This window comes from Halorubrum miltondacostae (assembly GCF_041379815.1).
GTDB lineage: Archaea > Halobacteriota > Halobacteria > Halobacteriales > Haloferacaceae > Halorubrum > Halorubrum miltondacostae.
The window spans coordinates 328364-435787 of the sequence record NZ_JBEDNY010000001.1 but is presented as its reverse complement, the minus strand read 5'-3'; the positions used below and the strand labels follow the sequence as shown (position 1 = coordinate 435787).

Here is a 107424-nt window from a genome sequence, read left to right as displayed (position 1 = left end):
TCAGCATCGGGAGCATCACGGTCGCGTCGCCGTAGACGGAGGCGTTGCGCGCGTCCTTCTCCAGCTTCCCCCACGAGCGCGCCTCCTCGAGCGTCGCGCCAGAGAGCCCGCCGGTCGCCTCCGGGTCCATCGTGATCTGGACGGCGTAGTCGTACGCCCGCGGCGTGACGAGCATCGTCTGGAGCGTGAAGTTCTTCGGCACGCCGCCCCCGACGAGCAGGCAGCCCGCGTCGTCCGACTCGAAGGCGAGGTCGGTCAGCTCGGTCATGTCCGCGAGCGCGTCGAGCGTGAAGTCGGCCGTCTGCGCGTACATCCACGCCTGTAGCCCCAGCACGGAGTCTTGGACCGCCGGGCAGTAGATCGGCACGTCGGACTCGTAGGCGGCGGCCGCGACGCCCGGCCCCTCGGGGATGTCGTCGCGCTCGTTGACTTCGGCGTTCGCGCGGCCGAGCTCGCGCGTGAGGTCGGCGATGGAGACGGCGTCGCCGCCGTCCGCGTCGGGATCGGCCTCCAGCGCCGGGAACACCTCCTCGCGGAGGTGCCCCTCGAACTCGGCGAAGTGCTCCTGCGGGAGGTAGACGTTGTAGATGCGGTCGACGCCCTCGTCGCGGAGCCCCTCGTCGTGCTCGCGGAGGCTCTTCTCGGGGTCGTGGGTGCGCCCGTGGTGGTGTTTCCCGCCGATGGCCTCGATGGCGTCGTGGGTGAGGTTCGCCCCGGTCGTCACCAGCGCGTCGACGTAGCCGTCCCGGATGAGGTCGGCGACGATCCGGCGCATCCCGGCGGGGACCATCGCGCCCGCGAGCGAGAGGAACACGGTACAGTCCTCGTTCGCGAACATCTCCGCGAGCACGTCGCCCGCCTCGTTGACGGACGCCGCCCCGATCCCCGCGTCGCCGTAGCCGTCGACGAGCTCGCTCACGGTCATCCCGGCGGTCGCGCGGGTGTGGCCGACCGGGTCCTCGTGGAACTCCTCGCGGTGCGGCTCGTGGCCCTCGCCGTCGTCGCGGTGGTCGTCACCGTCCGCGGCCGCGTCTCGCGTCTCCTCGTCGCTGTCGGTCATGGCTGCGGGTGGGGGCGGCGCGCGTTTGAAACGACCGATCTATCACCCGGCGCTCCCGCCGCTCACCGGTGGGAACAGCGCCAGCTCGTCGCCCGCCTCCAGCGTCGCGTCGAGCCCGTCGTCGTGGCGCACGCTCCGCCCGTTCCGGAGGACGTTGATGTGGTCCGCGACGGTGTCGTCCTCGATGACGCGGTCCCTGAGGGCCGGATGTGCGTCCAACAGCGCGTCGAGGGCGTCGCCGACCGTGTCGCCCGGCTCCGCGTCGACGGCCACCACGCGGTCGCCCGCGATCTCCGCGAGGTCGGCGAACAGCTTCCACTCCATGGCGTGATCCCCGCGCGGGCGACTCAAGAGCGTTGCGTCCCGTCGGGATCCGCGGCGGACGCGCCGTTGCGGTCAGCGGTGTCGTCGGAGGGAGTCTCGTCGGGACCGGCGGCGTCGTCCGGTTCAACTTCGGGGTCCCTCCCGTCTCCACCGGGCGTATCGTCCGCGTCGCCCGCTTCGGTCGGCGTCGCGGCGGCCGTCTCGAACCGGCGGATCGCGCCCGGGCGGCCGACGAGGTACACCAGGTGGCCGGTGCCGAAGGCGTAGTCGCGTGGCGGGATCGGCTGTACGGACCCCTCCGCGGGCCGGACCGCGGCGACGACGGTGAGCGTCACGCGGCCACCTCAGCGAACCGGTCGAGCGCCTCGCGGCTCCCGACGACAAACAGGTCGTCGCCCGCCGACAGCGACTGCGAGCCGCCGGGGGCGATCGTCCACGAGTCGTGTCGGGCCGCGAGCACCGCCACGCCGTACGCCTCGCGCACCTCGGCCTCGCCGATGGTGTGACCGTCCAGCGGCCCTCCGGCGACGACCGAGACCCGGCGGAACCGCTTGCCGGTCCGGCGCAGCAGGGCCGTGAGCTCGTACTCACGGCGAGTCCCTCGCGACAACACGAGGACGCGGCCCCGGTCGGCGCGGAGGAGCGCCGTCGCCTCGGCGCGGTCGAGCGCGAGCGTCACCCGCCCCTCGCCGCCGGTCGTCGTGGGGGCGGTCGCCGCCGGCGGCGGGGCGACGGCCGCCTCCCCGCCGTCGGTTCGGAGGTCGTCCGGATCCGCGTCGCCGCCCCCGGCGGGAGTGTGGGTCGACGCCGCGCCGGCTCCCGGCTCCGGCTTCCCGCTCGACTGGGCGGCGATCACGGGCCCCTTGGCGTCGAGGTCGGGGGTGATCACGCGGACGACATCCCCGCGGGCGATCCCGGTCGGGACAAGCGCCGACACGGACACCGCGCGCTTCCCCGCGGGCACCCGCTTCGAGAGCGCGCCGGTGGGCGGGGCGGCGGCCACCGTCGCGCGCGCCTGCTCGTCGATCCGGACCGCTACGTCGGCCAGGTCGAGCTCGGTCTGGAGCCGCTCGGCGAACCGGCTCTCGAGCTCCGCGAGCGGCAGGTCGGCCGGGAACGTCCAGTTGCCGTCGAGGATCGCGCGGCGCGTGTCGGCCGGCAGCGGCGGGTACCCCTCCATGTCGTTCACCTCGCCGGTCACCGCGACGGAGACCCGGCCGCGGCCACCGACGAGCTCGACCACGTCGGTCGAGAGCGTCCGGTCCCGGAGCTGTTTGAGCGAGATCCGCTTCGGAACGCTGGCGCCGAGCCGGTCGCCCTGCGCGTGGGCGTACAGCGAGATCATCAGCACCACGACGATCGCCGTGAGGATCGCCGGCGCGCGCTCCGACGACCGGATCGTCTCGTCGTTGAGCGCGAGCAGCCCGCCGTTGACGCCGGCGATCGCGAGCGACAGCACGACCACCCCGAGCCCGGGGATCGTCACGTCGGTGACGTACTTGAACACGAACCCGAGGGTGCCGGCCACCAGCGCCGGGACGATCCCGGTGATGACACCGAGGTAGACGCCGAAGACGATCTCGACGGGCAGCGACATACGGCCTCCAATCCGCGGCGCGGTTAAACGTGTGTCGGCGAGATAACCCACGGGCTGCCCGCCGGATCGGCGCCGTGACGGCTCGCGGGGTTTAAGTTCGGTCTCGGCGACCCGGGCACATGGAGCTGACCCGGGACTGGGTGACCGTCCGAGCGTCGATCCTGTTGACCTTCGCGGTCGCGGTGCTGTCGATCCTCGCCGGGCTGGCTCAGATCGGCGGTCTGGGCGTCTCCGGCCCCCTCTCCCCCTACGTGCCGGACTACATCCGGCAGACCGTCGGGTTCACGGGGACGATCACCGGCTTCGGGATGTTCGGGAGCGGCTTCGCGCTGCGGAACGGGTACCGGGTGGGGTGGTACACCACGGCGGTGTTGCTGCCGCTGACGGCCCTCCAGGGGCTGATGCAGGCGTCCGTCCTGTCGTTCCCGCTCGTGGCGCTGTCGCTCCTCTCCGTGCCGACGCTCGTGATCAACCGGGGACGGTTCGACCGCGACTTCAGGCCCTCCCCGACGCAGTTGGCCGCGGGCGCGGCGCTCGTGGGCGCGGTCGCGTACGGGACGCTCGGGTCGTACGCCCTCAGGGAGCAGTTCGAGGGCATCGAGACGATCGTCGACGCGTTCTACTTCACCGTCGTCACCGCCTCGACGGTGGGGTACGGCGACGTCCACCCCGCGACCGGCCCAGCCTCCGACATCGCGCAGCTGTTCGCGCTCTCCTCGCTCGTCGTGAACGTCGCCGCCTTCGCGGTGGCGCTTGGGGTCCTCCTCACGCCCGCCATCGAGGCGCAGCTCTCCAAGGCGCTCGGAAAGATGACCGACAAACAGATCGACCTCCTCGACGACCACGTCCTCGTGCTCGGCCACGGGGACCTGACGGAACCGATACTTGAAGAGCTCGACGCCCGCGACGGCGTCGAGTACGCCGTCGTGACGCCGGACGAGACCGCCGCGCGGCGGCTCGCCGACCGCGACATCCCGGTGTACACCGCGGACCCCAGCGACGTCGACCCGCTCGAACGCGTCAACCTCGACGGCGCCCGAGCGGTCGTCGCCGCGACCGAGGACGACGCGCGCGACGCGCTCGCCATCCTCACCGCGCGCCAGCTCAACCCCGACGTGCGGATCGTCGCGGCGGTGACGCAGCGAGAGAACGTCGACAAGCTCCGGCGAGCTGGCGCCGATCAAGTGATCTCCCCGACGACGCTCGGCGGACACATCATCGTCGACTGCGCGTTCGGCGCGGACAGCAAGGACGCGACCGAGGGGATCCTCGACGACGTCGACCTCGACGCCGACGACTGAGCGCACCGGCCCCGGCCTCAGCGGTTCCGCCGACCCTTCGTCTGGCGGTAGTCTCTGCTCAACACGTTCTCGCGCATGTGCTCGCGGAAGGCGTCCGCCTCCTCGTCGCTCATATCGGCCGGCTCCTTCATCGGCACCAGTTCGAAGCCGCGCCCGCGGATCGTCGTCGCGTGCTCGGCCTCGACATCGAAGGAGTCCGGGCGGCGCGTCGTGTACTCGACCGCCAGCTCGCGGAGCGGTCGGTCGCCAACGGGCACGATAATCTGGGGGTTTATCATTCGGATCTCCGCGTTGAGGAACGGCTCGCAGGTGTCGACCTCCCGGTCCGTCGGGCCGCGCTCCGGGTGCCGACAGCGGGTGAGGTTCGTGAAGAAGACGTTCTGGACGTCCGGCTCCGCGGCGTCCGGCGCCGACCGGACGAAGCCGAGGTCGGCGAATATCGACTGGACCAGCTCGCCCCCGCCCGGCCCGGTGAAGGGGACGCCGTTGCGTTCGGCGGCCGCCGTGGGGCGAGTCCCGACGACGAGGAACTCCGCGCCGACGTCGCCGTAGCCGTGGACGACGCGGTCGCGGGCGCCGCACAGCTCGGCGCAGTTCTCGCAGTCGGCGTCCATCGCGAACGGGTTCTCGAACTCCGTCTGGTTCGCGTCCACAGTGGTCCTGTGCGCTCCGCGTTCCTAAACGCTCCGACGCGGAGAGCCGTCAGCAGAAGGGTCAGAGAGAAACAGCGGCGCGCGGCCACGACGCGGCCGGATCAGTTCGGCACGTAGTGGTCGCCGTCGCAGTCGACGAGTCCCTCGCTGCGGAGGGTCTTCAGGATGCTGTACAGGGAGAGCTTCTTCATGCCGAGCGACTCGCCCATCTCGGACACCGTGGCGTCGCCGTTCGTGGTCAGGTACAGGTACACGAGCTTGGCGCGGGGGGACTGGAGCTCCCGGGGCAGCGCGGGGGCCGCCGCGGACGCGGTCTCCGTGTCTAACATCTTGTTCGATGGAACGTGTTCGACGATAATAAACCCCCATTTCAACGTTCGTCGAAACAGCAGGAAGCGGTCAGAAGCCGTCTCAGGCGTTCGGTTTCGCCGGAACCGATCCGGTAACGTCGATCGACGAACGGCAAATCGACGCGTATCGACGCCGGGTTTCGACCGTCGACGGATAGGAGATCGTGAACGATCCGGATCGATCAGTCGGAACGGCCCGCGTCCGCGAGCGGGGGTCCGACCCGCGACCGTGAATCCCGGGTCGGCGAGGCGGTACGTCGCCGCGGCCGGCCGAACGCGTCGAGCGGCTCAGTACGAGCGGCTCTTCGGCTCGTACGTCTTGTTCTCGCCCTCGAGGACGACCGGCTTGTACCACAGCTCCGGCTCGCCGTCGTTCCACGAGATGAGCGTGTGCTTCAGCCAGTCCTGGTCCTTGCGTTCCTGGTGCTCCTTGCGCCAGTGCGCGCCGCGGAACTCCTCGCGAGCCAGCGCGCCCATCGTCAGCGCCTCCGCGAGATCGAGGATGTTGCGCGTCTCGATGGTGTGGATGAGGTCGGTGTTGAACGTCCGGGACGGGTCCGACACCGCGACGTCCTTGTACGCCTCGCGGGCCTCGCGGAGGTCCGCGAGCGTTTCCTCCAGCCGGCCCTCCTCGCGGAACACGTTGACGTTGGCCGTCATCGTCTCCTGGACGGCGGAGCGGATCTCCGCGTGGTTGCGCCCCTTCCGGGAGAGCAGCTCGTCGACGCGCTCCTGCGCGCGGTCGACGGCGGCTCCGAGGACGCTCTCGGCGTCGCTCACCACCGCGCCGCCGTCGGCGGCGGCCGTGCCGGAGCCGCCCGTTTCGCCGACCTCGACGCCGAACTCGTAGTCGGCGGGCTGCCAGTTGCCCGACCGGCCGGTCTCGATCTCGGCCTCGCCCATCTCCTCGCCGGCCGCGTGACGGCCGGCGCGCTTCCCGAAGACGATGAGCTCGGGCAGCGCGTTGCCGCCGAGGCGGTTCGCGCCGTGGACGGAGGCGCAGGCGCACTCGCCGGCGGCGTACAGCCCGTCGATGACGGTCTCGCCGAACTCGTTCGTCTCGATGCCGCCCATCGCGTAGTGCTGGCCGGGCTTGACCGGCATCGGCTCCGTGAGCCCGTCAGCGCCCTCGAAGTCCTCCGCGAGGTGAAGAATGTTCTCCAGCCGGTCGAGGATGCGCTCCTCGCCGAGGTGGCGCATGTCGAGGTGGACGTACTCGTCCTCGATGCCGCGCCCCTCGTTGACCTCGGTCAGCTCGGCGCGGGAGACGACGTCGCGGGAGGCGAGCTCGCCGTCGTTGTTCGCGTAGCCGTGTTCGAACATGAACCGCTCGCCCTCGCCGTTGTAGAGGATCCCACCCTCGCCGCGGACGCCCTCGGAGATGAGGACGCCGGTCGACGGCAGCGTCGTCGGGTGGAACTGGATGAACTCCATGTCCTCCATCGGGACGCCGGCGCGGTACGCCATCGCGACGCCGTCGCCGGTGTTCGCCACCGCGTTGGTGGTGTGGTCGAACACCTGCCCCATCCCGCCGGTCGCGAGGATGACCCCGTCCTCGGCACGGAAGCCGCTGATATCGCCGCTCTGGATGTCGTACGCGACGACGCCGTGGCAGGTCCGCTCGCCCGGGTCGTCCTCGTCGGTGACGGCCAGGTCCATCACGTGCCACTCGTCGTACACCGTGATGCCTCGCTTGACCACCTGCTCGTACATCGTGTGGAGCATCTGGTGGCCGGTCTCCGCGCCCGCGTACGTCGTCCGCGGGAACGAGAGGCCGCCGAACGGCCGCTGGGAGACGCGACCGTCGTCCTCGCGGGAGAACGGCATCCCCCAGTGTTCGAGCCGGATGACCTCCTCGGGGCTCTCCTGGCAGAGCGCCTCGACCGCGGGCGCGTCGCCGAGGTAGTCGGACCCCTTCATCGTGTCGTACGCGTGGTCCTGCCAGGAGTCGGCGTCGCGCAGCGCCGCGTTGATCCCGCCCTCGGCCGCTCCCGTGTGCGAGCGGACGGGGTGGAGCTTCGACACCATCGCCACGTCCGCGCCCGCTTCCTGTGCCGCGATCGCCGCCCGGAGTCCCGCCCCGCCGGCCCCGACGACGACGACGTCGTGTTCGTACATTGTTGGTATGTAATTTCGTAAGTTCCGGAGTCCCTTGATACTGTCTGTCGGGATTACCAGAACTTCAGGTTGTTTTTGACCGCCTCGCGCTTCAGCTCTTGGATGTGCTCGGTGAGGGGGATGTCCTTCGGACACACCTCCGTACAGGAGAACTGCGTCTGACACCGCCAGACGCCGTGTTCCTGCTCGATGATCTCCAAGCGCTTCTGTTTCATCTCCTCGCCCTCGCGCTCGTCCATCGCGAACCGGTACGCCTTGTTGATCGCGGCCGGCCCGAGGTACTCGTTGTCGCCCGCGGCGACGTTACACGAAGACATACACGCGCCACACCAGATACAGCGCGTGGACATCTTGATCTTCTCGCGGTTCGCCCGGTCCTGACGCTGCTCTTCGAGCTCGCCGTCCGGGTACTCGTCCGTCTGGAAGTACGGCTCGACGGCCTCCATCTGCTCGTAGAAGTGCTCCATGTCGACGACGAGGTCCTTCGTCACCTCGGCGTGCGGGAGCGGCTCGACGCGGACCGGCTCTTCGAGGTCCGAGATCTGCGTCTTACACGCCAGCTTCTGGCCGCCGTTGACGAACATCGCGTCCGAGCCGCACACCGCCTGCCGGCAGGAGTGGCGGAACGTGAGCGAGGAGTCGTACGTGTCTCGCGCGTACATCAGCGCGTCGAGGACGGTCATCCCCTTCGTGAACGGGACGTGGAACGTGTCGAACCGCGGCTCCTGTTTCCCCTCGACTTGCGGGTCGTAGCGGAACACCTTCAGCTCCACCGTGCTGTCGTCGTCGGCCGCCTTTTCGGCCTCCTCCTCCTGCCGCTGTTCGCGGCGCTCGGCCGCGCGACGCCGCTTCTCCGCGCGGCGCTCCTCGCCTTTCGAGGCCGGCTGCGTCTCGGCTTCGGTCTCGCTCGATTCCTCGGTCTGCTTCGGAATTTGCGTGCTCATGGTCGGTTCAATAGAGTCCGATACCCGCCCACGCGTTCGCGGTGCGGATTCCCTGCGCGATCAACACGACGCTCGCGGCGACGAGCGTCCACTTGATCACGGTGCGTTTCGTCCCGGTGAGCCCCTGGTTCACCAAGGCGTTGTAGACGCCGTTGACCCCGTGGAACGTCGCGGTCACGAGGAAGAGGATCATCAGCGAGTAGTAGCTCAGCTGCTCCATCCGCGCCGAGCTGGCGAGGAACGACACCTCGTCGGCGTGGTGGACGAAGTGGAGCAGGAAGAAGTGGAACGCCAACACGACTAAGAGGAAGACCGCGGTGATCCGCTGGAGCAGCCACATGCGACCGCCCGACTGGAACGAGGAGTAGCGCTCGGCCATCTCAGAACGCCCCCGCGATGAACGTCGGCACGGACGCGACGGTGATCGCTCCCGTGAGGATCAGCGACGCGTAGAAGCTCTTGTCCTGTGCGTCGAGCCCGATTCCGAGGTCGGTGAGGAGGAGTCGGGTCCCGTTGAGCATGTGGAAGACGGCGACGGCCAGCAGGCCGACCTCCAGCAGGCGGACGAGCAGCAGTCCCTCCAGCGAGACGATCGTCTGCGTGTACACGTCGTTTCCAGCAGCGATCGCCGCTTCGCCGGCTCCGGCGGCCGGAATCCCCGTACTCAACACGGCGATGTGGGTGAACAGGTACCCGATGAGCACCCAGCCCGTGAACTTGTGGAAGATCCACGCCCACATCCCCGCCTCGAACTCCCGCCAGCGGGCGAAGTCCTCGATGAGGCCTCGATTGTACGACTGACTCATACCTAACGGTTCTGAACCGGGGTCGTATAGTAGTTACTAACACGGCGGCGCTCGATCCCGCGCTCGGGACGCGATCGGTCCGCCCGTTCGACCCGGAGCGACGCCGAGCCGCCGGATTCCAAGACTCGTCGCGGGCGCCGAGGTGCGGCCCTCAGCGCCGGCGACCCGCCCCGTGAGAGGGCGTTCCACGCCGCGGTGCGTCGCGGAAGCCTTTTATGTCCCACACACGCTTCTCCGGTCGCAATGGCGAAAGGCGAAGTCGATTTCTTCAACGACACTGGCGGCTACGGATTCATCGAGACTGACGACGCGGACGAGGACGTGTTCTTCCACATGGAGGACGTCGGCGGCCCGGACCTCGAAGAGGGTCAGGAAGTCGAGTTCGACATCGAGGAGGCGGACAAGGGTCCGCGCGCCACGAACGTCACCCGTCTGTAAGTCGGAGACGACACCCGAGGCGAATCGATTTTCGACCGATTTCTACCCGCCGAGCGACGGCGACGGAGCGCTCGCGTCGCGGACGACGGGCCGCGTCGAGCGGCGTTGCGCGCGCGATACCGCCGACCGATAGGAATTTACCGTTTGTTGACTGACCAGTCAGTCAATGAGCGACTCGCCGAGCGCGGCCGCGGAGATCATGGACGGGGTGTACAGCGCCCTCCGCGCTCACGGCTACGCCGACCTCACGATGCAGGACATTGCCGACGAGTGTTCGAAGAGCAAGTCGCTGCTCCACTACCACTACGACACGAAGGAGGACCTGCTCGTCGCCTTCTTAGACTACGTCGTCACCGACTCCGAGGAGCGGATCGCGGCCCGTGCGGACGACCCGCCCGTCGACCGGCTGGTCCAGTTCGTCGGGTGGTTCGTGTTCGCGCCCGACGAGGCCGACCGCGAGGCGTTCCACATCGCCTTGCTGGAGCTGCGCACGCAGGGGCCGTTCAACGAGCGGATCCGCGAACAGTTGGCCCGCAGCGACCGGCTCCTCCGGGGCACCGTCGCCGACATCCTCGCGGAGGGGATCGAGGCCGGGGCTTTCCGCGACGTCGACGTCGAGGAGACGGCGGCGCTGCTCGTGGCGACGCTCGACGGCGCGCGGACCAGGCAGATCACCCTCGCGGGGGCCGAACGCGACGGTGACACGGCGGGGTACACCCGCGAGGTCGCCGAGGCGGCGCTCCGACGGATCGTCGGGCCGCTGCTCGCGGAGGGCGTGGAACTGCCGCCGCTCGACGGGGCGATCGGTGCGCTCCGGGGCGACCCCGACAACGACGCGACCGACGACCCCGACGACGACGCGGCCGACGGAACCGACGAGGGAGCAGTCGAGGAGTCCGCGGACGCCGACGACGAGAACGGATGACCCGCCTCGGGTTTGAGCGGCCGCCGCCGGTGCTGCTCGCGGTGATCGCGAGCACCTTCTTTGTCGGCTTCGGCGGCGGCGTCGTCTTCCCGATCCTCCCCAACCTCGGCGCGGTCCTCGGCATCTCGGCGTTCATGGTCGGCGCGATCCTCTCCGCGAACCGGTGGGTCCGACTCGTCGCGAACGCCCCCGCCGGCGCGCTCGTCGACCGGTACGGGACGCGGACGCCGTTCGTCGTCGGCCTGTTCGTCGAGGGGATCGCCACGCTCGGCTACGTCGTCGCGCTCGCGATGCCGCCCGCCGAGTCGCTCCGCCCGCTCGCGGCCTCGCTGCCGACGCTCGGGGTCGTCGGACCGGCGGACTGGTTCGCCGCGCTCTCGGTCGTCGTCGCCCCCGAGGTGTGGTTCCTGCTCGCGCGCGTCCTCTGGGGGCTCGGCTCGGCCGCGGTGTTCGCGACCGCGTACACCATCGCCGCCGACCTCTCCGACAGCGGCTCGCGGGGGACGAACATGGGGATCGTCCGCGGCGGGATCACCATGGGGTTCCCGGCCGGCCTCGTGCTCGGCGGGGTCGTCTCCGCGCTCGCGGGCAACGTCGCCGCGTTCGCTGTCGCCGCCGCGTTCGCGCTCACCGCAAGCGTCGTCGCGCACCGCTACGTGCCGGAGACGCACGTCACCGGCGACCGCTCCGGGGACTCGATCAGGCCGTGGGAGGTCGACACCGCCGTCCCGGCGCTGACGGTCGGGCTGGTCAACTTCGGGCTGATGTTCGCGTACATCGGCGCGCTGTTCTCCACGCTCGTCTTGTTCCTCGGCGCGAACGACATCTCGCTGTTCGGCCTCGCCCCGCAGGGGACCTCCGGGCTGTTCATGGCCGGCACCGTCCTCTCGGCCGCGTTCTTCATGCTCATCGGCGGTCGCGTCTCGGACACTCGCGACTCGCGGACGCCGATCCTCCTGGTCTTCCTCGTCGTCTCGTTCGTCGGGTTCCTGCTGCTCGCCCGGGCCGGATCGGTCCTCTCCTTGGGCCTCGCCTGCGTCTTCATCGGCGCGGGACAGGGCGGGACGAGCGGCCCGATGATGGCGCTGCTCGCGGACCTCACCCCCGACGAGCGGATGGGCCGCGCCTCCGGGACGAACAACGTCCTCGGCGACGTGGGTGGCGGGCTTGGACCGTTAGTGTCGCTCCCGCTGATCCAGGCGGTCGGCTTCACGCCGATCTACGCCGCCTGCGCGGCCCTCCCGCTCTTGGCCGGCTGCGTCCTCCTCCTCGGGGTCCGTCGGGAGACCGGGACGTTCCTCCCCGGGCGCGTCGCGGGCGAGGCCGGCGGGAGCGACCCCGTCGCGACAGACGCGTAGCCGCGCTCGTCGTCGCCCGACCGGCGGGACGGGAACCGCTTCGGGCGGGGCGTCGGGACGCCGTATGCGAACCGCTATCGCCCCCTGCTCGAAAGAACAACCGTTAAAAGTCGGCGACGGGTTCGTACGGACATGGCTGGAACTATCGAAGCGCTCGTCCCCGGCGGGCAGGCCAACCCCGGCCCGCCGCTCGGTCCCGAGCTCGGACCGACGCCGGTGGACGTTCAGGACGTCGTCGCGGAGATCAACGACGAGACCGCTGCCTTCGACGGCATGGAGGTGCCCGTCACCGTCGAGTACGACGACGACGGCTCCTTCACCATCGAGGTCGGCGTGCCGCCCACCGCGGAGCTCATCAAGGACGAGGCCGGCTTCGACACCGGCTCCGGCGAGCCCCAGGAGAACTTCGTCGCCGACATGTCGATCGAACAGGTGAAGAAGGTCGCCGAGCAGAAGTCGAGCGACCTGCTCGCGTACGACACGAAGGCGGCCGCCAAGGAGGTCGGCGGCACCTGTGCCTCCCTCGGCGTCACCATCGAGGGCGAGGATGCCCGCACGTTCGACGACCGCGTCGACGCCGGCGAGTACGACGACGTTCTCGACGAGTAACGCCGACGGCGGTCTTTTTCTGGTGCTGATTTCGCGGAGGATGCGTGACGACGCCGAGAGCCGGCCACTTATGCCCGAACCGGACGGAGACGCCGACATGCCGGATCTCAATCCGATCGCGAAGCGGATCCACAACGTCCAACCCCGACCGGTGCGCCTCGAACTCGACTCCGGCGAGACCGGCGTCTTCGAGTTCTCGTCGACGGAGTTCTTCCAGCGGGAGTTCCGCGGCGAGGGCGCTCGGACCGACGCCGACCCCAAGGCCGAGTTCCGGCTAATCAGCTCCGAAAACTACGAGCGGATCCTGCTCGGCCGCTCGGGTCCCGACGAGGAGGGCTGGTCGATGGTCGGCGAGGTGATCTCGGCCGAACGCGCCGAGGAGTAGCCGGAGACCCGGCCCGGAGGTCGCTCAGCGGACGACCGTCACTGGCACCTCGGCGCGGCGGACCACGCCCTCGGCGACGCTGCCGAGGAGGACCCGCGAGAGGCCGGTGCGCCCCCGGCTCGCCAGCACGAGGTGGTCGAACGGCTCGCCGGCGTCCCCGTCGCCGCCGACCGGCTCCTCGCCGCCGGCCACGCCGAGGATCGTCTTCGTCGGACGGCCGACCTCCAGCCGCGTCTCGACGTCGCGGTCGACCGCCTCGGTCGCCTCGGAGAGCGTCCGCTCGCCGCGCTGTTTGGCGCTCTTGTACCACTGGTCTGACGCCCCCGGGAACCCGCCGTCGGCGCCGGTCGCCGAGTCGGCGGGGTTGATGACGTGGAGCGCCGTGAGATCGGCGTCCGGCCACTCGGTGGCGGCGAACTGCAACGCCTCGGTCGCCTCCGTGGAGCCGTCGACCGCGACGAGGATACGCTTGGACATGGACGGCGGTTCGCCCGCTCCGGATAAAAAGGGCGGCGGCGACTCCGGGGCGGCGACAATCCACCGCGCGGCGCGCGACGAGAGCGTTCACAAGGCACTTGCCGGACCACGGGTCACTCGGGCACGTGAGCAAGCCGTACACGCAGTCGCAGCTGGCGTCGGTCACCGCGCGCGGCGGCGCCTGGCTCGTCGACATCGTCGCGAGCCTCGTGGTCGCCGCGGTCGTCTCGGGGGTCGCCGGCGTCGCCGCGGACCCGCTCGGGGTCCTCGCGTTCCTCCTCGTCTCGGTCGGCTGGTACGTCGTCCCGGAGGCGGTCTGGGGTCGAACGCCGGGCAAGTGGGTCGCCGGGATCAGGGTCGTGGAGGCCGACGGCGGCGACGTCTCCGCGCGCGCCGCCGTCGTGCGGAACGCGACGAAGGTGATCGGCGGTGGCTCGCTCCTCTTGATCCTCGCGGGCGTCGTGTTCATCGCTGACTCGCGCGACAACCAACGGCTCGGCGACCGGTTCGCCGACACGCTGGTCGTGCGGGTCTAGCGGGACGCCGCCGTCAGTCGTGTCGCGTCACGCACTCGGAGAGGCCGATCAGCTCAACGGGCTCGGAGTTGTCCGGGGAGTAGACGACCATCTGCCCCTTCTCCATGTACGGGACTTTCCCGGCGAGGTTCGACGGGATGTTGACGCTGGAGATCGCGTCTTCGTCGCCGAGGTTCAAGACGATCTTCGTGTTCACCTGTTTGAACACCGACTCGGCGACGTCCTGCGGATCCTGCGTGATCAGGAACAGGCCGAGCCGCTCCTTGCGGCCCTGCTTCGCCGCCTCCGTGAACTTCTGGACCACCTTCTGGGCCTGGGCGTTGTCGGCGTCGGCGAGGAAGTTGTGCGCCTCGTCCATCCCGACCAGCAGCGGCGTCTCTTTGATCCGGTCGCTGGCCGGGTCGTTGGAGAGCTTGTCGTCGACGAGCAGCCCCGCGACCGCGAGGACGACGATCTCCTTCTGCCGCGAGGTTGGCAGGTGGTAGGTGGGGACGACCGAGAGCCCACCGGGGCGCACCAGCGTGTGGTCGAGCTCGGTGATCGGCTTCGCGTCCTGGTCGAACACGCCGCTCGGGACCCCGCGGACCCGCCGCTTCACCGCGTCGAACGTCGCCTCGTGGATCCGACCGCTCTCGTGGAGCTCCTCTTTGAGCGCCGGGTCGTCGAGGTACGAGAGAAACTGGCTGTACGTCCCGTCGTCGCCGTAGTCGTCGAAGAAGCGGTTCAGCAGCGTCAGTAGCGCCGGATACTGGTTGTCGTTGAGCCCGGACCCGGCCACCAGCCACGGCATGTCCCGCGCCAGCGAGAAGGGGATCGTGAACTCGACGCGCTCCGCGCGGTGGCCCTCGCCGGGGTACGTCGCGTTCGCGACGCGGGGCACGAGGGCCACGGTGTCGTCGTGACCGCCGTGGGCGATCCCCTCGCGCTCCAGGCGGCGCGCGAACGCGTCGTCGAGGTCGGGGTTGTCGTCGTGCATCTGCGCGTACTCGTCCTGCGGGTCGAACTGGACGACAGCCATCCGCGACTCGCGGCCGTCTCCCATCGGGTACGTTCGGTCCGAGTCGAGGTACTGCCGGAGGACGTTCTTCGAGGCGTGTGTCTTCCCGGAACCGGTGCCGCCGGCGACGAGCGTGTGCCGGAACGCGAGCGGGTCGCCGTCGCCGTAGTCGTCCTTCACGCGGTAGTCGACCGTCGGCGGCTCCGCCGCGGTGCGGACCTTCTCGCCGCCGACGGAGAGGTGCCCAAGGAAGACGCCGTCGTCGGGGATCTTCAGTCCCGTCTTGATCTCGGCGTCGTCGGCCGCCTCCTCGACGACCGCGCCCGGCTTCGGCACGCGGTCCGTCATCCGGCGTTTCATCCCCTCGCCCTCGCCGTAGACGACGGACATCGGCTCCAGGTCGGCGACGAACTTGTAGTCGCGCTCGGCGAACTCGTCGCGGCGCATCTGCCGGCGGGCGTGGATCTCGGTCGCGTCGTCCGACTGGAACTCCTGGGCGTACTCTAGCCCCGTGATCCGACAGAACAGCCGCTCGCCGTCCGGGTACGGGATCAGAAGGTACTTGCCGAGCCGCACGGACTCGCGGTTGCCGGTGGTGACGAACGCCTTCAGCGACGTCTCGTCCTCCTCCTCAGCGACGCGGAGCCCCTGCGAGACCGACACGACGCCGAGCCCCGCGTCGCTGCCAGCCGGCGTCGCCTCGTAGTCGGCGAACGCGTCGCCCTCGCGGTCGTCGTTCGCGTCGGGTTCGGGTGCCTCCGAGGGGGCCGCGCCCGCCGCGCTCCCCCCGTCGGCGGCGGACTCAGCGCCTGGCCCGGCCGCGGCGTCGCTCCCGTCGTCGGCCTCGTCCAGGGAGCCGCCGTCGCCGTCGCCGTCACCGGTGAACTCGGTGAAATCCTCCAGCGTCATGGCGGATCCACCGGTCGCCGGGCCGAAAGCGTTTGCCCTCGCGCGCTGCGGCGCCGATTCGCCGCCGACCGGCCCTGCGCGACCGCTCACGGGGCCCTTATCCGGCTCGACCTCGTACGTGTGCTATGATACTCGTTCGCGGTAGCGGCGGCGGGACGGACCTCACCGGGACGGTGTTCGAACGCGGTGAGGAGCCGCCCGCCTATAAAGGCGCGCCCAACGAGGACGCGCCGTACGTGTGGGTGTGCGACTCGTTCTACGAGGTCGAGAGCGGCGGCTCGCCGCTCGTCGTCGACGGCGAGGAGATCCGCGTCGCCTTCGAGGAGCCGATGCCCCGCGGGTTCGACACCCGCGATCAGGCGGTCGAGGCGGCCCGCGACCACGTCCGGACGCAGTTCGCGCGGATCGGCGTCGACCCCGCCGCGGTGTCGATTGAGGTGACCGCGCCGGACCCCGCCTGACGGGCCGGTCCCGTCGGCGGTCCGTGTCCCCCTTTTACGAGTCCCGCCTCGGTACGGGGGAGTATGTCGGAACCGTCGGAGGGCTTCGACCCCGAGTCCCGGGAGGAGCGCGAGGTCGTCGCCGAGGCCGCGGGCGACCGGTCCGATTTCCTCTCGCTGATGGGCCACGCCTACGGCGGCGAGCTCGGCCGGACGAGCTCGTGGCGGACCCGCATCGACCGCACGACCAACTGGGCGGTGGTGGTGACCGCGTCGCTGCTCACGTGGACCTTCTCGAACGAGTCGCGGCCGCACTACGTGCTGCTCATCGGTCTCGTCATGCTCAGCGTCTTCCTCGGCATCGAGACGCGGCGGTACCGGACTTTCGACGTCTGGCGGTCGCGCGTGCGACTCCTAGAGGAAAACGTGTTCGCGAACGCGCTCGACCCGGAAGGCGTCGAGCAGTCGAACTGGCGGGCGCTGCTGAGCGAGGACCTTCGCGGGCCGACGATCAAAATGTCGACCGTCGAGGCGGTGTCTCGCCGGCTCCGGCGGGTGTACGCTCCCCTGTTCTCCGTGCTCATCGCCGCGTGGGTCGTCAGGCTCACCGTGTTCACCCCCACCGACGGCGGCGTCGTCGCGACCGCGGCAGTGGGGCCGATCCCCGGTGCGTTCGTGCTCGCAATCGTCGGGGGCTTCTCCGCCGCCGTGCTGGCGACGACGCTTCGGCGGACCCCGAGACGCGCCAAAGGGGAGATACAGGCCGCCGAGGACGCCGACGAGTGGAAGTGAGCCGGTCGGGGCTCCGCCTCCCGCAACCCCTTTTCGCGCGCGGCCCAACCAGTGGATATGACGGAGCTACCGGACCGCGTCGTGGGCGACGCGCGGACGAGCGACTTCGGGTGGAACCTTCTCACGGACCTGACGGACGTCGGGAACCGAATGGCCGGGTCGACCGGCGAGCGCCGCGGGGCCGAGCGGGTCGTCGGGGCGTTCGAGGCGGCCGGACTACGGAACGCCGGCCTCGACGAGTTCGAGATCCCCGGCTGGTGGCGCGGCGAGTCGTCGCTATCGGTGTCCGGAGCGGTCGAGCGTCGCCACGAGAACTCCCACGAGGTGATCGCGCTGCCCGGCACGCCGAGCGGCGAGGTGAGCGCGCCGCTCGTCGACGTCGGCGACGGCACCGACGAGGAGTTCGCGGCCGCCGAAGACCAGTTGGATGGCGCGGTCGCGATGGCCTCCTCGCGCACGCCCGAGAGCCGCGACCGGTGGATCCACCGGATGGAGAAGTACGTCGCGGCGGCCGAGCGCGGCGCGGTCGGGTTCGTCTTCCGGAACCACATCGAGGGGGCGCTCCCGGCCACCGGCGAGATCGGCTATCACAACCGGCCGGGGCCGATCCCCGCGGTCGGCGTTTCGAAGGAGGTTGGCGACCGGCTCATCCGGCTCGCCGAAACCGCGGAAAGTGGCGACCCTCCGACCGTCTCGCTCGACGTCGACTGCCGCAACGAGCCGACGACGTCGGTGAACGCGGTCGCCGAACTCGGCCCGGACACTGAGGAGGCGGTGTACCTCACCGCGCACGTCGACGCCCACGACGTGAGCGACGGGGCCAACGACAACGGGGCGGGGTCGGCGCTCGTCGCGGAGGTCGGCCGCCTGCTCGCGACCGTCGAGGGCGACCTCGACACGCGGGTGCGGCTCGTCACCTTCGGCTCGGAGGAGATCGGGCTGTGGGGGGCATATCACGCCGCGGAGACGACGCCGCGCGAGGAGATCGCCTGCGTGGTGAACCTCGACGGCGCGTGTAGCTCGCAGAACCTCCGCGTCGGGACGAACGGGTTCGACGGGATGCGCGAGACGTTCGAGGCGGTCGCGGACGCGTTCGACGCCCCCCTCGCGACCGGCGAGACGATCTCCCCGCACGGCGACCAGTGGGCGTTCGTTCAAGAGGGCATCCCGGCCGTGATGGCCTCGACGACGAGCGACCAGTCCGGGCGCGGCTGGGGCCACACCCACGCGGACACGCTCGACAAGCTCGACTCGCGGGACCTCCGCGAGGTGGCGACGCTCGTCGCCGCGGCCGTGTACCGGTTCGCGACGGGCGAAATCGGCGCGACCCACCGTTCGCGGGAATCGATCCGCGACGCCATCGACGAGGGGTACGTGGAGGAACTGAAGACGGGCGGACGGTGGCCCTATGACGAGTGAGCCCGGGGTGCCGACGATATCCCCCGTCGAAGCCGGCGTCGAGTCCGCACGGCGTTAGCCGAGCGCCGAGGCGCGGACCGCCGCGAACGGGACGAGCATCTCGGCCGGGTTGAGCCCGCCGTGCATCCCGACGTACGAGAGTTTCTCCGGCTCGACGTCGCCGAACCACGTCCCCGAGTCGCGGTGCGTGAAGACCAAGTCGCCGCACCGCCGCCGGAACCGGTCGGTGGCCGGGCGGTCGCCGAAGAGGTCGCGGTCGAGCGCCTCCCGCCGGGTGAACGTCCGCGCGTCGTAGTCCGACAGCGCCAGCCGCGCGTCCGAGACGGTCCCCCGTCGCAGGTGGAGGTGAACGTTGCGGGGGCTGCCAGACATCTTGACCGGCGTGCCGTCCGCGTGCCGTCGGAGGTTCGCCGTCACCGTCGCGTTCGCCGAGAGGTCGACGTTGCGGTCGGGGTCCGTGTTCACGTGGCCGTGGTCGGCCGTCACGAGCAGCAGCGTCCGCTCCGCGGTCCGCCGGCCGATCCGACGCAGAGCGGCGTCGATCTGCTCGCAGACGGCCGCCACCGTCTCCCCGTACGCTCGGCTGTCGGTGCCCTCGGCGTGGGAGACCTGGTCGACGTGCGGCACGTACGCGTAGACGTATCCGGGGTCGCCGCTCGCCGCGACCGCCGTCGACAGGCGCTCGCCGAACGACCCGAGACCGTCGTACGTGTGCTGGGTCACGGCCTCCCCGCCGGCGTCGAACGGCTGGAGGCGGTGGGAGTCGACCCCCGCGTCGCGCATCCGGGCGTAGAGCGACTCGCACCCGACGATCGATCCCTCGGGGACGCGCTCCGCGGACGCTCCGGACTTCACCTCGCCACCGAGGGGGAGGAATGCGGTGTCTGACCGGGGGTCGTAGACGTTCCACCCGACGCACCCGTGCTCGCACGGCAGTCGCCCCGTTTCGAGCGTGGTGATCGCCGCCGCGGTCTCCGACGGGTAGACCGAGGTCAGCGGGGTCACCGTCCCCGCCTCGGCGAGCCGGTCGAGGAGGTCACACCGGGGTCGGTGGCGCTTCCAGCCGTCGAGGCCGAATCCGTCGACGAGGACGAGGACGACCGTGTCCACCCCCGTCTCGACGCCGTCGAACACGTCGCTCGGCAGGGTGCGGCGACCGCCGGCGTCCAGCACCGACCTGACGGTGTCCGGGACGTTTCCGAAGCAGTAGTCGTCGTACGCCGGGAAGAGGTAGCCGTCGCGCTGTCGGCGGTCTCGCAGGACCCGTTCGACATCGTCTCGGAACACGGTCGGCGGTCGGTGGGGGGTCGAAGGGTTTCCGGGGGATCACTTCTCCGAAAGTGGGCGACTCGTCCGGGTCCAACGGGCGTCTCCGGGTGCGGCTGCTCAAGGACCCGTCCCGGTCTGACGCCCGGTTCACTCCTCGTCGGAGCCGTCGCAGACGCCGAGCGGGAGCGACTCGGGGGCGTCGTCGTCGGCGTCGAGACCGGCGTACGCGTCGTCGATGAGCCGGGCCAGCTGCGTCTCGGGGCTCACGCCGCGGGCGGCGGCGAGGGCCGCGAGCCGCTCGTACTGCTCGTCCGGCACGGTGACCGTTCCCTCGTCCATACGCGGCGGTGCGTCCCGGAGCTACAAAAGCGTTGGTCTGGCCCCGCTCACGACGGATCCGTCCGGTCGGCCCCGCGGCCGGCGCACGCCGGCTCCCCCTCGGCGAAGCGCTCGAACAGCGCGTTCATCACCGCCGACTCGGCGCGGGAGAGGTGTTCCCACACGGTCGTGGAGCCGAGGCCGAGTTCGGCGGCGACTTCCTCGACGCCCACGCCGCCGCCGTGGTCGTAGTAGCCCGCGGCGATGGCGGTTGCGAGCACCTCCCGCTGCCGGTCGGTGAGGCCGTCGAGGAGGCTGGAGGCGGGGAGTTTCGGGGAGCGTTCGATGGAGGCCAGCTCCACGTTCCGCGCCAGCGTCACCTCGTTGCCGCCGCGTTCGAGCTCCCGCATCACCGCCGAGAGGTCGTCCTCGTCCTCGAGATACGCCGTCCAGCGCTCGACGCCGCCGGAGATGGTCGTCCCCGTTCGGTAGTGGATCCCCAGCCGCGAGAACCGCTCGCCGATCCCGTCCCAGTCGGCCGCCGAGACATCGATCGTGAGCGCGACGTACGCGTGCGTACCCTCGATCGGCGCGAGCGGCTCCGCGGAGACGACCAGATCGAACTCGCGGAACTCCTCGACAAACGCCTCAATCTCAGCCGTCGGGCCGGTGAGCTCGGCGATCCGCTTGCGCTCGGATCCGCTACCCGTCATCGACGAGACGGACCGGTACCGCACCTCCGGGTGGCGCGCGCTCACCTCGCACTCCGGCTCCCCCGCGTGGTGGATCCGAAAGGTCACTTCCCGCATGGTCGATTCGAGACCGTCGGGGTTCAAACGCGTTCCGGACCGGTCGCGAGCCGGTTGTACGGGGACTCCGTACCGCCGTCGCGGCGGCGACGCGGAGGCGCCGGCTCCTCGCAAGGGCAGTCAGTCGCCGCGACCCATCGCGTAGAACTCGTCGTTCGGGCGCATGTCCGCGACGGTCGCCATGCGGTTAGAGAGGTTGAAGAATGCCGCGACCGAGGCCACGTCCCACACTTCCGCCGGCGCGAAGCCGGCGTCTCGGAGTCGCTGGACGTCCTCGCCCGTCACGGCCTCGGGGGACTCGGTGAGTTTGACGGCGAAGTCCAGCATCGCCATGTGGTGCTCGGACACGTCGGCCTGTCGGTGGTTCGTGGCGAGCTGGTCGGCGAGCTTCGGCGCGCCGGCGTAGATGCGACAGAGCGCGCCGTGGCCGACCACGCAGTAGAGGCAGTCGTTCGCGCCCGACACCGCGACGACGATCATCTCGACCTCTTCGCGGGCGAGCGGCGTGTCCGTCACGAGCGCGTCGTAGTACGCGAAGAACGCCCGGAAGTGGCTGGGCTTGTACGCGAACGCCGAGAACACGTTCGGCGTGAAACCGGCCTCCTCGGTCTCCTCGTCGATGCGTTCGCGGAGGTCCTCGGGGAGGTCCTCGTAGTCGGGCACGGGGAACCGCCGCATCGCGTCGTCGTTCATACCGGCAGACGCACGCCGCGGCCACATAGCCGTTCCCCCGGATCGCCCGCCGTCGCGCCGCTCTCGGTCGGCCTCGCCGCTCCCGGGCGGTTGATTTATGCTGGGCCGTGCTGTGCGTTGCCACACGCATGGCCGACCCGAGTGACACCGGCGAGGGCGGGCGGCGGGCGAGGAGTTCGGGTAGGGCCGACCGGACGGCGGTCGTCGAGCGGCTGTACGGCGACATCCCCTTTCATCGGCGACACGACCTGGAGGTGCTCTCCGTGACGCCCGACCGCGCTAGGGTCAAGCTCCCCTTCGACCCCGGGCTCGTGGGGAACCCCGACCTCGGCGTCCTCCACGGCGGCGTCGTCAGCGCGCTCGTGGACCTCGCCGGCGCCGCCGTCTTCGTCGGCGGCCGCGAGGCGTACACCCCGACGATCGACCTCCGCGTGAACTACCTCGAGGCCGCCGGCCGCGAACCGCTGTACGCGACGGCCACGGTGGACCGCCGCGGCGCCGACATCGGCGTGGCGAGCGTCGAAGTCGAGTCCGGGGACGCCGTCTGCGCGACCGGCACGGGCGTCTACAAGCTCACCGATGACTGAGTTCCCCGTCGACGGCGTCGTGGACGCCCACGTCCACCTGATGCCCGAACGCCTGATGGCCGCCATCCGGGAGGCGCTCGGCGATGAGGCCGGCTGGGCGTTCGACCACCCGACCGACCGCGAGCGGATGGAGGCGACGCTGACCGACGCCGGCGTCGAGCGGTACGCCGCGCTCCCGTACGTCGCACGACCGGGGGCGGCGGCCGATCTCAACGAGTGGGTGATCGAGGCCGCGGCGGCGTCCGACCGCGCGGTCCCGTTCGCCACGGTCCACGCCGCCGACGACGACCCGGGGACCGTCGTCGCCGACGCCTTCGACGCCGGGGCGCGCGGCCTGAAGCTCCAGCTCCCGGTCCAGGGGTTCTCGGCCGACGATCCGCGGCTCGATCCGGTCTACGAGGTTGTCGCCGCCCGCGACGCGCCGGTCGTGCTCCACGCTGGGACGGCGCCGATGTTCGAGGACAGCCCCCACGTCGGCGTCGAGCGCTTCGAGTCGTTCCTCGCCTCCTACCCCGAGGTGCGGGTGTGCGCCGCGCACATGGGCGCGTACGAGGTCGACGCGTTCGTCGGGCTCGCCCGCGACAACGACAACGTCTTCCTCGACACCACCTTCGCCATGTCGAGCGTGGCCGAGACGTACATGGACTTCGACCCCGCGAGCGTCGACGACGACACGCTGGTAGAGCTCTCCGGGTCGATCATGTACGGCTCGGACTACCCGAACATCCCGTATCCCTACGCCCGGGAGCGGGAACACCTGCTCTCGCGGGACCTCCCGGTCGAAGTCCAGCGCGACATCTTCTCCCGGGCGGCGCGGCGCTTCCTCGGCGACGACTGAGCGACGGCGCCGCTCCGTCGGTGACGGCGGATGTCCGTGGCGCTCGCCGAGCGGTCAGTACCGCTCGTCCACGACGCCGGGCTCGTCGAGGTCCGCGACCAGTTCGACGGCGTCGGGCGTCACGATGAGCCGGTCGCCGAGCGCCGCGCGCAGCTCGTCGACGTCGGCCTCGCCCTCGCAGACCACGGCGAGGCGGTCGGTCGTCTCCGGCTGCGACACCTCGACGCGGTACTCGCCGGTCAACCCCTCGAAGCCGGCCAGCACGGTTTCGATGCTCTCCGGGTACACCTTCACGCCCTTGACCTTCAGCCGCTCGTCCGTGCGACCGATGACGCCGTCGGGCAACACGACGGTCCCGTCCCGAACCGCCAGTTCGGCGAGGTCACCGGTCCGGTAGCGCACCAGCGGGATGCCCTCCTTCCGGAGGTGCGTCACGACGACCTCCCCGCGCTCGCCGGCGTCTAAGACCTCGCCGGTGTCCGGGTCGACGACCTCCACGACGGCGTAGTCGTCGCGGACGTGGAGCCCGTCCTCGGCGGCGGTCTCGGCGGCCACGGGCATGATGTGTCGCGTGCCGAAGTAGTCCACCGCCGTGGACGCGTCGAGCGCGTCTTTGACCGCTTCGCGGCGGCCGGGGATCGAGGTGAACGGCTCGCCGGCGCCGACGAAGGTGTCGACCGAGCCGCCCTCCGCGCCGATCTTCAGCGCGAAGCTCGGGTTGCCCACGACGGCGTCCACGTCGTACGCCTCGATGGTCGCGGCGGCCTGCTCGGAGTCGCCGGGCCCGAGCGGGAACACCTCCGCGCCGAGGCGTTCGAGCGCCCGGTGGAGCACGTACCCGGTGCCGAACAGCTCGTAGCCGAACGTGTTGACGACGCGGTCGCCCGGCTCGATGCCGGCGCGTTCGAGCACCGCCGCGTTGGCGGCCGCCTGCCCGTCGAGGTCGTCGGCCGTGTCGAAGACCGGTCGGAGCTGCTCGCCCATCGGCGAGAACGTGACCATCGCCGCGCCGTCGTACAGCGACCCGCTCGGCGGCGCGTCCTCGAAGTCGGCCTCGAGCTCGGCGGCCGTCGTGAACGGGAGGGCGCGGAAGTCGTCCCACGAGTCGACCGCCGCCGGGTCGACGCCCGCGTCCGCGAACCTCTCGGCGTAGAAGTCGCGGTCGGCGACCCGCTCCAGCTGCTCCCCCACCGCCGCAAGTGTACTGTCATCGTACATCGCGTTAACACACGACGATCTGCCACATAAAGCTCCGTCACCGCTGTGGTGACGGTGCGGCCGACGCCCGTGCGGCGAGGCATCGAAGTGGAGACGAGCGGGCGGTCAAAAGAGGCCGAGACGACCGGGCCGTAAACTGCGAGCCGTCGCGTTCAGTACGCGAACGGCCACGTGCGCAAGTACTCCTTGATCTTGCCGAGCCCGGCCAACACCCCCTTCGGCTCAACGGCGAGCACGACGATGATGATGGCGCCGAAGAACACCGGCAGCAGCGCGGTCGCGTTGGTGCCCGTGAGGTCGGCGAGGAAGTTCAGCCCGTCGTTGAGGTAGTCCTGGACGAGCGTGACGACGCCGACGCCGAGCAGCGCCCCCCAGACGCGCCCGAGGCCCCCGAACAGCAACATGACGTAGTGTTCGAGGGTGAGCCCGATCGTGAAGTACTCGGCGTTGATGAAGCCGATCTGGAACCCGAACAGGCCGCCCGCGACGCCGATCATGAACCCGCCGATGGCGAACGCGAGCAGCTTGTTCTTGAACACGTTCACGCCGAGGACGGACGCGGAGAGGTCGTTCTCGTGGATGGCGCGGAACGTCTTCCCGACGCCGGTCCGGGAGAGGTTCAGCGAGAGCATCGCGAAGACTAAGAGGAGCACCAGCGCGAGCAGATACTTGTCGACCGTCGTGCCGAGCGTGCCGACGGACCCGACGAGCCCCACGTTCGAGGGCACCGACTGTGTCGTCCCGCCGTGGATGAAGGCGAGCTGGGAGTTCACAAAGAACCACTCCTCGGCGATGAACTGGAGCGCCAGCGTCGAGATGGCGATGTAGAACCCCTTGACGCGGAACGACGGCAGGCCGAAGCCGACGGCGACCAGCGCGGCGATCAGGCCGCCGACCGCGAGCGCCGGGAAGAGCCCCGCGCCGACGGCGAGCAGCCGGCTCGTGCTGTACGCGCCGATGGCCATGAACGCCCCCTGCGCGAGCACGATCTCGCCGGCGTAGCCGAGGATGACGTTCAGTCCCAACACCGCGATGGCGAAGATGTACGCCTGCGTCAACAGCGTGGTCGTGCCGCCGCCGAGGAGGAACGGCGCGATGAAGGGGATCGGCAGCCCCACGGCGAGGGCGATCTTCTGTGTCCGCCACCGGACCAGCCCCATCCGCGACTCGTAGTCGGTGAAGTACTCACCGCAGGGCATGCGACCACCTCCCGTCGGCCGCGGCCGTTCGAGTCGTCGATACACCGTCGGAGCGCCACGTGGCGCGCGAGCTGTGTCCCGTCATGGTCAGAGCCTCTCGATCCGCTCGGTCCCGAACAGGCCGTACGGCTTCACCAGAATGACGACGAGCAGGAGCACGAGCGGCAGGATCTCGCCGAAGCCCGCGCCGAAGTTGGCCTGGATATTCGTGAACGGGACGTACACCGCGGTGCCGCCCACGAGGTAGTACGACCCGAGCTCTTGGAGGACGCCCACGACGATCGAGCCGATGAACGCCCCGGGGATGCTGTCCAGTCCGCCCAACACGACGGCGGCGAAGATGATGATCCCCGTGTTCTCGATGGAGACCGCCGCCCCGCCGCTCGAGGTCGCCAGCAGGATGCCGCCGATGGCGGTGATGGCGATGGAGAGCGTCCACGCGAGCGCGATGGTGCGCTCGATGGAGACGCCGAGCACCATCGCGGCCTGCTCGTCGCTGGCGGACGCCCGGAGGATCGACCCGGTGACGGTCCGGCGGAAGAACAGCATCAGCACGGCGACGACGACCAGCGCGATGGCGACGGCGACGGCGTACGCCGCCTGTATCGACGTGCCGAGCGGGAGCGCGATCTGGCCGCCGAACGTCAGCGCCCCTGGATACGCCTGCGCGTTCTGGCCGTACAGGAAGAAGATGACACCCTCGAGGATACTGCCGAGCGCCAGCGTCACGATGATCACCGACAACACCGGCTCACCGATGAACTGGCGGAACACGATCCGTTCGAGCGCCAGTCCGAGCAGGACGCCGAGCAGGACCGTCACGAGCACCGCCGCCCACGCCGGTATCGCCGACGGGAGCACGGTGGCCGTGCCGAAGATGACGACCCCGTACGCGCCGACCATCGCGATCTGGCCCTGTGCGAAGTTCAGGACGCCGGTCACCTTGTAGATGAGCGAGAAGCCCATCGCCACGAGCGCGTACAGCGCGCCTAGTCCGAGGCCGCTCAGCGAGATGTCGATGAGCGTGACCCAGTTGACCATCTAGCTCACCTCCAGTTCGCGCTCGTCGTCGAGGACCGGTTGGTCCACGTCCACGATGCGCATGACGCCGTGTTCATCGGACTCTCTGCCGTCTTGATACGTGATCGTGAGTTCCATCTCTATCTCAGTGCTGCCGTCGTACAGGGCCGCCACGAGGTCGCTGTACCGGTCCACGACGACCTCGCGGCGGAGCTTTCCGGTGCGTGTGAGCTCCCCGTCGTCGGCGTCGAACTCCTTGAACAGGAGCACGAACCGCTGGATTGGGTTATCGAGGTCCTCGTTCGTCTCCGCCACGACGCCGCGAAGCAGCTCCAGGACCGGTTCTTTCCGCGTCAGATCGCCGTACCCCGCGTACTGGATGTCGCGCTGGTCGGCCCACTCGGCGACGTTGTCGTACCGGATGTTCAGGACCGCGGTGAGTTCCGTTCGGTCGTCGCCGACGACCATCGCCTCCTTCACGTAGGGATTGAATTTCAGCTTCGTCTCGACGCTAATCGGCGCGACGGCGGTGCCGTCGGTCATCTCTAAGACGTCGTCCATCCGGTCGAAGATCCGGACGTGGTCGTCGTCGGTGAGCGCGCCGAAGTCGTCGGTGTGGAGCCAGCCGTCCTCGAACGCCGACTCGGTCTTCTCCGGCATCCCGTAGTAGCCGGAGGTGACGACCGGGCCGCGCACGAGCAGCTCGCCGCCCGGCGTGATCCCTACCTCGACGTTCGGGAACACCTCGCCGACCGTCTCGACCTGAACGTCGTCGTCCCGGTGCATCGTCACGAACCCGCAGACCTCGGATTGCCCCCAGATCTGTTTGAGCGGGACGCCCATCGCGTGGTAGTACTCGAAGTGGTCCTCGCCGAGGGGGCCGCCGCCGGTGTAGACGTTCTTCGCGCGCTTCAGGCCGATCTTGTCGAGTATCGGGCGGTACGCCACCCAGTAGGACAGCCACTGGGCCCCACGCAGCCACGCCGGGGGCTCCTCGTCGTTCTTGTCGCCGATGACGTACTCGGCGTACTTCTCCCCGATGCTCATCGCCTTGTCGTACACCCAGCCTTTGAACCGCGAGGTGTTCTCGATCTTCGCCTTGACGTCCGCGACCCACGCCTCGTACCGCTTCGGCGACGAGAAGATGATCTCCGGGCCGATCTCGCGGAGGTCCTCCTCCTCGGTCTCGGGCTGCTCCGGGAAGTTCGCGGTCCACCCGGCGACGAACGCGGCCGCAAGGAGGATCATCTGCTCGCCCACCCACGCCATCGGGAGGTACGAGAAGTAGTCCGACTCTTTCGGGAGCGGGTCGATGTCAATGGCCGCGTTGGCGAGGTTCACGAGGTTGAAATGCGAGAGACGGACGCGCTTCGGCATCCCCGTCGTCCCCGACGTGGGCGCGAGCATCGCGGTCGCCTCCGCGGGCACGGTCTGGATCTCGGACGCGAGGTAGTCGTCGGGCACGTCGCCGGACTCGCGGCGTTCGCGGCCGCGTTCCTCGACGTCCTCGTAGGCGACGATCTCGGGGTCGCCCGGCCCGGTCTTCTCGCCGTTCTCGTACCGGAACATGCCCTTGTCGTCCCGGTAGATGATCGTCGACAGCGACGGCACGTCGTCCGAGACGAGGAGGAGCTTGTCCACCATCTCCTGGTCTTCGGCGTACACCACCTCGGGTTCGAGCAGCCGGAGCTGTTTCTCGATATCCTCCGGCAGCATGTCCTCGTAATTCGGGGCCGCCATCCCGCCGAGCGACTGCGCGGCGATCCACGCCCACAGCTGGTGAGGGCGGTTGTACCCGATGGTGAACAGCACGTCCTCGTCGCCGAACCCGTACTCCTCTAACCCGAGCGCGAACCGCTCCACACGGTCGTAGTACTCCTCCCAGGTGAACTCCTGCCAAACGCCGTACTGCTTCCAGCGCAGGGCGATGTCGTCCGGGTGCTCGGCGGCATGGTCGATGAGGATCTCGGGGAGCGCCCGGTCGGAGACGATGGGCACCGACTCGCCCTCCGGCGCGGTCACGACGCGCTCGACGGAGAGCCCCGAGTCGGCCGCGTCGCCCGACGCAACCCCCTTGCTCTCGACGTTGTCGGCCGCCATCTACTCGACCCCCGTGTAGACGCGGGCGACCTCGGGGTCGTCCGTCACCGCCTCTGGCGGCCCGCGAGCGATGACACCGCCCTTCTGCATGACGATCATCCGCTCCGAGACCGCGGTGACGACTTCGAGGTCGTGTTCGATCATCACGAGCGTCAACCCCTCCTCCTCGTGGAGGTCGGTCAGGAACCGGATCATGTCGTACTTCTCGTCGAAGGTGAGCCCGCTCATCGCCTCGTCGAGCAGGAGCACGTCCGGCTCGAGCGCGAGCGAGCGGGCAAGGTCGACGCGCCGCTGGACGCCAAGCGGCAGCGTCGAGACCGTCGTGTGCCGGTACTCCCAGAGCTCGAGGTAGTCGAGGATCTCCTCGACGAACCGCATGTTCTCGGCCTCCGTCTTCCGCCCGGCGCCGTAGTACAGCATCGCCGAGAGCACGTTCGGGCGTTCGGCGACCGCCCGGGTCGTCATCACGTTCTCCAAGACGTCCTCGCTCTCGAAGAGCTCCAACCCCTGGAACGTCCGACCGAGGCCGTGCCGGGCGCGGTAGTGTTCCGGCCTGCCGCTGACCTCCTCGCCGTTCAGGTACACGTCGCTCCCGGCGTCGGGCGTGTAGAAGCCGTTGAGGATGTTCAACAGCGTCGTCTTCCCGGCGCCGTTCGGGCCGACGATGGACACCCACTCGCCGTCGGCGATGCCGAGCTCCACGTCGTCGACGGCAGTGATCGAGCCGAACGTCTTGGTCACGTTCCGGCAGCCGATCGCGGCCTCCTCGGGCGGCACGTGCGCGCCGCTCCTGAGCGACGCCGAACGCGCCTGCGCCTCCTGATCGGCGCTCATCAGGTCCACCTCTTGCGGATCTTGTAATGCCTGATGTCGGTGTACCGGGAGTCCTCGCTGGACGTCCCGAGGTAGAACTCCTTGATCTCCTCGCGTTCGACGAGCTCGTCGGCCGGGTCGTGGAGTTCGATCTGGCCGTTTTCCATGACGTAGCCGTAGTCGGCGATCTCGAGCGTGCGCTTGGCGTTCTGGTCCGCGATGAGCATCGTGATATCCTCCCGCTCGTTGATCTCCACGAGCGTCTCGAAGATGTCGCGGACCAGCTTCGGCGCGAGCCCGAGGGACGGCTCGTCCAACAGGAGGAGGTTCGGCCGGTGGATCAGCGCGCGAGCGATGACGAGCATCTGCTGTTGCCCGCCGCTGGCGTAGCCGGCCTTCAGGTCCATGATATCCTCCAGCTGCGGGAAGTACTCGAAGGCGATCTGGTAGTCGTCCTCGTCGAACTGGAACCGGCGGCCCTGGCGGTAGAGCCCACATCGGAGGTTCTCCTCGACGGTGAGGTCCTCGAACACCCGCCGGCCCTCGAGGATGTGCGTGATGCCGCGCTCGACCATCTCGTTTGCGCCGTCGTTGGTCACGTCCTCGCCGCGCAGGAACACGCGCCCCCGGGTGACCTCGCCGCGCTCGCTCCGCCCGATGCCGCTTATCATCTTCAGGATCGTCGATTTCCCGGCACCGTTCGGGCCGAGCAGCGCGACGATGTCGCCCTCGCTGGCCGACATCGAGACGCCCTGTACGGCGAGGAAGTGCCGGTCGTAGACGATCTCGACGTTGTCGAGTTCGACGACCGGCTGGTCGCCGTCGTCTACCGCGGTCGCGGTCGCTTGCTCGTTGGTCGCCATTACAGTCCAATCCAGGATTCTCGTCGGGGTAGTTCGACGCTGGTGTCGAAGCTCAGGCTTCCGTCGGTGACCTCGAACAGCCGCCCGTTCATCGTCGGGCGGCGGTCTCCCTCCGCGTAGCTGAACGGCTCGGCGAGGCCGAACATGTCGTCGTCCTCGATGCCGAACATGCCCTGCCTGATATTCGGCCCGGTCGTGACGTCGTTCCCGGCCTCGGCGGCGTTCTGCATCCCCTTCAGCGCGAGCAGCGCGTGGATCACGCCGCGCACGTAGTTGAGCTGGGCGACCTCGGGATCATCCATGCTGCGCCCCTCACGCTCGAAGTTCGCCTCGATGATCTCCGCGCCCCGGCCGCCGCTGTCGAGCGCGCCCTGAAAGGTGCGGAACGCGTTGACGTATCGCACACCTTCGAAGATGTCGGGCGACTGCTGGACCACGCGCTCGTCGACGGTGTACGTCAGGCCGCAGACCGTCAGATCGGGGTAGATGTCCTGACGGTCCTCTAAGAGCACCCGCATCGGCGCAGAGGTGTTCTGGTGGATGAGGTAGTCGATCTCCTGGTCTCTGGCCTGTCGGAGCTGCGTGGTCGCGGAGTTGGCGGTCAGCGGGAGGTTGATGTCCGGGGCCACGTCGAGCCCGAGCTCCTCGGCGTACTGCTTGCCGCCCTCCACGGGCGACCGGCCGAACGCCGTGTTCGAGAAGATGAACCCGACCGTCGCCTCCGGGTCGTTGTCCGCGATCCACTTCAGGTGTGCGCGGGCCTGACTGGTGTAATCGAGGTTGCCGAAGAAATTGTACGGGAACTCTTCGGTGACGAGGTTCGCGGAGTACGACGCGGAGACGTACACCACCTCGTCCTCCGCGACGGTGCCCGCCAGCGCCTCAGTGTCGGCGGTGCCCCACCCGATGATCAGCGGCGGCGACGACTCGGAGGTGTACTGCTGGTAGTACTGCTGGGCCTGCGGCACCTCGTAGGCGTAGTCGTTGTTCGGGTGGTCGAGGGTCACGTCGAACAGGTCGTTCTCGTTGATGTACGTGATCGTGTCCCGCGAGCCGATAGCCGTCGGTCGCCCCACGTCGGACGTCGCCCCGCTCTCGTCGTAGATGCCGGGTACCGTGACCGACTCGGCCATGCTCCCGTCGCCACCGCCGCTACCGTCTCCGCTCCCGTCGCCCCCGTCGCCGCCGCCGATACACCCGGCGAGCGCCAGCGTCGCGGCGCCCGCGGTGCCGCTCTTGAGGACGTTCCGCCGCCGGTACAGTCGTGACGAATCTTCTGTGTTATCGTTTGTCATGAGTTCTACCTACTACCGTGAGCTACGTACCACATAATCATTAGGGATAGATTCACCCCCTCGGCGGGCGATTACCCGAAAGCGGAGCGGTCGCGAACGGCGATCGGAGCGGTCGGGTCGCCGAAACAAACAAATGCGAGTGCCGAGACGGCTGGTTCATGTTTACAATTGTCGTGGGCATCGACACGGACGAGGCGCGGGCCGAGACGCAGGCGGAGACGATCGCGTCGATGCCGTTGGAGACGGATGAGGTGACGGCGGTGCTCGTCCACTCGTTCAGCGAGAACCGGGCGGGCGGCACCGTCGAACAGGTCAAGTCCGTTCGGGTCGCACAGTCCCGACTCGAGGAGGCCGGGATCGACGTGACGCCGGAGGGCTACGGCGGCGACGCCGCCAAGGCGATCCTCAACGTCGCCGACGAGCACGACGCCGACCAGATCGTCGTCGCCGGCCGGAAGCGCACGCCGACCGGCAAGGTCCTGTTCGGCAGCGTCACGCAGAGCGTCATCCTCGACACCGAACGACCGGTCCTCGTCTGTAGCGGCGGCGACTGAACCGAGCGCTCGGACCGCACGCGCCGAATCCGGCCGTGTGTGGCCGGTCGCAACTGCGCACCGATCGCCGGTCGGGGTCGGAGCGGGGTTCTCCGGTCCGTCGGGGTGACCGAGGAGTTACCGGGTCCCATCGCAATCAGTTCATAACTGCGAGCGAGTATATCGACCCGTGGTGGCGATGACGAGTCGGTTCCCCCACCGAAAGCAGACTTCTACTAATAGGCACGTGAGTAATGAACGGAATCACGAGCCACTGGACTGCCGGCGAAAATGCGGCAATACTCGCGGCCTGTGGCGAAAATCCGTCAGTTGGGAGCGTTGTGAGTCCGTGAGCAATCGCGTTGTACAAGTTCATATTCGGAGCGAGGCCACCGAGATGAAGCCCGTATAGCAACCCGATACACAGCAGCGTGATTCCAGTGTAGATTGACCACAGAATACGCGCTGTCTCGGCTATTTTCGGCGTCAACTTCTTGCGTTCCGGGCCAGGGGCCTCCACGTCAATTAGTTGAGCCCCGCTGACCGCGAGTTCAGACAGAATAGCGAGCATGAACACGATAATCCCCATTCCGCCGAGCCATTGGGTCATCTGTCGGTACATCAGTAACGCGTGAGAGTGTCGCTCGAAAGCAATTCTCTCCCGACGGGGTTCTTCTAACCCGGCAGAGTCGAAAGCTGTGATATAAAGGCCGGGCCGGGGGGTTACTTTTCGCGGACGATCAGCAGTGGATCTGTCGATCTATCTATGACTTCATCTGTCACATCACCGAGAATACGATCGGTCAGTGACGGTTGCGATTCACCGACGATCAGGAGATCGTAGTCCTCAGAGGCGTCCACGATAGCGGTCGCGGTCGAGGTATCACGCTCCAAGCGCCAGTCAACACGCGAGGGATCGATTCCTTCAGTCTCTCCAACCCGATCGCAGGCTCCGCGGACCAGCAGTTCGCCGCGAGAAGCCTCGTCATCTGACCCTGCGACATTGAACAGGGTCACCGAGGCATCGCTTTCGCGGAGCAGTACGCCGACAAATCCAAGGATTCGGTCGAGATTACCGTCACCGCGGAGGGGAACGAGAATGCGATTGAGTGTATCCCCGACGTCGCCCGGGGTGAGGACGGCATCGACCTGATACTCAGCAGCGATATTATCGATCGTTTCTGATCGGTCGTGAGTGAATACGACTACAGAGTCTACTCCGGCACCACGCTCCGCGAACCGGTCCGCTACCGCGTCGACGGCATCAGTCGCTTCCTCGCCGAATTGGTCTCGCGCTTGGTCCGCCGCCGTCTGATCGGGGATGGTATAATAACCGAGGACGACCAATTGATGCGGACTCAACAAATCCACAAGCGCACGCGGCGGTTCCCCCACGTCACTGGCGTCAAGAGGAACGAGAATCGTCGGTTCCGAGATTTGCTTAGACATTGGTGTTCACGTAACGGGGCAGTACATCACCAGGGAAGTTAGTGATATCCCTTCTGTAGGGAAATTTCGGAGATTGGACGCTCGCGTGATCGGATCTGATAGTTGGTTCTATTTCTTGTAAGGTGGCCCACTGAATTGATGTCTGTTTGTTGTTGCTATAGATGCGCATAACATAAGTTATCAGATATGGAACAGAGTCAAGCGACAAACACCAATATGAAACAACCCGTTGCGAGTAACAGCCGGTAATTCAATCGAATCTACTGTTCGAACGACAAAGAATGTCGAATGTTCGAAACAAATGATTTATCATTATTTCCACTGTGTTTGCTGATAGTGTCAGAGACGTCGGATTCCGGTAGCCAGGGAGAACTCGACCGGACGATTGGCCTCGCAGGCGCAGTAACGATCGGGACCGGGACGATGATCGGTGCGGGGATCTTCGTTTTTCCCGGCCTCGCCGCAGGGCGGGCCGGACCGGCTGCGGCAATCTCGTTCGGGATTGGGGCTGTGATTGCGCTGCTAGTCGCTCTCCCAACGTCTGAACTCGCGACTGCGATGCCCCAGAGCGGCGGCGGGTACTACTTCATCTCCCGAGGGCTTGGAACGCTCCCGGGAGCGATCGTTGGAATCGGCCTCACGTTTGGACTCATGTTTGCCTCGGCGTTTTATCTCGTCGGGCTCGGTGAGTATGCCGCTGAAATTCTTGTTGAGGCAGGTATCGTCAGTACAACCTCTGTCTCAATTGGTCCAATCAACCTAGTTCTCCTGATCGGAGTCGTCGCTGGACTCTTGTTGGCTGGATTAAGTATCTTCGGGACTGAAAACACCGAATCACTCCAAAATGCTGTTGTCGGCTTTCTCCTAGCAATCCTCGCAGTTTTTCTCTCTGTTAGTGGTCTCGACCTCCTCGGCGTCCGAGGGTCGTCACGAATCCCTGCGGAGTTCGCACCGGAGGGCTTTGCCCCGATCCTTTCGACTGCTGCGCTCGTGTTCACCTCGTATCTCGGCTTCGCTCAGATCGCCACAGTCGCAGAAGATATCGTCGATCCGGATCGCAACCTCCCACTCTCAATGGTTGGGTCGGTCGTGCTGGTCGGGGTTCTCTATATCGTGACGTTGCTAATTGCCGGCAGCACGTTCGAGCCGAGTGTGATCGGGCCAATGGGCGAGACAGCTATTGTCGAAGTGGCTCGCGAGTACCTCGGATTTCCCGGCGTCGTTGTCATCCTCATTGCCGGGTTACTGGCGACCATCTCCTCGGCAAACGCATCGATCTTGAGTGCGTCACGTGCGTTGTACGGGTTAAGCTCTGATGCGCTCGTTCCGAAGGCAGCCGCGCGCGTCAACCGGGAGTATGGAACGCCTCACTTCGCGCTTTCGTTCGTTGGTGGAGTGACTGTCGCACTGGTTGCCACCGGCCGGACAGAGGTACTCGCCGAGGTAGCCTCGTTTCTCCATCTCATTATGTACGGACTCATCTGCGTCGCGCTTATCGTGATCCGACGGAGGGAACCGACCTGGTACGATCCCGCGTTCAGGTCTCCCGGATATCCCGTCGTTCCAGCGGTGGGTGGTGTAGCCAGCTTTGCGCTGATTGGGTTCATGCAGCCGCTCTCACAGATCTTGGGTGTTGTATTCACGTTCCTCGGGGTTCTTTGGTATTTGATCTATGCGAGAGATATTGAGCTTAAAGATCAGCTCGGGTAGTCCGAACGTCCGAACTATTGACTCCGCCCAGCTGCCGCTTCTCTATCTAAGTGTATAGCGTTAGTCCTCACGATAGAATTTAACGCGACTCACATCACGGTCAGTTTATAACCCCCAATGCGGTAATCCGGATGTGGTGGCCATGACGATCCGTTACCCCCTCTTAGCCCCTTGTGATGAAGACCTTCCACCGAGCCACCACCTCTAAGCACTGAGCGACAGGTGCGGTTGGTAATCAAGCAAATTCTATTAGTAGTTCTGGACTCTCTCCCACCGAGCTGCTTGTGACGACAGGTTTCGACCGAGCCGTTCCCACCCGCGCCAGCGACGCGACCGTTCGGCGATCTGAATGTGCGTCGACCCGACGCAAAGCGGCGTCGCCCGCGGAGCGCGGTGAAAGTTGTTCAACGACGTGACGTCCGCCCGCTGTCGGGCGGTTTCGAGGCGAAAAGAGCGGGTCGGACCGGGGCGGTCGAACCAGGGTGCGTCGAGCGCTCAGTACGAGGCGGCGCGCTTGTCGAGGCCGGCGGCCTCGATGTCCTCGCCGTCGACGGAGGTGCGGAGGACATCCATCCCGTCGTCGCGGTCGACGTCGAAGTTGCGCGCGTACAGGTCGTCCAACCGCTCGTACTCGGCGTCGGAGATCGGCGGCACGTCGCTCGCGGCGCTCCACTCGGCGATGTCGTCGCCGTCGCGGAACGTCGGCGTGACGGAGGCGACCTCGTCGTGGGCGAGCAGCCAGCGGATCGCGGCCTGCGCCATCGTGCGCGTCCCCCCGGCTCCGTCCGGGTCCTCGAGGAAGCGGATCGCATCGACCTTCTCCCACCCGGTCTCGTACCACTCCTTCGGACGGTGCGAGCGGTGGTCGCCGTCCTCGAGGACGGTGTCGGGCGTCACCTGCTCGTTGAGCAGGCCGGAGGAGTGCGGGACGCGGGCGATGACGGAGGTGTCCGAGTCGCTCTCCCGGATCGCGTCCACGAAGTGGCGGCCGGGCTCCTGCTCGAAGAGGTTGAACACGGTCTGGACCGCGTCGAACTCCTCGTACTCGACGGCGGCGTCGCCCTCGGCGAGCCAGCCGATCGAGGGACCGAGCGCCCAGCCGAGCGCGCGGACGCGCCCGTCCGCCTTCCACTCGCGGAGGAGGTCGCGCACCTCCGGCGTCACCTCGTCGACGTTCGCGTTGTGGAGCTGGAGCACGTCGACGTAGTCCGTGTCGAGGCGGTCCAGCGAGGCCTCGAACGCCTCGGTGAGGTACTCCTCGTTCAGCTCCTTCGGCAGCTCGCCGTGGCCGGCCTGCGGGTTGTCGTAGAAGTCGTAGCCGATCTTCGTCGACAGCGTCACCTCGTCGCGGCGGCCGTCGATCGCCTTCCCGATGATCGTCTCGCTGTCGCCGTGGCCGTACACGTCGCCGGTGTCGACGTAGGTGACGCCCGCGTCGAGCGCCCCCTCGACCATCCCGACCGCCTGCTCATCCGAGCGGTCGCCCCACCAGTCCGTGCCCACGACCCACGCGCCGAAGCCGATCTCCGAGACCTCGACGCCCGAGTTACCGAGTTCGCGGTGTTCCATACGTCTCAATTGGCGGTCTGGACACTTATCGGGCGCGGTCGGTCTCGGCGCGGTGGAACGGCCGGCGGTCGGGTTCGCGAGTCGCCGCACGTACCGCCGGCTATTACTCGCTCGCGGCCAGTCCGCCCCCATGGACGACTCCCTCCGTCGTCGGCTCGACATCATCGTCGCCCTGCTCGGGATCATCGCCGTCGTCGCGGTCACCGCGCTGTTGCTCTCCTTCGGCGCGGCCGCGATCGCCCCGGCGTTCGTGATCGCTTTCACGGGCGCTCTCATCTCCATTTTCGTCGATGCCGAGCTGTACTGACCGGCTGAGGCGCCGCGTTCGCACAACCGAATCCATTTGAATGACGGCGACGAAAGGGGTCCGATGACAAAGCGACACGTGTCCCTGCCCGACGGTGCCGAGGCCGGGGTCCGAGGGTTCATCGACGAGGTGGACGAGCGGCTTTCCTCGGACGAGGACACCTGTGAGGTCGTCCGCGACGTGCTGATCGACCTCCACGGCGACCGCGAGGCGTGGGAGGCGTGGCAGGATGGCGAGTCGGTGTCGCGCGCCGAGCGCGTCCGTCTTCAGGGGTACGACCCCTGTAACGCGACGCTGGAGTCGGAGTACTACGCCGAGAAGGACGAGGACCGCTTCCAGCGCTCGAAACACCTCCAGTGGCTCTGGCGGCAGTTCGACGCCACGCCGATGGCCGACAACGTCGAGTTCGCGCTCCGCTTCCGCCAGATGCTCGGCAATCACCTGTTCGCCGAGTGCGGCGACGACTGCCGCTTCTTCAAAGGGATCTCCGTCACCTACGGCCACAACATCAAGGTCGGCGACAATGTCGTGATCCACGACGACGTCCACCTCGACGACCGCGGGAAGCTGACGATCGGCGACCGCGCCTCCATCTCCGACGGCGTCCACCTGTACAGCCACGACCACGACATCGTCGACCAGACGGAGGTCCGGAACTTCCACACGATCGTCGAGGACGACGCCCGCGTCACCTACGACGCGATGGTCCGGGCCGGCTGTCGGATCGGCGAGAACAGCGTCGTCGGCGCGCGCTCCGTGGTCCAGGGGGACGTGCCGGCCCACCACGTCGTCGTCGGGTCCCCGGCCCGCAGTGTCCGTATAAAGCCCGGCTGGGAGGAGGCCGCAGACGAGTTGGAGGACGGCCGGCTCCCCGACAACCAGGACGCCCGCGAGATCGAGTACGACCTCCCGGACGACCTCGAACAGTTCGACGAGTTCCAGCGGGATCTCCAGCCGCCGAGCCCGCCGCGCTGAGGGCGCCGTGCGGCCGGCTCCGCCGCGACCGCAGACGACTTCTCCCGTGGTATGTCACCGCACGCCAGTATCATTATTTGCCAGCGGTGCGTACGCGCGAGTGGTGTCTAACACATGACAGGACAACGGATACTGATGATCGTCGGCGACTTCGGCGAGGACTACGAGATCATGGTCCCGTTCCAGGCGCTCCAGGCGGTCGGCCACGAGGTCCACGCCGTCTGCCCGGAGCGCGAGGGCGGCGAGTCGGTCAAGACCGCGATCCACGACTTCCGCGGCGACCAGACGTACCTAGAGACCCGGGGCCACGACTTCGAACTCACCCACGGGTTCGACGCGGTCGATCCGACCGACTACGACGCGCTCGTCGTCCCCGGCGGGCGCGCCCCCGAGTACCTGCGGGGCTACGACGAGGTGCTCGACGCGGTACGGCACTTCTTCGAGGCCGACAAGCCGGTCGCATCGATCTGTCACGGCCCGCAGATCCTCGCCGCCGCGGGCGTGCTCGACGGCTACGAGATGACGGCGTACCCCGCCGTCAGGGCCGAGGTCGAGGCCGCCGGCTGCTCGTGGGTCGACGGCGTGACGACCGACGGGAACCTCGTCACGGGGCAGGCGTGGCCCGACCACCCCGAGTGGATCGCGCAGTTCCTCGATCTCCTCGGGACGGAGATCGACCACGAACAGCCCGCCGCGACGGCGGACTGAGCCCGCGCTTTTTCGATGTCGGACCCCCGCGCCGTCGCCGTCAACGTCGCCGCCAACACGAACGAGCCAGGGTTCCGCGGCCCCGTCTACCCCGACGGCTCCTTCGCGTATGTCCCGATCCCCGAGTCGGCGGCGACGCTGCCGCGCGGGCAGGCCCCGGTCGACGAACCAGTTCCGACCTATGGCGACCTCGACCTCCCGTTCGCGGTCCCGACGGCCCTGCGCGAGACGCCCGTCCACGCCGACCCCGAGTTCCCGGGCGTCCACGGCCGCAAACGCGCGACGTACGGCGACCCGCACGGCGTGAAGGCCGGGCGGATCGCGGACCTCGACCCCGGCAACTGGCTCCTGTTCTACGCGACGCTGTCGCTGCGGCCGCGCGACTGGGCCGGACCGGGCGCGGAGCGACCCGGGGACGAGGGGGCCGACGACCGCGGCGGCGCGTGGCTCCGAGACCGCGGCGTGGCCGTCGACGACGACCTCGCCCCCGACTGGGGCGCGTACCTCTTCGCGGGGATCCGGGTCGAACGCGTGCTCTCGCCGGCGGCCGGCGACGGTGTCGTCGACCGCGCGGCCGCCGCCGCGGCCGCGCCGACCAACGCGCACCTGAAGCGGGACCCGTTCGACGCCCGCGTCGTCGCGGTCGGCGACTCGGACGCGTCGGGCCCGTTCGACCGGGTCGTGCCGCTGAGCGCGCCGGACGCCGGCGCGGACGCGAACCCGATCGTGACCGACCTGTCGAGCGACTCGGGGAAGGGTCCGTGGTGGCGTCGACCCATGGCCTTCGACGAGGCGGCGACCGCGGAGCTGCTGGCGCGGGTCGAGCGAGCGTGACGGGGCCCGACGCGGGTGCCCGTTCCCCTCGCCACCGCGATTTATGAGGCGCGGCCGCGTTATACGGCTCATGAGCGACGACGAACCAATGGACGAGAGCGACGAGGGGACCGGCCGCGCCGCGCCGTCGCGGCTCGGGCGCGTCCTGCTCGGGGCCGGCCTCGCCGCGCAGGCCTCCGAGGACTTCCGCGACATGGAGGACACGATCGAGTACGCCGAGTCGGCGGGCGTCCCGCTGCCGGACGTCGCCGCACCGTTCGCTTCGGGCATGATGATAGTCGCCGGCGTCGGCATCGCGCTCTGGCGGCTCCCCCGGATCGCGACCGGTGCGGCGGTCGCGTTCCTGACGGTCGTGACCGCGACGATGCACGACTTCTGGAACGCCGACGAGGGCGACAAGAGCGGCGAGCGACTCGCCTTCTTCGGCAACCTCGCGATGCTGGGCGGAGCCGTGGTGTTCCTGCGCGAGGCGTACAAGAACTGACCGGGCGCGCCGCGATTTACAGCTCGCCGGCGTCCAGCGGGTCCTCCAGCTGGCCCATCACCGCCTCCATGGCGTCGGTCGCCGTGAGCAGCCCGACAACTTCGCCGTCCGCGACGACGAGGGCGAGCTCCTGCGACTCTGCCTGGAACCGGTCGTAGGCGTCGCTGACGCTCGCGTCGGGGGGAACCGTCACTGGCGGGGCCGCGACGTCCGCGAACGTCAGGTCGCCGTCGCGGAGCGCGTCGAAGCGGCTCACGATCGAGGGCGCGTACACGATCCCCTCGAAGTCGGCCCGGTCCTCGCCGACGAGCGGGAAGCGTGTGTGCGGCGTGTCCCGGATCCGGTCGAGGTTCTCCTCGACCGCCGCCGTCGTCGTCAGCGAGACGATCTCGTCGGGCGGGGTCATCACGTCGGCGACGGTGACCCGGTCCACGTCGAGCGCGCTGAGGACCTCCTCGCGGCGCTCCTCCGGGAGCTCGATATCTTCCATCATCGAGCCGAGGCGGGTGCGGAGCTGCGCGCGCGTCTCCAATACCTCTCCTTCGGCCTCGGTCCACGACCCGGTCATCTCGACGCCGAAGAGGGCGAGCGTCGCCTTCGCGACCCAGTCGCCGAACTTGATCAGCGGGGAGATGGCCCACGCGAACCAGTACAACGGTCGCGCGCCGTAGTTCGCGACCTGCTTCGAGCGCTCGACGCCGAGGTACGTCGGCGTCTGCTCGCCGTGGGTCAGGTGGACCGTGTTGATGAGGAGGAATCCCAGCAGCGAGCCCGCGCCGGCCGACGCGAGGGTCGTGTTCTCAAACAGCGGGGCGAAAAGCGCCGCGAGCCCCGGCTCGGCGACGATGCCGAGCGCGATGCTCGTGCCGGATATCCACACCTGGCAGGTGGTGAGGTAGAACTCCAGGTCGTCGGTCATATCCCAGGCGCGCCGGAGTCCAGGGGTGTCCATCTCCGACTCGGGGTACTGACGGAGGCGCGTCAGGCCGAACTCGACGGCGACGAAGTAGGCGTTGATCAGGATGAGGAGGACGCCAGCGGCCACGCGGAGGGCGATCTCGGTCGGGGGCATCGCGGTCGCGAGCGGGATCATCGTCTCCCGGTCCCCGTCCGACCGTGAAAAGGGTTCAGGCCGCGACCGGCCGAGCTTACTCGTAGTCCTCGTACGTCGGCAGCCCGTCCTCGGGCGGGAACTCCTCGACCGGGACCGTCGTCTCGTCGCCGCTCGCCATGTCCTTCACCGTGTACTTGCCGTTCTCTAAGTCGCGCTCGCCGACGACCACGACCGTCTCGGCGTTGATCGAGTCGGCGTAGCCCAGCTGCGAGCCGAACGAGCGGTCGGAGACGTCCTGTTCGACCACCACGTTGTCCCCGAGCGCACGGAGGTCGCTCGCGAGCGCGGCCGCCTCGCCCCGCGTGTCGCCCACGCTGAGCACGTAGTAGTCGGTCGAAAGCTCCTCGTCGGGCCAGACGCCGGCGCGCTGACACAGGAGCTTGAGCGTCGCGTGGCCGGGGGCGACGCCGACCGCGGGCGTGGGCTGGCCGCCGAAGCTCTCGATGAGGTCGTCGTAGCGCCCGCCGCCGAAGACGGAGCGGGACACCTCGCCGGTGGAGTCGAAGCACTCGAAGACGACCCCGGTGTAGTAGTCGAGCCCGCGGGCGGTGGTCAGCGACACCTCGCAGAACTCGCCCGCACCGAAGTCGTCGGCCGCGGCGAGGACGTTCCGGAGGTTCTCGACCGCGTCCTCGACCGACTCGTCGCCCGCGTCGGCGACCGCGTCGAGGTCGTCGACGGTGTCCACGTCGGAGATGAGGTCGTCGAAGTCGCGCGCCGTGTCGCGGGCGAGACCCGCGTCCGAGAGGAGTCCGACGTACTCGGCGTCGTCGACCTTCGCGCGCTTGTCGACCGCGCGGATCGCGGCGGCGGTGTCGACCGCGTCGGGGTCAGCGGCGAGCGACCGGACGAGGCCGCCGAGGATGTCGCGGTGCGAGACGCGGAACTCGAAGTCGTCGCCGGTGAGCCCGAGGTCGGTCAGGGCGTCGGCGGCGGTCGCGAGCACTTCGGCGTCGGCCTCTGGAGCCGAGGAGCCGAACACGTCGATGTTGGTCTGGTAGAACTCGCGGAACCGGCCCTGCTGGACCTGCTCGTAGCGCCAGAACGGCCGGGTGGAGACCCACTTGATCGGCTTCGACAGCTCCTGACCCTTCTCGACGACCATCCGCGCGACCGTCGGCGTGAGCTCCGGGGTCATCGAGACGCCGCGGCCGCCCTTGTCGTCGAAGGCGTACAGCTCTTCGACGATCTCCTCGCCGGACTTGTCCACGTACATCTCCGTCCGCTCCAAGGCGGGCGTGGCGATCTCGCGGAAGCCGTGCCTGGCCGCCGCGCCCTCGATCGCGTCGGTCACCTCGCGGCGGGCGGACTGCTCGCCGGGGTAGAAGTCGCGGAAGCCTTTGAGGCCGTCGTACATGACCGCCGGTTCGGCGAGCGCCCGCTTGAAAGCATCCCTTCGGGCCGCCCGGGAGCGGTCGCGGGACCGAGAGGCCGGTTAGGGGACCCGCGTCCGCGGGTAGATGGGGTCGTCGTCGACGGGTGCTGTTCGGTCGCCGGTCGGTTCGTCTGGAGCCTCCGCGTCGGGGTCGGCGGGCGACTCCGGGACTCGAGTCCGGGTCGCTATCGGGCGAGCGGCGGAGGACTCGGCCTGTTCGTCGAGTGCGTCGAGGCGGTCTGTCGGGGCGTCGCGTCGGTCTTCGGCCATCGCGTTCGATCCGTGTGTCCGAACGCGGGAAACGGGAATCGCACAGTAGCGAGGGCCTTTAACTGGGACCGCCGGTCAGTCGGTCCGCCCGTGGACGTACGTCTGGTCGTGGTCCGGGAACACCTCGCCGACGGTCCCTTCGCCGTACTCGTCGGCGATGAGCGTCCGGAGCTCGTCCTCGTAGTCAGCCTTCGGCACCTCCTCGCTCGGTCCCTGCTGGACGTCGAAGGTGGCGTCGACGAGCTGGTCGACCGCGTGGCGGCCGAACCCGGAGAGAGGAGAGATGTAGTCGATGTCGTTGCGATCTTCGAGGCTCTGCGCCTGCGCCCGCGACACCGTGGGGACGCGGTCGTCGCGGCGGGTCCCGTCCGCGATGGCGTTGACGTCGAGGGCGGCGATGGCCTCTAGCGCGTGCTCGTGGACGCGCTGGATCCCGTTCCGGGGGTAGCCGTCCGCGACCATCGTCTCGGCGGCGCTCTCGGCCACCTCACCGTCGAGGTTGACGCGCTCGAACGAGAAGCCGAGCTCGGTGGCCGCCCGCTCGGCGTGCTCCCAGTCGTCCGTGAGCCCGAAGCTCCCGGTGACACAGCGGACGTCGTAGAACCGGTCGAGCAGGTGGGCGGCCAGCGAGGAGTCTTTCCCCCCGCTGTACAGCAGCGCGAGCTCCATTTACCGGCGGCGGATGTCGAAGCTCTTCTGCTCGGGCTGGAGCTCTTTGAGCAGGTCCCGCATCTGGTCCTCGTCGATCTGTCCCTGAATGCGTCCGCTCTGCGCCAGCGCGGCGACCTGCTTTTTCACCTTCTCGCCGAACTGCGGCTTCGACATCTCGACCGCGTTGAGCCGCTGGCGCGCGCCGTCGGTCAGGTACTGTTTCAGCACCGCCTCCTGCTGTGCCTCGGCGCGCTCTTGGGCCTGCTGTTGGGCCTCGGCGGCGTCGCCCTCGCCGCCCTGGCGCTCGCGGAGCTCCTCCATCTTCTGTTCGCGCAGTTCCTCGAGCCGTTCGTCGTCGGGGTTCCCGCTCATACGCTCCCGTTCTCGGTCCGTGCGAAAAACCATTTCGGAGGTCGCGACCCGCGCGGAACGGCCGGATTCGGCCTCGCACTCGTCGGGCGCCGCGGGGGCGGTCCGCGCCGTTTAAACGGATCCTCGGCGTAGCCGCGTCCAATGAGCGACTCGCGGGAGTTCTGTCCGCGCTGCGGCGACCCGGTCCCCGAGCGGCGCGACCCCCTTCCGGGCGAGCCGCGCGGGCGAGACGCGCTGCTCTGCGACGACTGCTACTTCGAGGACTTCGACCTGGTCGACGCGCCCGACCGGATCGAGGTGCTGGTCTGTTCCGGCTGCGGCGCGGTCAGGCGCGGCGAGTCGTGGCGCGACGTCGGCGCGCGCGACTACACCGATGTCGCCGTCGACGAGGTCGCGGAGGCGCTCGGCGTCCACGTCGACGCCGAGGAGGTCGAGTGGGGGGTCGAGCCCGAGCAGGTCGACGAGAACACGGTCCGGATGCATTGCCGGTTCTCCGGCGTGGTGCGCGGCACCCTCCGCTCGGCGGAGGTGACGGTCCCCGTGAAGATCTCGCGGGGGACCTGCGACCGCTGCGGGCGCATCGCCGGCGGGTACTACGCCGGGATCGTCCAGGTCCGCGCGGACGAGCGCGACCTCACCCCGGGGGAGCGCGCCGAAGCGCTCGACATCGCGGAGTCGTACGTGGCCGACCAGGAGGCCGACGGCGACCGCGAGGCGTTCATCACCGAGGTGAACGAGACGGACGACGGGCCGAATATCAAGCTCTCCTCGAACCGGCTCGCGCAGAACGTGGCGACGCGGATCACCGACTCGCTCGGCGGGAGCTTCGAGTCGTACCCGACGCTCGTCACCGAGGACGGCGACGGCAACGAGGTGTACCGCGTCACGTTCGCGGTGCGGCTTCCGAAGTACGCGGAAGGCGAGATCGTCGACCCCGAGGACGGCGACGGGCCGGTCCTCGTCACGGGCGTCTCCGGCCGGCTCCAGGGGGTCCGGCTCGCTACGGGCGCCGAGTACACCTCCGCGTTCGCGGACGCGGAGGCCCCCGACGCGACCCGGCTCGGTACCCGCGAGGACGCCGCGGAGACGACCGTGGTGACCGTAGAAGACGAGAACGCGATCCAGGTGCTCGACCCGGTCACCTACGAGGCGAAGACCGTCCCGAACCCGACGTTCGTCGACGACGACACGGACGCGGTGCTCGCCTTCGAACACGGCGGCGACGTCCACCTCGTGCCCGACGAGGGGGCGGCGCGGACCGCGGAGTCGGCTCGGAGCGGCGACTGAGGCGGCTCGGAGGACTTAGCCGAGCGCGGTTCGGAAGCGAGCGAACGGCGGCAGAACTGATCGTTCGTTGAGAGCGGTCGCGAAAGCGGTCGGCGAGGCGGCGTCCCCGGAAGCGGGGGAGCGCCGCTCAGTCGGCGCGAGCGGGCTGCTCCTGGCCGAGCGCGGCGGCGCGCTCGGACTCCGTTACCTCGATGCCGCGGCGTTCGAGTTGCTCGATGAATTCGGCCTCGCTGAGCCCTGCCTGTGCGGCCGCCTGCGACAGCGTCAGGGTTCGCGCACCGTACAGCGTCAGCGCACTCGACAGCCCGTTCGTGGCCATACACCCAGTAGTCGCGTGAGGGATTATGAAGGTTACTACTTCATTGAGGGACCTGATACACCTTATACGATATATATTAGCAGCCGATCGGAACCGGGATTGTAATACGTCGGTCGGCGCGCTCCGCTCGCCCGCAGGAGTTATACCGCCCTGTGGCAGACACGCGGGTATGGACAGACAACAGCTCATGGCGCTGTTCTTCGCGCTCCTCATGGTGAGCTCGATGTTCGCCTGGGGCGTCTCGCTGCTGTAAGTGGCCGGCGCCGCGGCCGCCTCGCCGAGAGCGCGCTCGCGCCGCCCGGCAGCCGTCGCTCCTCGTCTGTGGTCCCTCTCTGCTCTCCGCGAGAGCGTCGTGCGGTCCGTCAGCCGTCGCCCCACACGTCGGAGAGCGGGTGGTCCTGACGGCGCTCCGCGTCCCGCTCGGAGCGGGTGCGGACCGAGTCGTCGCTCCCTCCCGGGCCGTCGGCGGTCGTGTCACCGTCCTCGCCGCCGCCGACGCCGCGTGACGGAGTAGTCGCGCCGCCACCGTCGGCCTTCCCGGAGCGCCGGTCCCGCCGCCGTCCGGAGCCGGCCGTAGCCGACGGGGACGCGTCGATGCCCGCCAGCGCGGCGCCGGGGTCGAACGCCGGCAGCGACAGGGTCGACATCGCGTCGATCTGGTCGCGGAACCACGACGGGGTGTCGGCCGCGGCGCGCTCGAAGAGGTCGAGCAGCGAGTCGTCGGCGAGGTACGTCGCGCCGTAGTCGTCCGGGGCGCGGACGACCCGACCGCACGCCTGGATCACGGTGCGCAGCGCCGTCCGGTGGTACCACGCCCACTGGCCGTCCTCGAGCCGGCGGGCCACCCGCGAGTCGTTCGTGTTCCGGTACGGGGCCTTACACACCACCTGCCACCGGCACAGGTCGCCCTTCAGGTCCAGCGCCTCCTCCATCTTCACGGAGACGAACACCTCCGGGTCCGTGCTCGCCTTCCACGCCTCCAGCTCGGTGTCGCGATTGCGCCTGTCGTGACGGCGAACGCGCGCCGCGACGCCGAACTCGCCGAGGCGCTCGGTGAGCCGCTCCGCGATGTCGTACGAGTGCGCGTGGATCAGCCCTTTCTCGTCAGGATGCTCGGCCATCAGCCGGACGATCAGGCGGGCGATCTTCGGGACCGTTTCGTCGCGGTGCTCGTAGGTCATCGACCCCTGCGTCACGTCGTACAGCGGGCGGTTCGCGAGCGGGAAGGTGTGCTCGACGTCGACGAGGGCGACGTCCGCGGGGTCGAGGCCGACGCCGCGGCAGAACGCCTCCTTCGAGAGGATGGTCGCCGACAGCAGCGCGAACCGGTTCCCGCGGTCCCACACGGTGTGTCGCAGGTATCGCGCGGGGTCAAGCGGCTTGATCTCGATCGTCGACCCCTCGCCGCCCGGCTGGTCGACAACCCACGAGGTCGGCGACTGGGGGTCGCGGTAGTCTTCGAGGAACCAGCCGAGTTCGCTTATCAGCTCCTGGAGCCGGTCGCGGCGCGCGACCTCCTCGCGGTCGAGTTCCCGGCCGACCAGCTCGTCTTTCGCGCGGATCGCCACGTCGCGGAGCGCCTCGAGGAACCGCGCGGTCCGATCGAGCGCGTCCTCCTCGGGGCCCGCGTCGGCCGCGACGTCGGGGACGCCGACGTCGTCCCACACCGGGACGCGCTCCGGCGAGATCTCGATCGTCGCGTACATCTCGGCCCACTCGGCGAGCCCGTGCGCCTCGTCGATCACGACCGCGTCGCGCTTCCGGAACACCTCGGAGCCGGCGGTGCGCATGAAGTACGCGAGGGTCATCGCCGCGAAGCGGTTCCCGGAGGCGATGGCGCGGTCGGAGAAGTACGGGCAGCGGTGCCGGATCGAGCAGTCAAACCCCTGCTGGCGCGCGCAGGGGGCGCGGTTTACGGGCGTGTCGTGCTCGCCGGGGAGCACGCAGTCGTAGTTCGACTTCCCGCGGATCACCGCCAAGTCGTCGAGGAGGTCGTCGGCCTCGACGTCGTCGATCTGCGACACCTGCGGGGTCGTGTAGTACGCGCCGGTCGCCTCGCTGGGGGCCGCCTCGCCCGCGGTCGCCGCCGCGCCCATGATGGCGCGGGCCAGCAGCGACTTCCCGCTACCCGTCGGTGCGCGCACCAGCACGACCTCGTTGCCCGCCGCGAAGGCGTCGCGGATGTCGGCGAGCGCCCGCTCCTGCGCGCCGCGGAAGCTCGGCGCGGGGAACTCGGCGGGGATCCGGGTCGGGTCCACACGACGCCCTCGCGCGCTGGCGGAATTAAATCCTCGCTTGGCGGTCAGACGCGGCACCGTCGCGGGGTCGAGCCCGACCCGCGGCGAGGGTCGCGTCGCGCCGACGGTCGCGCGTCCGCCGCGCCAGACCCCAGTAGCTATTGGTGGGCGGAGGAACGATGGGGACCCAGAGCGATGAGCGACGACGGGATCCTCGGGTCGCTGTCCGTCGTGGGCCTGCTGAGCCTCTGTTGTATCGGCTTCGGCGGACTGGCCGGCGGCGCGGCGCTGGTCGGCGGCTCCGCCTCGGTGAGCGCGTTCGCGACGGGCGCGACGAGCGCCCGCGGCGCGCTCATCTCCGGGGGCGTCACGTTCGGGACGGTCCTCCTCGCCGCCGCGGTGATCCGCTGGCGGCTGAACCGGTGACGGCTAGCGGGCCGTCGGCGACTACTCCTGACTGTGCCTCTCAATGTTCTCCCAGACGACGGCCATCAGCTCGCCGGTCTTCGCCACGAGGTCCTCGACAGCGGCCTCGTCGACGCCGGCGGCCGACGCGCAGCCGAGGTCGCGGATCGCCTTCGTGGCCGACACGTGGTGGACGTGGACGCGGTCGTCGCCGGCGCGCTCGTACACGACGGTGGTACAGGGGAGCATGCCGGCGAGCGTGGGGTCGATCCGCAGCGCGTCGTACGCGATCTCGGGGTGACAGACGACGATCAGCGCCGTCCGCTCTGCGTCGTCGTGACCGAGCATCCCCTCGATCATCTCGTCGAGCCGCGTGACGCGCACCGTCTCGAAGTCGGCGAGCTCGTGTTCGAGCTGGACGAACGGCACCGCGTCCTCGAAAGTCAGGTCGACGGTCGTGTGGAGCGCCTCGTCAGCGGTGGGGGCGGGGTGTGCGGCGTCGCTCATGGGAACCGCTCACACCCCACCGCGGTAAATCCGTTTCGCCGCCTCAACACCTGCCGCTACCTCGAACGTCGCCGCGACGGCCGGCGGGGCTTTAGCCGGCGAGCCCGAGGTCAGTACCATGACCGACGACCGCCGTCGCTGGCGACGCGCGAGGGCTCACCGAGGAGGGGCGCCTCGGGACCCAGAGAGAGAGACGACGCCCGTTCCACCGCGGCCGAGCCGCGACCGTCGAAGGGGGCCGCGCTCGCCAACGACGATCGAACGAACCCGTTCGCCGAGGGCGTCGACCGGCGCCGGCTGCTCCGCGCCTCGGGCGGGGTCGCCGCGGCGGCGCTCGCCGGCTGTTCGGGCGGCGGGGGCGGAGCCGGCGATGGGGGCGGCGAAGCGCGCCCCACGGTGTTCGCGTTCAACAACGGCGACCGGACGGTGAGCGTCATCGATCCCGAGCGCGACGAGGCGGTCGCGACCGCGTTCCTCGACACCACGGCGTCGTTCCCGGCCAACCAGTACTCGACCGGGCCGGACGGCGCGTACGACGTGCTGTGGCTCAACGTCGCCGGCGGCGTCCACGCGTTCGACCAGGGGACCCTGGAAGAGCTCACCTTCGTCGAGACGGGCTTCGGCCCGAACTACCCGAACGTGACCCCGGACGGCGATCACCTCCTGATCGCGTCCGGCGGCACGACAGGGCTCGACCCCGACCCGGACGACCCTGCCGACCACGCTATCTTCCGCGTCGACGCCGACCGCGAGAGTGGCCCCTTCGGCGAGGTGACGGGCGAGATGCGGACCGGCTACGTCGGCCCCTGCGACGCGACGCTCGGCCCGGACGGCGAGTACGGCTTCGTCGCCGACATCGCCGACGAGTCGCTCCGCGTGGTGCGCGTCGACCCCTTCGAGACGGTCGCGCGCGTCGACGCGGGCGAGCCGGTTACCAACGGGAAGGTGCTCCCGTTCATGTGTACCGCGACGTTCGACGGGGAGTACCTCCTCGTCGAGAACGGCCAGGGGACCCTCGGGAGCGACCCCGCGGTCCCGCGCGAGGGCTCCGAGAGTGTCTGGGATGTCTCCGACCCCGAGGCCCCGGCGGAGGTGGCGAAGGTCACCCGCGACGACGGGCTCCCGGGCGCGCCGATTACGAGCGAGGTCGACCCAGACAGCGAGGCGGCGTACCTCCTCATCCCGGGCGAGGGCGTCGGCGTGATCGACCTGGAGACGTTCGCGTACGAGACGACCATCGATGTCGGCGGGAGCGCCATCGCCGCCGCGTGGGGACCCGACCGCGAGAAGCTGTACGTGCCGGTCCAGGACGCGAACCACGTCGCCGTGGTGGAGCACGCCTCCCGGTCGGTGGTCGCGACGATCGAGGCCGGCGAGGCGCCGACGGGAGCGGCGGCGGGCACCGTCAGGCCGGCCGGAAGCGCCGTCAACGACGTCCGGGCCACGCTCGCCTCGCTCGGGCTGCCGCTCGGCGGCATGGAGGCGACGTTCTGTATGGGCGACCACTGTTACTGCGGCTGACGGTCGCAAGAATACGCGTTCGACCGAGACGGGTCGCTACGCGGAGACAGTACGCGTCGAGACGGAAAGAGAGATGCTCCGGCTGGGATTTGAACCCAGGTCATCACCGTGAGAGGGTGATATGATTGGCCGGACTACACCACCAGAGCACGTCCGTTCGTCGCGTTTCACAGTAGGAAAGACGATAGTAAAACAGTTCCGTTTCGACGCCGCCGTGCCCCGGTTTGTCGTGGCTCGCCGACCCGCGGCGGCCGGCTCAGACGTCGACGGCGAACGGATCCGACGCTCCCTCGCGGTCGCCCGCCGCCGCGGCGATCGCCGCGAGGAGGTCGGCGACACCGTCGAGGTCCGCGGTGTCGATCACCTCGACCGGCGTGTGCATGTACCGGTTCGGGATCGAGACGTTGAGCGCGGGGGTCCCGCCGCGGGTCGTGTAGAACGCGTCCGCGTCGGTGCCGGTGCGGGTGCCGGCCGCCTGGAGCTGGACGTCGAGGTCGGCGTCCGCGGCCGCGTCGCGCGCCAGGTCGACGAGGACCGGGTGGTTCGCGCTCCCGCGGCCGATCACCGGGCCGGCGCCGAGCTCGACCGGGCCGCGCCGCTCGCGGTCGACGTCCGGGTTGTCGGTGGCGTGCGTGACGTCGACCGCGACGAACGCGTCGACGTCGTCGAGGTCGACGCCGACCATCCGCGCCCCCTTGAGCCCGACCTCCTCTTGGACGGTGGAGACGGCGTACACGGTGGCGTCGACGTCGGCTTCGACGGCGCGCCGGAGCCCCTCCGCGGCCGCCCACGCGCCGGCCCGGTTGTCGACCCCCCGCGCGGCGATCCGGTCCCCGACGAGGTCGCGGAGCCCCGACGAGAACGTGACGGGGTCGCCGACCTCGACGTGGTCGCGCGCCTCGTCGGCGTCGGCGGCGCCGATGTCGACGAACTGCCCGGTGACGTCCTCGTACTCCTCGTCGCCATCCCGGAGGTGGATCGCGGTCTGGCCGATGACGCCCTGGACGGGTTCGTCGGCGTGGACCGTGACGTGTTGGCCCTTCGAGACGGTGCGGTCGGCGCCGCCGATCCGCCCAATCCGGAGGAAGCCGTCGTCGAGCACGTCCCGGACGATGAATCCGATCTCATCGGCGTGGCCGGTGACGGCGACCGTCGGTGCGTCGGGGTCGCCCTCGTGGACCCCGACCGCGTTGCCGTACGCGTCGGTGTCGACCCGGTCGGCGAACTCGCCGACGTAGTCGGTCCACACCCGCTGTGCGGCGGTCTCAAAGCCCGAGGGGCTCGGCGTCGCGAGCAGGTCGTCGAGGAACGCGCGGCGCGTCTCGTCCATGCGCGAGGCTGTGCGGCGTCGGGCAAGAAGACACCGGAGTCGGTCGCGGTCTCCCGACGCACCGACCGACACAAGCGCTTTGAGGCGGCCGCTCGTCCGATCGGTATGGACATCCTCCGAAGCGTCCGGGCCGTCGCCGAGGCCGAGGGACCGGGCGTCGTCGACTGGGACCGGGCCGCGGCGGCCGCGAAGGGCGCCACGGAGCCCGGGTCGATCGCGCTCTCCGACGCGGAGCGCGCGGGGTACGCCGCCGACGTCCGCGACGCCCGCTCGCGGCTCGCCGAGGTCGCCGGGATCGAGTTCGACGTGCCCGACACCGTCGAAGTACAGAACCGCCACCACTGGATCGACGCGAGCGTTGGCACGTTCCGGCGCGTGATGGACCCGATCGAGGCGGCCGCAGCAGCCCCCGGCGAGCCAGACGGGACGTTCGATGCGACGCCCGCGACGCGCGGTCCCGCGTTCGCGCAGGACATCAGCCGAGTCGCCAACACGGGGTCGATGGCGTTCGCGTTAGGGTTCCTCTCGCGGAACGTCCTCGGCCAGTACGACCCCCTCCTCCTCGCCGACGAGCCGGACGCCGACCACGGCCTCTACTTCGTCCACCCGAACATCGTCGCGGTCGCGCGGACGCTCGACGTGGACTACCCCCGCTTCCGGCGGTGGATCGCGTTCCACGAGGTGACTCACGCCGCCGAGTTCGGCGCGGCCCCGTGGCTTCCGGAGTACCTCGAATCGCGCGTCGAGCGCGGCGTCGAGGGGATGACCGCCGGCGGGCTCGACCCCGACGCGTTCGCGGAGCTCCAGGCCGCGATGACGGCGGTCGAGGGGTACGCAGAGGTGCTGATGGACCGCGCGTTCGACGGCGAGTACGCGGACCTCCGGCGGAAGCTCGACGACCGGCGCGGCGGCGGCGGCCCGGTGCGGCGGCTCGCGCAGCGGCTCCTCGGACTGGGCCTCAAGCGGCGGCAGTACGAGCGCGGAGCCGCCTTCTTCCGGCACGTCGCGGACGAGCGCGGCATCGAGGCCGCGGGCGCGGTCTGGGAGCGCGCCGAGAACCTCCCGACCGGTGATGAGCTGGACGACCCGGACGCGTGGATCGCCCGCGTCGACCCCTGAGCGACGACGGGCGACTCACTCCAGTTCGTACTCGTGCCCGCTGTGCTCGTCGGACCCGCGGGCGACCTCGGCGTCCGTCCGGTCGAAGCGCTCGTCGAGGTCCTCGGTCGCCAGCAGCCGGTCGAGCCTTCGCTCGAACTCAGCCTCGTCGATCTCGCCGGTCGCGTACCGCTCGCGGAGCGCCGCCACCGGCCGTTCGGCGGCGGGAGACGCCGCCTCCGCGTCGGCATCGTCCGCGGCGACGAGCGGGAAGTCCTCGCCGAGGACCAATACCAGCGGGATCAGGATGAAGAAGCCGGTGATGAACGTGGCGGGGATCAGCGGGCCCAGCGCGGTCGGCAGGAGGACCGCGAACAGCGAGGTGAGCCCGAACGAGAGGATGGCGATGAGGCCGATCAGCCGCTTCTTCTCGAACGTGGGGAGGGCCATGCGCGACCGGTGTCGTCGGGCCGACAAAAACGTACTGCCACGGCGGCTGGGCGACCGCGACCGACGGCTATTCCTCGCGGGCGCGCCCACGTCGATCCGTGCTCAGGTACGTGACGACGAACCCGGGGAAGGTCCGCGAGGCGGAGCGGTACCTCCCGGACGGCTCGGTGGAGCGACTCGACTTCGACTACACGGAGGTCCAGGCCGGCGACCTCGGACCGATCGCGGCCCAGGGGGCCCGCGAGGCGTACCGCCACGCGGACGCCCCGGTCCTCGTCGACGACGCGGGGCTGTTCGTCGAGGGGCTCGACGGGTTCCCGGGCCCGTACTCCTCGTACGTCGAGGAGACGCTCGGGATCGAGCGCGTCCACGACATCGCGAGCGAGCTCGACGACCGCCGCGCCGCCTTCCGGTGTACGCTCGGCTACTGCGACGGCGAGGGGTTCGCCGCGAGCCCCGACCCCGTCGACCGGGGCGACCGCGACGCGGCCGCGGCGGCGGGGCCGGACGCGGAGGCGGGCGGCGAAAGCGACGACGAGGACGGCGCGGCCGGAGGCGGCGCGGACCCGCTCCCGGTGAAGCTGTTCGAGGGGTACGTCCCGGGGCGGATCGTCGCGCCACGGGGCGACGGCGGCTTCGGCTACGACCCGATCTTCGAACACGACGGCGAGACGTTCGCGGAGATGGACACCGACCGGAAGAACGCGGTGTCGCACCGCGGGCGGGCGTTGGAGAAGTTCGCGGAGTGGTACGCGGACCGCTGAGGCCCGCGAGTCGATCGGATCGAAATCTCGGTCAGATCCGAGACCGGCGACTCAGGCGGCGGCCGCGATCGCGTCGGTGAGGAGGTCGCAGCCGAGGTCGATCTCGCGCTCGGTGACGTCGAGCGGCGGGAGGATCCGGACGACCTCGTTGCCGCACGCGAGCGTCAGCAGGCCGCGGTCGAACGCGTGCTTCACGACCGCGTCGCGGCGCTCCTCGGTGTCGAACTCGACGGCGAGCAGCAGCCCCTTCCCGCGGACATCCTCGACGCCGTCGAGGGCGGCGTCGCGCATCGTCTCCTTGAACTGCCGCCCGCGGGTGACGGCGTTGTCCATGAGGTCCGCCTCCTCGATGGCGTCGAGCGTGAGCGCCCCCTGCGCGGAGGCGATCAGGTCGCCGGCCCCCCACGTCGACGAGAGGCGGCCGGTCTCCTCGGGGAACACGTCGCTCCGCGAGACCGTCGCCCCCACGCGGAGCCCCTTCGCGCTCGTGATCACGTCGGGGTCGTACGCGTAGTGGTCCGAGCCCCACATCTCGCCGGTGCGGCCGACGCCCGACTGGATCTCGTCGGCGATCAGCGTGATGTCGTGCTCGTCGGCGATCGCCGCGATCTCGTCGGTGAACGCGTCCGAGGGGAACCGGTAGCCGCCCTCGCCCTGGATCGGCTCCATGATCAGGTAGGCGACGTCGTCCGGGTGGACGTTCCCCCGCTTCGGATCGAGCTTCCGGCGGAGGCGGGAGACGCCGTCGGCGAAGAAGCCGCACGAGCAGGTCTCTGGCGAGCAGGTCCGGTCGTCGCAGTACGGGACGTCCATCACGCCGCTGACCTCCGGGAACTCGCGGCGGTAGACGGACTTCGAGCGGTTGAGCGAGAGCGCGCCGAGCGTCCGCCCGTGGAACGCTCCGTCGAAGGTGATCGCGTACTTCGCGCCATCCGAAGCGTCGTAGGCGATCTTGATGGCGTTCTCGACCGCCTCCGCCCCGGAGTTCGAGAGGAAGACGGTGTCCATGTCGTAGTGGCTCGTCAGGTCCGTCAGTCGGTCCATGAGCCCGGAGGCACCGGGGATCCCGTCGTCGGGAGCGGGGCCGCCAGCGGCGTAGAAGTCCTGTCCGGCGATCTTCAGCGGGTCGACGAGGTCGAACTCCGCGAGCCGGTCCATGATCAGCGGGTTGTTGTACCCGAGCGGCGCGGCGGCGACGTGGCTGGTGAAATCGAGGAGGACGTTGCCGTCGACGTCGGTACAGAACGGGCCCTCGGCCGGGGCGGTGCGGTCCCAGACGAACTCGTAGACGTAGGTGCTCGGCGCGGCGGACTCGTGGTGGTACTCGACCCACTCGCGAGCGCGCTCGCCCGGCAGGTCGTCGACCGCAGGCACGGCGGTGTCGCGATCCATGCGTCGCGGTGGCACGCGGACGAAATAAATCCGGGGCGGACGCGAGAACGTTGGAGAATTCTCCAACTCTCGTTCGCCCGGCGGCGTCCGCCACGACGACCGGACTCGGCGGCGCGGCGGCGCGGAGGTGAGATCGGTTCTGACGCGCCGTCAATCGTGGTATGGTACCTATCGCCAAGATGCGTCAGATTTTTATAGAATCGCAACCCTACTGTTAGACGAGTTCGAGGTGGTCAGCAATGCCCATGCTCGAGCCAGCGAACGCGTGGACGCAAGGACTCGACTTCCCGAGCAGACTGTTCGAATCCGGTAGCAACGACTACGAACTGTACGAGGAGGACGGCGAATTCGTCCTGTCGGTCGAGCTTCCGGGGTTCGACCCGTCGGAGATCACTGCCTCGTGGAACGACGGCGTGCTCAACGTCGCCGGTGAGCACGAGGACGAGAGCCGCGGAACGCGGCGCACGTACCACCGACGGTTCCGCTTCCCGAAGACGATCGACGAGGACGGCATCGAGGCCACGTACCGGAACGGCATCCTGAGCGTCCGGCTTCCGGTGACGGTCGAGAACGCCGTCAGCGGCACGGAGATCGAGATCGAGAGCTGACGCCGACGCGCTCGGTCTGAGACCCCCACGGTCTCCGTACCACCGTCGTGGCCGACCGGCTCCGGGCCGGTCGCGTCGACCCCGCACGTCTTTTAGTTCCGCGCGCGACGAACGACGCATGAACCGCGACGAGTTCGCCGCCAGCATCGACCACACCGTCCTCGGTCCGGAGACGACTTGGGCCGACGTGCGGACCGTCCTCGACGAGGCCGTGGCCCACGGGATGAACGCCTGTATCCCGCCGTGTTACGTCGCCGAGGCGGCCGAGTACGACGCCGAGCCCGAGGCGATCGCCACCGTGGTCGGCTTCCCCCACGGGCAGCACGACCCCGCGGTCAAGCGCGACGAGGCGGTCGCGGCGTGGGAGGACGGGGCGGACGAGATCGACCTCGTGATCAACGTCGGCCGGCTGAAGGCCGGCGACGACGGCGCGGTCGCGGACGAGCTCGCCGATGTCGTCGCGGCCGTGCCCGTCCCCGTGAAGGTGATAATCGAGACCGCCCTCCTCGACGACGCCGAGAAGCGCCGCGCGTGCGAGGCCGCGGTCGACGCGGACGCCGACATGGTGAAGACGTCTACGGGCTTCGCCGACGGCGGCGCGACCGTCCCCGACGTGGAGCTGATGAGCGAGTACCTGCCCGTGAAGGCCTCTGGCGGGGTCGGCTCCTACGACGAGGCGACGGCCATGCTCGACGCGGGCGCGGTGCGGATCGGCGCGTCCTCCGGCGTCGCCATCGTCGAGGGGCAACCGGGGAGCGAAGAGTAGACGCCCGCGTCGGAGGAGAGCCAGAAAGGGAGGCTACTCGTCCGCCGACGAGGACCGCCCGTCGCCGTCGGCGGCAAGCCCGTCACCGGAGAGCGACTCGTCGGCGTCGCCGGCGATCTCGCCTTCTATGTCGGTCCTCTCGTTGCCTCCGACCGCCTCGTCGCCCTCAGCCGCACCGACGCCGTCGGACTCCGCGGCCTCGATCTCCTCAGGGTCCACGTCGACCTCGAAGGCCGAGACCGACTCGGAGAGCGACTCGGCCTGTCCGCGGAGCCGGTCGGCGTTCTCCGCGATGGTGGCGACGGTCGCGGTCTGCTCCTCGGCGGCCGCGGACACCTGCTCGGAGCCGGCGGCGACCTCCCCGCTCACCTCGGCAACGTCCTCGACACCCTCGACCGCGCGCTGGGTCGACCGGGCCTGGTCCTCGGCCGCCTCGCTGATCTCCTGGACGCCGTGGTTCGTCTCCTCGACGGCGTCGACGACGGCTTCGAGCGACGACGAGGCCTCGCGGACGGTGTCAGCCCCCTCGTCGATCCGCTCATTCGTCTCGCGGATGTCCGCGACGGTCTCGTCGGTCTCGTCGCGGACCGTGGCGATCTGCGACTCGATCTCGGCGGCGGCCTCCTGCGTCTCCTCCGCGAGGTCCTTGACCTCGTCGGCGACCACCGCGAAGCCCTCGCCGGCCTCGCCGGCGCGGGCGGCCTCGATCGAGGCGTTGAGCGCGAGAATGTTCGTCTGCTCGGCCACGTCGGTGATGAACTCGACCACCTCGTCGATCTCGTCCATGCGCTCGTCGAGCGATTCCATCTGCTCGACCGCGGCGGCGGAGCGCGCCTCGATCGCGTCCATCTCGTCGAGCGCCTCCGAGGCGGCCTCGCGGCCGGTCTCGCCGCGCTCCGAGGCCGCCTGGGCGGTCTCCGCGACCGACGCGGCGGACGAGGCGACCTCCTCGATGCTCGCGGAGAGGTCGCTCATCTCGTCGCTCACCTCGTCGAGGCGCTCGTCCTGGCTGATCGCGCCGTCCGCGATCTCCTGTATCTGCTCGCTGACGGTCCCGCTCGCGGTCTCGACCTCGTCGGCGCCGGCCGCGAGCTCCGCGCTCGCCGAGTCGACCTCGCCGGCGAAGACCGCGACCCGCGCGGTGGTCCGCTCCAGCTGCGCCACCATGTCGTTGAACTCCTCGGCGATCTCGCGCATCGCCTCGCGGTCCGCGTCCGGGTCCATCCGACGCGTGAGGTCGCCGTCCGCGACAGCGCCCATCACCTCGCTGTAGTCGGCGGCGCGCGCCTCCAAGTCCCGCGTCACGGCCTCCGCCTCCTCACGGGCCGCCTCGGCCTCGTCGGCGGCGGTCTCCGCCTCAGCGATCCGGTTCCGGAGCGCGTCCCGCATCTCGCCGAAGCTCGTGAACAGGCGACCGATCTCGTCGATCCGCCCGGTCGACAGGTCGACGTCGAGGTCGCCCGACTCGATCCGCTCGGCGCGGCTGCGGAGCCGCGAGAGGGGGACCACCGTGCGGGTGCCGAGCACCGCGCCCACGACGCCCAGCGACGCGAGCGTGAGGAGGATGAGGAGCAGCACGGAGTTCCCCACGTCGTTGCGGACGGCGAAGGCCGTCGACTGGTCGACGCTCGTGACCGCCACCCAGTCGGTCTCGGGGACGGCGGCGTACGCGTGGACCTGCCCGTCGCCGATCTGGGTCGTGGTCGTGGCGTTGCCCTCGCGGATCGTCTCGATCCCGTCGGCGTGTGCCGCCTCGTCGACCGTGCCGTCGATGTCGAGGACGGTCTGCCCGGCGGCGTTGAGGATCATCGTCTCCTCGCCGGTGTCGCTGTTCTGGATGCGTTCGAGCTGCGGCTGGATGCGAGTGACCACGACGAGGTACCGGCCGTCGGCCCGGGGGACCGAACTGGCGAACGCCATCACCGGTCGGTCGTTGAGCACGGGGGACCGGTACGAGCGGTCCGACCGCCAGACGCGGTCGTCCTCGCCAACCCCCTCGGGGACGTCCGCGTCGCTCCACGGCGCGTCGAGGTCGCTCGGCGCGCGCCCCTCCAGGGGCCGCTCGGTGCTGGCGACGACGCGGTCTTGGCGCGCGTCGACGAGGTGGATGCTGACGATGTCCTCGGAGAGCAGCTGGTCTTTCAACAGCACGTACGCCGGCGCGCGCCGGTCGGACCGGAGCGCGTCGGCCGTCGACATTGATCTGGTCTGCGTGGTCATCCGCTCGGTCCACGAGCCGATCGCGTCGGCCTGGAGGCCGCCGGTCTCGGCGAGCTGCGTCGTCGCGTCCGTCTCCACCGTCTGTTCGGTCTGGAGGTAGGTGAACGCGCCCCCGGCGACGACGACGGCCGCGACCACGAGGAACGCCAGCGCGAACTTCGCGGCGTACCGGCGGCGCACCGCGTTCGGGAGGAGCCGCCCGACGGCGCGCACCGCGCGCTCGAACGAGTCCGGGCCCATCAGTTCACCGCCTCCGGGTCCGTCGGGACCGACAGCTCGCCGGCGACGATCCGCTCGCCGGAGTCGGCGATCGCGTCGCGCACGTCGTCGGGGATCACCGGCCCGAGCGTCGTGCCGTAGACGAGCGCGACGCCGTCCTCTGCGAGCCCGAGCGCCGTCGTGGAACCGGTGTCGAGGTCGTCGTCTATCGTCTCCTCGACGGCATCGTACACCGCGGTGCCGACGCGCTTCACCATCGACGCCAGAATCACGTCCGCGTACCGCGGATTGCTCCGTGACTGGTCGGAGTCGACGCCGATCGCGTACCGGCCGTACTCCTGGGCCGCCTGGAACACGCCGAGCCCGCTGCCGCCGGCCGCGTGGTACACCACGTCGGCCCCCTGTTCGAACATCTCCGCGGCGGCGGCGTAGCCGCCCTCGGGGTCGTCGAACGCGCCGAGGTAGGTGGACAGCACCGACACGTCCGCGGTCGCGTAGTCGACGCCGGCGCGGTAGCCGGCCTCGAACTTACGAACGAGCGGCGAGTCGACGCCGCCCACGTAGCCGACGGTCCGCTCGTCGGGAACGGTCGCCCCCGCGCCGACAGACACGTCGCGGGCGGTCACCAACCCGGCGAGGTGGCCGGCCTGGAACGACCCCTCGTGCTCGCGGAACACGTAGCTCGCCACGTTATCGCTGTCGACGACGGAGTCGACGATGGCGTACTGCTGGTCGGGGTGCTCGCCAGCGACAGTCGAGAGCGCGTCCGCTTGGAGGAATCCGATACAGCAGATCAGGTCGTACGCGGGATCGCTCGACGCCGAGAGGGCGGACTGTGTGGTCTCGAATTCGGGAATCGACGTCGGCTCCTCGTTCGCGAACGCCACGTCGTAATCGAGCCGCGCGCGCTGGATACCCCTGTTCGCCGCGTCGTTGAACGACCGGTCGTCGAGGCCACCGAGCGCGTAGATCATCCCGACCGTCGCGCCGGCGTCGGCCGCGTCGCTGATTGTGTCGCCGCCGGCTGCGTCGCCGCCAGCTCCGTCGTCACTACCCCCGTCGTCCATCGATGCGGTCCCCCGCGGATCCGCACCCAGACACCCCGCGACGGCGGCCGCCGTTCCCGTTCCTAGGGAGACGGCGAACCGCCGGCGTGAGGTCGTAATACGCCTCTCTTTGGTCATCGAATCGGATTGAACGGACGAGTCACAAAACCCCTGTGGGGGAATTATCACTACCAATAGTAAAAATTTGTGAGCGCATCTCACGCACGGCCGTCACCGTTCCCCGAGCCTGAGAATCCGACTGGTCGGATTTATAACTCGAGCGCGTACGCAAGTGTATGAGTCATCAACAGGGATCGTCTCGGTTCGACCTCGACGCGGCGTTCAAGACGTTCGGCGCCGTCGGAATCGCCATCTCCGTCGCCCTCGTCCTCGCCGTGTTCGCGCTGACCGACCCGTTCGGCGAGTACGTCACCGCGTCGCCCGCCCTCTTCGGCACCGTGCTCTCGGGCGTGCTCGTCGTCGCGGTCGGCTACACGACGTACGCGCTCCGCCGGCGCTGACCGGGCACGGTCCGGCGCCGACCGGCGATACCGCCGGGAGACATAAACCGCTCGCGGGCGGACAGATTCGTATGACTGACGACCCGAGCGACACGGCGGTGGAGCGCTTCCTCGACCGAGCCGAGAGCGCGCTCGACAGCTACGATCAGGGGTACGCCGACGCGGACGCGACGCTGGCGACGCTCCGCACCCACGTCGACGAGCTGGCGGCGGGCGTCGAGGAGTCCGCCGCGGAGGACTCCGAGGACGACGGTTCCGACGACGAGAACGATTCTGCCGCGTGAGAGTGAGCCCGTGAAGGGCCGGGCTCGAAGTGGGAGGCGCCCGGCTACGGATGCGCACCGATCAGCTCTCTGACGCGGCCCACGTACTCAGCGAAGGCGGCGTCGCCGCGCTCGCGCGGGCGCTCGACGTCGACGTCGACGACCTCCCGGACCCGGCCGGGCTCCGCGGCCATCACCACGATCCGATCGGCGAGCGTCACCGCCTCCGCCACGTCGTGCGTGACGAAGAGGACGGTCTTCCCCGTCGAGGCCCACACGTCGAGCAGCTCCCGCTGGAGCATCTCGCGGGTCTGTGCGTCCACCGCGCCGAACGGTTCGTCCATCAGCAGCAGGTCCGGGTCCACCGCGAGCGCCCGCGCGATGGCGACGCGCTGTTTCATTCCGCCCGACAGCGACTTCGGGTAAGCGTCCCGGAACTCCGTCAGGCCGACGAGGTCCAGCATCTCGTCGACCCGTCGGTCGCGCTCGGCGGCGGGCCGGTCGCTCCGTTCGAGCCCGAACCCGACGTTCTCCTCGACGGTCAGCCACGGGAACAGGTGGTACTCCTGGAACACCACGCCCATGTCCGTCGTCGGGGCCGTGACCTCGGTGCCGTCGAGCAGGACCCGGCCGTCCGTCGCCTCGGTCAGCCCGGCCACGACCCGGAAGAGCGTCGTCTTCCCGCAGCCGGACGGCCCGACGAGGCAGACGAACTCGCCGTCCGCGACCGAGAAGAACACGTCGTCGAGCGCGCGCACCGGGTCGCCGTCGCCGTCGGCCGCGTACGTCTTTCCGACGCCGTCGAGGGCGACGCTCGCCACCGCAGGAGAGCGGGGTGCGCCGGGGGGACCGGCGGTTTTGGCGTCACCCGCGGTCCCGTCTTCGTTCACGCCCGCCACGTTAACACCCTCCGTTCGACCGCACGGAACGCGACGTCGACGAGCAGGAACATCAGGCTCAACACCAGAATGTACGCGATCGCTTTACTGGTGCGCAGGTTGTTGCTGGCGCGGATGATCTCGCGGCCGACCCCGGGGACGCCGAATATCTCCGAGGCGACGACGAGCATCCAACACCGGCCGAGTCCGGTCCGGATCCCGGTCATGATCCCCGGCATCGAGGCCGGCAACACGATCGACCGGACCGCGTCGAGGTCGCTGCGGACCCCGAGCGTCCGACCCACATCGAGCAGGTCTTCGGGGACGCCCTCCACCGCCCCGTACGCCGCGTAGAAGTTGATCCAGAACGCGCCGATGGCGATGATGAACGCCGCGCCGGCGTCGTTGATCCCGAACCACGCGATCGCGAAGCTGATCAGCGCGAGCGGCGGCACGGGGCGCAGTGTCCGGACGAGCGGCGCGGTCAGGTCGTCCAACACCCGGCTCCAGGCGAACGCGACTCCCGCGGCGACGCCGAGCCCGGTCCCGACGGCGGTGCCCGGGATCCAGTGACGGACGCTCTGCGAGAGCGCCGCGGTCATGTCGCCCGACGCGAGTTCGCCGGCGAACGCCTCGCCGACGGCGATTGGCGAGGGGAGGACGAACGGGTCCTGCGTGAGCGAGGCGGCGTGCCAGATCAGGAGGAACGCCGCGACGCCGACCGCCCCGCGACGCAGGCGTCGGCCGTCGCCGAGCCCGACGCTCGCGAACCCCTCGTCCCCGCCGACGCGCGATCCGGTTTCGGTCGCCATCAGAGCGAGTCGTACACCTCGAGGTCGAATATCGCGTCGGTCGACAGCTGCTCGTCGATCTGGTCGTTCCCGGCCGCGAACTCGGAGAACACCTGCGTCGCCTCCGTGATCTCGCTGGGGTCGGTAATGAAGTTCGACAGCGGCGAGTCGAGCGCCTTCCGCGCGCGGTCGACCGGCATCCCGATCCCCTCCTCGACGTGGCCGGCGGTCGCGTCGGGGTTCTCCTCGATGAAGTCGGTCGCCCGGACGTGCTGTTCGAGGAACTGCGCCGCGATCGGGGAGTCCCGGACCTCGTCGCTCATCAGGGTGACCGCGGCGGGCTGGCCGGGGAGGACGTCTGCGGCGGTCCGCAGCATCGTCACCGACGACTCCTCCGCCTGCGCGATGGTCGGGACCGGCTCCATGATCGAGGTGCCGTCGATCTCGTCGTTGGCGATCGCCTGCCAGACGGAGCTCGCGCCGCTGATCTCGATGATCTCCACGCTGTCGTTCGCGGCGGGGTCGACGCCCACGTCGCGGAGCCAGTAGCGGAGCAGCACGTCAGGGACGCTCCCCTGCGGGAACGTGCCGAAGGTGAACGGCTCGCCCTGCTCTTCGGCCCACGTCGCGAACGCGTCGGCGCCCTGCTGTTCGAACGTCTCGTGGAACGAGGACTCGGCCATGATCCCCATCGGCTCCCGGATGTTCGCCGCGGTCACCTGCGCAGCGATGCCCCGGTCGATCGCGATCATCGCGGGCACGATCCCGAACATCGCGACGTCGATGTCGCTGCCGCCGAGCGCCTGAACGATGTCGGGGCCGTTACCGAACTCCTGGCCGGTGACCTCGGCGTCGATCTCGGAGAAGTACCCCTCGCCCTCCATCACGTACCACTGGAGGTCGGGGTAAATCGGCATGTGCGCGACCGTCAGTTCGTCGAGGCCGCCGCCGGAGCCGCCGAGGCAGCCGGCGAGTCCGACCGTCGCAGTTCCGCCCGCCGCCGCGAGGAACGACCGCCGCGACGCTGTCCGCGTTAGTTCGTACATACCTGTCAAAGTGGTCCCGCGGGCAACACCCTCGCGTCACCAGCAACCGAAGCGTGTTCCGGTGACGCAGTCGACAAACGGCATCGGCCGATTTAGCGGTTCAGAGCGTTTCTAGGACAGATAAGAAGATCGAGGCTCGTCACCGAATGGCGCAAATATTGCTGCCGCGGTCCGCAGAGTCGTTCCGACGAGCGATCACGAGCGCCGGGTCAGGGTCGTTCCGCCGCGTCCTCGTCGAACAGCCCCAGGTCCTCGGCGACGAGGTCGGCGAGCCGATCTTTGATCGCCGGGTTGACCTCCGCGACGGACTCGCCGCCATGTTTCTCCGCGTTGTGTCTCTCGAGCGCGTCCGCGAGGTCGTCGAGCGGCACGCGGGTCTCCGTCTCGCACTCGTCGCACACGATCGGGACGGACAGCTCTTCGGTGGACATTACCCCGATGATCGCCCGTGTCGGATATATGCCTTCGGGCGTCGGCGCGTCCGCCGGCAACTCTCGACCGAACACCTTCGGGCGGACCGTCGCCGTCCGCGACCCCCGCCGCGACGAACCGTCACCGTCTACTGCCCCCACCGCGACGCTCCGGCATGTACGTTCTCGTGACGGGGGCCGCCGGCGGGATCGGCGGGAGCGTCGCGCGCACGCTGGCGGCCGCCGGCCACGACGTCCTCGGCGTCGACCGCGACGCGGAGGGGCTCGCGCGGTTGCCGGACGCAGTCGAGACCGCGGTCGTCGACCTCCGGGACGAGGCGGCCGTCCGCGACCTGCTCGCGGACCGCCCGCTCGACGCGCTCGTCTCCTGCGTCGGCGGGTACGAGATCGCGGCGGTCGAGGACACCTCGGCGGCGGCGTTCCGCCGACAGGTGGAGACGAACCTGACCGCGGTCCACGTCACCGTGGCCGCGGCGCTCCCGACGCTCCGCGAGCGCGGCGGCCGAGTCGTGGTCGTCGGCTCCATGGTCGGCTCGGTTGCGTTGTCGTACCACGGCGCGTACAGCGCCGCAAAGGCCGGGCTCGACGGGTACGTCGACGCACTCCGCAGGGAGGTCGGCCACCGCGGAGTCGACGTGGCGCTGGTCGAACCCGGTCCCGTCCCGACCGGCTTCAACGAGCGGGCCGCCGCGGCGGTCGAGGGCGCGGGCGGCGAGGGGCCATACGCCGACGCATACCGCGAGTTCGAGGGGTACTCGCCGGCCGCCACGGACATCGAGTCGGTCGTCGAGCGCGTGGTGGCGGCGGCCACCGACGACCGGCCGCGGACGCGCTACCGGGTGAGCCGCCGGGCGCGGTGGCTGCCGCGGCTCGCGCGCGTTTTGCCCGACCGGATCTACGACCGGCTCGTCCGCGCCGGCCTGCCGGGCGGCGTCCTGTGGCGGCTGCTCCATCGGTGAGGAGTCCGGCGGCCGAGAGAACGCTGGCCGGCCTCAGTCGTCCGCGGCCCCGGAAGAGGACTCCTCCGCGTCGTCCGCGGGCACCGATTCGGACGATCCGGGCTCCGTCCGGTCCGGCTCGGTACCCTCCGGTCCGGCACCGTCCGAGTCGGCGGCGTCCGCGTCGGTCGCTCCCGTCTCGGCGTGGAACTCCTCCGGCGAGGCGTCGATCCGCTCAAACTCGCCGAAGTCGCGCTCGTGGTGCCGGATCATCTGCTCGACGATCCACGCGCTGTCCCGCTCGGAGTACCCCCACTCGGCGTCCGCGTCGGCCACCTCGAACCGGTCGTCCGTGGCGAGCGCGGCGTACAGGTGGTAGAAGCCGAGGACGACGTCGCCGAAGTCCCGGGCCTCGCCGCCGATCTCGCGGCGCTTCTCCGCGAGCTCCTCGCGGCCCGCGTCGGTGAGCGCGAAGTACTTGCGGTCGGGCTCCTCCTCGCGCTCGACGCGCTCGGCGACGCCCTCCTCCTCGAACTTGTAGAGGATCGGGTAGACGGAGCCGTAGGAGGGCTCCCAGTGGCCGCCGCTGATCTCGGTTATCTCGCCGAGCAGCTCGTACCCGTATCGCGGGCGTTCGTCGAGCAGCTCCAAGACGAGATACGATATCAGTCCTTTCGGCGGGCCGCTTTTCCGCATTGTCTCGGCTTTTCGCGGTCGCGTCGAAAGGGTTTCGATCACGGCGACACCGGCAGGACTGCCCGCGACCCCGCCCTCGATTTCCGCTTCCCGGGACGACCCGCAAACCCCTAAGTCGCGGGGCTCCAACCCGAGGTATGGTCGAGGCTCCACAGACCGCCGAAGGGTGGTTCTCGCTTCACGACTTCCGCTCGATCGACTGGGACGCCTGGCGCGACGCGCCCGAGTCCGAGCGACGGCGGGCGATCGAGGAGGGCGAGGCCTTCCTGAAACACCACGAGCTGATCGCCGACGCCGAGGACGGGGAGTCGGCGCTGTTCTCCGTGCTGGGACACAAGGCGGACTTCCTCTGTCTTCACTTCCGCCCGTCGCTCGACGACCTCTCCGCGATCGAGCGCCGGTTCGAGGACACCGCGCTCGCGAAGTTCACCGAGCGCGAGACCTCCTGCGTCTCCGTCACCGAGGTGTCGGGGTACGTCTCGGACGACTACTTTGAGGAGGGCGCCGACGCCGTCGACGACGGGCTGCGCCGCTACATCGAGGGGAAGCTGAAGCCCGAGATCCCCGACGACGAGTACGTCAGCTTCTACCCGATGAGCAAGCGCCGCGGCGAGGAGCACAACTGGTACGACCTCGATTTCGAGGAGCGCGCCGACCTGATGGCGGGCCACGGCGAGGTCGGCAAGGAGTACGCGGGGAAGATCAAGCAGGTGATCGCCTCCTCCGTCGGCTTCGACGACCACGAGTGGGGCGTCACGCTGTTCGGCGCGGACCCGACCGACATCAAGGACATCGTCTACGAGATGCGGTTCGATCCGGCCTCCTCGCGCTACGGCGAGTTCGGCGACTTCTACGTCGGCCGTCGGTTCCCGCCGCACGACCTCGACGCCTTCCTCGCGGGCGAGACGGTGCCGACCGGCCGCGTCCCGGGGCAGGACAGCGCCGGTCACCCCCACGGGGAGGAGAGCGCCCACGGCGAGGGCGGTCACCACGGCGACGACGGCCACGGCCGCGGCGAGGGCCACGAGCGCTCGGGTGCGGGCGGCGGCTCCGCCCACGGCGACCACCCACACGGCGAGGACGGCGGCAGCGAGGGCGACCACCCCCATGGCGGCGAGGAGGCCGGCGACGGAACCTCGGACGAGGAGATCCGCGGCGAGCTCGCCGACCTCGATATCTACGCCGGGACGCCCCACGGCGAGGACGTGTACGCCACGGTGCTGTACAGCGAGGCCGACGTGGACGAGCTGTTCGACGAGGTCGAGGGGCTCCGCGGCAACTTCGACCACTACGGCACGCACGTCAAGACGGCGGTGTACGAGGGGCGCCACACCGACCGCGCTGCCGTCGTCTCCATCTGGGACACCGCGTCGGCGGCCGAGACCGCGGGCGGCTTCCTCTCGGAGCTGCCCGACATCGTCGCCCGCGCCGGCGAGGAGTCCGGCTTCGGCACGATGGGAATGTTCTACACCGTCAAGCCGGACTACCAGACGGAGTTCGTCGAGACCTTCGACGACGTCGGCGACCTGCTCGCCGAGATGGACGGCCACGTCGAGACGGACCTGATGGTGAACACCGAAGACGAGAACGACATGTTCATCGCCAGCCAGTGGAACGCGAAGGAGGACGCGATGGGCTTCTTCCGCTCCGACGAGTTCTCCGAGACCGTCCAGTGGGGCCGCGACGTGCTCGCTGACCGCCCGCGCCACGTCTTCTTAGCGTAGACCGGTTGACCGCTCGGCAGAGACCGGTCGACCGTCGCCGTCCGCCCGCCGCCCGACCCCCCTCCGCCGACCGCCGGGTTTTAGGTGTCGTTGCGGCGAACGACCGGCCATGTTCGACACCATCGTGGTCGCGACCGACGGCTCTGACAGCGTTCGGCGGGCCGTCTCGGTCGCGGTCGACGTGGCGGCGCGGTTCGACGCCGAGGTCCACGCGGTGTACGTCGTCGACGCCGGCGAAGTGGAGTCGTCGCCCGACACGGTCCGCGAGGACCTCCGCGACGCACTCGACGACGAGGGACGCGACGCCCTCGACCGCGTGTCCGGCGCGGCGCACGACCGCGACGCCGCCCTCGACGTGACGATCGAGGTCCGCGAGGGGCGGCCGGCCTCGGAGATCGGCACGTACGCCCGATCGGTCGACGCCGACCTCGTCGCGATGGGCACCCGCGGCCGCCACGGCGAGAACCGCTTCCTCATCGGCTCCGTCGCGGAGCGTGTCGTCCGGACCTGCCCGGTCCCGGTGTTGACGGTGCGGCAGCTGACCGAGGAGGACCCGCAGCGGACGACGATCTGAGCGCCCGCGAGAGCGGCGGAGTTTTCCGGCTGCCGCCCGGCACGACGGTATGGACGACGACCTCATCGAGACGGGGGACGCCCCCCGATCGCGGTACACGAAGCTGCCGGGGAAGGGGTTCTTCTACCCGGACTCGCTGGACGACGAGCGCGCGGAGCGGCGAGCGCGGGAGACGATCGAGGGGAGCGAGGCGGTCGTGATCGCCGACGGCGACGCCGACGGCCTCGCCTGCGCCGCGATGATCCGGGAGGCGTACGGCGCCGCCCTGGACGTCGCGCCCTTCGAGGACGCCATCGCGGCCCGGCTGGAGGACGAGGGCGAGAGCGACGAGGCGGCCGAGACCGCGGGCGACGAGGCGGCCGACGAGGACCCGCTCGACGACGCCCACGCGCAGTCTCCGGTCGGGCTGCTCTCCGCGGGCCCGTACTCGATCGACACCGCGCTCGAACGCGTCGCCGCGCACGCCGACGACGGCATCGACCTGTTCGTCTGCGACCTCTGTCCCGACGACTACGAGTGGATCGCGGAGCCGCTCGAAGAGCTGGCGGACTCGACCGACGCGATCCGCTGGTTCGACCACCATCAGTGGGACGACGAGACCGCGAGCGCGGTCCGCGAGGCCGGCGTCGACCTCGTCGTCGGCGAGTCGGACGAGGAGTGTACCGCCGACGTGACGCTCCGCTCGCTGGACCACGCGTTCGACGACCGCTGGGCCGAGCTCGCCGCGGTCACGCGCGACCACGACCTCTGGCTCAAAGAGGACCCGCGCTCGGACGACCTCGCGGACTACTCCTACTGGGCGGGCGCCGAGGAGTACGCCGCCGTCGTCGGCGCGTACGGCGTCGACCTCCCCGAGGCGGTCCGGTCTTTCGTCTCGGAGCGCCGGGTCGAGAAGGAGGCGCGCATCGACCTCGCGGTCGACCGCGCGGTCACCCACGAGGTCGGCGACTGGCGCGTCGCGGTCACCTACGGCCGCTGCTCGCAGAACGAGGTCGCGGAGCGGCTCCGCGAGGCTGGCGCGGACGCCGCCGTGATCGTCAAGCCCGCGGGGTCGGCCTCGATCCGCGGCTCCGACGACTTCCGCCACGCCCACGAGGTCGCCGGGCGCGTGAACGGCGGCGGGCACCCGCAGGCGGCGGGCTGTAAGCCCGACATCTACGACGACATGCTGGACTACGCCCACCACTGGAGCACCGAGGGACAGGCGTGTCAGCGGGTCATCCTCGCGGCGTTCGAGGCCGTCGCCGAGGAGGTCGCGTCCGAGGAGCGCGACGCCCAAGAGGCCGAAGCGGCCGAGTAGGCCGATGGCCGATGTCTTCGTGGCCGGGGAGACGCTCGTCGACTTCGTGCCCGACCCCGGCGAGACGCCGGGCGAGGTGGACGGGTACGCCCACCGCCCCGGCGGCGCGCCAGCCAACGTCGCGGTGGGGCTCGCCCGGCTCGGCCCGCCGCCCGCGTTCTGGACGCGCCTCGGCGACGACGCGTTCGGCGCGTTCCTCGCCGAGAGGCTCGCGGACGAAGGGATCCCCGAGACCTACGTCGAGCGTGTCGCGGGGAAGACGACGCTCGCGGTAGTGTCGCCGCCCGGCGAAGACGGGCCGCGGTTCTCCTTCTACGGGCCCCGCGAGGCGACGTTTGGGTTCGACCCGAACGCGGTGCCGACCGAGGCGCTGCGGGACGACGGCGCCGCGGCGTCACCGGCGGGAACGAGCGGGCCGCCGTGGGTCCACCTCGGCGGCGTGGTGCTGACGCACCCGCGGGGGCGGGCGGCAACCCGCGAGATCCTCGCGGCGGCGGCCGCCGCCGACTGCCTGGTGTCGTTCGACGTGAACTACCGCCCCGACCTCGTCCCGGACGACGCGACGGAGTCGGCGTCGGCCGCGGTCCGCGAAGCGGTCGCCGAGAGCGACGTCGTGCTGTGTAGCGACGAGGACGTCGCGGCGGCCGGGCTGTCGACGAACGAGGGGGAAGAGTTGGCCCGTGACCTGCTCGGGTTCGGCCCCCACACCGCCGTCGTCACGCTGGGGAGCGACGGCGCGCTGGCGGTCAGTACCGACGACGCGCCGTGGGGCGCCGCGACGGTTCGGCACGAGGGATACCCGGTGGAGGCCGTCGACGCGACCGGCGCGGGCGACGCGTTTGCCGCGGGGCTGCTCTCGCGGCTCGCCGGAGGATCCGGAGCCGACCGCGAGGGAGAGCCGCTCCGCGACGCGCTCGCGTTCGGGAACGCGACCGCCGCGCTGTCGGTCCGGTCGGTGGGCGGCATGGGATCGCTGCCGTCGCGCGACGAGGTGGCGGCGTTCCTCGCGGAGCGGGAGTGAGAAAACGGCGGGGTCGAAGAGCGCCGCGCCGCCTACGAGGCGGACGGCGACATCTCGATGTTGAGGCTCTTCTGGACGAGCTGGGTGAACGCCATCGAGCACAGGAAGTACCAGAGGATCCACATCTGGATCGGGCCGACGATCCCTGTGTCCCACGTGACGGTGCCCGCGAGCGGGACAACGAGCTCCTGGGCGGCGACGGCCGGGTACGCGGCCTCCGAGCCGCGGTAGCCGATCACCCAGAACATCCAGAGGAACGCGGGGATGGTGAGGAACATGATCCACACCATCGGGCGGAACTGCTCTTTGAACATGCCGAGCTGGTCGCCCATCGCCTCCATCTGCTCCTCCTGGATCTCGTCGAGCGCCTCGTCGTCGTCACGCTCCTCCGCCGCCTTCCGGCGCTCCTGGATGTCCTTCATCCGCTCCTGGTACGCGCCCATCTTCTCCATGTCCATGAGCCCGGCGCGCAGGAGCGTCGAGTACAGCCCGGTGCCGAGCGCGATGACCATGATCACCACGTAGAACGGGACGACGTTCAGGAGGGGGCCGAGGACGACGTCTATCCCGCCGGCGATGGCGTTCCGGACCGGGCCGACCGCGTAGCCGACGAACGCGCCGAGCGTCGCCACGCCGGCGAGCTTGTCCCACTTCGACCAGGTGGTCGTCTCCGGCGTCTCCACGTCGCTACCGCCCGAGTCGTCCTCCATCCCGGCCTCGATCTCGTCGCGGTCGGCCAGCGCGAACCCCTCGTCGCCGTCGACGAGGATCTCCTTCTCGATGAGCCGGCCCCACTGCCCGCTGGTTATCTTGTCGCGGACGTCGACCCAGCGCACCTCGCCGCCGCTGGCGTTGTCGAGGACCACTTGGATGGCGTCCCGCATCTCGCCGTCCTCCCGGACAAGCGAGCGGACTCGCCGTTCGACTTTACTCATTAGCGACTGGTTAGCGGTCGACGGTTAAGAACCTTGTAGGATCGTCGCTCGGCGACGACGGGGATCGATCCGTGGCGGCGTCGCGGATCGGTTCGCGGCGGCGATGCCGATCAGTTCTCGACGACGTCGCGGATCCGGTCGAAGACCTCGTCTGGGGTCGCCTCGCCGTCGACCTCGACGAGCACGCCCTCGTCGCGGAAGTGGTCGACCACGGGCTCGGTGTTCTCGTAGAACACCTCGAGGCGCTCGCGGGCCGTCTCCTCGGTGTCGTCCTCGCGCTGGACCAGTTCGCCGCCGCACTCGTCGCAGACCCCGGGTTCTTCGGGCGGCTGGAAGTCGACGTGGAAGTTCGCGCCGCAGTCGTCGCAGACCCGGCGGCCGGTGAGCCGGTCGACGAGCACCTCCTCGTCGACGTCGAGGAGGATCACGGCGTCGAGGACCGTAATCGAAGAGAGGAACTCCGCCTGCTCGAGGTTGCGCGGGTAGCCGTCCAGCACGAACCCGTCGGCATCGTCGAGCGCGGCCTCAACGATCTCGTTGACGACCGGGTTGGGGACCAGCTCGCCGGCGTCCATGAACGACTTCGGCGTCCCGTACTCCGTCTCCATTTCCTTGTTCGCGCGGAGCGCGTCGCCCGTCGTGACGTGCTCGACGCCGTACTCGTCGGCCAGCTTCGCGCTCTGCGTGCCCTTCCCGGCTCCGGGGGCCCCCAACAGCAGGATTCGGTGACTCATATCGGAGCGGTCGCGGGCCGCGCGTAAAGGCTTGAAGATTCCGGCCAACCCTACTCGTCGCCGTCGGCCGCGGCGGACTCCTCCGTCGCCTCGTCGTCGGCGTGGAGCCGGAGCCCCATCTCCAGCTCGAAGCTCTCGGCGTCTGAGGTCTCGAAGCCGATCTTCTTGTACAGTGAGACGGCGGCGCGGTTCCACCGCTCGACGGTGAGCCACACCTTCCGGACCCCGTTCGCCTGCCCGTGGCCGAGCAGGCCGCGGATGAGGTTCGTCCCGATCCCGGCGCGCTGGTACTCCTGGTGGACGAAGATCGCCAGCTCGTAGGCGTCGCCGTCGGGGACGAGCGTCGCGTGCCCGGCCGCGTCGTCGCCGCACCAAGCGATCACGTTGTAGCAGTCGTCGGCGAGGATCGCGTCGAGCCACTCGCGGATGCGCTTTTCGCCGCCCGGCGGGATCCCCTGCGCGCGGTCGGCCGGGTCGAAGGTGTCGTACATCACCACGAGCGTCTCGTGGTCGGCCTCCGTCCCCTCGTACGGACGGATCTCGATCTCGCGGTCCTCGCGGTCGGTGAACGCGGTCGGCGGCGGCGGGAACTCGTCCGCCACCGCGTCAGGGTAACGTCGGTCGCTCATCTGACCAGCGTGACCGACGTCTTCGCATTCAACAGGACGAACTCCGCGATCGGCCCGATCGTGATCTTCCCCATCGGGCTCGTGTGTCCGCCGCCGAGGACGATCTCCTCGAACGCCTCGGTCTCGGCGATCTCCACCAGTCGGCTGCCAGGGTCGCCCTCGACGCGCCGCACCTCGGCGCCGATCCCCGCCTCGTCGACGGCCGCCTCGGCGCGGTCGGCGACCGTCTCCGAGGCGACCGACGAGTCGTCGTTGTCCACAACGGCGATCGTCAGGTCGTCGTTCGCGACCGCCGCCCGCTCGACCGTCCGGTCGAGCGCGCGGAACGAGTCGTCGCTGCCGCCGATCCCGCAGAGCACCTTCATGTGCCACCCCTCCACGCGACGATACAAAAGTGGATCTCCGAGCGGGCGGCCACCAACAAGTCTTTTGTTCGCCCGTGGGGTTTCAGACGTATGAGCGATCACACCGATCCGCCGACCGACCCGGCCGGTGGATCGGACGACCCCGCCGCGGACCGAGCACCGCCCGAAGAGGGCGGACCGGACGGGGACGGACCGGCCGACGCCCCCCGGGGTGACGACGCGACCGAGGAGCCGACGACCACGGATCCGGACGCGACCGACGGCGAGGAGCGGTCCGCGGCCGATTCAGACCAGACCGCGACCGGCGATGAGGAGCGGTCTGCGGCCGACGATGATGTCCCCCGAGACGTCCAAAAGTACGAGCGGTTCCAGAAGATGGACGGGGCGCGCTACGAGCGCGTCAACGAGTTCCTCCGCGACCGGACGTACATCACGGCCCGCGAGTGGGCGATCGCGCGGCTCTGCGCCGACTTCCGCACCGAGACCGGCGTCGAAATGACGAAGATCGGCGAGAACCTCCCCGAGCTCGTCCCGTTCATGACGGACACGTACACGCCGCAGGCGGTCAATCAGGCGCGCTACTCCTTCGAGGAGAAGGTGACGAAGGCGGGCGCAACGTTCCTCTACGGCGCGATGTCCGGGTTCTTCACCGCCGAGGACTTAGACGAGATGATGTACGAGGTGACGGAGGTCGCGAAGTTCCTCTTGGAGGTCGAGGGCGTCGACCTCGCGGTCGCCGACGAGCTGGAGGCCGAAGACAAGATCAGCGAGGTGATGCGCGACGTGCGGGCCTCCTCCGCGGACCTCCGCGGCGAGGAGGTCAGGTGCCCCGAGTGCGGTCACGTCCACGAGCCGACGGAAGAGTGACAATGAACCGTTTCCCGGGGGCGATCGAGGCGACGCCGGACCCGACGCTTGTCGTCGATGGCGACGGCGTCGTCCACGCCGGGACGCCGAGCGTCGAGTCGGTGTTCGGGCTCGACCCGGCGGAGCTTGCGGGCCGGTCGATCGACGAGGTGTTCGAGGATCCGACCGAGCTGGACTGGGGGAGCGCCCCGTCGATGGCGCCCTTCGAGGGCGGCGAAAGCGACGATCGCGACGGCGAGGAGGCCGACCGGACCGACGAACCGGAAGGCGCGGCGGGGTCCGGGCTCCGGCACGACGTCGCGGCGCTGATCGAGACGACGCGGGCCGGCGAGGCGCGGTCGCTGGCCGACGGGTTCGAGCTGGCCGTGCGCCGCGGCGACGACGTCCTCGTGCCGGTGCGGGTCAGCGTCGGGCCGTTCGAGCTCGACGGCGATCCGTACGCGGTCGTCACGGCGATAGACGTTTCGAACGAGCGGACGCGAAGGCTAGCGCTCCAGCGCCGCACGGAGACGCTCGAATCCCTCCACGAGGCGACCCGGGAGCTGCTGAAGACGACCGACAAGCGGGCGGCCGCCGAGGCGGCGGTGTCGTACGTCGAAGACGTGTTAGGCCACCCGCTCGCCGCGATCTGGCTCCACAACGAGGATGGGGACGCCCTCGAACCGGTCGTCTGGACCGACAGCGCCGAGGCGGTCGTCGGGGACCATCCGACGTTCACGGCCGACGGGTCGAGCATCACCTGGGACGTCTTCGAGAGCGGCGAGCCGACGTACGTGGCGGACGTCCACGACGAGCCCGACCGGTACAGCGACGACGCGGCGATCCGGAGCGAGCTCGTCGTCCCGCTGGGCCGCTACGGAGTGTTGAACGTCGGCGCCACGACCGCCGAAGCCTTCGACGACTCGGACCTGGCGATCGCGCGCATCTGGGCGGCGACGGTGACGATGGTGCTCGTCCGGATCGAGCGGGAGCGCCAACTCAAGCGCCGCGAGGCGGAGGTGTCGCGCGAGCGCGACCGGTTGGAGGAGTTCGCCAGCCTCGTCTCGCACGACCTGCGCAGCCCGCTCAACGTCGCCGCCGGGAACCTCGAGATCGTCACCGACCGGCTCGCCGAGGAGTCGATAGACGCCGCGGAGCTGAAGGCGGTGAAGCGCTCGCTGGACCGGATGGACGCGCTCATCGAAGACCTGCTCGCGCTGGCGCGGCAGGGCGCGGGCATCGACGAGACGGAGCCCGTGGCCCTGGCCGACCTCGCCGCCCAGTGCTGGACGACCGTCGACACCGAGTCGGCGACCCTGTCGGTCGAGACGGAGACCGTCGTCGCCGCGGACCGCAGCCGCCTCCGGCAGGCGCTGGAGAACCTCTTCGGCAACGCGGTCGAGCACGCGGGCCCCGACGTCGCGGTCGCGATCGGCGCGCTCGACGACGGCGACGGGTTCTACGTCGCGGACGACGGCCCGGGGGTCGATCCGGCGCGGCGCGACGAGGTGTTCGAGGCGGGGATGACGACCGATCCGGAGGGCACCGGCTTCGGACTGAAGATCGTCGCCGAGGTCGCGGAGGCGCACGGGTGGACGGTCGCGCTCGTCGAGAGCGAGGGCGGCGGCGCGCGGTTCGAGTTCCGCGGCGTCGACCTCGACCCGAGCGACGCGAGCGACGAGTAGGCGGGCGAGGGGCGACCACGCGCCGAGCGCCCCGTCAGTCGTCGGCGGTCGCCGCGCTCGCCGGGTCCAGTCCGTCGCCGTGGTCGGGGACCGTACCGTCGTCGTTCCAGCCGCGGAGCGCGTAGTACTCCGACAGCGCCGCGTCGAACCCTTCGATCGCGTCGGCGTACGGGAGGGTGTCGTCGCGCCGGTCGAAGCCGCGGGCGTTGTTGAACGCGCGCTCCAACTCGACGACTCGGGCGCCGAGCGCCTGGAGGTCGTCGTAGTCGGCGTCGAGGAGGGCGGCGAGCCGGTCGTCGGTCACCGTGCCCCGCGAGAACTTACAGACGACCGCGGAGTCGAGGACCGCGTTGCGGTTCTCCTTCGCGACGAGCTTCGGCGGCTTCCCGTCGAGCCCCTGCGGGTCGAACGCCTCGTCGGGGTCGACGAGCGGGTACTCGTACGGGTAGAACTCCCCGTACATGTGGTCCGCGCCGCGGTTCGCGGTCGCGAACGCGAGCCCCTGGCCGTTCAGCGCGCGGCCGTCGTGGCCGGAGAACGCCATCCCCTTGACCGTCCAGTCGTCAGCGCCGAACTCCTCGTGGGCGCGGTGGACCCCCTCCGCGAGCTTGTCGCCGACCCCCTCGCGGTAGGCGATCTGCTCCACGAGCGACCGGACGAGGGCGGCGTTGCCGAACTCGTCTTCGCTCTCGAGGAACATCGAGACGACGTCGCCACAGGAGATGGTGTCCATCCCGAGCTCGTCGCACAGCTCGTTGGCGCGCATCACGTCGACCACGTCGTCGACGCCCGCGTTCGAGCCGAACGCCATCACCGTCTCGAACTCCGGCCCCTCCGTCTCGACGCCGGTCGCCTCGTCGCGGGTGGGGAGCTTACAGGCGAACGCGCACTGCGAGCAGGTCCCCTTCTTGTACTTCTTCTCCTCGACGCGGTCGCCGGAGATCCCCTCGGCGCCCTCGAAGGAGGTCTCCGCGAAGTAGTACGACGGGAGCGCGTCGACCTCGTTCGCGAGCTCCGTCACGCTCGTCGTCCCCTGCCGTTTCATGATCGAGTCGGAGGTGGCCGCCTCCCGGTGGACCTCCCCCGCCTCGTCCGGCCATTCGAGGTCGATCTCGGGGGCCGCGTCGCCGGCGAACGTGAGCGACTTCACGCCCTTCGAACCGAGCACCGCGCCGAGCCCGCCGCGCCCGAACGCCCGCGTGTCGGAGGTCATGATCGACGCGAACCGCACCTCGTTCTCGCCCGCGGGCCCGACGCAGGCGACGTGTTCGGGCTCCAGATCGTGCGTCTCGGCGAACCGGTCGGAGACCGCCGACACCTCGGTCTCCGCCAGGTCGTCGACCGCCTCGAAGGTCACGTCCGGCTCGCCGTCCGGGCCGATCTCGCGGACGTGGACCGCGAGCAGCTCGTCGCTCGTGCCCACTATCTCGACGGCGGCGTACCCCGCGCCGGTGAAGTTTCGCGAGAGAAACCCCCCGGCGTTCGACGAGCAGAGGCCGTTCGTGAGCGGCGAGAGGCCCGTGGCGGCCATCCGCCCGGTGTAGGAGGTCGTCGAGTACTGCATCGGCCCCGTCGAGAGGAAGAGCCGGTTCTCCGGGCCGAGCGGGTCGGCGTCGAACGGGATCCGGTCGTACGCGAGCGACGTGTTGAGCCCGCGGCCGCCGACGAACGACGCCAGCCGGTCGTCGATACGGGTCGTCGACGCGGTCCGCTCCGTCAGGTCGATCGTGAGGAGCGGGCCCTGTGCGTGTCTCATGCGCGTACGGAGCGCGCGAGCGGCGATAAAACTCGGGGTGGGATCCGACGCCCGCGGTCGCGGGCCGTCAGCCGTCGAGGGCGTAGTGCGTCACGGCGTCGACGCCGGACGCCGCCGTGTCGAGCGTCGCGACGCGGAACGCGTCGTCCGCACCGTCGACCGGGATCGGAAGCCCGCCGGGGTTCACGCGGACGGTCCCGCCGCGCGCCTCGACGCCGTGCGCGTGGGTGTGCCCGTGGAAGACGTAGTCGTAGTCGCCGCAGTCGACGAGCGCGTCGACGAGGACCGCGCTCGTGCCGTGGGTGACCGCGACATCGACGGCGTCGCCCGCCCCGTCGCCATCGCCGAACGAGAGCGCGGCGGCCTCGCCGTGGTAGGTGCCGAACGAGTCGACGGTCGACTCGACCGCCCACTCCCCGTCGTTGTTCCCGCGGACCGCGTGGAACGCGAAGTCGGCGTCGAACGGCGTCACGGAGAAGGGCGCGACGAAGTCGCCGCAGTGGACGACCGCGTCGACTCCCTCGCGCTCGAACAGCGAGACGGCCGCCTCGACCGCGGCCAAGTCGTCGTGCGTGTCGGAGACGATGCCGATCAGCATACCGACCGGTCGCCGTCGCACTACTTCAACCCCCGGCTACTCGCCCGTCAGCGCCTCGCTCGCGGGCGCGAGGTCGATGGGCTGCCCGCGGCCCGCCTCGCTCGCGCGCTCGTACAGCATGTGCGCGGCGGCCACCGTCTCGACGCCGGTGCCGCCCGAGTCGAAGACGGTCACCTCGTCGTCGCTCGTCCGGCCCGGGTGGTCGCCCGCCACGACCGCGCCGAGGTCGGCGGCGATCCCCGCCCCCTCCTCGATCAGGCCGGCCTCGACGGCGGCGAGGTACGACCCGGCGTCCTGCGTCGCGCGCGCTCGGAGGTCGGGGACGTACGTCGCCCGCGCGACGAGTTCGGGGGGGAGCTCGTTCTTCGCCGGGTCGTACTGTCCCATCGCTGTGACGTGCGTCCCCGGCTCCACGTCGGCGTCGGCGATCACGGGCTCGCTCGCGGTCGTCGCGGTGATGACCACGTCCGCCCCGGCGAGCGCGGCGCTCGCGCTCTCGACCGCGGCGACGTCGGCGGCGAGTCGGCCGTCGAAGTCGGCGGCGAACGCCTCGCGGTTCTCCGGGGTCGGCGAGAAGACGCGGACCGCCTCGAACTCGCGGACCGTGGCGGTCGTCGCGACCTGCCCGCGCGCCTGCGCGCCGCTGCCGATCACGGCGAGTTCGGTCGCGTCGTCGCGGGCGAGCGCGTCGACCGCGACCGCGCCCGCGGCGCCGGTCTTGAACGGGTTCATCGACGCGCCGTCGAGCAGCGCGAGCGGCGCGCCCGACTCGGCGTCGAACAGCGGCGTCATGAACCACGCGTCGCCCGCACCGAAGCCGGCGGAGTAAGCGTAGCCGCCCATCGCGCCCGTCTCCGGGAGGACCGCGGCGTAGGTGGTGAACATCCCTGGCGGCTCGCGGTTGAACAGCTTCGTCCGCGGCTCGGCGGGCGCTCCTTCGCCGACCTGTTGGTACGCGTCGCGCACGGCGGCGACGTAGTCGGCCGGCTCCGCGAGGTCGTCGACCTCGGAACTCGAGAGGAACAGAGCGTCGGTCATACCCGGCCACTCGGGGCGCGGGGACTAAACGGTACAGGACGCGGCGACCCGTCGGGGATCAGACGGACGACCGGCCGCCCCGCCCGCCCTCGCCGCGGCCGGAGCGCGGCGCGTCCGCCTGCGCGTCGCCGTCGTCGACTGGGGCCCTGACGAACATCGCGTGGGCCATGACGGTGGCGGCGGCCACCGCGCCCGCGGGCAACGCCGCCGTCAACGACAGTCCGACCAGGGTGAAGAGGGCGGTCACGCCGATCAACGCTGCCGGGATGAGCCCGAGGACGTAGTCGTAGTATCCAGTCATGCTCTCGTTGAATACTAGTCGAAAATCGATATTAAATCTTTCCCGTGGTTCGGAGGTAGTTCTCACGTGAACACGGCGAAGTAACTCGTAACTTATGAGCGAGCCACGCCCGCACCGGCGCGGGTCAAGGTCGCGCTGAGGAGGAGACGGGAGCGGTCCGCGTCGGAAACGGCGGCGGGAGAACGCTTAGCGGAGCCGGAAGTAGAGGGCCCGCCAGCCGCCGAGGGCGACGGAACCCAACACGAGCATGACGGCGGCGAAGGCGAGTTCGGCCCCGCCGCGGAAGACGAACGCGCGCAGCGCGAGGCCGACGGCCGCAGCCGGGAGCCACGACCGGACCACGAGCGGCACCGAGGACTTCGCGGTCTCGACCGCGCCGGCGGAGTAGGCGCCCACGAGGGGGGCGATCGCGACCCAACCGATCAGGAAGGGCGCGTACACGCCCGGGAGGTACAGCGGGTTCGCCGTGAGGAACTCGACGGTGGTGTGGTTGAGCGTCCCGACGGTCAGTAACAGGATCAACGCGATCAGGTCCCCGACGGCGAACGGTACGGCGCCGCGGTCGAGGCGGGCGGCGAGAAACGGCGGAGCGTCCATACCGACCCCTGCGAGCCGCCCCCACTTTTACGCACGGATTCGTCCGCGCCGGCGCGGTCCCGCGACGGAGCGGTCGGTTACTCGTACAGCGGGTGCGCCTCGCAGAGCTCAACGACGCGCTCGCCGACCTCGTAGATGACATCGTCGCTGTCGACGTTATCGACGACGCGGTAGATCAGCTCGCCGACCTCCTCGATCGCGTCGGCGTCGAAGCCGCGGGTGGTGAGCCCGGCGGTGCCGGCGCGGATCCCCGAGGGGTCGAACGGCGAGCGCGTCTCGCCGGGGACCGTGTTCCCGTTGAGGACGATGTTCGCGGCCGCGAGCGCGTCCTCGGCGTCCCCGCCCGAGAGGTCGGGGTGCGAGTCGCGCAGGTCGGCCAGCACGAGGTGGTTGTCGGTCCCGCCGGAGACTAAGGAGAGGCCGTGCTCTTGGAGCGTCTCGGCGAGCACCTCGGCGTTGTCGACAACCTGTTGGGCGTACTCCTCGAAGGAGGGGTCGAGCGCCTCTTTGAACCCGACCGCCTTGCCGGCGACGTTGTGCATCAGCGGGCCGCCCTGCCCGCCGGGGAAGACGGCCGCGTCGATGTCGTCCGCGAACTCCGCGTCACACATCACGATCCCGCCGCGGCCGGCGCGGATGGTCTTGTGGGTCGAGCCCGTGACGAAGTCGGCGACGCCGACCGGCGAGGGATGGACGCCCGCCGCGACGAGCCCGGTGATGTGGGCGATATCCGCGAGGTGGTAGGCGTCGACCGCGTCGGCCGCCGCCTGGATCCGCTCCCACTCGACGGCGCGCGGGTACGCAGAGTAGCCCGAGACGACGATGTCGGGGTCGAACTCCTCGGCGACCTCGCGGAGCCCCTCGTAGTCGATGTACCCCGTCTCGGGGTCGACCTCGTACTGCTCGACGTCGTACAGCTGCCCGGTGAAGTTCGCGGGGTGGCCGTGCGAGAGGTGGCCGCCGTCGTTGAGTTTCAGCGAGAGGATCTTGTCGCCCGGTTCGAGGACGGAGTAGTACACCGCCTGATTCGCCTGCGTGCCGGAGTGCGGCTGGACGTTGACGTGGTCGGCACCCCACAGCTCCTTCGCGCGCTCGATCGCCAGCTCCTCGACCTCGTCGGCGTACTCGCAGCCGGCGTAGTAGCGCGAGCCGGGGTAGCCCTCGGCGTACTTGTTGGTGAGGACGCTTCCCTGCGCCTCCAGTACCGCCTCGCTCACGTGGTTCTCGCTCGCGATCATCGCGAGCGTCTGCTCCTGTCTGTCGCGCTCGCCCGCCAGCGCGTCGGCGACCGCCGGGTCGACCTCCCGGACGTGCTCGTTGTCCATGTAGAAACGGGGGCACGACCGCGCATTAATCCTTCTGTCGCCGTCGGGAAGTGCCGCTGCCGCGCCCGCCGGCGCGCCTCCCGCCGACGGCCCCGCGCCGCGACCCGCGGGCGGAATCGCCGCGCTGCTGCCCGCGATCGCTGACGGAGCGCATCGCTCGTTTTCGACGGTTTGAGACCCTCTACGTGAGTTGTTCGGGCCGATAACCCCGTTAATATTAAATACGCAACCGGCTTTTATACCGAGAGACAAATGGTATCGAATTTACTCGCGGCCGACGTCGAGGCGGCGCTCGACGCGGCGTTCGCCGGGGATGACGACGAGCTGCTCGTCGTGGACCCCTCCGCGGAGACGATCGTATCGCTTATCGAGACGGCCGTCGGGCGGGACGACCTCCCGGAGCTGTCCGTGCTCGCGGACGAGCGCACACTCAAGGACGTACTGGACGATTTCGTCGTCGCGTCCCGGGCCGCGGACCTCGTCGCGGACGGGGCCCTGGACCTCCGGGTGCTGGACGGGGCCGTCGACAACGCGCTGTTCGTCTCGCCGTCCCGGGTGGTCGCGCTCGTCACGGCGGGCGACGGCGTGGCCGCGCTCTCGACGGACGACGGCGAGTTCGTCGGCGAGGTGTACGAGACGCACCGAAGCGCGTTCGAGGACGCGGAGCCGTACACGCTCCGCACGCCGGCGATCAGCCGGGTCCGCGAGACGCTCGAGTCCGAGATCGGCGCCGCGGCCCGCGACGACTTCGACGCCGTCCTCGACGCCACCGAGCGCGACGACGGGGCGGACCTCGACGAGGTGACCGTCTCGCTGCTCGTCGCCGCGAAGAACGACGTGCTCCTCTACGACATCTCGAAGTGGGGCGAGGACGTCGGCATCGCGTCGAAGGCGACGTTCTCCCGGACGAAGACGCGGCTCGAAGACCTCGGGATCATCGACACGGAGAAGGTCCCGATCGACGTCGGGCGACCGCGGCTCCGCCTGAAGCTCGGCGACGAGCGGCTCCGCGGCATCGACCCCGAGGCGCTCGCCGCCGAGGCGGCCGCGATGATGGCCGCGACGCCCGCCTGACCGCCCGCGCTCGGCGTCCCCGTCTCTCCCGCGCCCGCTCCGCTTCGCCGTCTCTTCTCTCTCCACGGCCCGCACTTCTCGCCGCACACGTCTCGCTTCGCCGCCCGTCGCGCCCCGCCCGCCGCGGACCCGCGGCTTTTTTTCGCCCCCTCGCGTCGACCGGGTATGGATATCGGAGTTGTCGGCGACGGTCCCGCGGCCGAGGCCGTCGAGGCCGCGCTCGCCGACGTCGACGTGAACGCGATGCCCGTCGAGGCGGACCTGCTCGACGGGTTCGACGCCGCGGTCGTCGTCGACACCGCCGGCTCGCCGACGTTCGCGGCCGTGACCGAACTGCTCGACCGGTGGGTCGCCATCGAGGTGGGCGGGCTCGGCGGGGTCCCGCTCGCCGACCTCGACGCCGCCGTGACCGTCTTCGACGACGCCTGCTACAACTGCCTCCGCGCCCGCGTTGAGAGCGGCGGGGCGGAACCGGCCGACGCGCCGACCGGCCGCCGGTCCGCCGTGCGTTACGCCGGTGCGGTGGCCGGGCGCCGGATCATCCGGCTGCTCGCCGGCGACCCGGTGGCTGACACCGTCGTCGAGGTGCCCGGCGGCGAGCGACACCTCCTGCCCGCGCCCGGCTGCGGCTGCGGCGTCGACCCCGGCGACGCGCTGCCGCGCGAGCACGTCGACCGCGGGCTCGACGAGACGCTCGACCGGGCGGAGCGCGCCGTCGATCCCCGGATCGGCGCGCTGAGCGAGGTTGGCGAGCAGGAGTCGTTCCCCGTGCCGTACTACGTCGCGCGGGTCGCCGACACGACGCCCTTCTCAGACGCCGACGCGGCCGACTTCGGCGGCGGCGCGGCGGCCGACTGGGACGCCGCGTTCATGAAGGCGCTTGGCGAGGGGTTAGAGCGGTACGCGGCGGGGGTCTACCGCGAGGCGTCGTTCACGCGCGCACCGGCCGCGAACGTCCCGAACCCGGTCACGCCGGACGCGTTCGTCCGGCCCGACAGCGCCGAGGCGTACGACCGCGACGACCGGCTCCCGTGGGTCCGTGGCGAGCGTCTCGGGACGGGCGAGCCGGCGAGCCTCCCGGCGGAGTTCGTCGGCTTCCCGCCGCCGGAGCGGCGATACCGCCCGCCGATCACCACCGGGCTCGGCCTCGGGAGTTCGGGGCCGGACGCCGCGCTCTCCGGGCTGTGCGAGACGGTCGAGCGCGACGCGACGATGACCAGCTGGTACTCCACGACGGAGCCGCTCGGGCTCGACATCGACGACCCCGCGTTCGCCGAACTGGAGAAGCGGGCGCGGGCGGAGTCGCTGTCGGTGACGCCGCTGCTCGTCACGACCGACGTGGACGTGCCCGTCGTCGCGGTCGGCGTCAGCCGCGAGGGCGACTGGCCGCGGTTCGCCGCGGGGTCAGGGGCCGACCTCGACCCGACCGCGGCGGCGCGGAGCGCGCTCGCGGAGGCGCTCCAGAACTGGACCGAGCTCAGCTCGATGGGCCGTGAGGCGGCCGACGAGCAGGGGGCCGCGATCGGCCACCACGCCGACCTGCCCGCGGAGACGGCGGCGTTCTTCGACCCGGACGCGACCGTCTCGGCCGAGGGGCTCGGGGAGCCGGATCTTTCGGGGGCCGAGGAGCTAGCGGCCGTCGTCGACCACGTCGAGGGCGTCGGCCTCGACCCGTACGCCGCCCGGGTGACGAGCCGCGACCTCGCGGCGCTGGGGTTCGAGGCCGTGCGAGTGCTCGTCCCGGGCGCGCAGCCGCTGTTCACCGGCGACCCGTTCTTCGGCGAGCGCGCGAGCGCGGTGCCGCGCTCGATGGGGTTCGAGCCCGCGCTCGACCGCCCGTACCACCCGTTCCCGTGACGGCGCGCGCCCGGTGACGCGGGCGGTGCGCGCCGGCCCCGGCGTCGGCTGCCCGTGCCCGCGGATTTAGGTGGCTCGGGGTCGCGGAGGTCCGTATGGACGTCGTACCCGACGCGGACGTGGAGGCGATCGAGGCGGTCGACGGCGTGTTCCTCACGCAGGGGGCCGTCGGCGAGGACGTGAGCATCCAGCGGTTCGAGATCGAATCCGACGAGACGGTGCCCGAACACGACCACCCGCACGAGCAGATCGGGCTGGTCACGGCCGGGAGCCTGACATTCGTGGTCGACGGCGAGGAGCGCGTCGTCGCGGCCGGCGACACGTACGTGATTCCCGGCGACGAACCGCACGCGCCCGAGAACCGCGGCGACGAGCGCGTCGTCGGCTACGACATCTTCTCGCCGCCGCGGGCGAACCCGGACTGGGAGGAGTAGGCGCCCGCGGGAGTCGTCGGCGGGGAGCGAATCCGGGGGGCACGGGGCGGCCCGGAGCCCGCGTCGCCGCGGGGCGGATCCGGGGCGTACCCCGCCGCGGATCGGTCGATTCCGCGCGTCCGCGATACCCGCAAGACGTACCGGACCGAAGGTGTGTTAGTGCTCGGGGCCTGATACCGGATAATGGGAGTTCACGAACAGTACCCGTTCGACGTGGAGGCGCTCCGCGCCGACTTCCCGATCCTCGATCGACGGGTCGGCGGCGACCCGGAGACGGCGGGAGAGGGCGAGGGCGACGACACCCCGCTCGTCTACCTCGATAACGCGGCCACCTCGCACACGCCCGACCCGGTCGTCGACGACATCTCCGACTACTACCGAAGCTACAACGCGAACGTCCACCGGGGGATCCATCAGCTGAGCCAGGAGGCCTCGGTCGCGTACGAGGAGGCCCACGACGCGGTCGCCGAGTTCATCGGCGCGGCGGGCCGCGAGGAGATCGTCTTCACGAAGAACACGACGGAGGCGATGAACCTCGTCGCGTACGCCTGGGGGCTCGAGGAGCTCGGGCCCGGCGACAACGTCGTCCTCTCGGAGATGGAGCACCACGCCTCGCTCGTCACCTGGCAGCAGATCGGCAAGCGGACGGGCGCCGACGTGCGCTTCATCGACGTCACCGACGGGGGGCGGCTAGACATGGACCACGCGGCGGAGCTGATCGACGACGACACCGAGATGGTGTCGGTCGTCCACGTGTCGAACACGCTCGGGACGATCAACCCGATCGGCGAGCTGTCGGACCTGGTCCACGAACACGACGGATACATGTTCGCCGACGCCGCGCAGTCGGTGCCGACGCGCCCGGTCGACGTCGAGGAGTTGGGCGTCGACTTCCTCGCCTTCTCCGGCCACAAGATGTGCGGCCCGACCGGGATCGGCGTCCTCTACGGCCGCGAGGAGATCCTCGAGGACATGCAGCCGTACCTCTACGGCGGCGACATGATCCGCCGGGTCTCCTTCGAGGACTCCACCTGGGAGGACCTGCCGTGGAAGTTCGAGGCCGGGACACCCTCCATCGCGCAGGGGGTCGGCCTCGCGGCCGCGATCGAGTATCTCGAGGATCTCGGGATGGATCGGGTCAAGGCCCACGAGGACCTGCTGGCCGAGTACGCCTACGACGAACTCGAGTCGCTCGGCGGCGTCGAGATCTACGGCCCGCCCGGCGACGACCGCGGGGGGCTCGTCGCGTTCAACGTCGAGGGCGTCCACGCCCACGACCTCTCCAGTATCCTCAACGACTACGGCGTCGCGATCCGCGCCGGCGACCACTGTACCCAGCCGCTCCACGACGAGATGGGTGTCGCCGCCTCCGCGCGCGCCTCCTTCTACTTCTACAACACCGTCGAGGAGGTCGACGCGCTCGTTGACGCGGTCCGCGAGGCGCGCGACCTGTTCGCCTGAGGGCCCTCGGGCGGCGGCGTTCGGCTCCGCTTTCGCGCTACGGTCGACTCCGCGTGCTGGCGTCCGCGTCGAGCCGCGCACCGTTCGTCGCGTTCCGCGTGCCGACCGGTGACGATCCGCGCACGTCCGTGTATTTTTCCCGAATACTACCGGATAATAGCGTTTGAGGGTGTGACAACGGTGATCGCGGAATTATTATGTCGTCGCCGTGGTAACTACTGTTCGAAGAAGAATTACAACCACCGTAGTAAGTTGTTCCCTGCCGAGTCGTCGCCCCCTCTACAACGCATGACCGACCACAGACCACCGCCAGCCGACACGCGCGCAGACACGACCGCAGCCGCCGATCGAACCGAAACGAGCCCGGACGGACCCGAGAAATCCAGTGAGGCCCCGATCGCCGTTCTCCAGGTCGAGCCGGACAAGCGCTCCGCCGAGCTCTTAGAGGCGTTCGCGTCGCGGCACACCGACCGCGTCCGCGTTCGCTCCGTCGAGAGCCTGGCGGCCGCGCTCGACGCGCTCGAAGCGGGTGTCGAGGTCGCCGGCGAGCGGGTCGCGGTCGACTGCGTCGTGACGGAACAGCTGCTCCCCGACGGCGACGGGCTCGACCTCACCGAACGATTACGGGGAGCGGGCAGCGGGCTACCGGTCGTCTTCCACACGACGTGTCCGGGAGACGAGCGCGAGGCGGCGGCGTTCGGAGCCGGCGCGGACGCGTACTTCGAGAAGGGGGCCGACCGCGGTCGGTACGACGCGATCCTCGACCGAATTCGTGCGCTCGTCGAAGAGCGCCGGGGGCGCGCGGGCGACGCGAGGGGAGCGACCGTAGCGACGCCGCGGACGCCGGATTCGACGCTGGCGTCGCTGCGTTCAGAAGAGTGACGGCGGCGGCAGAGGCGAGGGACGGCCCGACACCCTGAGCGTCGACGACAGTCAGTTACCGTTTCAGATCGACCGTGAGGTCGGTCGCGATCCACGCGTCGGTGTTACCCTGTTCGGCGAAGACAGTCCGCTCCTGCGAGCAGCGGGTCGCGGCGACGGTCGGTCGGTCGTCGGCCGCCGGCTCGGCGTCCCGCTCGATTCGGTCTCCCGTTGTCATTACACTTCGCTCAGAGGGCGGCGGTGTTATAGATTTCGGTCGGCCTAAACCATCGGCGGCGATCCGCGCGGGGAATCGGAGGGCCTTACGTCGCGGCGGTCGTTCGCCGACCCGTGACCGACACGCTGTTCACACCGCTCACGCTCCGCGACACCGAGATCCGAAACCGGGTGATGCTGTCGCCGATGTGCCAGTACTCCGCCGAGGACGGGCTGGCGACCGACTGGCACCGGGTCCACCTCGGCTCGCGCGCCGCCGGGGGAGCCGGGGTCGTGATGACGGAGGCGACCGCGGTCGAGCCCCGCGGGCGGATCACGCCGGACTGTCTCGGAATCTGGTCCGACGAGCACGCCGAGGCGATCGAGTCGATCGTCGAGTTCGTCCGGTCGCAGGGCGCGACGCCGGGGATCCAGCTGGCCCACGCCGGTCGGAAGGCGTCCCATCGACCGCCCGCCGAGGGGAGCGCCCCCATCCCCGCGGACGAGCCGGACGGGTGGGAGACCGTCGCCGCGACCGACGAGCCGTATCCGAGCGGCGACCGGGGCGACGGCGAGGGCGGCGACCCGGCGACCACTCGACGGCTCGACGCCGACGGGATCGCAGACGTGATCGACGCGTTCGCGGCCGCCGCGGAGCGCTCGCGCGACGTCGGGTTCGAGGTCGCGGAAGTCCACGCGGCCCACGGCTACCTCCTCCACCAGTTCTGCTCGCCTGTCACCAACGACCGCGACGACGAGTACGGCGGGAGCTTCGAGAATCGCACGCGGCTCCTGCGCGAGGTCGTCGCCGCCGTCCGCGACGTCTGGCCAGACGGGAAACCCGTGTTCGTCCGCATCTCGGCGACCGACTGGCTCCCGGACCGCGACTCGTGGGACGTGGACGACTCGGTGCGGCTGGCCCCGCTCCTCGCCGACGCCGGGGCGGACCTGATCGACGTCTCCGGCGGCGGCATCCACCCGGCCCAGGAGCTCCCGGGCGCGGGCCCCGGATACCAGGTGCCGTACGCCGAGGCGATCCGGGAGGGGACCGACGTGCCCGTCGCCGCGGTCGGCGGGATCACGGAGCCGACCCACGCCGACGCGCTCGTGGAGAACGGGCGGGCCGACCTCGTTGCGCTGGGCCGCGAACTGCTCCGGCACCCCCACTGGCCGCTGGAGGCCGCCCACGAACTCGGCGCGGACGTCGAGTGGCCGGTCCAGTACCGCCGCGGCCGCTTCGACTGAGCGGGCCGCGCGGTCCATCGCGGCCGGCGATGGCGTGGGAACCACACGCAGGGGCCGGGAACACTTATGCGGCTCCCGGCTGCCGTCGGCGTATGGGCGACCTCGACTACCGACCCTTCCCGGAAGAGCGCGAGGACGAGTTCAGCGCTTTCATGCGGTACGCCTTCTCTCCCGAACAGGGGCCGTACGACCCCGAGGCCGACGACGACGACCGCGAACACCTCGCCGAGTACCGCGGGCTGTTCGACGGCGAGGAGGCGGTCGCGGTGTGCGGCCACCACGACTTCACGCTCCGGATCCGCGGACGCGACCGCGGCGCGGCCGGCCTCTCCGCCGTCGCGTCCCCGCCGGAACACCGACGCCAGGGACACATCGAGCGGCTCCTCCGCGAGTCGCTGACCGAGTACCGGGGCGACGACGTCCGGTACTCCGTGCTGTGGCCCTTCGAGCACGCGTTTTACCGTCGGTACGGCTGGGCGACGGTGAACCGGTATCGGTGGGTGAAGACGCCGCCCGAACAGCTGGCGTTCGCGGCCGACGCGACCGGCGGCGACGAGGTGGGCGAGTTCCGGCGGCTCGACGCAGACGACCACGGCCAGGCCGCCGACCTCCTCGCCGCGACCGCGGACCGGTACGACTTCACGATGGCGCGGACGGCGGCGTGGTGGCGCGAGCGCACCCTCCGCGGGTGGCAGACCGACCCCTTCGTCTACGGCCTCGAACGCGACGGCGACCTCCGCGCGCTGCTGTCGTACACATTCACCGAGCGCGACGACGGGGACGGGAAGGCGATGGTCGTCTCTGACGCGCTCGTCGCCGACCCGGCCGCGTGGGACGACGTGTTCCGCTTCTGTCGGGACCACGACTCGCAGGTCGAGCGCGTCCGGCTCCGCCTTCCCGCGGACGTGAGCCTCCTCGACCGCGTCGACGACCCGCGGGCGGTGACGGAGGAGGTCCGCCCCGGGCCGATGTTCCGGCTCGTCGACGTCCCCGCGGCGCTACGAGGCCTCGCTCCCGATCCGGCCCTCGACGCCGCGTTCACGCTCGCGGTCGACGACCCGCTCGTCGACTGGCACGACCGCCCGGTCCAAGTGACCGTCGCGGACGGCGAGGTCGACGCCGAGCGGGTCGGCGGCGGCGACGAGGCCGGAGAGCCCGCGGGCGAGGCGGACGTGACCGCGGGGATCGGCGCGCTCTCGCAGTTGTACGCCGGGTACCGCGACGTCGACGACCTCCGGACGAACGCCGCGCTGGACGTCGGGAACGGGGAGGGCCTCGCCGCCGACCTCGCCCCGCTCTTCCCGCCGCGGCGGACGTTCCTGCGCGAGGCCTTCTGACCGGCGGCGGTGCGGCCGGACGGGGGCGGGCGCGACCGCTGCCGGGCTTTTTATCTTCGCGCGCCGTAGCGTGCGTCATGAGTTCCCGCGACCGACGCGACGACGACCTCGAGGAGCGGCTCGACGAGCTCGAGGACGTGCTGGGCGAGCTCCGGGCCGACCTCCGGAAGAACGAGCGCGACCGCCGGGGGCCACCGCGGCCGCCGCGGCTCTCGGAGCTCGTGCGGTTCACCGAGCAGTACACCATCCCGACGGTCATCGCACTACTGGAGACGACGATCAAGTCGCTCGAACTACTACAGGGGACGCTCCGGCTCGCGGACCCCGGCCGGAGCGTCGCCGAGAGCGGGGAGGGGGCGGGCGACCGCCTCGCGGACGTGCGCGACGGCGCGGCCACCGGGCTCTCGCGGTCGCTCTCGGAGCTCCGCACCGCGCTCTCGGAGGCCGACCTGCCCGAGGACGCCGCCTCTCGATCGATCATCGCCGACGCGCGCGACCTCACCGCGGAGATCGAGTCCCGGATCGACGAGGGGCGCCGTGAGGCGGACGCGGCGCGCGACCGGCGCGTGGGCGGCGACCGCGACGGCGACCGAGACGCGCAGAGTCCGGACGACGCCGAGAGCCGGTCCGACCGCGACGGCGGCGCGAGTCCCGTCCAGATCGACGTGACGGAGCCGGGCGAGGGCGACGCGGACGGGGAAGACGATACGAGCGACGACGCGGCCGACGAGCCCCCGGAGGTCGACGTCGAGTCCGAGCTGGAGTCAATAAAGCGACAGATCGACGGCGACGAGGTCGACGCGGGCGACAACGCGCACGAAGCGGACGGCGCGGACGGCGGCGACGCGGATGGAGCGGACGACAGCGACGCGGGCGACGAGGACGCGGACGACCGGTCGGCCTGAACGCGGACCGTCGGCCGGCCCGAACGCGAGTTTAAAATTCGACGCCGAGCCGGTCGGCGACGCGCTCGGCCGAGTCGAGGAGCAGCGCCCCGTCGTCGGTGAACACCTCCAAGGCGGCCGTCCCGTCGAAGCCGTCGAGTTCGGACGCCACGGCCTCGTAGTCGACCTCTCCGGCCCCGACCGGGAGGTGCGTGTCGCCGCGGCGGCGCACGTCGTGGCAGTGAAGGTGCGAGACCCGGTCGCTGTGGCTCCGGAGGAACCGCCGTATCGCCTTGTTGCCGCCCTCCATGTACGCGTGGCCCACGTCGAAACAGACCGGCGTGTCGGTCTCGCGCGCGAGGTCGCCGAGGACCGAGAGCTGGAGCCCCGCGTGCTGGTGGCCGACGTTCTCGACGACGACCTCGACGCCCGCCTCGCGGCCGGCGTCCGCGACCCGGCGGAGCTGGGCGGCGGCCGTCTCCCGGAAGTCCACGTCGTCGCGGTCGGCGGAGGTGGCGTGAAGGACTGCCTTTTCAGCGCCCAGATCGCCCGCTGCCTCGAGCAGCCGTCGCTGGTAGTCGACGATGGCGTCGTTCACCTCGGGGACGTAGCTGGCCAGCCGTTGGCTGTACGGCAGGTGGACGATGAGGTCGCGGCCGGCGAGCGCGTCGGTCAGGCGGCCGGGGTCGATCTCGCCGGGGACGAGCGTCGGCTCGCCGACGCCGAGCTCGCAGAAGTCGAACCGCGCGGGCGACGCCGCGAGGCGGTCGAGGTCGTCGCCGACGGTCACGCCGAGGTCCATGTCGGCGGTGAGGGCGGCGGGCTTGTATAAATGGTGCCGTCGACTCCCGTCGGTTCGATCGGGACCGATCGCGACGCCCGCGCGGGCGCGGACCGTTCGAGCGGCTGAATCTCGCGCTTCGCTGCGCGTCCGACGAGCGAAAAGATGCTAGATCTGGTATTACAACTATCTTTATTCTTACGCGGCGCGTTACTGGCCTGTGAATACCGATACCTCGGCCGAAAACGGGCTCTCGCGGCGAAACGTGCTGGTGCGAGGCGCCGTCCTCTCGACGTGCCTCGGGCTGGGGCTGGCGACGTCGACCGGCGGAGCGGCGGCGATGAACAAGGCGGAGCTGATCGAGGCGATGGCGAGCGAGGCCAGACTGTCGGGCGACGACGCGCAGGCGGCCGTCGACGGAATCGTCCGCGCGGCGACGGCGGCGCTCGCGGGCGGTGAGAGCGTCGCCGTGGCCGGCTTCGGCAGCTTCAGCGTTCCGAAGCGCGTGAGCCAGGGCCGAGTGAACGTCTTCGACGGGAAGGGCAACGACGTCGTCGAACGGTCGCCGGTCGACTTCGACGCGTGCCCGGAGTTCGCCGCGGCGCTCGGGCTCGTCCGCGGTGAGGGGCGTCGCGCCGAGGCCGGCTCCCGGTGCCGCAAGGCGGACGTCGTGATCGACGCGGAGCGGCTCGCGCGGGAGACACGGAGCGAGCGACGCGAGGGGCTGTCGAAGGCCGACGCGAAGAAGGCGCTTGAGGGATTCAGCGTCGCGGCGACGAAGGCGCTGAAGAAGGGCGACCGGCTCTCGCTCATCGGCTTCGGCTCGGTCAGCATCTCGAAGCGCTCCGCGCGGACGGGACGCAATCCGCAGACCGGCAAGGAGAGCGCGAGGGGCGCCAAGCGCGTCGTGAAGTTCAAGGCTGGCGCCGAGTTGTCCAAAGCGGTCAACTGACCGCGATCGGTCCCGTCGGCGCGGCGGACTCGCGGATCGGCCCCCCGCGTGTCGACGGCTCGGCGTGCCGACGATTCGGACTCAGTCGTCGGCGAGCGGGTTATCGAGGTCGATCTCGCCGGCGTCGATCTCGGCTTCGATCTCGCGGACCGCCGTCACCATGTTCTCCGTCTTGCCGTACGCGATGTCGCGGGGGAGGAGCTTCAGGCCGCAGTCGGGCGAGATCGTGAGCTTCTCCGGCGGGGCGACGCGAAGCCCCTGCCGGATGTTCCGCTTGATCTCCTTAACGGACTCCACCTCAGCCGTGTGGGCGTCGACGACGCCGAGCGCGAGGTCGGGTTCGAGCGCCGGCTCCTCGAAGACGGGGATCTGCTCGTAGTTCCCGTTCGAGAGCTCGATGTCGAACTCGTCGATCGGGTAGTCGTTGACCTCCGGGTACACCCGCGAGTAGTCGCCGTAGCAGACGTGGAGACCGATCCGGACCTCCTCGGGGATGCCCGCGGCGATCCGTTCGAGCGCCTCACCGACGATGGCGTGGTCCTCCGGCGTCGTCGCCAGCGCGGGCTCGTCGATCTGGATGTAGCGCGCGCCCGCCTCGACCAGCTTCTCGATCTCCTCGTTGACGAGGTCGGCGAGGTCGTACACGAGCTCCTCGGTGGAGGGGTACGCCTCGTTGAACGCCCAGAAGCCGAGGGTGTACGGCCCCGTGATCGGGACCTTCACCGGGCGCTCGGCGACGTCCGAGGTGAACTCGAACTCGTCGACGAGCCACGGCTCGTCGTACTCGACCTCCTCGACCACGCTCGGCTTGTCGAAGTAGTTGTGGCCCCACACCTTCACCGGGCCGTTGAACTCGTAGCCGTCGATGCGGTCGGCGAAGAACTCCACCATCTCGTTGCGGCGCATCTCACCGTCGACGACCGTGTCGAGGCCGGCGCGCTCGTGCTCGTGCGTGATGAGCCGGCAGGCGTCGTCGTGCGCCTCCTCGAGGTCGGACTCGTCGAACTTCGAGTCGGGGTCGTCAACGAGCTCGTCGGCGCGGTTGAGCCACTTGGGCTTCGGGTACGAGCCGACGACGGTCGACAGGAGGAACGTGTCGTTCGGGTGGTCGTCCGGGCGGAACTGGTCGCGGTTGGCGGCTGGATTGCGGGCCATCAGTCAAGCACCTCCGCGGCGGCGGCGAGCGCGTTCAGCTTCTCGCGGTACTTGTTGGTCGGCAGGTAGAACAGCTCGGTGTTCGGCGTGAGGTAGGTCCGGTCGAACCCCTCCAGCGGGATCTGCGACTCGAACCACTCGACGCGCTCCGCGATCGTCTCCGGCTCCTCGACGAGCGTGTTCTGCCCGTCGACGAGGCCGAGCGACAGCGAGTCCGTGGAGCCGAACTCCTGGACGTTGTAGACGGTGTCGTCGCGGTCGCCGGCAACTAAGTCGAGGCCGAGCGCGTCCGCGCCCGCCTCGTCGACGAGGTGGGCGTACAGCTTCTCGCCGAGCGCGCCGTAGAACGTCTGGACGATCACGTCGGCGTCGGTGGCGTCGGCCACGGTCGCGATCGCGTCGGTCGCGCTCGACTCGTCGCCCTCGGCGGGCGGGTTCGTGACGAGCGACGGTTCGAGCAGGAACAGCGTCTCGTGGTCGGGGAACGCCTCGACCTCGCCCGCGAGGAACTCGGCGATGGCGGCCTGGAAATCGGCCGCGTCGCCGTAGTGTTCGTCGGTCGCGAGGTCGGCGAGCGAGTAGGGCCCGGGGAGCGTCGCCGCGAGCGAGGCGTCGTCGCCCCCGGCGGCGTCGGCGAGCAGGTCGGTCGCGTCCGCCAGCTCGTCCGTCACGTCGCCGGAGAAGCCGAGGTCGTCGACGACTCGCGGGTCGCGGTAGAAGTTGTTGTTGTCGTAGTACCGGACGATGCCGCCGGTCTCGACGGCGTCGCTGACGGTCAGCGGGTGCGCGATCATGTCGTCCCAGCGGCCCTGTCCCTCGGTGATCAGGTCGAGGCCGGCGTCCAGCTGGTCGTCGACGTACTCGGCGCGCACCTCGTCGTACTCCGCCACGATCGCCTCGCTCTCGTCGCCGCTCAGGAGGTCCCCCTTCTGGTGGCCCTTCAGGTCCGAGAGCGTCTCTTTCGCCCGGTCCGGGAGCGGATACAGCCCCGGCGTCGCCGCGACACGTTCGGTCATCACCGTCCGTTAGATATGCCGTCGTATAATATTTGCTAATGCGTTCTATGCTCTGTGGTAATCCGGCGCCGAGCGGCCTCGCTACGCCCGGCGCAGCGCCAGCACCGTGAGCGTCTCGAAGGGGAACGACTCCTCGACGACGGGGTCGGCTGCGAAGCCGGCCTCGTCGATCAGGTCCAACACCTCGTCGTACCCGGTGAGCGAGGAGACGAGCAGGAGGACGACCCCGTCGGGCGCGAGGACGCGACCGACGTCGGCGAGGAACGGCTCGATGAGCGCCCGGCCGGACTCGCCGCCCGAGAGCGCGTGCTCCATCCAGTCGCCCCACTCGTTGTCGGGGTCGGTCGGCAGGTACGGCGGGTTGAAACACACCGTGTCGAACGCGTCCACGCGGAACGGGGAGAGGAGGTCGGCGACCGCGGCCTCGACGCCGCGGTCGCGCGCCTGCCGCGCGGCGTGGGGGTTGAGGTCGCTGCCGACCACGTCGAGGTCGCGCTCGCTGCCCACCCGCGCGGCGACCCACCCCGACCCCGTGCCGACCTCCAGCACGCGCCCGTGTGCCTCCGCGACCGCCGCCTCCGCGAGCAGCCCGGAGTCCTCGGCCGGCTGGTAGACGACGGCGTCGTCGAGGCCGCGGCGCGCCGCGAGGTCGCTCTCGCTCGCGTCGCCGGTCATCGGTCGGCCTCCTCCGCGTCGCCCGCGTCGCCGTCGCCGGACCCGTCGGTCGACGGCTTACCGTCGCCGTCCGCGCCGACGGAACCGGACCGCGTCGCCGCACGGCCCTCGACCGACGCGTCCAACTGCGGCCCGGATGCCCCCTCGGCGCGGGCGGAGAGCGTCTGCTGCGGGAACGGGATGACGATCCCCTCGTCCTCGAGCGCCCCCTTCATCGCGTTCATCGCGGCGGTCCGGGTCCGCCAGCGCTTCCGCATGCTCGGGTTGCGGATCCAGTACCGCAGCCCCAACACGATCGCGGAGTCGTCGAAGCGCTTCGTCACGGCGTTCGGCTCGGGCATCTCGGCGACGTCCTCGACGCCCGCGGCGGCCGCCTCAACGGCCGCGGCCGCGCGCTCAACGTCGGTGTCGTAGTCGACGCCGACCTCCACCTCGACCCGTAGCCGGTTCCGCCGCGAGCGGTCGACGATCGACCCCGAGCGGACCTCGTCGTTCGGCATCGTGATCACCTCGCCGTCGAACGACCGCAGCCGCGTGCTCATGATCGATATCTCGGTCACCGTCCCCTCGTGGTCGCCGACCTCAACCCAGTCGCCGACCTCGAACGGCCGGGAGAACATCAGCACGAACCCGGCCAGTATCGCGCCGAGCGTCTGGCGGGCCGCCATGCCGACCACGATGCCGAGGAACCCCGCGCCGACGAGGAGGCTGCCGATGTTGTCGGTGAACAGCCCGACGACAGCGAGGATCGCCGACGTGTAGACTGTCAGCTGCGTGATCCGCAGTATCACTTCCTGCTGGTGTTGCGAGATCGACGCGCTTTCCGCGCCGATCTCGCGGATGACGCCCCCGAGAAAGTCGGTGAGCGCGTACGCGATCGCCAGGAGGATCACGGTGAGGACGATGTTCGACACCTGGTCGGCGCTGAGCGCCGACTGCGCCGTCTCGAAGAGGGTACCGCTCCGGTCCCACACCGCGATCAGCGTGATCGCCCCTGCGGCGGTGGCGACGCCGACCCCCGCGGACAGCAGGAGCCGCTGAGTGGAGGACAGGTCCCGGTCGCCGTGGCGCAGCCGCCGCGTGAGGTACCGGACGAGCAGCACGGCCGCAAGGACGCCCGCGGAGGCGGCGAACCGCTCCGTGTTGCCCGTGAGCGCGCGCTGAATCGCCGTCACGAGGCCGATCCACCCCGTCATCGTCACGCCTCCGTGGGGGAGCCGCGCTCGCGGGCCAGCTCCGCCAGCGCGGCGAACACCGCCGGGTCCAGTTTCCCCGGGCGACTGCTCAGCAGCTCCTCGTCGGCCGCGTCGACGACGGCCTCCGGCTCGTCGAGCCCGGAGATGTGCGCCGTGTTCCGCACCGCGTTCCGCACCGTCTTGCGCCGCTGGGTGAACAGCGCCTTCACGAATCGGAGGAAGAACGCCTCGTCGCCGACGACGTAGTCGGGGTCGCGCGGCGTACAGCGCACGACGGCGCTCTCGACGGCCGGCTGCGGGTCGAACGCCTCCTTCGGGACGCGCTCGACGACCTCCACGTCGGCGTAGTGCTGCGCCGACACCGAGAGGCGGCCGTACTCGGACTCGCCCGCAGACGCCACCATCCGGTCGGCGAACTCCGCCTGGAACATCAACACGAGCGGCTTCTTCTCGGGGAGCAGGCGGAAGGCGATCTCCGAGGAGACGCCGTAGGGGAGGTTGGCGACGCAGGCCGAGAACGGGGGAAGGTCGACGTCGAGCGCGTCGCCCTCGACCACGTCGAGGAGGCCGCCGTCGACCGCGGCGGCGAACTCCTCGCGGAGGAAGTCGGCGAACGTTCCGTCGCGCTCGATCACGGTGACGCGGCCGGAGTCCGCGGTCGCGTCGGCCGTCGCCGCCGCCAGCAGGCGGTCCGTGAGCGCGCCCGCGCCGCCGCCGATCTCGAGGAGGTGGCTCCCGTCGGCGTCGGCCGGGAGGTAGCCGGGGATGCGGTCGAGGACCCGGTCGTCGACGAGGAAGTGCTGGTCGCGGTCGGGGTCCGCCCGCGCGCCGGCCCGCCGCGCGAGCGCGTCGGGATCGCGGCTCCCGTAGCCGGCGGCTTCACCCGTCGGTGAGTCGGTCATGGCCGGGATACACGCGGTGTTCGGGTAAAAGTCTCGTTTCGGGGGCGCCGCCGCCGCTCACTCCTCGCGGCCGACGAACGTCCGGTACTTCAGGTCGGACTCGCGGATCTCCTCGACGATCCGTTCGAGGATTACTTCTCGGGGCCGGTGGAGCCCGTTGATGCGCTCCTCGACGTCCGCGAAGCTCTCGAACGGGCCGCGCTTCCGCTCGTCCAGCAGGTCGTTCCGCAGCTTCTTCCCGATCCCCGGCAACAGGTTCAGCTGGTGGAGCCGGAGGGTGATCGGCCCCGCCTCGTTGTAGAAGTCGACGAACCGCTCCTCGTCGGCCTCGACGATCGCCTCGGCCGCGTACTCGATCTCCGCGGCCGCGTTCCGCGTGAGGTCGTCGAACGACACCTCGCGGTACCGGCCGACATCGGGGCCGTCCAGCCCGATCCGGTCGCCGACCGAGACGTCCGCGTCGTCGGCGAGCATCAGTTCGTACAGCGCAAACGAGTCGGCGCCGAGCCCGTACGCCACCGGCGACTTGCGGGACTGCGGGCGGTCGTCGTCGGGGCGGCCGTTGACCAACACGTCGAGCAGGACGGCGGTCGGCCCGTCGTCGGCTTCGCCGCCGGCGTCTTCGTCCGGCGTCTCCCCGGCGTCCGCGGCGGCGTCACCGCCCGTTCGGTCGTCCTCCGGCGTCCCGTCGCCGTCGGCGTGGTTCATATATCGTGTAACGCTCCGAGCGGTGAAAAAGCCGCTGGCGAGGCCGAGGCGACCGCGACCACCGACGGGCGGATTCAAGAGCGTCGAGTAACACGTGGTACCATGGCAAAACCGGAGCCGGCGGAGGTGGTGCGACTCGTCGAGGCGTTCCCGGGAGCGGACCGCGGCGAGACGGAGGAAGTGGCGGAATTCGGGCGGTTCGACGACCTCCTCGACGGCGCGTACGGCGCGCTGACGCGGGACTGGTACCCCGAGCTCCGCCGGCGCGCCGCGGCGCACGCCGACGGCGACTGCCTCCGCGAGCGCGTGCTCGAACACGTCGAGGCGGTGCCGTCGTTCCGCCTCTCGGACGGCCCGACGCTCCTGACCGAACGACGGGAGGCCCTCGCGGAGGCCGCGGCGCTGCGCGACGACGTCCGCGAGGTCGCGGAGTGGTACGGCACCCTCCGGTCACGGTTGGAAGGGGACCGTGCGTCGCTGACACTGGGCGAGCGGCTGCTCCACGACTTCGGGTACGCGCTCGCACACGGGCTGTTCCTCGGCGCGTCGTCGCCGAGCGCGGTCGTGCGGCGGCTTCGGCTGGCGTACCGCTCCGTCGGCGTGCGGATCGATGACACCGCGTCCGAGGCGGGCATCGAGGAGACGACGTTCACCTGCCCGTACCGGAACGTGGCCGCCGGAACGTGCGGCGACCGGTGGGTGTGCCACGAGAAGCTGGATCGCGTCGACGACGGGTACGTGTCGTACCTGGGCGAGCGGGGGATCGCCTACCAGCGGCCGCGCGGCTGTACGGACTCGGAGCAGTGTCGCTCGACGGTCGCCCGCGACGGGCCTGATCGGTGGTGGCCGAAGACCCCACCGGCGGCCGTGGGCGTCGACTCGTGACCCGGGACGACGACGGAGCCGGCACCGCGGCGGCGGACGGGAGCGGCCCCGCGGCAGCGGACAACGTCGAGGCGGCCGACCCGCGTCGGCTGCGTCGGATCCGCCGCGGCTACGACGCGTGGGCGCGAATCTACGACTGGTTCGCGCGGGCCACGGCGTCCGTCGGCGGCGTCAGAGCCGCCTGCGTCCGCGCGCTCGACCTCGCGCCCGGCGACACGGTCGTCGAGTTCGGCTGCGGGCCGGGGGTGAACCTCCCCGTGCTCCGCGACGCCGTGGGCCGGGGCGGGCGCGTCGTCGGCGTCGATGTCTCGCCGCGGATGCTCGACCGCGCGGCGGGGCTCGTCGAGCGGCGCGGCTGGGGGAACGTCTCGCTCGTCGAGGCCGACGCGGAGCGCCCGCCGGTCGCGGCCGCGGACGGCGTCCTCGCGACGTTCGTCACGTCACTGTTCGCCGACCCGTACCGGGTCGTGAGCCGCTGGTGCGATCTCGCGGACGCCGTCGTCGTCGCGGCGTTCGTCCCGGAGGGCAACCGGGCTGCGAACGCGGCGCTCCGGGCGTTCGTGCGGCTCAACGGGCGACTGTTCGACGCGCGGAGTGGCGACCCGCTCGGCAGGCTGACTGAGCGGACCGCCGCGGCGCGGCGCGCGCTCGACGATAAGACCGCGGTCCGCGAGCGCGAGCGACGCGTCTTCGGGACGATCGCCATTGAGGCCGGCCGCGACCGGTAAGGAGCCGGCCGCGGGGACTCACTCGGAGACGGGGACGGAGACGACCGTCGCGTCGGCGTTCCGGATGACGCGCTCGGTTGTACTGCCGAGCAGGTCGCCGGCGGCCGCGTCGAGGCCGCGTTTGCCCATCACGACCGCGTCCGCGTCGACGGCGTCGGCATACGCGGCGATCTCGTGGGCCGGGACGCCGGCCTCGACCGCGGTCTCGCTGTCGATACCCGCGTCTGCGACGGCCGTCGCGACCCGGTCGACCGCCGCCTCAAGCCGCTCGCGGCGGTCGTCGTCGTCGCCGTCGAACTTCTCCGGCTTCCCGGAGCGGTCGTACATCGGGATGTCCTCGACGACGCCGAGGACGTGTACCGTTCCGTCCGCCGCCGTGATCTCGGCCGCGTCGTTGACCGCGTCGAGGGCGGCGTCGCCCTCGCCGGTCGGCACGAGGGTTGTTTGGTACATGCGGCTGGACGTACGTGCGGAAATCTGAAAAAACGTGTCGCCGGACCGCCCCGCCGGGCCAGAGAGAACCCGCGTTCAGGCGTACTTCGCGACAACGTCGAGGATCTCGTCGAGCTCCTCGCCGTCGAGCGAGTAGCGCTCCTGGGCGAACACCGAGCGGAGCTCCGTGCGGTCCTCGGGGAGCAGGTCGGTGATCTTCACCGCGGTCGGCACGTCGACCTGGTCAAGGTCGGTCAGCTCCTCGACGAGCTCGCGGGACTCGTCGGCGTCGAGCTCCGCGAAGCGGTTGACGTGCTCGATCGCGCGGGCCAGCTCGTAGCGGAGATCGCGCTCCTCGTCGGCCGCGCGCTCGTCTTCGATCTCCACGAGGATCTCCTTCGCCTCGGAGGTGGTGACGTACTCCTCGTCGAGCTTCTCTTTGAAGATCGTCATCTCAGTTCTGTTGGGCCCGCATGTGGGCGGCGGTGACGATGAGGGTCTTCGTCTTGCCGCCGTCCGGGATCTCCACCTTGAACGCCGACCCCTGCTTGCCGACGACGGTGCCCGTCCGGCCGTCGAAGCGCGGGTGGAAGCGGCCCTTAGGGACGCTCGGGTCGATCTTGAGGTGGACCTGCGACCCCTCGTCGAACTCCTGGATCGCTCGCTGCGGCGGGGAGGTGCCGCGGTTGCGGGGTTTGTTCGAGAGCTTGTCGCGAGTCGCCTTCTGTGGCCCATTGGAACTCGGCATGGTCTTGGGATACCTTCCGCTGCCGCCGTTATAAATCGTGCGTTACGACCCGCGGGACGTGGGCGTCTCACACGCGGGAACCGGCGGTGCGCCCGACTCGCACGCGCGATCGGAGCGCACGCGCGCGACTACCAGACGCACCTCCCCCTTCCGAAAGGGCTAATCCCGGGAGTCCCTATCATGTTCGTAATGAGTCATCAGCTGCCGGACGTACAGGCGTCGTCACCCGACGTCACGGTCGGGCTCTCGCAGGTTGGCGTCACCGGCGTGGAGAAACTCGTGAAGCTCGCGCGCGGCGACAAGCGACCCATCGTCCTCATGGCGGAGTTCGAGGTGTTCGTCGACCTCCCGAGCGGCCGCAAGGGGATCGACATGTCGCGGAACCTCGCGACCGTCGACGAGATCCTCGAAGACATCACCCGCGAGGAGGCGTACCGCGTCGAGGACGTCTGCGGCGACGCCGCAGAGCGCCTCCTGGAGAAGCACGACTACACGACCACCGCCGAGGTGTCGATGGCGGCGGAGCTCGTCACCCGCGAGAGCACGCCGGCGTCGGACATCGAGACACAGAGCACGGCGACCATCGTCGCCAGCGCGACCGCCACCGAGGACGGCACGCGAGAGGAGATCGGCGCCGAGGTCACCGGCATGACCGTCTGCCCCTGCTCGCAGGGGATGAGCGAGTCGCGGGCCCGCGACAAGCTCGCCGAGCTCGGCGTTGACGAGGAGACGACCGAAGAATTCTTAGACGCCGTCCCGCAGCCGGGTCACTCCCAGCGCGGCCACGCGACGCTGACGATCACGACCGACGGGCACCCGGACGTCGACCTCAGGGACGTGATCGACGTCGCCCGCGACTCGATGAGCGCGCGCATCTACAACATGGCGAAGCGGCCCGACGAGGACCACATGACCTACGAGGCCCACGCCGACGCGAAGTTCGTCGAGGACTGCGTCCGCGCGCTCGCCGAGGGAACCATCAGGGAGTTCGGCCACCTCTCGGACGACGCCGTGGTCCACATGAAGCAGTCGAACGACGAGTCGATCCACCAACACAACGCCCACGCGGAGCGCGAGGTCACGCTGGGCGACCTCCGCGACGAACTCCACCGGTAGGCGCCGAAGCCGCGGGCGACTCGCGTTTCCGCCCGGCTACCCGAACGTCAGCGGCTCCGCCTCGGTCCACCGCGGTTCGAACTGCTCTTTCACGCTCGTTGCGAACTCGACGTCTTTCACGTCGATCATCGCGAACGGCTCGTCCGCGGACAGCGGGTGCGGGACCTCGATACACACCTCGATCTCGTCGAACACGTTGAACGTCCCGTCGACGCCCGGCGACGTGCGGACCTCGAACCCGTCCACCTCGGCCAGCTCCGCGGTGTACCGGCGGCCGACGCTCCGCGGGAGCTCGTCGACCGTCGCCGGGGACAGCAACACCCGGATCTCCACGCCGCGTTCGAGCGCGGACTCCAGCTCGGCGGTCACGCGCTCGCCGATCGTCCCGAGGTCGAAGCCGGTCGCCGGCGCGCCCGCGACCACGACCACCCGACGCTCCGCCGCGGCGATCCGCTCTAAGAGGAGGTCCGTCGCCTCCTCCGCGCCGACCGCCGCGGTCCAGAACTGGCCGTCGACGGGCTCGCCGGCGTCGAGTTCGGACGACAGCTCGTCGACAACCGACTCGTACTGGTCGGCCTGCGTCTGGAGCTCCTGCTTCTTCTCGTCGAGCAGCCGGTCGAGCGCGGCGTCCGGCTCGACCGCGACGTACTTCTTCGGCCGGCTCGCGGCCTGACTGCGGACGAGGTTGTGCTGCTCTAAGCTGTTGAGTACGTCGTATATCCGCCCCATCGGGACCTCGCTGGCCCGCGAGAGGTCCTTGGCCGTCGTCGGGCCGGTCCGGAGGAGCGCGCGGTACGCCCGGGCCTCGTACTCGGAGAGTCCCAGGTCGCGGAGAGATGCCATACACGGGGATGCCCCGGCACCGGTATAAACGCGTCGTCCGTTTACGAACCGAGCCGGCACGTGTCGGGCGGCCGGCCGTTCGACGACGAGGCCCTGCGGGTCGACGGAGCGCCCTCGCAGACCCTACGACAGCGCGTCGCCGACCCGGTCCATCAACTCGGCGGGCGTTTCCGCCGGGTCGGAGGCCCCGTCACCAGCGAGGACGACGGCGGTCCCCTCGGGGACCGTCCGCGGGGCGGGCGCGTCGGCCTCGTGGGCGTTCGGCGCAACCACCTTCTCGTGGTCGGCGACTCGCCACGCGGCGCGGTGGAGGTCGCTGCCGGGCTCGGCCCCGACCGCGATGACGGTGGCGTCCCGCCGGAGCCGGCCGACGAGGCTCCCGTAGGCGGCGACCTGGACGCCGAGCCGCTCGGTCGCGCCGGCGAACGCCTCGGCCGTCTCGCGCGCGATCTCGCGGTAGCGGTCCTCGCCGGTGAGCGCCGCCAGGTCAAGGAGCGCCGTCGCCATCTCGACGTTGGCGTCGAGCGGACGGAACGACCGGTCGAGCAGTCCCGGCCCCGAGCGCGGGCCGTCGACGAACGAACCGTCGACGTGGAGGCGGTCGATCGCCCGGTCCGCGACCGCGCGGGCGACGTCGGCGCCCTCGCCGCGGACGCCGGCGGCGCGGACGTACGCCCCGACGACGCGGGCGGCGTCCTCCAGCAGGTCGGCCTCGCCGGCGTCGTCGCTGCCGCGGTAGTGGGTCACCGCGCCGCTCTCGGCGTCGATCAGGTCGCGTTCGAGCCCGTCGAGGATCCGGTCCGCGTACTCGCGGGCCCCCCCGTCATCGGTGTAGGCGGCCACCGCGAGCAGCGCGTCCGCGGCGAGCGCGTTGCCGCCGGCGAACACCGTCAGGTCGCGGCGGGGCTCGTCGAGGTCCGCGCGGTCCGCGGCGGGCGCGGCGTAGTAGGCGCGGCCGAGCCCGGGGCCGAGGCTGCCGCCGACGCCGTAGCCGGTCCAGAGGTCGTCGGTGAGGAAGCCGACCGCGTCGAGCGCGGGGTCGAGGTACGCCTCGTCACCGGTGTAGAGGAAGGCGTTCGCGAACGCGCGGGTCACGGCGGCGTTCGTGTCGAGGGGCTTCTCGTAGGCGACGTCCCCCCAGTCGCGGGTCCCCGCGTAGCGGAAGAAGCCGCCGTCGACGTCGTCAGTGAGGTGGTCGCGGACCGCGTCGAGCGTCCGGAGCGCGCGGTTCCGGTCGCGCTTCAACGCGAACTCGACGGTGCGGGGCAAGGGGAACTTCGCGTCCGTCCCCCAGCCGGCGTGCTTCGCGTCGTACTTCACTTCCAACTGCCCGGCCAGGTGGCTCTCTATCTCGTCGGTCAGCTCGCCGCGGGGCGGCAGGTCGGCGTCGAGTGCGCGCGGGACGCGCCCCGCGTCGCGGCCCTTGTCGGCCCACATCTCGCGGACCGATTCGAGGACCTGCCGCATCCCGTCGATGTCGAGGTAGCCCGCGCCCGTCAGCAGCGTCCCGTCGGGGGCGAGAAAGGCGGTGGTCGGGAAGCCGCCCATGTTGTAGCGCTCGCGCACCCGCGGGTGACGGTCGACGTCGACGCGGACGGGGACGAACCCCTCGTTGACGTTGGCGGCGATGCGCGGCTCCGCGTAGGTGATCGCGTCCATCTCGTGACAGCCCTCGCACCAAGTGGCCGACAGCGAGAGCAGCACCGGGCGGTCGCGCTCGTCGGCCTCGGCGAACGCCGCCGGGCCCCAGTCGCGCCACTCGACGCGGGTCTCGTCGCTCATACCCGTCGTCGGTCCGGGGCGGGGGTAAGCGCTTCGAGAGCGGAACGGAGCGGCCCGAGGACGGGCCGGAAGAGCGGCGTGGAGACAGCCCGGAGGAGGGCTGGAGGGCGCGCGAGAACGGGTCGAAGGAGGGCGGGAGGGCGCGGCGTCGGTGTCCACGCGACGCCTCGGCGGTCGGCGAGCGGTCGGGTCGGCGTCGGTCTCAGCGCTTGTGGTCGTGCCCCAGCGCGAGCGCGAGGGTGTTCGCGAACAGGAGGGCGACGAACAGCTGCCCGGTGCCGCCGTCGAGCCCCGAGTACAGCAGGACGGGGTACGCGGCCGGGATGGCGATGGCCGCCCAGAAGGCGGCGGCTTTGACGGTACCGGTCATCAGCCCGGCGAGTCGTTCGCCGGAGGCGATCTGCGTGGGAGCGGGGGTTGACATGGACACTTTTCCGTAGAACAGGGGACCACATATACCCCGACGAGGGTTCGACGAATTTCACGGCGTTTCTCGCCCGTCCGAGTCGTTTTACAAACGTCTTAGAGACGTTTTAACCGTTTATCGGAGCATCTAACACTTTTCTTCGGGATTCCGCCCGATCCGCCGACTTCGGCGCGGTCCGGCCGCCGCGGCGCGGCGAACACGGGGTCAAGCGACTGCCGCGTCACCAACCGCTTTGTCCGTTGGGAGGAGAAGTGCGATCATGACCGACCCCGACAGCCGCGACCGACGCGAGGACCGAAGCGACCGCGACCGTCCCGGCGCACGCACCGACGGCGGCCGCCCGCGGGTGGCGGTCGTCGCCTGCGGCGGCACCATCGCCTCGGAGCCGAGCGACGACGGCGCGGCCCCGGAGAAGACCGGCGACGACCTCGTGGCGGCGGTGCCGGCCGTCTCCGACCACGCGCGGGTGACGACCCGGGAGGTGTGCTCACAGCCCGGGTTCGACGTTCGGTGGCGAGACATGCTCGCGACCGCGACCGCCGCACGCGAGGCGGTCGACGGGACCGGCCGCGAGCCCGCGGACGGCGTCGTCGTCACGCACGGGACGGACACCCTCGCGGACACCGCGTTCGCGCTGGACCTCCTCACGGACCTCGACGCGCCGGTCGTCGTCACCGGCGCGCAGCGCCGGCTCGACGAGCCCGCCAGCGACGTGCCCGCGAACCTCGCGCTCGCAGTTCGGGCGGCCACGGACGACCGGTTCGCGCCGGGCGTCCACGTCGCTTTCGACGACGAGCTCCACGCCGCCCGCGACGTGGTGAAGGGCCACAGCAACGCGCTGTCGACGATGACCTCGCCCGGGACGGGACCGGTCGCGACGTTCACCCGCGCCGCCTCGCGCCTCGTCCGCGCGCCTGATCGCGGCGTCCCGGTCGATCCGCTCGCGGACGCGATCGACGGCGCCGAGGACGTCCCGGAGGTGCCGGTGATCCACTCGGGAACGGGCGTCGGCGCGGGCGCGGTCGGTCGCGCGCTCGACGCAGACGTGGGCGGGATCGTCGTCGAGGGGACCGGCCTCGGGAACGTCACCGGCGCGGTCGGCGACGCGCTCGGCGAGGCGGTCGATGCCGTGCCTGTCGTCGTCGCAGGGCGTCCGCCGGCGGGGCCGACGGAACCGGTGTACGGCACCCGCGGCGGTGCGGTCACGCTCGCGGACCACGGCGTGACGTTCGCCGGCGACCTCCCGGCCGCGAAGGCGCGCGTCGCGCTCGCGCTCGGCCTCGCCGCCAACCTCGACCGCGAGGAGATCGAGGCGCTGTTCGAGCCGGCGTAGTCGATCGCGGCGACCAACCGAAATCTCCCGACTCGGTAGGTGAGACGCACGTTTACGTCTACACGAAATCCTTATGTATCGGTCGCCAACCCGATGGTATGACCGACCTCACGCGACGGAGGGCCCTCTACGGCATCGCGACCGGTAGCGCCGCCGCCCTCGCCGGGTGTACCAGTACCGGCGATCCGGTTCCGGGCGGCGACGGCACGGACGGGGGAGACGGAACCGACGGCGGAGACGGAACCGACGGGGGAGACGGAACCGACGGCGGAGACGGAACCGACGGCGACGCCGGGAGCGACGCCGACCCCAGGACCGACGTCCATCAGGTCGGCGCGGCGCTGTCCGGACCGGCGTGGAGCCGGACCGAGCGCCGCGGCTTCTGCGCTCTCCTGACCGATGAGAACGACGCCGCGTGGCTGCGCCGCGACGCGCCGGCGGAGACCGCGGCGTTCGTCGAGGAGACCGACTTCACGGCGTCGGCCCTCGTCTACGCCGAGTCCGTCGGCCCGACCACCTGCCACGACGAGATCGCGTTCGGCGGCGTCGAGGTCGAGGAGGGGACCCTCGTCGCGGACGCGACGGTCCTGGGGGCACAGGACGAGGGGGTGGCCTGCGGCGAGGCGATCACCTACCCGGCCGCGCTGCTCCGCGTCACGAGCGACCCCCTGCCAGACGCGGCGGAGCTCTCCGTCACCGACGGCTGGGGCGAGACGGGCGCGGTGCGGAGCGACGACTGGGTCCGCGACCCGGAGAGTCTCGCGGGCGAGGTCCGCCCCGAACACGACCCGGCGAACGTCCCCGCCGCCTTCGAGTGCGACGCCGACGGCTTCGCGCGCCACCCGCAGGTGTACGACGGCGAGGTCAACTGGGGCGGCGGGGGCGGCGCCGGCAGCGACGCTGGGGGCGACGGCCCGCTCGCGCTCCGCGTTGTGATCCCCGGCGACGATGCGCCCGGGTCCGACCCGCTCGCAATCGGTCGGGGTACCCAGTTCCGGATCGAACTGACCAACGTCTCCGGCGAGCCGGCGTCCGTCGGGAGCCAGGCGAAGTACAACCTAGAGGTCCGCACCGAGAGCGGCTGGACCGAGCTCCGCGGCACCGACGGCGACCCCACCGTCGGCTACAACGACCTGGCGATCGGCGTCCCGCCCGGCGGGACGCTGGAGTGGGAGTTCGAGATGACCGAGACGGGGCTCGTCGAGGATGGCCCGCACGCGGACGCCTTCCGGGTCTGCCCGGACCTCGTCCCCGGCCGGTATCGGTTCGTCTTCTTCGGTGCCGCCGACCTCGCGGTCGCGTTCGACTATGAGGACTGACACGGCGGTTCGGCGTCGGACCGCCGGCGTCTCAGCCGCGGACCTCGATGAGGAGGTCCGTCTCCGGCGACTCGCCCATCGTCTC

General features: G+C 70.2%; 116 protein-coding genes, 1 tRNA gene and 2 pseudogenes (2 of these 119 only partly in view). 49 read left to right on the top strand and 70 right to left on the bottom strand.

Annotated elements, in window-relative coordinates; genetic code table 11:
* The 4 genes and pseudogenes from ABNG04_RS02345 to ABNG04_RS02330 form a co-directional block, all read right to left on the bottom strand.
* Window positions 1–1060 carry the 5' portion of a deoxyhypusine synthase gene (locus ABNG04_RS02345; protein ID WP_371159704.1) on the bottom strand. It extends 29 nt beyond the left edge of the window, so 1060 of the gene's 1089 nt are visible here — the first part of the coding sequence; it begins with the start codon at window positions 1058–1060; the stop codon falls past the left edge of the window.
* 42 nt (window positions 1061–1102) lie between these two features.
* Window positions 1103–1384 carry a ubiquitin-like small modifier protein 1 gene (locus tag ABNG04_RS02340; RefSeq protein ID WP_371159702.1) on the bottom strand — a complete coding sequence of 94 codons (282 nt, stop codon included), beginning with the start codon at window positions 1382–1384 and terminating at the stop codon, window positions 1103–1105.
* Between the two features lie 23 nt (window positions 1385–1407).
* Window positions 1408–1707: pseudogene (locus tag ABNG04_RS02335) on the bottom strand (potassium transporter TrkA); the annotation flags it as partial.
* Window positions 1708–1715: 8 nt separating this feature from the next.
* Window positions 1716–2981: a potassium channel family protein gene (locus ABNG04_RS02330; RefSeq protein WP_371159699.1), complete on the bottom strand. Its 1266-nt coding sequence runs from the start codon at window positions 2979–2981 to the stop codon at window positions 1716–1718.
* Window positions 2982–3100: 119 nt separating this feature from the next.
* Between ABNG04_RS02330 and ABNG04_RS02325 the strand changes: the two genes are divergently transcribed.
* Window positions 3101–4282: an NAD-binding protein gene (locus tag ABNG04_RS02325; RefSeq protein WP_371159697.1), complete on the top strand. Its 1182-nt coding sequence runs from the start codon at window positions 3101–3103 to the stop codon at window positions 4280–4282.
* Window positions 4283–4299: 17 nt separating this feature from the next.
* Here ABNG04_RS02325 and ABNG04_RS02320 read toward each other — a convergent pair whose 3' ends face one another.
* From ABNG04_RS02320 to sdhC, 6 genes are all read right to left on the bottom strand, one after another.
* Complete coding sequence (locus tag ABNG04_RS02320; protein WP_371159695.1) at window positions 4300–4935, bottom strand: uracil-DNA glycosylase; 636 nt, start codon at window positions 4933–4935, stop codon at window positions 4300–4302.
* A gap of 101 nt (window positions 4936–5036) precedes the next feature.
* On the bottom strand, window positions 5037–5264 hold the full coding sequence (locus ABNG04_RS02315) for a helix-turn-helix domain-containing protein (RefSeq protein ID WP_371159693.1): 228 nt from the start codon (window positions 5262–5264) through the stop codon (window positions 5037–5039).
* Between the two features lie 309 nt (window positions 5265–5573).
* A complete protein-coding gene (locus ABNG04_RS02310; protein WP_371159691.1) occupies window positions 5574–7403 on the bottom strand; it encodes an FAD-binding protein in 1830 nt (609 codons plus the stop codon).
* A gap of 53 nt (window positions 7404–7456) precedes the next feature.
* A complete protein-coding gene (locus tag ABNG04_RS02305) occupies window positions 7457–8347 on the bottom strand; it encodes a succinate dehydrogenase/fumarate reductase iron-sulfur subunit (RefSeq protein ID WP_371159689.1) in 891 nt (296 codons plus the stop codon).
* A 7-nt stretch (window positions 8348–8354) separates the two neighbouring features.
* Window positions 8355–8726: a succinate dehydrogenase hydrophobic membrane anchor subunit gene (locus tag ABNG04_RS02300; protein WP_371159687.1), complete on the bottom strand. Its 372-nt coding sequence runs from the start codon at window positions 8724–8726 to the stop codon at window positions 8355–8357.
* Between the two features lies 1 nt (window position 8727).
* Complete coding sequence (gene sdhC, locus ABNG04_RS02295) at window positions 8728–9153, bottom strand: succinate dehydrogenase, cytochrome b556 subunit (RefSeq protein ID WP_008441734.1); 426 nt, start codon at window positions 9151–9153, stop codon at window positions 8728–8730.
* Between the two features lie 243 nt (window positions 9154–9396).
* Between sdhC and ABNG04_RS02290 the strand changes: the two genes are divergently transcribed.
* The 5 genes from ABNG04_RS02290 (at window position 9397) to ABNG04_RS02270 (ending at window position 12868) form a co-directional block, all read left to right on the top strand.
* Window positions 9397–9591 (top strand): cold-shock protein, encoded by a 195-nt coding sequence (locus ABNG04_RS02290; RefSeq protein ID WP_004046659.1) that lies wholly within the window; start codon window positions 9397–9399, stop codon window positions 9589–9591.
* Window positions 9592–9757: 166 nt separating this feature from the next.
* The gene (locus ABNG04_RS02285) at window positions 9758–10516 is read left to right on the top strand and encodes a TetR/AcrR family transcriptional regulator (RefSeq protein ID WP_371159684.1); all 759 of its coding nucleotides are present in this window, start codon (window positions 9758–9760) and stop codon (window positions 10514–10516) included.
* Window positions 10513–11874: an MFS transporter gene (locus ABNG04_RS02280; protein ID WP_371159682.1), complete on the top strand. Its 1362-nt coding sequence runs from the start codon at window positions 10513–10515 to the stop codon at window positions 11872–11874. Before ABNG04_RS02285 ends, ABNG04_RS02280 begins: the two co-directional genes overlap by 4 nt.
* Window positions 11875–12006: 132 nt before the next feature.
* On the top strand, window positions 12007–12483 hold the full coding sequence (locus ABNG04_RS02275) for a 50S ribosomal protein L11 (protein ID WP_006112818.1): 477 nt from the start codon (window positions 12007–12009) through the stop codon (window positions 12481–12483).
* A 97-nt stretch (window positions 12484–12580) separates the two neighbouring features.
* Window positions 12581–12868, top strand: a complete 288-nt coding sequence (locus tag ABNG04_RS02270; RefSeq protein WP_371159680.1) for a DUF8072 family protein — start codon at window positions 12581–12583, stop codon at window positions 12866–12868.
* A 24-nt stretch (window positions 12869–12892) separates the two neighbouring features.
* Here the strand turns inward: ABNG04_RS02270 and ABNG04_RS02265 are convergent, their stop codons facing one another.
* Window positions 12893–13345 carry a universal stress protein gene (locus tag ABNG04_RS02265; protein ID WP_371159678.1) on the bottom strand — a complete coding sequence of 151 codons (453 nt, stop codon included), beginning with the start codon at window positions 13343–13345 and terminating at the stop codon, window positions 12893–12895.
* Window positions 13346–13470: 125 nt separating this feature from the next.
* Here ABNG04_RS02265 and ABNG04_RS02260 point away from each other — a divergent pair, with 125 nt between their 5' ends.
* Window positions 13471–13881, top strand: a complete 411-nt coding sequence (locus tag ABNG04_RS02260; protein WP_371159676.1) for an RDD family protein — start codon at window positions 13471–13473, stop codon at window positions 13879–13881.
* A 13-nt stretch (window positions 13882–13894) separates the two neighbouring features.
* On the opposite strand, the gene ABNG04_RS02255 is transcribed toward ABNG04_RS02260, so the two are convergent.
* Window positions 13895–15787 (bottom strand): ATP-binding protein, encoded by a 1893-nt coding sequence (locus ABNG04_RS02255; protein WP_371159674.1) that lies wholly within the window; start codon window positions 15785–15787, stop codon window positions 13895–13897.
* Between the two features lie 125 nt (window positions 15788–15912).
* Here ABNG04_RS02255 and ABNG04_RS02250 point away from each other — a divergent pair, with 125 nt between their 5' ends.
* From ABNG04_RS02250 to ABNG04_RS02240, 3 genes are all read left to right on the top strand, one after another.
* Window positions 15913–16248, top strand: a complete 336-nt coding sequence (locus tag ABNG04_RS02250) for a DUF7113 family protein (RefSeq protein WP_371159672.1) — start codon at window positions 15913–15915, stop codon at window positions 16246–16248.
* A 63-nt stretch (window positions 16249–16311) separates the two neighbouring features.
* Window positions 16312–17019 carry a DUF2270 domain-containing protein gene (locus ABNG04_RS02245; RefSeq protein ID WP_371159671.1) on the top strand — a complete coding sequence of 236 codons (708 nt, stop codon included), beginning with the start codon at window positions 16312–16314 and terminating at the stop codon, window positions 17017–17019.
* Between the two features lie 57 nt (window positions 17020–17076).
* On the top strand, window positions 17077–18438 hold the full coding sequence (locus ABNG04_RS02240; RefSeq protein WP_371159669.1) for a M28 family peptidase: 1362 nt from the start codon (window positions 17077–17079) through the stop codon (window positions 18436–18438).
* Window positions 18439–18492: 54 nt separating this feature from the next.
* Here ABNG04_RS02240 and ABNG04_RS02235 read toward each other — a convergent pair whose 3' ends face one another.
* From ABNG04_RS02235 to ABNG04_RS02220, 4 genes are all read right to left on the bottom strand, one after another.
* Window positions 18493–19725 carry an alkaline phosphatase family protein gene (locus tag ABNG04_RS02235; RefSeq protein WP_371159667.1) on the bottom strand — a complete coding sequence of 411 codons (1233 nt, stop codon included), beginning with the start codon at window positions 19723–19725 and terminating at the stop codon, window positions 18493–18495.
* A 129-nt stretch (window positions 19726–19854) separates the two neighbouring features.
* Window positions 19855–20046, bottom strand: coding sequence for a hypothetical protein (locus tag ABNG04_RS02230; RefSeq protein WP_371159665.1), 192 nt, complete (start codon window positions 20044–20046; stop codon window positions 19855–19857).
* Window positions 20047–20093: 47 nt separating this feature from the next.
* Complete coding sequence (locus ABNG04_RS02225) at window positions 20094–20834, bottom strand: helix-turn-helix domain-containing protein (protein ID WP_371159663.1); 741 nt, start codon at window positions 20832–20834, stop codon at window positions 20094–20096.
* Between the two features lie 120 nt (window positions 20835–20954).
* Entirely contained in the window at window positions 20955–21527 is a 573-nt protein-coding gene (locus tag ABNG04_RS02220) for a peroxidase-related enzyme (RefSeq protein ID WP_371159661.1), read from the bottom strand.
* Between the two features lie 128 nt (window positions 21528–21655).
* Here ABNG04_RS02220 and ABNG04_RS02215 point away from each other — a divergent pair, with 128 nt between their 5' ends.
* Entirely contained in the window at window positions 21656–22114 is a 459-nt protein-coding gene (locus ABNG04_RS02215; protein ID WP_371159659.1) for a PaaI family thioesterase, read from the top strand.
* A complete protein-coding gene (locus ABNG04_RS02210) occupies window positions 22107–22952 on the top strand; it encodes an amidohydrolase family protein (RefSeq protein WP_371159657.1) in 846 nt (281 codons plus the stop codon). The genes ABNG04_RS02215 and ABNG04_RS02210 overlap by 8 nt, the downstream gene beginning before the upstream one ends.
* A 54-nt stretch (window positions 22953–23006) precedes the next feature.
* Here ABNG04_RS02210 and ABNG04_RS02205 read toward each other — a convergent pair whose 3' ends face one another.
* The 7 genes from ABNG04_RS02205 to ABNG04_RS02175 all read right to left on the bottom strand — a co-directional run bounded on the left by ABNG04_RS02205 (window position 23007) and on the right by ABNG04_RS02175 (window position 31460).
* Window positions 23007–24170 (bottom strand): phenylacetate--CoA ligase family protein, encoded by a 1164-nt coding sequence (locus tag ABNG04_RS02205; RefSeq protein ID WP_371159655.1) that lies wholly within the window; start codon window positions 24168–24170, stop codon window positions 23007–23009.
* A gap of 152 nt (window positions 24171–24322) precedes the next feature.
* Entirely contained in the window at window positions 24323–25369 is a 1047-nt protein-coding gene (locus tag ABNG04_RS02200) for a branched-chain amino acid ABC transporter permease (protein ID WP_371159653.1), read from the bottom strand.
* 87 nt (window positions 25370–25456) lie between these two features.
* On the bottom strand, window positions 25457–26410 hold the full coding sequence (locus tag ABNG04_RS02195) for a branched-chain amino acid ABC transporter permease (protein WP_371159651.1): 954 nt from the start codon (window positions 26408–26410) through the stop codon (window positions 25457–25459).
* Window positions 26411–28489 carry an AMP-binding protein gene (locus ABNG04_RS02190; protein ID WP_371159649.1) on the bottom strand — a complete coding sequence of 693 codons (2079 nt, stop codon included), beginning with the start codon at window positions 28487–28489 and terminating at the stop codon, window positions 26411–26413.
* Window positions 28490–29323 (bottom strand): ABC transporter ATP-binding protein, encoded by an 834-nt coding sequence (locus ABNG04_RS02185; protein WP_371159647.1) that lies wholly within the window; start codon window positions 29321–29323, stop codon window positions 28490–28492.
* Window positions 29323–30165 carry an ABC transporter ATP-binding protein gene (locus tag ABNG04_RS02180; RefSeq protein ID WP_371159645.1) on the bottom strand — a complete coding sequence of 281 codons (843 nt, stop codon included), beginning with the start codon at window positions 30163–30165 and terminating at the stop codon, window positions 29323–29325. The genes ABNG04_RS02185 and ABNG04_RS02180 overlap by 1 nt, the downstream gene beginning before the upstream one ends.
* On the bottom strand, window positions 30165–31460 hold the full coding sequence (locus tag ABNG04_RS02175; RefSeq protein WP_371159643.1) for an ABC transporter substrate-binding protein: 1296 nt from the start codon (window positions 31458–31460) through the stop codon (window positions 30165–30167). Before ABNG04_RS02175 ends, ABNG04_RS02180 begins: the two co-directional genes overlap by 1 nt.
* Window positions 31461–31618: 158 nt before the next feature.
* On the opposite strand from ABNG04_RS02175, the gene ABNG04_RS02170 reads away from it, so the two are divergent.
* The gene (locus ABNG04_RS02170) at window positions 31619–32014 is read left to right on the top strand and encodes a universal stress protein (RefSeq protein ID WP_371159641.1); all 396 of its coding nucleotides are present in this window, start codon (window positions 31619–31621) and stop codon (window positions 32012–32014) included.
* Between the two features lie 205 nt (window positions 32015–32219).
* Here the strand turns inward: ABNG04_RS02170 and ABNG04_RS02165 are convergent.
* Together ABNG04_RS02165 and ABNG04_RS02160 are read right to left on the bottom strand one after the other, a co-directional pair.
* Window positions 32220–32648: pseudogene (locus ABNG04_RS02165) on the bottom strand (potassium transporter TrkG); the annotation flags it as partial.
* 68 nt (window positions 32649–32716) lie between these two features.
* On the bottom strand, window positions 32717–33442 hold the full coding sequence (locus tag ABNG04_RS02160) for a universal stress protein (protein ID WP_371159639.1): 726 nt from the start codon (window positions 33440–33442) through the stop codon (window positions 32717–32719).
* Window positions 33443–33778: 336 nt separating this feature from the next.
* Between ABNG04_RS02160 and ABNG04_RS02155 the strand changes: the two genes are divergently transcribed.
* Complete coding sequence (locus ABNG04_RS02155) at window positions 33779–35152, top strand: APC family permease (RefSeq protein ID WP_371159637.1); 1374 nt, start codon at window positions 33779–33781, stop codon at window positions 35150–35152.
* Window positions 35153–35647: 495 nt separating this feature from the next.
* On the opposite strand, the gene ABNG04_RS02150 is transcribed toward ABNG04_RS02155, so the two are convergent.
* Window positions 35648–36721 carry an aldo/keto reductase gene (locus ABNG04_RS02150; protein WP_371159635.1) on the bottom strand — a complete coding sequence of 358 codons (1074 nt, stop codon included), beginning with the start codon at window positions 36719–36721 and terminating at the stop codon, window positions 35648–35650.
* A 130-nt stretch (window positions 36722–36851) separates the two neighbouring features.
* Between ABNG04_RS02150 and ABNG04_RS02145 the strand changes: the two genes are divergently transcribed.
* From ABNG04_RS02145 to ABNG04_RS02125, 5 genes are all read left to right on the top strand, one after another.
* Window positions 36852–37028, top strand: coding sequence for a hypothetical protein (locus tag ABNG04_RS02145; protein ID WP_371159633.1), 177 nt, complete (start codon window positions 36852–36854; stop codon window positions 37026–37028).
* A gap of 63 nt (window positions 37029–37091) precedes the next feature.
* Window positions 37092–38003 carry an acyltransferase gene (locus ABNG04_RS02140; protein WP_371159631.1) on the top strand — a complete coding sequence of 304 codons (912 nt, stop codon included), beginning with the start codon at window positions 37092–37094 and terminating at the stop codon, window positions 38001–38003.
* Between the two features lie 114 nt (window positions 38004–38117).
* A complete protein-coding gene (locus tag ABNG04_RS02135; protein WP_371159630.1) occupies window positions 38118–38711 on the top strand; it encodes a DJ-1/PfpI family protein in 594 nt (197 codons plus the stop codon).
* A 15-nt stretch (window positions 38712–38726) separates the two neighbouring features.
* Entirely contained in the window at window positions 38727–39545 is an 819-nt protein-coding gene (locus ABNG04_RS02130; protein WP_371159628.1) for an Nmad3 family putative nucleotide modification protein, read from the top strand.
* A gap of 70 nt (window positions 39546–39615) precedes the next feature.
* Complete coding sequence (locus ABNG04_RS02125) at window positions 39616–40029, top strand: DoxX family protein (RefSeq protein ID WP_371159626.1); 414 nt, start codon at window positions 39616–39618, stop codon at window positions 40027–40029.
* Between the two features lie 16 nt (window positions 40030–40045).
* Here ABNG04_RS02125 and ABNG04_RS02120 read toward each other — a convergent pair whose 3' ends face one another.
* From ABNG04_RS02120 to ABNG04_RS02100, 5 genes are all read right to left on the bottom strand, one after another.
* Window positions 40046–41122 (bottom strand): CNNM domain-containing protein, encoded by a 1077-nt coding sequence (locus tag ABNG04_RS02120; protein ID WP_371159624.1) that lies wholly within the window; start codon window positions 41120–41122, stop codon window positions 40046–40048.
* A gap of 55 nt (window positions 41123–41177) precedes the next feature.
* Complete coding sequence (gene hisS, locus ABNG04_RS02115) at window positions 41178–42500, bottom strand: histidine--tRNA ligase (protein ID WP_371159622.1); 1323 nt, start codon at window positions 42498–42500, stop codon at window positions 41178–41180.
* Window positions 42501–42578: 78 nt separating this feature from the next.
* Entirely contained in the window at window positions 42579–42788 is a 210-nt protein-coding gene (locus ABNG04_RS02110) for a hypothetical protein (RefSeq protein WP_371159621.1), read from the bottom strand.
* Window positions 42789–42863: 75 nt separating this feature from the next.
* Window positions 42864–43457, bottom strand: coding sequence for a DUF7411 family protein (locus tag ABNG04_RS02105; RefSeq protein ID WP_371159620.1), 594 nt, complete (start codon window positions 43455–43457; stop codon window positions 42864–42866).
* A complete protein-coding gene (locus ABNG04_RS02100) occupies window positions 43458–43811 on the bottom strand; it encodes a DNA-binding protein (protein WP_049930504.1) in 354 nt (117 codons plus the stop codon).
* 141 nt (window positions 43812–43952) lie between these two features.
* On the opposite strand from ABNG04_RS02100, the gene ABNG04_RS02095 reads away from it, so the two are divergent.
* Window positions 43953–45098: a 60S ribosomal export protein NMD3 gene (locus ABNG04_RS02095; RefSeq protein WP_371159618.1), complete on the top strand. Its 1146-nt coding sequence runs from the start codon at window positions 43953–43955 to the stop codon at window positions 45096–45098.
* Between the two features lie 127 nt (window positions 45099–45225).
* On the opposite strand, the gene ABNG04_RS02090 is transcribed toward ABNG04_RS02095, so the two are convergent.
* Both ABNG04_RS02090 and ABNG04_RS02085 read right to left on the bottom strand, forming a co-directional pair.
* Complete coding sequence (locus ABNG04_RS02090; RefSeq protein ID WP_006112842.1) at window positions 45226–45417, bottom strand: DUF7317 family protein; 192 nt, start codon at window positions 45415–45417, stop codon at window positions 45226–45228.
* 362 nt (window positions 45418–45779) lie between these two features.
* Window positions 45780–47675 carry a helicase C-terminal domain-containing protein gene (locus tag ABNG04_RS02085; protein WP_371159616.1) on the bottom strand — a complete coding sequence of 632 codons (1896 nt, stop codon included), beginning with the start codon at window positions 47673–47675 and terminating at the stop codon, window positions 45780–45782.
* Window positions 47676–47849: 174 nt separating this feature from the next.
* Between ABNG04_RS02085 and ABNG04_RS02080 the strand changes: the two genes are divergently transcribed.
* The gene (locus tag ABNG04_RS02080) at window positions 47850–48080 is read left to right on the top strand and encodes a hypothetical protein (protein ID WP_371159614.1); all 231 of its coding nucleotides are present in this window, start codon (window positions 47850–47852) and stop codon (window positions 48078–48080) included.
* Between the two features lie 21 nt (window positions 48081–48101).
* Here ABNG04_RS02080 and ABNG04_RS02075 read toward each other — a convergent pair whose 3' ends face one another.
* A complete protein-coding gene (locus ABNG04_RS02075; protein WP_371159612.1) occupies window positions 48102–48566 on the bottom strand; it encodes a DUF302 domain-containing protein in 465 nt (154 codons plus the stop codon).
* Window positions 48567–48704: 138 nt separating this feature from the next.
* Between ABNG04_RS02075 and ABNG04_RS02070 the strand changes: the two genes are divergently transcribed.
* A complete protein-coding gene (locus ABNG04_RS02070; protein WP_371160744.1) occupies window positions 48705–50087 on the top strand; it encodes a YncE family protein in 1383 nt (460 codons plus the stop codon).
* Between the two features lie 74 nt (window positions 50088–50161).
* Here the strand turns inward: ABNG04_RS02070 and ABNG04_RS02065 are convergent.
* Both ABNG04_RS02065 and ABNG04_RS02060 read right to left on the bottom strand, forming a co-directional pair.
* Window positions 50162–50236: transfer RNA gene (locus ABNG04_RS02065), tRNA-Glu, on the bottom strand.
* Between the two features lie 107 nt (window positions 50237–50343).
* Entirely contained in the window at window positions 50344–51417 is a 1074-nt protein-coding gene (locus ABNG04_RS02060) for a zinc-binding metallopeptidase family protein (RefSeq protein WP_371159610.1), read from the bottom strand.
* A gap of 105 nt (window positions 51418–51522) precedes the next feature.
* Here ABNG04_RS02060 and ABNG04_RS02055 point away from each other — a divergent pair, with 105 nt between their 5' ends.
* Window positions 51523–52536 (top strand): Rv3626c family coenzyme F420 biosynthesis-associated protein, encoded by a 1014-nt coding sequence (locus tag ABNG04_RS02055; protein WP_371159609.1) that lies wholly within the window; start codon window positions 51523–51525, stop codon window positions 52534–52536.
* Window positions 52537–52551: 15 nt separating this feature from the next.
* Here the strand turns inward: ABNG04_RS02055 and ABNG04_RS02050 are convergent, their stop codons facing one another.
* Window positions 52552–52965 (bottom strand): SHOCT domain-containing protein, encoded by a 414-nt coding sequence (locus tag ABNG04_RS02050; protein ID WP_371159608.1) that lies wholly within the window; start codon window positions 52963–52965, stop codon window positions 52552–52554.
* A 98-nt stretch (window positions 52966–53063) separates the two neighbouring features.
* Here ABNG04_RS02050 and ABNG04_RS02045 point away from each other — a divergent pair, with 98 nt between their 5' ends.
* Window positions 53064–53729: a non-canonical purine NTP pyrophosphatase gene (locus ABNG04_RS02045; RefSeq protein WP_371159607.1), complete on the top strand. Its 666-nt coding sequence runs from the start codon at window positions 53064–53066 to the stop codon at window positions 53727–53729.
* Between the two features lie 51 nt (window positions 53730–53780).
* Here ABNG04_RS02045 and ABNG04_RS02040 read toward each other — a convergent pair whose 3' ends face one another.
* The gene (locus ABNG04_RS02040; protein ID WP_371159605.1) at window positions 53781–55121 is read right to left on the bottom strand and encodes an aminotransferase class III-fold pyridoxal phosphate-dependent enzyme; all 1341 of its coding nucleotides are present in this window, start codon (window positions 55119–55121) and stop codon (window positions 53781–53783) included.
* A 245-nt stretch (window positions 55122–55366) separates the two neighbouring features.
* Between ABNG04_RS02040 and ABNG04_RS02035 the strand changes: the two genes are divergently transcribed.
* Together ABNG04_RS02035 and deoC are read left to right on the top strand one after the other, a co-directional pair.
* Window positions 55367–55729 carry an Hsp20/alpha crystallin family protein gene (locus ABNG04_RS02035; protein ID WP_371160742.1) on the top strand — a complete coding sequence of 121 codons (363 nt, stop codon included), beginning with the start codon at window positions 55367–55369 and terminating at the stop codon, window positions 55727–55729.
* A gap of 118 nt (window positions 55730–55847) precedes the next feature.
* On the top strand, window positions 55848–56495 hold the full coding sequence (deoC, locus tag ABNG04_RS02030) for a deoxyribose-phosphate aldolase (protein WP_371159603.1): 648 nt from the start codon (window positions 55848–55850) through the stop codon (window positions 56493–56495).
* Between the two features lie 33 nt (window positions 56496–56528).
* Here the strand turns inward: deoC and ABNG04_RS02025 are convergent, their stop codons facing one another.
* Both ABNG04_RS02025 and ABNG04_RS02020 read right to left on the bottom strand, forming a co-directional pair.
* Complete coding sequence (locus tag ABNG04_RS02025; protein WP_371159601.1) at window positions 56529–58955, bottom strand: methyl-accepting chemotaxis protein; 2427 nt, start codon at window positions 58953–58955, stop codon at window positions 56529–56531.
* Window positions 58955–60118, bottom strand: coding sequence for a BMP family lipoprotein (locus ABNG04_RS02020; protein WP_371159600.1), 1164 nt, complete (start codon window positions 60116–60118; stop codon window positions 58955–58957). Before ABNG04_RS02020 ends, ABNG04_RS02025 begins: the two co-directional genes overlap by 1 nt.
* A gap of 158 nt (window positions 60119–60276) precedes the next feature.
* Between ABNG04_RS02020 and ABNG04_RS02015 the strand changes: the two genes are divergently transcribed.
* Both ABNG04_RS02015 and ABNG04_RS02010 read left to right on the top strand, forming a co-directional pair.
* Window positions 60277–60501, top strand: a complete 225-nt coding sequence (locus ABNG04_RS02015; RefSeq protein WP_371159598.1) for a hypothetical protein — start codon at window positions 60277–60279, stop codon at window positions 60499–60501.
* Window positions 60502–60572: 71 nt separating this feature from the next.
* Complete coding sequence (locus tag ABNG04_RS02010; RefSeq protein ID WP_371159597.1) at window positions 60573–60785, top strand: hypothetical protein; 213 nt, start codon at window positions 60573–60575, stop codon at window positions 60783–60785.
* A 44-nt stretch (window positions 60786–60829) separates the two neighbouring features.
* Here ABNG04_RS02010 and ABNG04_RS02005 read toward each other — a convergent pair whose 3' ends face one another.
* The 4 genes from ABNG04_RS02005 to ABNG04_RS01990 form a co-directional block, all read right to left on the bottom strand.
* The gene (locus ABNG04_RS02005; RefSeq protein WP_371159595.1) at window positions 60830–61663 is read right to left on the bottom strand and encodes an ABC transporter ATP-binding protein; all 834 of its coding nucleotides are present in this window, start codon (window positions 61661–61663) and stop codon (window positions 60830–60832) included.
* A complete protein-coding gene (locus ABNG04_RS02000; protein ID WP_371159594.1) occupies window positions 61651–62454 on the bottom strand; it encodes an ABC transporter permease in 804 nt (267 codons plus the stop codon). Before ABNG04_RS02000 ends, ABNG04_RS02005 begins: the two co-directional genes overlap by 13 nt.
* Window positions 62454–63479 (bottom strand): ABC transporter substrate-binding protein, encoded by a 1026-nt coding sequence (locus tag ABNG04_RS01995; protein WP_371159592.1) that lies wholly within the window; start codon window positions 63477–63479, stop codon window positions 62454–62456. Before ABNG04_RS01995 ends, ABNG04_RS02000 begins: the two co-directional genes overlap by 1 nt.
* Before the next feature lie 209 nt (window positions 63480–63688).
* The gene (locus ABNG04_RS01990) at window positions 63689–63910 is read right to left on the bottom strand and encodes a DUF8149 family protein (RefSeq protein ID WP_371159590.1); all 222 of its coding nucleotides are present in this window, start codon (window positions 63908–63910) and stop codon (window positions 63689–63691) included.
* A gap of 155 nt (window positions 63911–64065) precedes the next feature.
* Between ABNG04_RS01990 and ABNG04_RS01985 the strand changes: the two genes are divergently transcribed.
* Window positions 64066–64869: an SDR family NAD(P)-dependent oxidoreductase gene (locus ABNG04_RS01985; protein WP_371159588.1), complete on the top strand. Its 804-nt coding sequence runs from the start codon at window positions 64066–64068 to the stop codon at window positions 64867–64869.
* Between the two features lie 33 nt (window positions 64870–64902).
* On the opposite strand, the gene ABNG04_RS01980 is transcribed toward ABNG04_RS01985, so the two are convergent.
* Window positions 64903–65544, bottom strand: a complete 642-nt coding sequence (locus ABNG04_RS01980) for a PadR family transcriptional regulator (RefSeq protein WP_371159586.1) — start codon at window positions 65542–65544, stop codon at window positions 64903–64905.
* A gap of 137 nt (window positions 65545–65681) precedes the next feature.
* Between ABNG04_RS01980 and ABNG04_RS01975 the strand changes: the two genes are divergently transcribed.
* From ABNG04_RS01975 to ABNG04_RS01960, 4 genes are all read left to right on the top strand, one after another.
* Entirely contained in the window at window positions 65682–67268 is a 1587-nt protein-coding gene (locus ABNG04_RS01975) for a heme-binding protein (protein ID WP_371159584.1), read from the top strand.
* Window positions 67269–67377: 109 nt separating this feature from the next.
* Window positions 67378–67842: a universal stress protein gene (locus tag ABNG04_RS01970; protein WP_371159582.1), complete on the top strand. Its 465-nt coding sequence runs from the start codon at window positions 67378–67380 to the stop codon at window positions 67840–67842.
* A 49-nt stretch (window positions 67843–67891) separates the two neighbouring features.
* Window positions 67892–69142 carry a DHH family phosphoesterase gene (locus ABNG04_RS01965; protein WP_371159580.1) on the top strand — a complete coding sequence of 417 codons (1251 nt, stop codon included), beginning with the start codon at window positions 67892–67894 and terminating at the stop codon, window positions 69140–69142.
* Window positions 69143–69146: 4 nt separating this feature from the next.
* A complete protein-coding gene (locus ABNG04_RS01960; RefSeq protein WP_371159578.1) occupies window positions 69147–70163 on the top strand; it encodes a carbohydrate kinase family protein in 1017 nt (338 codons plus the stop codon).
* Between the two features lie 32 nt (window positions 70164–70195).
* Here ABNG04_RS01960 and ABNG04_RS01955 read toward each other — a convergent pair whose 3' ends face one another.
* From ABNG04_RS01955 to ABNG04_RS01940, 4 genes are all read right to left on the bottom strand, one after another.
* Window positions 70196–71098 carry a DUF106 domain-containing protein gene (locus ABNG04_RS01955; RefSeq protein WP_371159576.1) on the bottom strand — a complete coding sequence of 301 codons (903 nt, stop codon included), beginning with the start codon at window positions 71096–71098 and terminating at the stop codon, window positions 70196–70198.
* Between the two features lie 110 nt (window positions 71099–71208).
* On the bottom strand, window positions 71209–71832 hold the full coding sequence (locus ABNG04_RS01950; RefSeq protein ID WP_371159574.1) for an adenylate kinase: 624 nt from the start codon (window positions 71830–71832) through the stop codon (window positions 71209–71211).
* A 50-nt stretch (window positions 71833–71882) separates the two neighbouring features.
* Entirely contained in the window at window positions 71883–72461 is a 579-nt protein-coding gene (locus tag ABNG04_RS01945; RefSeq protein ID WP_371159572.1) for a GNAT family N-acetyltransferase, read from the bottom strand.
* On the bottom strand, window positions 72458–72826 hold the full coding sequence (locus ABNG04_RS01940) for a universal stress protein (RefSeq protein ID WP_371159570.1): 369 nt from the start codon (window positions 72824–72826) through the stop codon (window positions 72458–72460). Before ABNG04_RS01940 ends, ABNG04_RS01945 begins: the two co-directional genes overlap by 4 nt.
* Window positions 72827–72916: 90 nt before the next feature.
* On the opposite strand from ABNG04_RS01940, the gene ABNG04_RS01935 reads away from it, so the two are divergent.
* Together ABNG04_RS01935 and ABNG04_RS01930 are read left to right on the top strand one after the other, a co-directional pair.
* Window positions 72917–73693, top strand: coding sequence for a DUF5806 family protein (locus ABNG04_RS01935; protein WP_371159568.1), 777 nt, complete (start codon window positions 72917–72919; stop codon window positions 73691–73693).
* A 2-nt stretch (window positions 73694–73695) separates the two neighbouring features.
* Complete coding sequence (locus ABNG04_RS01930) at window positions 73696–75357, top strand: ATP-binding protein (RefSeq protein ID WP_371159567.1); 1662 nt, start codon at window positions 73696–73698, stop codon at window positions 75355–75357.
* 34 nt (window positions 75358–75391) lie between these two features.
* Here ABNG04_RS01930 and ABNG04_RS01925 read toward each other — a convergent pair whose 3' ends face one another.
* The 6 genes from ABNG04_RS01925 to glyA form a co-directional block, all read right to left on the bottom strand.
* A complete protein-coding gene (locus ABNG04_RS01925; protein WP_371159566.1) occupies window positions 75392–77113 on the bottom strand; it encodes an aldehyde ferredoxin oxidoreductase family protein in 1722 nt (573 codons plus the stop codon).
* A 67-nt stretch (window positions 77114–77180) separates the two neighbouring features.
* Window positions 77181–77711, bottom strand: a complete 531-nt coding sequence (locus ABNG04_RS01920; protein WP_371159564.1) for a metallophosphoesterase — start codon at window positions 77709–77711, stop codon at window positions 77181–77183.
* Window positions 77712–77747: 36 nt separating this feature from the next.
* Complete coding sequence (locus ABNG04_RS01915; protein WP_371159562.1) at window positions 77748–78749, bottom strand: ornithine cyclodeaminase family protein; 1002 nt, start codon at window positions 78747–78749, stop codon at window positions 77748–77750.
* A gap of 58 nt (window positions 78750–78807) precedes the next feature.
* Window positions 78808–79050, bottom strand: coding sequence for a DUF8015 family protein (locus tag ABNG04_RS01910; RefSeq protein WP_371159560.1), 243 nt, complete (start codon window positions 79048–79050; stop codon window positions 78808–78810).
* 186 nt (window positions 79051–79236) lie between these two features.
* Window positions 79237–79647: a DUF3054 domain-containing protein gene (locus ABNG04_RS01905; protein ID WP_371159558.1), complete on the bottom strand. Its 411-nt coding sequence runs from the start codon at window positions 79645–79647 to the stop codon at window positions 79237–79239.
* 77 nt (window positions 79648–79724) lie between these two features.
* On the bottom strand, window positions 79725–80972 hold the full coding sequence (glyA, locus tag ABNG04_RS01900) for a serine hydroxymethyltransferase (protein WP_371159556.1): 1248 nt from the start codon (window positions 80970–80972) through the stop codon (window positions 79725–79727).
* 252 nt (window positions 80973–81224) lie between these two features.
* Between glyA and tbsP the strand changes: the two genes are divergently transcribed.
* The 5 genes from tbsP (at window position 81225) to ABNG04_RS01875 (ending at window position 86680) form a co-directional block, all read left to right on the top strand.
* Entirely contained in the window at window positions 81225–82046 is an 822-nt protein-coding gene (tbsP, locus tag ABNG04_RS01895) for a transcriptional regulator TbsP (RefSeq protein ID WP_371159555.1), read from the top strand.
* A gap of 165 nt (window positions 82047–82211) precedes the next feature.
* Complete coding sequence (locus ABNG04_RS01890; protein WP_371159553.1) at window positions 82212–83903, top strand: SagD/YcaO family ATP-dependent cyclodehydratase; 1692 nt, start codon at window positions 82212–82214, stop codon at window positions 83901–83903.
* A 95-nt stretch (window positions 83904–83998) separates the two neighbouring features.
* Window positions 83999–84337, top strand: coding sequence for a cupin domain-containing protein (locus ABNG04_RS01885; RefSeq protein ID WP_371159551.1), 339 nt, complete (start codon window positions 83999–84001; stop codon window positions 84335–84337).
* A gap of 183 nt (window positions 84338–84520) precedes the next feature.
* A complete protein-coding gene (locus ABNG04_RS01880) occupies window positions 84521–85798 on the top strand; it encodes an aminotransferase class V-fold PLP-dependent enzyme (protein WP_371159549.1) in 1278 nt (425 codons plus the stop codon).
* A gap of 288 nt (window positions 85799–86086) precedes the next feature.
* The gene (locus ABNG04_RS01875) at window positions 86087–86680 is read left to right on the top strand and encodes a response regulator (protein WP_371159547.1); all 594 of its coding nucleotides are present in this window, start codon (window positions 86087–86089) and stop codon (window positions 86678–86680) included.
* A gap of 55 nt (window positions 86681–86735) precedes the next feature.
* On the opposite strand, the gene ABNG04_RS01870 is transcribed toward ABNG04_RS01875, so the two are convergent.
* On the bottom strand, window positions 86736–86897 hold the full coding sequence (locus ABNG04_RS01870; protein ID WP_006112886.1) for a DUF7331 family protein: 162 nt from the start codon (window positions 86895–86897) through the stop codon (window positions 86736–86738).
* 113 nt (window positions 86898–87010) lie between these two features.
* Here ABNG04_RS01870 and ABNG04_RS01865 point away from each other — a divergent pair, with 113 nt between their 5' ends.
* The 3 genes from ABNG04_RS01865 (at window position 87011) to ABNG04_RS01855 (ending at window position 90362) form a co-directional block, all read left to right on the top strand.
* A complete protein-coding gene (locus ABNG04_RS01865; RefSeq protein ID WP_371159544.1) occupies window positions 87011–88120 on the top strand; it encodes an NADH:flavin oxidoreductase/NADH oxidase in 1110 nt (369 codons plus the stop codon).
* Between the two features lie 92 nt (window positions 88121–88212).
* Entirely contained in the window at window positions 88213–89457 is a 1245-nt protein-coding gene (locus tag ABNG04_RS01860) for a GNAT family N-acetyltransferase (protein WP_371159542.1), read from the top strand.
* Between the two features lie 77 nt (window positions 89458–89534).
* The gene (locus tag ABNG04_RS01855) at window positions 89535–90362 is read left to right on the top strand and encodes a DUF7547 family protein (RefSeq protein ID WP_371159540.1); all 828 of its coding nucleotides are present in this window, start codon (window positions 89535–89537) and stop codon (window positions 90360–90362) included.
* Between the two features lie 31 nt (window positions 90363–90393).
* On the opposite strand, the gene ABNG04_RS01850 is transcribed toward ABNG04_RS01855, so the two are convergent.
* Complete coding sequence (locus tag ABNG04_RS01850; protein WP_371159539.1) at window positions 90394–91143, bottom strand: sugar phosphate isomerase/epimerase family protein; 750 nt, start codon at window positions 91141–91143, stop codon at window positions 90394–90396.
* Between the two features lie 199 nt (window positions 91144–91342).
* On the opposite strand from ABNG04_RS01850, the gene ABNG04_RS01845 reads away from it, so the two are divergent.
* Window positions 91343–92074, top strand: a complete 732-nt coding sequence (locus tag ABNG04_RS01845; protein WP_371159537.1) for an HU family DNA-binding protein — start codon at window positions 91343–91345, stop codon at window positions 92072–92074.
* A gap of 81 nt (window positions 92075–92155) precedes the next feature.
* Here the strand turns inward: ABNG04_RS01845 and ABNG04_RS01840 are convergent, their stop codons facing one another.
* The 6 genes from ABNG04_RS01840 to ABNG04_RS01815 form a co-directional block, all read right to left on the bottom strand.
* Window positions 92156–93229, bottom strand: a complete 1074-nt coding sequence (locus ABNG04_RS01840) for a methionine synthase (protein WP_371159535.1) — start codon at window positions 93227–93229, stop codon at window positions 92156–92158.
* Window positions 93229–94245: a 5-methyltetrahydropteroyltriglutamate--homocysteine methyltransferase gene (locus tag ABNG04_RS01835; protein ID WP_371159533.1), complete on the bottom strand. Its 1017-nt coding sequence runs from the start codon at window positions 94243–94245 to the stop codon at window positions 93229–93231. The genes ABNG04_RS01840 and ABNG04_RS01835 overlap by 1 nt, the downstream gene beginning before the upstream one ends.
* Before the next feature lie 81 nt (window positions 94246–94326).
* Window positions 94327–94920, bottom strand: coding sequence for a HemK2/MTQ2 family protein methyltransferase (locus tag ABNG04_RS01830; protein WP_371159531.1), 594 nt, complete (start codon window positions 94918–94920; stop codon window positions 94327–94329).
* Window positions 94917–96122 (bottom strand): mechanosensitive ion channel family protein, encoded by a 1206-nt coding sequence (locus ABNG04_RS01825; RefSeq protein ID WP_371159529.1) that lies wholly within the window; start codon window positions 96120–96122, stop codon window positions 94917–94919. The genes ABNG04_RS01830 and ABNG04_RS01825 overlap by 4 nt, the downstream gene beginning before the upstream one ends.
* Window positions 96119–97018 (bottom strand): 16S ribosomal RNA methyltransferase A, encoded by a 900-nt coding sequence (locus tag ABNG04_RS01820; RefSeq protein WP_371159527.1) that lies wholly within the window; start codon window positions 97016–97018, stop codon window positions 96119–96121. Before ABNG04_RS01820 ends, ABNG04_RS01825 begins: the two co-directional genes overlap by 4 nt.
* Before the next feature lie 57 nt (window positions 97019–97075).
* Entirely contained in the window at window positions 97076–97726 is a 651-nt protein-coding gene (locus ABNG04_RS01815; RefSeq protein ID WP_371159525.1) for a DUF655 domain-containing protein, read from the bottom strand.
* Window positions 97727–97828: 102 nt separating this feature from the next.
* Here ABNG04_RS01815 and ABNG04_RS01810 point away from each other — a divergent pair, with 102 nt between their 5' ends.
* Window positions 97829–98611 carry a hypothetical protein gene (locus ABNG04_RS01810; RefSeq protein WP_371159523.1) on the top strand — a complete coding sequence of 261 codons (783 nt, stop codon included), beginning with the start codon at window positions 97829–97831 and terminating at the stop codon, window positions 98609–98611.
* Window positions 98569–99339 carry a class I SAM-dependent methyltransferase gene (locus tag ABNG04_RS01805; RefSeq protein WP_371159522.1) on the top strand — a complete coding sequence of 257 codons (771 nt, stop codon included), beginning with the start codon at window positions 98569–98571 and terminating at the stop codon, window positions 99337–99339. Before ABNG04_RS01810 ends, ABNG04_RS01805 begins: the two co-directional genes overlap by 43 nt.
* Before the next feature lie 18 nt (window positions 99340–99357).
* Here ABNG04_RS01805 and ABNG04_RS01800 read toward each other — a convergent pair whose 3' ends face one another.
* The 3 genes from ABNG04_RS01800 to ABNG04_RS01790 form a co-directional block, all read right to left on the bottom strand.
* Window positions 99358–99792 (bottom strand): universal stress protein, encoded by a 435-nt coding sequence (locus ABNG04_RS01800; protein WP_371159520.1) that lies wholly within the window; start codon window positions 99790–99792, stop codon window positions 99358–99360.
* Between the two features lie 75 nt (window positions 99793–99867).
* Window positions 99868–100224 (bottom strand): RNA polymerase Rpb4 family protein, encoded by a 357-nt coding sequence (locus ABNG04_RS01795; protein WP_371159518.1) that lies wholly within the window; start codon window positions 100222–100224, stop codon window positions 99868–99870.
* A 1-nt stretch (window position 100225) separates the two neighbouring features.
* The gene (locus ABNG04_RS01790; protein WP_006112901.1) at window positions 100226–100519 is read right to left on the bottom strand and encodes a 50S ribosomal protein L21e; all 294 of its coding nucleotides are present in this window, start codon (window positions 100517–100519) and stop codon (window positions 100226–100228) included.
* Between the two features lie 189 nt (window positions 100520–100708).
* Between ABNG04_RS01790 and mptA the strand changes: the two genes are divergently transcribed.
* Entirely contained in the window at window positions 100709–101635 is a 927-nt protein-coding gene (gene mptA, locus ABNG04_RS01785) for a GTP cyclohydrolase MptA (RefSeq protein ID WP_371159515.1), read from the top strand.
* Between the two features lie 36 nt (window positions 101636–101671).
* On the opposite strand, the gene ABNG04_RS01780 is transcribed toward mptA, so the two are convergent.
* The 3 genes from ABNG04_RS01780 to ABNG04_RS01770 all read right to left on the bottom strand — a co-directional run bounded on the left by ABNG04_RS01780 (window position 101672) and on the right by ABNG04_RS01770 (window position 104684).
* The gene (locus ABNG04_RS01780; protein ID WP_371159513.1) at window positions 101672–102478 is read right to left on the bottom strand and encodes a TrmB family transcriptional regulator; all 807 of its coding nucleotides are present in this window, start codon (window positions 102476–102478) and stop codon (window positions 101672–101674) included.
* Window positions 102479–102601: 123 nt separating this feature from the next.
* A complete protein-coding gene (locus tag ABNG04_RS01775) occupies window positions 102602–104260 on the bottom strand; it encodes a DUF255 domain-containing protein (protein WP_371159512.1) in 1659 nt (552 codons plus the stop codon).
* Window positions 104261–104462: 202 nt separating this feature from the next.
* Window positions 104463–104684 carry a DUF8028 family protein gene (locus ABNG04_RS01770; protein ID WP_371159511.1) on the bottom strand — a complete coding sequence of 74 codons (222 nt, stop codon included), beginning with the start codon at window positions 104682–104684 and terminating at the stop codon, window positions 104463–104465.
* 262 nt (window positions 104685–104946) lie between these two features.
* Between ABNG04_RS01770 and ABNG04_RS01765 the strand changes: the two genes are divergently transcribed.
* Complete coding sequence (locus ABNG04_RS01765; RefSeq protein ID WP_371159510.1) at window positions 104947–106020, top strand: asparaginase; 1074 nt, start codon at window positions 104947–104949, stop codon at window positions 106018–106020.
* Between the two features lie 98 nt (window positions 106021–106118).
* Window positions 106119–107339 carry a hypothetical protein gene (locus tag ABNG04_RS01760; RefSeq protein WP_371159509.1) on the top strand — a complete coding sequence of 407 codons (1221 nt, stop codon included), beginning with the start codon at window positions 106119–106121 and terminating at the stop codon, window positions 107337–107339.
* Between the two features lie 31 nt (window positions 107340–107370).
* On the opposite strand, the gene ABNG04_RS01755 is transcribed toward ABNG04_RS01760, so the two are convergent.
* Window positions 107371–107424 carry the 3' portion of an ATP-dependent ribose-1-phosphate kinase gene (locus ABNG04_RS01755; RefSeq protein ID WP_371160740.1) on the bottom strand. Its footprint extends 1197 nt past the window's final position, so only the last 54 of its 1251 coding nucleotides appear in the window; its start codon lies beyond the right edge, outside the window; its stop codon occupies window positions 107371–107373.

What these genes read in the sequence shown, in the direction of transcription:
- ABNG04_RS02060 (WP_371159610.1), bottom strand. Translation starts at nt 51,417, where the DNA reads ATGGACGAGACGCGCCGCGCGTTCCTCGACGACCTGCTCGCGACGCCG.
- ABNG04_RS01855 (WP_371159540.1), top strand. Translation starts at nt 89,535, where the DNA reads ATGAGTTCCCGCGACCGACGCGACGACGACCTCGAGGAGCGGCTCGAC.
- ABNG04_RS01975 (WP_371159584.1), top strand. Translation starts at nt 65,682, where the DNA reads ATGGTCGAGGCTCCACAGACCGCCGAAGGGTGGTTCTCGCTTCACGAC.
- ABNG04_RS01770 (WP_371159511.1), bottom strand. Translation starts at nt 104,684, where the DNA reads ATGTCAACCCCCGCTCCCACGCAGATCGCCTCCGGCGAACGACTCGCC.
- ABNG04_RS02175 (WP_371159643.1), bottom strand. Translation starts at nt 31,460, where the DNA reads ATGACAAACGATAACACAGAAGATTCGTCACGACTGTACCGGCGGCGG.
- ABNG04_RS02080 (WP_371159614.1), top strand. Translation starts at nt 47,850, where the DNA reads ATGAGCGACGACGGGATCCTCGGGTCGCTGTCCGTCGTGGGCCTGCTG.
- ABNG04_RS02340 (WP_371159702.1), bottom strand. Translation starts at nt 1,384, where the DNA reads ATGGAGTGGAAGCTGTTCGCCGACCTCGCGGAGATCGCGGGCGACCGC.
- ABNG04_RS01920 (WP_371159564.1), bottom strand. Translation starts at nt 77,711, where the DNA reads ATGCTGATCGGCATCGTCTCCGACACGCACGACGACTTGGCCGCGGTC.
- ABNG04_RS02075 (WP_371159612.1), bottom strand. Translation starts at nt 48,566, where the DNA reads ATGAGCGACGCCGCACACCCCGCCCCCACCGCTGACGAGGCGCTCCAC.
- ABNG04_RS01850 (WP_371159539.1), bottom strand. Translation starts at nt 91,143, where the DNA reads ATGGACCTCGGCGTGACCGTCGGCGACGACCTCGACCGCCTCGCGGCG.
- ABNG04_RS01980 (WP_371159586.1), bottom strand. Translation starts at nt 65,544, where the DNA reads ATGCGGAAAAGCGGCCCGCCGAAAGGACTGATATCGTATCTCGTCTTG.
- ABNG04_RS02210 (WP_371159657.1), top strand. Translation starts at nt 22,107, where the DNA reads ATGACTGAGTTCCCCGTCGACGGCGTCGTGGACGCCCACGTCCACCTG.
- ABNG04_RS02225 (WP_371159663.1), bottom strand. Translation starts at nt 20,834, where the DNA reads ATGCGGGAAGTGACCTTTCGGATCCACCACGCGGGGGAGCCGGAGTGC.
- tbsP (WP_371159555.1), top strand. Translation starts at nt 81,225, where the DNA reads ATGGTATCGAATTTACTCGCGGCCGACGTCGAGGCGGCGCTCGACGCG.
- ABNG04_RS02270 (WP_371159680.1), top strand. Translation starts at nt 12,581, where the DNA reads ATGCCGGATCTCAATCCGATCGCGAAGCGGATCCACAACGTCCAACCC.
- ABNG04_RS01795 (WP_371159518.1), bottom strand. Translation starts at nt 100,224, where the DNA reads ATGACGATCTTCAAAGAGAAGCTCGACGAGGAGTACGTCACCACCTCC.
- ABNG04_RS01760 (WP_371159509.1), top strand. Translation starts at nt 106,119, where the DNA reads ATGACCGACCTCACGCGACGGAGGGCCCTCTACGGCATCGCGACCGGT.
- ABNG04_RS01995 (WP_371159592.1), bottom strand. Translation starts at nt 63,479, where the DNA reads ATGTACGAACTAACGCGGACAGCGTCGCGGCGGTCGTTCCTCGCGGCG.
- ABNG04_RS02000 (WP_371159594.1), bottom strand. Translation starts at nt 62,454, where the DNA reads ATGGCGACCGAAACCGGATCGCGCGTCGGCGGGGACGAGGGGTTCGCG.
- ABNG04_RS02110 (WP_371159621.1), bottom strand. Translation starts at nt 42,788, where the DNA reads ATGGCCGAAGACCGACGCGACGCCCCGACAGACCGCCTCGACGCACTC.
- ABNG04_RS01960 (WP_371159578.1), top strand. Translation starts at nt 69,147, where the DNA reads ATGGCCGATGTCTTCGTGGCCGGGGAGACGCTCGTCGACTTCGTGCCC.
- ABNG04_RS02145 (WP_371159633.1), top strand. Translation starts at nt 36,852, where the DNA reads ATGGACGACTCCCTCCGTCGTCGGCTCGACATCATCGTCGCCCTGCTC.
- ABNG04_RS01970 (WP_371159582.1), top strand. Translation starts at nt 67,378, where the DNA reads ATGTTCGACACCATCGTGGTCGCGACCGACGGCTCTGACAGCGTTCGG.
- ABNG04_RS02050 (WP_371159608.1), bottom strand. Translation starts at nt 52,965, where the DNA reads ATGGCCCTCCCCACGTTCGAGAAGAAGCGGCTGATCGGCCTCATCGCC.
- ABNG04_RS01905 (WP_371159558.1), bottom strand. Translation starts at nt 79,647, where the DNA reads ATGGACGCTCCGCCGTTTCTCGCCGCCCGCCTCGACCGCGGCGCCGTA.
- ABNG04_RS01875 (WP_371159547.1), top strand. Translation starts at nt 86,087, where the DNA reads ATGACCGACCACAGACCACCGCCAGCCGACACGCGCGCAGACACGACC.
- ABNG04_RS01775 (WP_371159512.1), bottom strand. Translation starts at nt 104,260, where the DNA reads ATGAGCGACGAGACCCGCGTCGAGTGGCGCGACTGGGGCCCGGCGGCG.
- ABNG04_RS02130 (WP_371159628.1), top strand. Translation starts at nt 38,727, where the DNA reads ATGTCGGACCCCCGCGCCGTCGCCGTCAACGTCGCCGCCAACACGAAC.
- ABNG04_RS01990 (WP_371159590.1), bottom strand. Translation starts at nt 63,910, where the DNA reads ATGTCCACCGAAGAGCTGTCCGTCCCGATCGTGTGCGACGAGTGCGAG.
- ABNG04_RS02265 (WP_371159678.1), bottom strand. Translation starts at nt 13,345, where the DNA reads ATGTCCAAGCGTATCCTCGTCGCGGTCGACGGCTCCACGGAGGCGACC.
- ABNG04_RS01870 (WP_006112886.1), bottom strand. Translation starts at nt 86,897, where the DNA reads ATGACAACGGGAGACCGAATCGAGCGGGACGCCGAGCCGGCGGCCGAC.
- ABNG04_RS02095 (WP_371159618.1), top strand. Translation starts at nt 43,953, where the DNA reads ATGAGCGACTCGCGGGAGTTCTGTCCGCGCTGCGGCGACCCGGTCCCC.
- ABNG04_RS02280 (WP_371159682.1), top strand. Translation starts at nt 10,513, where the DNA reads ATGACCCGCCTCGGGTTTGAGCGGCCGCCGCCGGTGCTGCTCGCGGTG.
- ABNG04_RS01950 (WP_371159574.1), bottom strand. Translation starts at nt 71,832, where the DNA reads ATGAGTCACCGAATCCTGCTGTTGGGGGCCCCCGGAGCCGGGAAGGGC.
- ABNG04_RS02250 (WP_371159672.1), top strand. Translation starts at nt 15,913, where the DNA reads ATGATACTCGTTCGCGGTAGCGGCGGCGGGACGGACCTCACCGGGACG.
- ABNG04_RS02215 (WP_371159659.1), top strand. Translation starts at nt 21,656, where the DNA reads ATGGCCGACCCGAGTGACACCGGCGAGGGCGGGCGGCGGGCGAGGAGT.
- ABNG04_RS02330 (WP_371159699.1), bottom strand. Translation starts at nt 2,981, where the DNA reads ATGTCGCTGCCCGTCGAGATCGTCTTCGGCGTCTACCTCGGTGTCATC.
- ABNG04_RS02185 (WP_371159647.1), bottom strand. Translation starts at nt 29,323, where the DNA reads ATGAGCGCCGATCAGGAGGCGCAGGCGCGTTCGGCGTCGCTCAGGAGC.
- ABNG04_RS01910 (WP_371159560.1), bottom strand. Translation starts at nt 79,050, where the DNA reads ATGACTGGATACTACGACTACGTCCTCGGGCTCATCCCGGCAGCGTTG.
- ABNG04_RS02230 (WP_371159665.1), bottom strand. Translation starts at nt 20,046, where the DNA reads ATGGACGAGGGAACGGTCACCGTGCCGGACGAGCAGTACGAGCGGCTC.
- ABNG04_RS01955 (WP_371159576.1), bottom strand. Translation starts at nt 71,098, where the DNA reads ATGAGTAAAGTCGAACGGCGAGTCCGCTCGCTTGTCCGGGAGGACGGC.
- ABNG04_RS02125 (WP_371159626.1), top strand. Translation starts at nt 39,616, where the DNA reads ATGAGCGACGACGAACCAATGGACGAGAGCGACGAGGGGACCGGCCGC.
- ABNG04_RS02275 (WP_006112818.1), top strand. Translation starts at nt 12,007, where the DNA reads ATGGCTGGAACTATCGAAGCGCTCGTCCCCGGCGGGCAGGCCAACCCC.
- ABNG04_RS02305 (WP_371159689.1), bottom strand. Translation starts at nt 8,347, where the DNA reads ATGAGCACGCAAATTCCGAAGCAGACCGAGGAATCGAGCGAGACCGAA.
- ABNG04_RS02020 (WP_371159600.1), bottom strand. Translation starts at nt 60,118, where the DNA reads ATGACCAAAGAGAGGCGTATTACGACCTCACGCCGGCGGTTCGCCGTC.
- deoC (WP_371159603.1), top strand. Translation starts at nt 55,848, where the DNA reads ATGAACCGCGACGAGTTCGCCGCCAGCATCGACCACACCGTCCTCGGT.
- ABNG04_RS02255 (WP_371159674.1), bottom strand. Translation starts at nt 15,787, where the DNA reads ATGACGCTGGAGGATTTCACCGAGTTCACCGGTGACGGCGACGGCGAC.
- ABNG04_RS02180 (WP_371159645.1), bottom strand. Translation starts at nt 30,165, where the DNA reads ATGGCGACCAACGAGCAAGCGACCGCGACCGCGGTAGACGACGGCGAC.
- ABNG04_RS02245 (WP_371159671.1), top strand. Translation starts at nt 16,312, where the DNA reads ATGTCGGAACCGTCGGAGGGCTTCGACCCCGAGTCCCGGGAGGAGCGC.
- ABNG04_RS01780 (WP_371159513.1), bottom strand. Translation starts at nt 102,478, where the DNA reads ATGGCATCTCTCCGCGACCTGGGACTCTCCGAGTACGAGGCCCGGGCG.
- ABNG04_RS01965 (WP_371159580.1), top strand. Translation starts at nt 67,892, where the DNA reads ATGGACGACGACCTCATCGAGACGGGGGACGCCCCCCGATCGCGGTAC.
- glyA (WP_371159556.1), bottom strand. Translation starts at nt 80,972, where the DNA reads ATGGACAACGAGCACGTCCGGGAGGTCGACCCGGCGGTCGCCGACGCG.
- ABNG04_RS01810 (WP_371159523.1), top strand. Translation starts at nt 97,829, where the DNA reads ATGGCAAAACCGGAGCCGGCGGAGGTGGTGCGACTCGTCGAGGCGTTC.
- hisS (WP_371159622.1), bottom strand. Translation starts at nt 42,500, where the DNA reads ATGTACGACGGCCTCAAAGGCTTCCGCGACTTCTACCCCGGCGAGCAG.
- ABNG04_RS02195 (WP_371159651.1), bottom strand. Translation starts at nt 26,410, where the DNA reads ATGGTCAACTGGGTCACGCTCATCGACATCTCGCTGAGCGGCCTCGGA.
- ABNG04_RS01820 (WP_371159527.1), bottom strand. Translation starts at nt 97,018, where the DNA reads ATGACCGACTCACCGACGGGTGAAGCCGCCGGCTACGGGAGCCGCGAT.
- ABNG04_RS02150 (WP_371159635.1), bottom strand. Translation starts at nt 36,721, where the DNA reads ATGGAACACCGCGAACTCGGTAACTCGGGCGTCGAGGTCTCGGAGATC.
- ABNG04_RS02310 (WP_371159691.1), bottom strand. Translation starts at nt 7,403, where the DNA reads ATGTACGAACACGACGTCGTCGTCGTCGGGGCCGGCGGGGCGGGACTC.
- ABNG04_RS02135 (WP_371159630.1), top strand. Translation starts at nt 38,118, where the DNA reads ATGACAGGACAACGGATACTGATGATCGTCGGCGACTTCGGCGAGGAC.
- ABNG04_RS01925 (WP_371159566.1), bottom strand. Translation starts at nt 77,113, where the DNA reads ATGAGACACGCACAGGGCCCGCTCCTCACGATCGACCTGACGGAGCGG.
- ABNG04_RS02010 (WP_371159597.1), top strand. Translation starts at nt 60,573, where the DNA reads ATGACTGACGACCCGAGCGACACGGCGGTGGAGCGCTTCCTCGACCGA.
- ABNG04_RS02240 (WP_371159669.1), top strand. Translation starts at nt 17,077, where the DNA reads ATGACGGAGCTACCGGACCGCGTCGTGGGCGACGCGCGGACGAGCGAC.
- ABNG04_RS02220 (WP_371159661.1), bottom strand. Translation starts at nt 21,527, where the DNA reads ATGAACGACGACGCGATGCGGCGGTTCCCCGTGCCCGACTACGAGGAC.
- ABNG04_RS01890 (WP_371159553.1), top strand. Translation starts at nt 82,212, where the DNA reads ATGGATATCGGAGTTGTCGGCGACGGTCCCGCGGCCGAGGCCGTCGAG.
- ABNG04_RS01940 (WP_371159570.1), bottom strand. Translation starts at nt 72,826, where the DNA reads ATGAAGGTGCTCTGCGGGATCGGCGGCAGCGACGACTCGTTCCGCGCG.
- ABNG04_RS02300 (WP_371159687.1), bottom strand. Translation starts at nt 8,726, where the DNA reads ATGGCCGAGCGCTACTCCTCGTTCCAGTCGGGCGGTCGCATGTGGCTG.
- ABNG04_RS01840 (WP_371159535.1), bottom strand. Translation starts at nt 93,229, where the DNA reads ATGGCCCGCAATCCAGCCGCCAACCGCGACCAGTTCCGCCCGGACGAC.
- ABNG04_RS02285 (WP_371159684.1), top strand. Translation starts at nt 9,758, where the DNA reads ATGAGCGACTCGCCGAGCGCGGCCGCGGAGATCATGGACGGGGTGTAC.
- ABNG04_RS01915 (WP_371159562.1), bottom strand. Translation starts at nt 78,749, where the DNA reads ATGACCGACGCTCTGTTCCTCTCGAGTTCCGAGGTCGACGACCTCGCG.
- ABNG04_RS01815 (WP_371159525.1), bottom strand. Translation starts at nt 97,726, where the DNA reads ATGAACCACGCCGACGGCGACGGGACGCCGGAGGACGACCGAACGGGC.
- ABNG04_RS02105 (WP_371159620.1), bottom strand. Translation starts at nt 43,457, where the DNA reads ATGGAGCTCGCGCTGCTGTACAGCGGGGGGAAAGACTCCTCGCTGGCC.
- ABNG04_RS02120 (WP_371159624.1), bottom strand. Translation starts at nt 41,122, where the DNA reads ATGATCCCGCTCGCGACCGCGATGCCCCCGACCGAGATCGCCCTCCGC.
- ABNG04_RS01835 (WP_371159533.1), bottom strand. Translation starts at nt 94,245, where the DNA reads ATGACCGAACGTGTCGCGGCGACGCCGGGGCTGTATCCGCTCCCGGAC.
- ABNG04_RS02160 (WP_371159639.1), bottom strand. Translation starts at nt 33,442, where the DNA reads ATGTCTAAGCAAATCTCGGAACCGACGATTCTCGTTCCTCTTGACGCC.
- ABNG04_RS01800 (WP_371159520.1), bottom strand. Translation starts at nt 99,792, where the DNA reads ATGTACCAAACAACCCTCGTGCCGACCGGCGAGGGCGACGCCGCCCTC.
- ABNG04_RS02035 (WP_371160742.1), top strand. Translation starts at nt 55,367, where the DNA reads ATGCTCGAGCCAGCGAACGCGTGGACGCAAGGACTCGACTTCCCGAGC.
- ABNG04_RS02140 (WP_371159631.1), top strand. Translation starts at nt 37,092, where the DNA reads ATGACAAAGCGACACGTGTCCCTGCCCGACGGTGCCGAGGCCGGGGTC.
- ABNG04_RS01945 (WP_371159572.1), bottom strand. Translation starts at nt 72,461, where the DNA reads ATGAGCGACCGACGTTACCCTGACGCGGTGGCGGACGAGTTCCCGCCG.
- ABNG04_RS01790 (WP_006112901.1), bottom strand. Translation starts at nt 100,519, where the DNA reads ATGCCGAGTTCCAATGGGCCACAGAAGGCGACTCGCGACAAGCTCTCG.
- ABNG04_RS02315 (WP_371159693.1), bottom strand. Translation starts at nt 5,264, where the DNA reads ATGTTAGACACGGAGACCGCGTCCGCGGCGGCCCCCGCGCTGCCCCGG.
- ABNG04_RS02090 (WP_006112842.1), bottom strand. Translation starts at nt 45,417, where the DNA reads ATGGCCACGAACGGGCTGTCGAGTGCGCTGACGCTGTACGGTGCGCGA.
- mptA (WP_371159515.1), top strand. Translation starts at nt 100,709, where the DNA reads ATGAGTCATCAGCTGCCGGACGTACAGGCGTCGTCACCCGACGTCACG.
- ABNG04_RS01860 (WP_371159542.1), top strand. Translation starts at nt 88,213, where the DNA reads ATGGGCGACCTCGACTACCGACCCTTCCCGGAAGAGCGCGAGGACGAG.
- ABNG04_RS02025 (WP_371159601.1), bottom strand. Translation starts at nt 58,955, where the DNA reads ATGGGCCCGGACTCGTTCGAGCGCGCGGTGCGCGCCGTCGGGCGGCTC.
- ABNG04_RS01935 (WP_371159568.1), top strand. Translation starts at nt 72,917, where the DNA reads ATGAGCGATCACACCGATCCGCCGACCGACCCGGCCGGTGGATCGGAC.
- ABNG04_RS02290 (WP_004046659.1), top strand. Translation starts at nt 9,397, where the DNA reads ATGGCGAAAGGCGAAGTCGATTTCTTCAACGACACTGGCGGCTACGGA.
- ABNG04_RS02200 (WP_371159653.1), bottom strand. Translation starts at nt 25,369, where the DNA reads ATGCCCTGCGGTGAGTACTTCACCGACTACGAGTCGCGGATGGGGCTG.
- ABNG04_RS02015 (WP_371159598.1), top strand. Translation starts at nt 60,277, where the DNA reads ATGAGTCATCAACAGGGATCGTCTCGGTTCGACCTCGACGCGGCGTTC.
- ABNG04_RS01930 (WP_371159567.1), top strand. Translation starts at nt 73,696, where the DNA reads ATGAACCGTTTCCCGGGGGCGATCGAGGCGACGCCGGACCCGACGCTT.
- ABNG04_RS02055 (WP_371159609.1), top strand. Translation starts at nt 51,523, where the DNA reads ATGGACATCCTCCGAAGCGTCCGGGCCGTCGCCGAGGCCGAGGGACCG.
- ABNG04_RS02325 (WP_371159697.1), top strand. Translation starts at nt 3,101, where the DNA reads ATGGAGCTGACCCGGGACTGGGTGACCGTCCGAGCGTCGATCCTGTTG.
- ABNG04_RS01985 (WP_371159588.1), top strand. Translation starts at nt 64,066, where the DNA reads ATGTACGTTCTCGTGACGGGGGCCGCCGGCGGGATCGGCGGGAGCGTC.
- ABNG04_RS02205 (WP_371159655.1), bottom strand. Translation starts at nt 24,170, where the DNA reads ATGTACGATGACAGTACACTTGCGGCGGTGGGGGAGCAGCTGGAGCGG.
- sdhC (WP_008441734.1), bottom strand. Translation starts at nt 9,153, where the DNA reads ATGAGTCAGTCGTACAATCGAGGCCTCATCGAGGACTTCGCCCGCTGG.
- ABNG04_RS01765 (WP_371159510.1), top strand. Translation starts at nt 104,947, where the DNA reads ATGACCGACCCCGACAGCCGCGACCGACGCGAGGACCGAAGCGACCGC.
- ABNG04_RS01885 (WP_371159551.1), top strand. Translation starts at nt 83,999, where the DNA reads ATGGACGTCGTACCCGACGCGGACGTGGAGGCGATCGAGGCGGTCGAC.
- ABNG04_RS02100 (WP_049930504.1), bottom strand. Translation starts at nt 43,811, where the DNA reads ATGAGCGGGAACCCCGACGACGAACGGCTCGAGGAACTGCGCGAACAG.
- ABNG04_RS02170 (WP_371159641.1), top strand. Translation starts at nt 31,619, where the DNA reads ATGTTTACAATTGTCGTGGGCATCGACACGGACGAGGCGCGGGCCGAG.
- ABNG04_RS01880 (WP_371159549.1), top strand. Translation starts at nt 84,521, where the DNA reads ATGGGAGTTCACGAACAGTACCCGTTCGACGTGGAGGCGCTCCGCGCC.
- ABNG04_RS02190 (WP_371159649.1), bottom strand. Translation starts at nt 28,489, where the DNA reads ATGGCGGCCGACAACGTCGAGAGCAAGGGGGTTGCGTCGGGCGACGCG.
- ABNG04_RS02040 (WP_371159605.1), bottom strand. Translation starts at nt 55,121, where the DNA reads ATGGATCGCGACACCGCCGTGCCTGCGGTCGACGACCTGCCGGGCGAG.
- ABNG04_RS01830 (WP_371159531.1), bottom strand. Translation starts at nt 94,920, where the DNA reads ATGACCGGCGACGCGAGCGAGAGCGACCTCGCGGCGCGCCGCGGCCTC.